The organism is Nocardia sp. NPDC059177, from assembly GCF_042755165.1.
Lineage (GTDB): Bacteria > Actinomycetota > Actinomycetes > Mycobacteriales > Mycobacteriaceae > Nocardia.
Window position 1 is genome coordinate 1 of the sequence record NZ_JBHZBX010000019.1, and the last position, 113,739, is coordinate 113,739.

Consider the following 113,739-nt stretch of genomic DNA (forward strand, 5'->3'; position numbering starts at 1 on the left):
TCCTCAACCGGGGGGTATGAGAAGCGGAACCAATAATAATATTGGCACTGACATTCATCGACACACTATTGAGTTCTCAAAGAACACACGCACAAACATCCACCCACAACATCGAGACGGGGTTTCAGCAGGGCAAGGGTTCACACTTTAGCTCAGACCATCCACCGGAAGCAAGTCCCGATACCATGACCCTGAACACAAGATCAGTCAGGCGCTCATCGTCCTACCTCGTTTCCCTGCCTCTCGGCCGGGTCGGTGTCCGTGTCGCTCTGACTCGAATTAAGTTACGCACCGCCGAACACGAAGTCAAATCGACTGGTCGGAGCGGGTTTCGATGACGATCGGCTGGAATAGCCGCGCATAAGGCGGCCCGGCCAGGAAGTTGCGGCAACTCCGGCGCAGTAAGTCGGGCACGGCTGCCGGATCGCTGTATCTGCCGTCCAGGTCGGCGAGGACGAGCGATAGGTCGCCGGCCAATCCTGCCAACTCGGGGCGCAATCCCTCGTCGAGATATGCCAATCGGTAGAGGAGTTCGTCGAGCCGGCAGGCGAGGTCGAGCAGGGCCGGTGTGTCGAGGCCGCGGGCCAGGGCTTCGGCTGCCAGCATGGGCAGGTCCTCGGGGCACAGCTCGCCGAGTGCGAACGATTCCGCGGCTCGGTGCAACTCATCCATACCGCCAGGGTGGCGTTCGCCGCGGGTGCGGTCAATCGAATTGCGGTGACGGCATACCGGGCGGGGAAGCGCTGGCCGGCGGCCGAGGCAGCGATGCACATGCTGCTACGATGATCGTGAAATCCTTTGTGGCACCGCACAAATCGATCCGGGACTCACCGTACGAAACTTACAAAACACGGCAAGTTGATCGAACCGGCGAGGGTGTTCGGCGGTTCGGGTTAGCCTGACGACCGCCCGACTGCCGAGGCGATCCCGACGTCCCGGAGTACGCGCAGATCGTTTGAGGTACAACAGTTTTGACATCGAAGCTCAGTCCCGTCGTGCGCACTGCGACGCGGGCCGACATCGCCGGGATGGTGGATGTCCTGGCCGGGGCCTTCGCCTATGACGACCCCATCGACGAGTACATCTTCCCGGACGAGGCCGTGCGCAGACGGCGCGCGCCCCGGATGCTGCGGGCCATGATCACGCACCGTTTCCTGCCCGCGGGCGGGGCGGAGGTGGCGCTGCTCGAGGATCGCGTGGTCGGTGCGCTGCTGTGGTACCCGCAGGGGTACCGACCGGGTGGGTTGCGTGAAATGATCGCTGGCCCACAGCTTCTCGCGGCGATGGGTGGCGCGGTGCGGCGTGGGATCGAGGTGGACGCGGCGATGGAGCGCGCGGCGCCGGCCGAACCGCACTTCTTCCATGTGTATCTCGGGGCCGACCCGACCGTGCAGCGCAGCGGTGTCGGGCGCGCACTGTACGCGTCGTTCACCGAGCGGGCGGACCGGGAAGGCGCCGCGATCTGCGGGATCTGCAAGGACGCCAATGTGGACTACTACCAGGTGCTGGGCAACGAGCGCGTCGGCGCGGTGCGCCTGGGCGAGGCGGGGCCCGAGCTGAACATCATGGTTCGCCGGCCCCGGCAGAACGGGAGGACTCCTCATGCCTGACATCGCCATCGTCGGTATCGGCTGCCGCTATGCCGGCGGCATCGATTCGCCGGAGTCCTTCTGGGACTTCGTGATCGGCAAACGCGACGGAGTACGCGAGATCCCCGCGGACCGCTGGGACTGGCGGCGCTATTACGACACCGATCGGCGTGCGCCCGGTCGCATGTACACCAAGCGGGCCGCGTTCATGACCGGGGATCCGTGGGAGTTCGACCCGGAATTCTTCGGGATCTCGCCGCGCGAGGCGACGGCGATGGATCCGCAGCAACGGCTGGTGCTCGAGGTGGCGTGGGAGGCACTCGACGACGCCGGGATCGCGGGGCGCAGCGCGGGGTCCTCGCTGGGGGTGTTCGTCGGGGCGTTCACACTGGATCAGCTGGCGACCTCGGTCGGGCCCGCGCTGCCGCACGTGGACCTGCACACGGCGGTCGGGGTGTCCTACACGATGCTGTCGAACCGGATCGCGTACGCGCTGGACCTACAGGGGCCTGCGGTCACGGTGGACACCGCCTGCTCGTCGTCGCTGGTCGCGCTGCATCTGGCGTGCCGGGCGATCGCCGACGGCGATTGCGAGCTGGCGGTGGCCGGCGGAGTGAATGTGATGGTGCAGCCGGAGACGTTCGTGTCGATGTGCAAGGGCGGGTTCCTGGCGGCGGACGGGCGCAGCAAGCCGTTCGACGCGTCCGCCGACGGGTACGGGCGTGGTGAGGGCGCCGGGATAGTGGTGCTGAAGAAGCTCGCCGACGCCGAGCGCGACGGGGACCGGATCTATGCGGTGGTGAAGGCCACCGGGACCAATCAGGACGGGCGGACCACCGCGATCACGGTGCCCAACTCCGATGCACAGGAAGCATTGGCGCGCACCGTCATTCGCCGGTCGGGTATCGAGGCGCGCGATATCACCTACGTGGAAGCGCACGGTACCGGTACGCCGGTGGGTGATCCGCTGGAGCTACGGGCGATCGGGCGGGCGTACGGGGTGTCGACGGGGCGGCCGGAGCCGCTCGGGGTCGGGTCGCTGAAGGCGACGCTGGGGCATACCGAGGCGGCGTCGGGGATCGCGAGTGTCATCAAATCGGCGCTGGCGGTGCGGCATCGGACCATTCCGCCGCAGGGGTGGCTGGATACGCCGAATCCGGACATCCCGTTCGACGAGTGGGGTATCCGGCTGCAGACCGAAGCGGAGCCGGTGGGTGGCGAGGTCGAACGGATGACGGTGGCCGTCAACGGGTTCGGCTACGGCGGCACCAATGCGCACGCGATCCTGGAGGAGTACCGGCCTGCCGAGAAGTCCCCGAGGGAGCCTGAGTATTTCGGTGTGTTACCGCTGTCGGGGCGATCCGAGAACGCGGTGCGTGAGCTGGCCCGCGCGGTGGCCGAGCGGATCGCCGACGGCGCGGACCCGGCGGCGCTCGCCGAGGCGGCGTGGCGGCGGCGGCAACACCATCCGGTGCGGGCCGGGATCGCGTTCGGCGATGACACCGAACTGGTGCAGGGACTGATCGATCTCGCGACGGGTGCGGGGAGAGTGGGCCGCACCGTGGCCAAACGGGCGGCCGAGCCGGTGTTCGTCTTCACCGGCATGGGTCCGCAATGGTGGGCTATGGCGCGTGAACTCCTCACCGCGGACGGGGTTTTCGCTGTCGAGGCGCGGCGGGTCGACGCGGAGTTCCGGGCGGTCGCGGGCTGGTCGATCATCGAGGAACTGCTGCGGCCGGAGCCGGAGTCGCGGGTGGCCACCACCGCGGTCGCGCAGCCGGCGAATTTCCTGGTGCAGGTCGCGCTGTACGCGGCGCTGCGGGCACGCGGGATCGTGCCGGCGGCGGTGGTCGGGCACAGTGTGGGCGAGGTGTCGGCGGCGTATGTGACCGGCATGCTGTCGCTGCGCGACGCCGTGCTGGTCAGCTGTCAGCGGGCGCGGTTGCAGGCGCGGACGGCGGGGTCCGGTGGGATGCTGGCGGTCGGGCTGGGGCCGGACCAGGTGCGGGAGTATCTACGGGAGGACGACTCGGTCGATGTCGCGGCGGTCAACAGCCCGTCGGCGGTGACGCTCGCCGGGGCGGTCGACCGGCTGGACGAGATCGCCGAGATCCTCACCGCGCAGGGCATTTTCGCGCGCCGGTTGAAGGTCGAGGTGCCGTATCACAGTCAGCTGATGGACCCGATCCTCGACGAGCTCCGTGCCGAGCTGTCCGGACTGACAGTCTCCGAACCACGAATTCCCCTGTACTCCACGGTGACCGGTGAACTGGTGTCCGGCGCCGACTGGGATGCCGAGTACTGGTGCGCGAATGTGCGCAGGCCGGTGCGGTTCGCCGCGGCGACGGCAGCGCTGGTGCGGGCGGGACACCGGGTGTTCCTCGAGGTCGGCCCGCATCCCGTTCTCGGTGCGAATATTCGCGAGATCCTGATCGGGGCGGGCGAGACCGGCACCAGCATCGCCACGCTGCATCGCGAGCAGGCCGACGCGCACAGCCTGCGCCGGGTCCTGGGCGAGCTGTATGCCGCCGGCGCGCTCGACGTCGACGCGCTGTTCGGCCAGGTGGACGGTCCGACGCCGCATGTCGATCTGCCGCGGTATCCGTGGCAGCGGACACGGCTGCGATCGGAACTGCCCGAGATGCGGCTGTTGCGGCACGGCACCGCCGGAGCACGGCCGATGCTCGGTGATCCGCATCCCGACGATCCGGCGACCTGGCGGCTGCAACTGTCTATCGCGGCGCAGCCGTGGCTGGCCGATCATGTGGTCAGCGGGACGACGATGCTGCCGGGGGCGGGATATCTCGATGCGGCGTTGAGCGCGGCCGCGGTCCGGTCGGAGTCGGATCAGGTTGCGGTGGAAGGGGTTCGGTTCGTCGCGCCGTTGATCGTCGACGGTGGGGACGCGCCGGTCGTCGAGCTGCACGTGGAGGATTCGACCGGGCGGTTCACGATCCGGTCACGGGGCGCGGCCGGATCGGTGTGGACGGTGCACGCGGTCGGCCGGCTGGTCGAGGGGGCCTACTCCCCGGTCGTCGCCGAGCTGCCCGACCCGACCGCGATGGCGCCGGTCGATCCCGCCGACTTCTACACGGGGCTGGCCGCGGCCGGGCTGGAGTACGGGCCTGCCTTCCGGCGGGTCACCGAGATCCTGCTGGCACCGGCCACGGTGGTGGCCCGGCTGGACGGGTCGATCGGCTGGGAGACAAGCCATCTCGCGCACCCGGCGGTGGTGGACGCGGCATTGCAGACGGTCGCGGCGCTGCTGGCCGGGCACGGCGGGGCCGCCGAGGGGGCGATGGTGCCGGTCGGCGTGCACTCGGTGCGGCGGCTCGCGGCGCTGCCCCGGGAGGTGACGGTGCTCGCGCGGCTGTCCGCCGATGCCGCACCGGTCGCCGATATCGATCTGATGGATGCCGACGGTGTGGTGTGCCTGCAGGTCAGGGGTGTGCGGTTCGGGTCGCTGACGCCCGGTGCCGGTCCGTTGCAGCGGATGACCGACTTCTTCTACGAGGATCGCTGGGAGCTGCGCGACCCGGTCGACACGAGTGCGTTGCCGCCGGTCGACGACGTGTTCACGGTGGTACTCGGCTACGGCGCCGGGGTGGACGAGCGGGTCGAGCGGGTACACAAGGCGGTGGGTGCGGCATCGGTCGTCGTCGTCCTGGCCGACACCGACGAGGACCTGGAAGACCAACTGACACAGCAGCTTCGCGCTGTCGCTGCCGAGCGGCTGCATGTCTGTGTGGTGCCGGGGGCCGCCGCGGACGACATCGCCGCCTTGTGGACCTTGCGCCGTATCGCGGTGACCCTGGACGCATTCCTCGACGCGCGGGGCGCCGAACTCGGTGTCGACCAGCCGATGACCGGCGACGGGTCGGTGCACGCGACCGTCGTGACCGCGCACGCGTACGCGCATCCGTCCGACCCGACGCCACCGGATCCCGGGCAGGCCGCGGTCGCCGGCGCGCGCCGGGTGCTGCTCAACGAACAGTCCCGGCTGCGGTGGCGGTTGGTCGACATCGATGCCGAGGTGCCGCGGGCGGAGCTGGCCGCCGAACTGGCTGTGCCGGGTGCGTTCACCTACGACCTCAGCGACGAGATCGTCCTGCGCGCCGGGCTGCGCTGGACCACCGTGGTCGACCGATCGCTGCCGCGACGGCTCGACGCGCTCGACACACCCGAGCCACTCACCGATCCCGAGGCGAACTTCCGGCTGGAGCTGCCTCGGTCGCGCACCTTCGCGCGGCTGGGCTGGCGGCGGTGCGAGCGTCGCGAGCCGGGGCCGGGCGAGGTCGAGGTGCGGATGCGCGCGGTCGGGTTGAACTACAAGGACGCGCTCAAGGTGATCGGCGTGCTCGGCGAGCGTGAACTGGCGCCGACGTATTTCGGGACGGTGCCGGGGATGGAAGGCGCCGGGCACGTGGTCCGGGTGGGTGCCGGCGTCACCGAGCTCGCGGTCGGTGACGCGGTGGTGGTGACCTCGAAGGGCATGATCGCGCGGTATCACACCACCGACGCCGACCTGATCGCCCGCGTGGCCCCCGAGACCGATCCCGGCCGGTGTACCAGCGGCACGGCCTTCGCCACCGCCGAGCACTCGCTGATCGCGCTGGCCAGGGTGCGCGCGGGTGAGACGGTGCTGGTGCACGGTGCCGCCGGTGGCGTCGGCACAGCGGCAGTGCAGATCGCGAAGCTGCACGGCGCCCGCGTGATCGGCACGGCGAGCACCGAGCAGCGGCGGGCCCGCGTACTGGCCGAAGGCGCGGATCACGTGCTGGGGTCGCGTTCGCTGACCCTGGTCGACGAGGTGCTCGCGCTCACCGGCGGACGCGGGGTCGACGTGATTCTCAGTACCGCGCCGGGTGAGTTGCAGCGCCAGAATTTCACGATGGTGGCCGAATTCGGGCGCATCGTCGAGATCGGCAAGGCCGAGATCTACTCGGGCGGAGTGCTGGAGCTGGCCGCGTTCGACAAGAACATCGCCTACTACTCCTTCGATCTGGACCGGATGCTCGGTGCGCGGCGCGCCGAGGTGCTGGATCTGGTGCGGCAGGTCAATGCCCGGCTCGACGACGGCACCTACCGGGCGCTCCCGTTCACCAGCTATGGCACCGCCGAGGTCGGACCGGCGTTCGAGGCGGTCGCGCGGTCCACCGGGGACGGCCGGATCGCGCTCGATCTCACCGAGGACGCGCCGCTGGTGCGGCCCATGCTGCCGGAGGTTACCGTCGACGCCGACGCCGAGTACCTGATCACCGGCGGGTTCGGTGCGTTCGGGCTGGCAACCGGGCGCTGGCTGGTCGGGCGGGGCGCGCGGCGGTTGACGCTGGTCGGGCGCGGTGGCGCGCGGACCGACGCGGCACGCGCGCAGCTCGCGACCTGGGCGCAGCAGGGCGTGCTGGTCAGCGGTGAGCAGGTCGACGTGACCGATGCGGCGGCGGTGGCGGCGGTGATCGGGCGCGCGCACAGCGCGGCGCATCCCTTGCGCGGGGTGTTCCACACCGCGGGCGTGATCGACGACAAGCGGGCCACCGTGATGGACGTCGACAGCTTGGCCACGGTGTACCGGCCGAAGGTCGACGGTGTCCGCGCGCTGGTGGCCGGGCTGGACGCGGCGGGTGTGCGGCTCGATCAGTTCGTGCTGTTCTCCTCCGGGTCGGCGATGTTCGGCGCGGTCGGTCAATTCGCTTACACCGCAGCCAATTCCGCATTGCACGCGGTCGCCGACAGCGTGGTCCGGGCCGGTGGGGTCGCGCTCGCGGTCGGCTGGGGGCACATGTCCGGCGGTGGGATGGCGGCCGCGGACGAGAGCATCGCCCGCTATCTGCGGACCACCGGCTTCGATTCGCTCGACATGGACGAGGGCACGCGGTATCTCGAGCAGGCGCTGCGACTCGGCGTCACGCAGGCCGCGATCATGCCGATCGACTGGGCGAAGGTGGCGGCCACCGCGCCGTTCTTCGCCCAGACCGGACGGCTGGCCACACATATCGCCGCGGCGGCACAGGATGATTCGGCGGCGTCGCGATTGCGGACCGAGCTCGCCGGACTCGACGAGGACAAGCGGGGTGAAGTCGTGGCGTACATGCTGGCCGAACAGCTGGCGCAGGTGATGGGTGTCGCGGCGGATTCCATCGATCTGACGGTGCCGGTGCCCGAACTGGGGCTGGATTCGCTGATGGCGGTGGAATTCGGTGCGCTGGTGTCGAAATCGCTGGGTGTGGAACTGATGTCGATGAAGATGGGGCGCTCGTTCAGCCTCGAACAGGCGGGGGCGCGGGTGGCCGAGGCGATCGTGGACGGGGTCGCGGTATGAGCGAGTCGGCGCGGGATCTGGCCCGGCGGCTGCTGAACTCGACCGGCGAGGCGGCGCCCGCGAAGCCGCAGCGGCCGCGCCGAGGGCCGGGGCGGCAGTTCGCCGATCATCCCGAAGTGGCGGCGATGGCACACAAGCGCGCGTCGATCGAGGCGGTGTACGCGCAGTTCGGGATGCCGAACCCGGTGTTCCTCACCCGGGAGAGCCCGAACGACACCGTGATCCGTTGGCAGGGACGCGAATTGGTGAACTTCGGCGCCTACAACTATCTCGGGCTCGGCAATCATCCGAAGGTGGTGCAGGCGGCCAAGGACACCCTCGACGCCTATGGCGCCTCGGCGTCGGCGTCACGGATCGTCGCCGGGGAGATCCCGATCTACATCGAGCTCGAACAGCGACTGGCCCGGATGTACGACGTCGGCGACGCGCTGGTGACGACCAGTGGATATCTCACCAATGCCGGGGTGATCGGGTTCCTGCTGCGGGCCGGTGACGTCGCGATCTGTGACGCGCTGATCCATCGCAGTGTGGTGTCGGGGGTGCAGTGGGCGGGGGCGCGGCAGCTGTCGTTCCGGCACAACGATCCGGAGTCGCTGCGGTCGGTGCTGCGGATGGCGCGGGGCAATTTCGATCGGGCGCTGGTGGTGCTGGAAGGGCACTACAGCATGGACGGCACGATCGGGCGGATCGACGAGTTGGCCGCGGTGGCCAGGGAATTCGATTGCGCGGTGATGGTGGACGAGGCGCATTCGCTCGGGGTGTTCGGCGAGACCGGCAGCGGGGTGCGTGAGCATTTCTCGATGGCGGGCGGCGAGGTCGACCTGTGGATGGGGACGCTGTCGAAGGCGCTGGGCAGTTGCGGTGGGTTCATCGCCGGTGACGCGGACCTGATCGGCGCGATGAAGGTCAGCGCGCCCGGGGTGGCGATGCTCAGCGGCGGGCCCGCACCGTCCACCATCGGGGCGGCGCTGGCCGCGTTGGACGTCCTCGACGCCGAACCTCAGCGTCTCACCCGGCTGTGGTCCAACGCCGAGCTGTTCCACACCCTGCTCGCCGCACGCGATATCGACCTGGGCGTCTCCGAACGCACACCCATCTGCCCGGTGCTGGTACCGCAGGAGTTCCGCGCCGGCTACGTCTCGGCGCGTCTGCTCCAGCACGGCATCTACGCCGGCGCCATCACCGCCCCCGCGGTCCCCGTCGGCAGCGAACGGCTGCGCTTCTTCCTCACCTCCGAACACACCGACGACCAGCTCCGCCACACCGCCGATCAGGTGGCCGACGCGGTCGAAGCCGCCAGGGAACTCCCCGACCTCGGCGGGATGAACTGAAGGCGCGCAACCGGACTCGCATGGCGCCCAGGATCCCGGTCGCCAGCCGAGCGAGTTGACCCGCCCGGCGGATTGCGGTCGGGGGGTCGCGCCACGCGCGGCGGGAGCTCGGGGGGTCGTGCCTGGGGATTCGCAATCGCGTAGCGTTGGTGGGGTTGTCAGCATGGTGGCCGACGGATTGGGGTGCATCGTGGGCGGATCCGAGCACGCCGCGCGGCTCGTACGTTTCTGGCAGACCGTGGAGTTGTTCGGTCCGCATCGTGTTCCCGAGGTCGGTCCGGTGGCCGACGGGCTCGTCGTCGAGCTCGCCGCCGAGGAACCGGCGCCCTGGGAAGACGGTGCCACGCTGCCTGCGTTGCGAGCCGGGCGAGGGTGGCAGTTCGTGGTGTACGGCGGGTTGTTCGAGATCGGCCGGGCGCGTGAGGCACTGGTGCGCGCCTTCGGCGACGATCGGCTCGAACCCGATGCCCGGCGCACCGGCACCACCGCGGCGTTCGCGGTGACGGTGACCGCCGACGGCACCGTCGCCTGCGGCTCGGCGACCCTGTCGAGCCTGGCGTGGGCGGTGAACCGGCTGCGCGAACCCGGCCCCGCAGATCCCGGCTGGGCCGAGGGATTCGACCACGACTCGGCGGCGTTCACGGCCGCCTTCGACACGCTGACCAGGGAAACCGCGGCGACACCGGAAGCCGATCAGCAGGTGACCCGCTGGCTCGATGTCGCGGGGCGTGGGGTCGGCGCCTCGCTGATCGCGGCGGGCGCGGACGGCGTGATCTCGCCTGGGCTGGCGGGGATGTCGGCGCTGGCGTTCGCGCAGCGAGTCCGGCCCGAGGACACCGAGGACGCGGTCTGGCCGCCGCGCGTGACCGGACGTGACCTGCAAACCTTCACCGGCGAACTGTGCAGTGCGCTGGGTATCCGATCCGAGTTGCGGGCAGGCGGGGTGCGGGTGGCCTGTCTCCAGGTCGCCACCCGCGACGCCGACACGGTCGAGGACCGGCTCAACAGCGGGCTCGACTCCGATCTCGGCGCGCTGGCCGAGGCGGTGGAACGCGGCGATATCGGTGCCGCGCTGCGCGATTACCTCGCCGCGACCGCGACCCTGCCCACCGACGACCGCATCGACGTGCGCCGCAGGCAGGACGCGGTCGTCGAAGGGCTGCTCCCCCACCTGGTCCCCGACGGGCGCTGGCCGGGTGATCCGCTGGTGTCGGGCCAGCAGTTCGCCGTCGACCGGGCCATGGCCGAATTGCGCGACGACGCGGGCATCTTCGCCGTGCACGGCGCCCCCGGCACCGGCACGACGACCATGCTGCGCGATCTGCTCGCCGGCATCGTGGTCGAGCGGGCCGCGCAACTGGCCGGCTTCGACGACCCGGCCGCGGCATTCACCGGCATCACCGAACAAGTGCAGGTGGCCAGGAATTACACCGTCGGCGCGCATCGGCTCGCACCGCAGGTCACCGGGTTCGAAGTGGTGCTGACCACGGGCAGCGACGAAGCGGCCGCCGCGGTGGTCGCCGAACTACAGCAGCGCGATGCCGTCGATCCCGCCTTGCCGCTCAACCACTTCACCGAGCTGGCCGAACTCGTCGGCGGTGCACCCGCGTGGGGACTGGTGGCCGCCGCGCTCGGCGGCGCGCGCCGGACCTACGGCGAGCAGTTCTGGTTCGGGGACCGGTTCGCCACCGAACGCAAGAAGGAGCCGTCGTCGAGCGGGATGCTCGACATTCTCAAACAGGCCGAGGCCGACCCGGATTCGATTCCGGACTGGTCGACCGCGGTGCGGGACTTCGCGGGGAAACGGGCCGAGGTGCGCAGGCTGGCACAGGAGCGCCAGGACGTCGCCGACGCGGTCGCCGAACTGCCGGACATGCACACCGCGTTGCAGTCGATGGCCGACGAGATCGCCGAAGCCGACGACGCGCACGCGCACTGGCGCGACCGTCATCACGAGGCGAACGAGCATCTGCGGGCCGCGCAAGCCGCACATCACCGGGCCGGGAAACTGCTCGGGGAACACAGTGGGCAGAAGCCGGGGTTCCTGGCGTCGTTGTCGACGGGGTTCCGGGCGGGACGGCGGTGGAGTGCGCACAGCAACGAACTGCTGCGGGAACGTCATGCGGCCGAGGCACAGATGCGCAGGCGCCAGAGCGAGGTCGACTACACCCGCGAGCAGTGGGCGCAGGCCGCCGAGCACGGGCGCGGGCTCATCCGCGACCATCTCGCACTGACCACGCGGCGCGAGAACGCCCTCGATGTCATCGAGCGGGCGCGTGAGAACTGGTCGCGCACCATCCCGTTCGGTGATGTGGCCTGCGACGAGGAACAGTTCCAGCTGTGCAATCCGTGGGCCGACGAGCAGTACGCGACGGCGCGGCGCGAACTGTTCGTGTCGGCGTTGAAGCTGCACCGGGCGTTTCTGCTCAATGCCGCGCCGCGGGTGCGCGACAACCTGATCGTCGCGATCGCGTTGATCCGCGGCGAGCTCGGGGTGCCGCCGAAGACGGAGACGGTGGCGGCGGCGTGGCAGACGCTGTTTCTCGCGGTGCCGATGGTGGCGACGACCTTCGCGGCCCTGCCTGCCTTGTTCGCCGGGGTGGGGCGCGAGGCGCTGGGGTGGTTGTTCGTCGACGATGCCGGGCAGGCGGCGCCGCAGGCAGTGGCCGGCGGTCTGTGGCGGACGCGGCGGGCGGTGATCGTCGGTGATCATCGTCAGCTCGGGCCGGTCGGCGTGCTGCCGACCTCGGCGCAGGAAGCGCTGGTGCGCCGGTACGGGCTCGAGCGGGAGTGGATGCCCGATCACGCGACGGCGCGCAGCGCGGCCGATCGCGGCGTGCGCTACGGGACCTGGCTGACACCGGCCGATGCCGACCGTCCGGTGTGGGTCGGGACGCCGTTGCGGGTGCACCGGCGCAGTGATCTGCCGATCTTCGAGCTGACCCATCGCATCGCCTACGACGACGACCTGCTGTTCTTCGGCACACCGGAGCGTCCGGAGTTCCCCGGCGGCAACCGGTGGATCGATGTGCGCTCCGTCGGCGCCGAAGGGAACTGGATTCCCGGCGAGGGTGACGCGCTGGCCGCACTGCTCGGGCAGCTGGCCGAGGACGGGGTCGCGGCCGCCGACATCCGGGTGGTGAGCCCGTTCCGCGATGTCGCCCACGGTGCGCAGGAGATCGCGCGCGAGCTGCTCGGCGCGGAATTCGCGGCACGGCAGGTCGGGACCGTGCACGGGATGCACGGCGACTCGGCCGAGGTCATCGTGCTCGTCCTCGGCACCGCCCCGCCCGCGGGCGGCTCGCGCCGCTGGGCGGCGGCGAACCCGAACGTGCTCAATGCGGCGGTGTCACGTGCACGCCGGCGCGTCTATGTGATCGGCAACCATCGATTGTGGAGCAGCCAGCGGTATTTCGACGAGCTGGCGGCACACTGGCCGGTGACGGCCGAGCCGGTACGTCACGCAGTGAGCCGGTAGCAGCGCGGTCGTGAGTTCCGTTGCGGCGCGGGCGGTTACGGCGTGTCGAACAGGGGGGTGCCTGATTCGACGGTGGTGCCGAGGGTGGAGGGGTGGATGGAGTCTTTTTTGGAGTCCATGACTACGACGGGGCAGATGGGGGCGTAGTCGGTGCCGTCGAGGTTGGTGAGGTCCCAGGTGACGATGGGGGTGCCTGCGGTGACCTCGTCCTTTTCGGCTGCCAGGAGGTCGAAGCCTTTGCCCTGGAGTTTGACGGTGTCGATGCCGAGGTGGACCAGGACGCCGACGCCGTTGCCGAGGATGACGAAGGCGTGGGGGTGGAGTTTGAGGATCTTGCCCGCGATGGGGGCGGTGACGGTGAGGGGGCCGCGGGTGCGGTCGGGGTCGACGGCGACGCCGGAGCCGACGAGCTGACCGGCGAAGACCTGGTCGGGGACATCGGCGAGGGCGTGGACGGTGCCGGGCAGAGGAGCCAGGACGGGCACGCTCACAGGATGTCCTCGATGTCCTCGGCGAGGGTGTCCGCTTCGGGGCCGACGACGACCTGCACGACCGAACCCGCCTTCAGCACACCGTGGGCGCCCGCGGCCTTGAGCGCGGCCTCGTCGACCTTGCCCGCGTCCTTGACCTCGGTGCGCAACCGGGTGATGCAGGCCTCGATCTCGACGATGTTCTCCGCGCCACCCAGACCCTGGACGATCGCTTCCGCTTTGGACATGTGTTCTCCCTTTCCGCGGTGGTTGCCGGTACCAGTATGGGAGCCTCGGATGTGCGCCACGTCATATTTCGCGGTTGACATCCGACGGCCACCTGGTCAAACTTACAACTGGTTATGACCGGACAGTACCCGTCAGGGTCACTGGTTCACAACAGTTCTCCCGGATCGCCGCCAGCGCCGGTCCGGCTCGTCGAAGAGGGTCGACATGACTGCCGTTACCGACAGCCCCAAGCAAGAATCGAAAGTGTTCGCGGGATTGCAGCGCCTGGGTCGCAGCCTCATGCTGCCGATCGCGGTGCTGCCCGCGGCGGGCATCCTTTTGCGGATCGGCCAGGACGACCTGCTCGGCCGGTTCTCCGCGCTGCACAGCACCGCCGCTGTCATCTCGGCCGCGGGCCAGGCGGTGTTCACCTGGCTGCCGCTGATCTTCGCGGTCGGTATCGCGATCGGCTGGGCCAAGAAGGCCGACGGGTCGACGGCGATGGCCGCGGTGGTCGGCTACATGGTGCTCGACGGCGTGTTCAAGGCGATGTCGCCGATCGTGCTCGACGGCAAGACCGACCCCAAAGGCGCCCAGGCGCTGATCAACTACGGCGTGCTCGGCGGCATCGTGATGGGTCTGCTGTCGGCGATCCTGTGGCAGCGGTTCTATCGCACGAAGCTGCCGGATTTCCTCGGCTTCTTCAACGGCAGGCGGCTGGTGCCGATCCTGACCGCGGTGACCGGCCTGGTGGTCGGTGTCGGTATGGCGTTCCTCTACCCTGCCTTCAACTCCGCGCTGACCTGGGTGGGCGAGACCGTCGCGGACAACTCCGTGCTCGGCGGCGGCATCTACGGCGCGGCCAACCGCATGCTCATCCCCACCGGCCTGCACCACATCCTCAACTCCACCGTCTGGTTCCTGGTCGGCGACTACACCGACGCCTCCGGCCAGCTGGTGCGCGGCGACCTCAACCGCTTCTTCGCCGGCGACCCGACCGCGGGCACCTTCATGACCGGCTTCTTCCCGATCATGATGTTCGCCCTGCCCGCCGCGGCACTGGCCATCTGGCACAACGCGCGCCCGTCGCAGAAGAAGCTGGTCGGCGGCATCATGCTCTCCACCGGCCTGACCGCGTTCGTCACCGGCATCACCGAGCCGCTGGAGTTCTCGTTCATGTTCGTGGCGTGGCCGCTGTATGTGGTGCACGCGATCCTGACCGGTACCTCGATGGCGCTGGTGAACGCGCTCGGCATCCACGACGGCTTCACTTTCTCCGCCGGCGCCATCGACTATCTGCTGAATTTCGGTAAGGCCACCGACGCGTGGTTGCTGATCCCGATCGGGCTCGGCTACGCGGTGATCTACTACGTGCTGTTCAGCTTCGTGATCAAGAAGTGGAATCTGCGCACACCGGGTCGCGAGGCCGAAACCGATGTCGAGGCAGGCGAACCCGACGTGGCGGCTGTCGAAGCCGAGGCCGCCCTGACCGGCACCGGCGACACCCGCACCGACGCGCCGCTGGTGGCCGAGACCGAAGCGAAGCTGGACAAGAAACTGGAAGGTGAGTGACGCCTGATGCCCGAACAGGTGATCCGTGGCCTCGGGGTGAGTCCCGGAGTCGTGTCCGCGCCGTGGCTGCGGTTCGGTTCGCAGCTCGAGACCTCCGCCCAGGATCCGGTCGGCGGCTCCCCCGAGGAGGAGCTGGCCAGGGTCGAGGCGGCGCTCGGCGGGGTGGCCGAGGAGATGCAGGCCCGCGCGAAACGGGTGACCGGCGTCGCCGCGGAGATCCTGGCGATGTCGGCGACGATGGCCCGTGACCCGGGCATCGTGGCCGCCACCAAGAACGAGCTCGCGGCCGGGATGCCGACCGCGCACGCGGTGCACCTGGCGTTCGAGGGGTTCTGCGCGAAACTCGAGGCGCTCGGCGGGTACATGGCCGAGCGGGCGACCGACCTGCGCGATATCGGCGGGCGGACGGTCGCGGTGCTGCTCGGCGAGCCGATGCCGGGCATTCCCGAACCGGGGTATCCGTTCGTGCTGGTCGCCCGGGATCTCGCGCCGGCCGACACCGCGATGCTCGGTGACAGCGACGTGGTCGGACTGCTGACCACCGAGGGCGGGCCGACCAGCCACACCGCGATTCTCGCGAAATCGCTTGGCCTGCCGGCGGTGGTGAACTGTCCGGGCACCGATCAGCTGATCGCGGACGCGCCGGTCCTGCTCGACGGCAGCACCGGCGACGTGATCATCGACCCGAGCCCGTTGCGTCAGCAGGCCGCGATCGAGCAGGCGGCCGCCGATGCCGCCCGGCTCGCGGCGGCGAGCGGACCGGGACACACCGCCGACGGGACGCCGGTGCGGCTGCTGGTGAACATCGGCACCGTGGACGACGCGGTCAAGGCGGGACCGGTCGACAGTGAGGGGGTCGGCCTGTTCCGCACCGAGTTCATGTATCTCGGCAAGGCGGTGGCACCGTCGCTCGAGGAGCAAACCGCCTCCTACACCACGGTTCTCGAACAGTTCGCCGGGCGCCGGGTGGTGGTGCGCACGCTCGATGCGGGGTCCGACAAGCCGCTGCCGTTCCTCGACCTGGGCACCGAGGAGAACCCCGCGCTGGGTGTGCGCGGGTTGCGGATCGGCACCGTCTTCCCCGACACCCTCGCCACCCAGCTCACCGCGCTCGCGCGGGCGGGCGCGGCTACCGGGGCCGAGCTGTGGGTGATGGCACCGATGGTCGCCACCGCCGACGAAGCCGCCGGATTCGCCGCGCTGGCACGGGAATCCGGGTTGGCGAAGGTCGGCGCCATGATCGAGATCCCGGCGGCGGCGCTGCGGGCGGCCGATCTGCTCGCGCACCTGGATTTCGTCAGCATCGGCACCAACGACCTGAGTCAATACACCTGCGCGGTCGACCGGATGGCCGGTGGGCTCGCGCATCTGCTCGATCCGTGGCAGCCCGCGGTGCTGGATCTGATCGCGATGGTCGGCGCGGCGGGCACGGCGGCGGGCAAGCCGGTCGGTGTGTGTGGTGAGGCGGCGTCGGATCCGGCACTGGCACCGGTGCTGGTCGGGCTGGGTGTGACGAGTCTGTCGATGTCGACGCCGGCGCTGCCCGCGGTGCGCGCGGCGCTGTCCGGGGTGGATATCGAGGTGTGCCGGGATGCGGCGGACGCGGCGTGCGCGGCACGGAACCCGCAGGTAGCGCGGGAAGCGGTGGCGGCGATCATCGGACGCGCGTGAACCCCTGGAAATCCGCGCCGGGTGTGTGGTGCGTGCCGTGACCGGGATTCTTCGTGGTCGGCTCGTCGGGGCAGCGACGGGAGACATCGCCGACGGCGTCGTGGAGTTCGTGGACGGCCGGATCACCTGGGTCGGTGCGGCGGCGGATCATCCTGCGCCCGAGCGTCTTCCGGACGCAGGCCCGGATCTGGTGCTGCCGGGACTGATCGATCTGCACTGTCACGGCGGGGCCGGGTTCGGGTTTCCCAATGCGGATGCGGCTGGGGCGCGGGTGGCGGCGGCGCATCATCGTGGGCAGGGCAGCACCGGTTTGCTGGGGAGTCTGGTGTCGGCGCCGCCCGAGGTGCTGGTCGAGCAGGCGGCGATGCTGGCCGATCTCGTCGAGGACGGCGTGCTGCTCGGGGTGCATCTGGAGGGGCCGTTCATCAATGCGACACGGTGTGGCGCACAGGATCCCGCCGCGATCATCCCCGGTGATCCGGCACTGTTCGAGCGGATTGTCGCGGCGGCGCGGGGCACCGTCCGGTCGATGACCTTGGCGCCGGAGACCGCGCAGTTCGACGAACTGCTCGCCGCCATGCGCCGTCACGGTGTGCTGCCCAGTCTCGGGCACACCGATGCCGACGCCGCCACCACCGCGGCCCGGATCCGCGCCGCGGCGGGTGCCCCGATCACCGCGACACACCTGTTCAACGGGATGCCCGGACTGCATCACCGCTCCCCCGGGCCCGTCGCGGCCTGCCTCGCGGCCGCCGGGCGCGGGGACATGGTGGTCGAATTGATCGCCGACGGTGTGCATCTGGCGCCGGCAACCGTAGCGATGGTGTTCGACACCGTCGGGCCGGACCAGATCGCACTGGTCTCGGATGCGATGGCGGCGGCGGGAATGAGCGACGGCGACTACCGGCTGGGGGCCCTGGAGGTGCGGGTGCGCGACCGGGTCGCCCGGCTCGCCACCGTCGACGGATCACCGGGCGCCATCGCCGGCGGCACGGCCCGGCTCCTCGATGTGCTGCGGTGGACGGTGCGGGAAGCCGGGGTTCCGCTCGGCGCCGCGGTCACCGCCGCCACCCGCACACCCGCGCGCGTGCTCGGCCTGGACCGCGGCACCCTGACGGTCGGCGCGCGGGCCGACCTGCTCGTCACCGACCAGTCACTGCAGCCGCGACGGGTGTTCGTCGCCGGAACGGAGGGAAGCTGATGGAAATCGTCATCCGGGCGGACGAACACGAGGTGGCGCGCACGGTCGCCGATATCGTCGGCGGGTATGTGGAGCGCGGGAACGCGATCCTCGGGCTGGCCACCGGGTCCTCGCCGCTGGGCAGCTATCAGGAACTGGCGCGCCGGTACCAGGCGGGCGTGCTCGACTTCACCACGGCGAGCGCGTTCCTGCTCGACGAATACGTCGGGCTGCCGAAAGAGCATCCGCAGTCCTACTTCTCGGTGATCCGCTCGGAGTTCGTCGACCACGTGAATCTCGACGCCGCGCGGGTGCTGAGCCCCAACGGCGAAGCCGGCGACATCGCTGGTGAGGGGCGCCGCTACGACGCCGCGATCGCCGCGGCGGGCGGAATCGATGTGCAGTTGCTCGGGATCGGCACCGACGGGCACATCGGATTCAACGAGCCCGGTTCCGCGCTCACCTCGCGGACCAGGGTGAAGACGCTCACCGAGCAGACCCGTAAGGACAATGCCCGCTTCTTCGACGGCCCGCAGGACGTGCCGCATCATGTGCTCACCCAGGGCCTGGGCACCATCTGCGAGGCCGGGCATCTGGTGATGATCGCGCTCGGCGCGGGCAAGGCCGACGCTATCGCGGCCGCCGCCGAGGGTCCGCTGTCGGCGTTCTGCCCGGCCTCGGTCATGCAATGGCATCGCCACGTCACCGTCGTCGTCGACGAGGCGGCGGCGAGCAAACTGAAACTGGCCGGCTATTACAAGTACGCCCTCGCCAACAAGCCCGCCTGGCAGTCGTTCTGAGATGACCGCGCTCGAGTTCGCGGTCCAGGACGTGGCGGGCGCCCGGCTCGCCGGGCAGCTCGGCGCGGACCGGGTGGAGCTGTGCTCGGCACTGGGCAGCACCGGCGGGCTCACGCCGAGCAGCGGACTGATTGAGGCAGCGGTGGCGACCGGGATTCCGGTGCACGTGCTGATCCGTTGCCGCCCCGGTGATTTCGCCTACGACGCCGACGAGGTGGCCGTCATGGCCGCCGACGTGGTCGCGGCCGTGGCGGCGGGTGCCGCCGGTGTCGTAGTCGGCGCGCTCACCGAGCGACACGAACTCGATGTGCCCACGCTGACCCGGCTGGTCGACGGCGTCCGCCCGGACAGGTTCAGGTCACGTTCCACCGGGCGATCGATCAGGTGCCCGATCGCCGTGCCGCACTGGACGCGCTGACCGAACTGGGCGTGCGCAGGGTCCTCACCTCCGGTGGCGCACCCACCTGCGCCGCCGGCCTCGCCGCCCTGACCGCGATGGTCGAGCACGCGGGCCGCCGGATCGAGATCATGGCGGGCGGCGGCATCCGCGTCGCGGACATCCCCGCCCTGCACGCCACCGGTGTCGACGCCATCCATCTCTCCGCCCGCAGGCCACTACCCGGTGCTGCCGGACCCGGCGGTGGCGGCGCCGCCCGCGAGGTGACCGATGCCGTGCTGGCGGTCGCCGCCACGGCCGCGCTGCGCGAACTCGGTTAGCTCCGTTCGATCAGGATCTGTTCGGCTTCCACCCGGTCGCACTGGAAAGCGGCGCGGACCGCGTCCATGGCGGCATCCCGCTGTCCGGCGGCGAAGAGCTCGTCGATGGCGGTCCATTGCTCGATGGTGGGCGGGCTGACCGTGAGGTCGAGGCGGCGTTCCAGGCGGGCCCACATGCGGGCGACAGTGGGGTCGTCGGCGAGCAGATCGCCGAGGTGGGCCTTGAACAGGGCGTGCTCGGTGCGGTACATGCCCATCCAGCCGCTGTCGGGCGGGCTGGCCTCGGCATTGGCGGTGCGGTCGGCGAGCTTGAGGATGACGGCGGGCGGGTGCGCCGCGATCTTCGCGTAGGCGTCGAGATTGCGGGCCTTGCGGTCGGTGCCGACACCGGTGACCGCCCACACTAGGTCGAGAACCGCACGGCCGAAACGGGTTTCGACCTCCTCGGCGGTGACCGGGGTGTCCTCGATGACATCGTGTAACCAGGCCGCGGTGCCGTGCGCCCCGTCGTAGCCGAAGTCGCTGAGGACGCCACGGACGGCGGCCAGATGGGTGATGTACGGCGACTGCCCGTACTTCTGGTCACCGTGCGCCGCGCGGGCGAACTCGCGGGCCTCGGCTTCCTGCTGCGCAACGCTGTCGAACTCCATGTGGCACCCCCGTGCTCGAATGTTTCGTCGTCACCGACCCTAGTCGAGCACACCGACAGAAACCGCCGATCAGGGCAGCTGGGCGGGCTTCACCGCGGTGAGGATGCCGGTCTGGTCCCGGCTCTGGGTGTAGGTGAGCTCGGCGAAGCCGAGGTCGCGCAGCGGGTCGGTGTACTGGCGGATGTCGGTCTGGACGAAGGCGTCGGCGTCGTGGAACACCGACAGCACCGCCCGCATCCGGGGGGTGGGCGACGCGTCGGCGAGCAGCAACCGGCCGCCGGGCCGCAGCACCCGCCACATCTGCGCCAGCGCGGCCGCGCGCTGCGGCTCCGGGATGTGGTGCATGACGAAAGTGCAGGTGACAGCATCGAATTCCGCGTCGGGCAGTGGCAGCTCCTGCGCCGGTCCGACCTCGTAGCGATGATGGGCGGCACGATCCCGGCCGCGGTTGTCGGCGATCGCGGTGGCCGAGGGGTCGACACCGACCGCCGTACCGCGCGATCCCACCGCCGCGCCGAGCGCGCGCACGAGTTTACCGGGGCCACAGCCGATATCGAGGGCGTGTTCGCCGGGACGCGCGCCCGACAGTGCCACGAACTCGCGCAGCAGGCGACGATGCCTGCCCAGGAAGAACAGCGCGGTGAACACGTTGTAGCGGCGCAGACCGGCGATGACCAGGCCGGTGCCCGCGTCGTCGACGAACATGGGAGTGAGAAGCTGGTTTCGGGACATGCGTTCATGGTCGCCGCGCCTGCGCGCATGCCACCAGGAGCAAGTTCGCCGGTATCGTCCGTTTCCGGACAGTTCCGCCGAATCCGTCCGGGAAGGAGCGCATGGCCGAGCACGCCGATCGCCGCGTCCGCCGCACCAGGGACACCCTGCACAAGGCACTGATCGAGCTGATGATCGAACGTGGCTACGACAAGGTGAGTGTCAGCGACATCATCGCCCGCGCCGACGTGGGCCGATCCACCTTCTACGCGCACTACCGCGACAAGGACGACCTGCTGCTGGTCAGCTGCACCGAGTATCTGCGCCGCGAGATCACCCGCGCCGCCGTCCCCGGTTCGGTGCTCGCGCCGCTACGGGTGATGTTCCATCTCGCCGCGCACTATCCCGGGGTCTACCAGCCGCTGGTCGGGCCGAAGGCGAGTGCGACCGTGCTGCGTTCCTATCGGCGCAGTTGCGCCGAGCTCATCGGTGAGATCGTCGGCGAGCAGCCCGCGGGCACGATCGCGTTCCTGTCGTGGGGCATGGTCGGCTTGCTGGCCGAGATGATCGATCCCGCGGAACCGCTGTCACCCGGGCAGGCCTGGCAGCGGTTCGAAACGCTCGCGCTGCCCGCGCTCAGTCGCAGCGAACACGCAGGTCCGGCCACGGCGGACGACGCAGCACCGCCAGCGCGGCAATGACGCCGGTGAGCAGGCCGATCCATTCGCCGAGCTGGGCGATGCGATTCGAGTCGACCGCGGGTGTCCAGTGCGCGCGGCCCTCGTGGATGACGAACACGCCGACCGGGCGCGGCTGACGCAGGTATCCCCCACCGCGCGCGACGGTGATCACGACGGAGCCGTCGGCGGTGTCCACGGGTTCGCCGAAGACCGCGGGCGGTTCGGCGATCATCTGGTCGAGACGGTCCCTGATCGTCATCGCGTTCCCGTCGGGTCGTGGCGGTGGTGCCGTCGAAGATACGCGGTCGGCGGCGTGGTCGTCGAGAGCCGGGGCGTGGCCGCCGCCCCGCCGGCTGGATCGGCTGCCATGATGGACGCGGCACTGTCCCGGGAGAAAGGCGCACCGATGCCCGAGCTGGAACTGTCGACGACCTGGTCTCGCTCGATGGGATTGCGCGTGCCGGTGGTGAATGCCCCGATGGGCGGCGCGGCGGGGGGCCGGCTGGCGGCCGCGGTGTCGGCGGCCGGTGGGCTCGGCATGATCGGGATGGGCAGCGCGGGTTCGGTCGAGGCGTTGCAGCGTGAACTGGCGCTCGCCGAGGGTTCGGTCGACGGGATCGGCTTGGTCGAGTGGGTGCGGCACCGCGAATCCGGGCTGCTCGACGCCGCGATCGCCGCGCGGCCGCGGATCATCTCGGTCAGCTTCGGGAGCGATTTCTCCTGGGTACCGCAGGTGCAGGCGGCGGGTATTCGCGCCGTCACCCAGGTCTATGACGCGCCCGGTGCGCACCGGGCGCAGGACGCCGGCGTCGACATCCTGGTGGCGCGGGGCAACGAGGGCGGCGGTCACGGCGCCGACCGGATGGCGCTGATGCCGCTGCTCGATGCCGTGCTCGAGATCGCGACCGTGCCGGTGCTGGCCGCGGGCGGTATCGGCTCGGGCCGCTCCCTGGCGGCGGTGCTCGCGGCGGGCGCGGCGGGCGCGTGGCTGGGTACCTGCCTGGCCGCCGCCGAGGAATCGCTGCTGCCCGAACCGGCCCGGCTGGCCATGCTCGCCGCCGACTCCACCGGCACGGTCCTCACCACCGCGTTCGACGAGGCACTCGATCTGCCGTGGCCGCCGATCTATCCGGCGCGGGTGCTGCGCAACGAGTTCACCGATCCGTGGCTCGACGACGACAAGCGCCCGTCCACGGAGAGTCTGCGCGCCGCCATCGCCGCCGACGATCCGCGGCTGGCGCCGGTCGACGCGGGGCAGGGCGTCGGATTGGTCACCCATATCGAGCCGGCGGCGGCCATCATCGACCGGCTGTGCGCCACCGCCGCCGAACTCCTCGCCTGAACTCACACGCCGGCGGTCCGCTCGCAGCGTGCGGGTTGCATAAATATGTAGACCGGTCTAGTTTAGGCCTATGGGCGCGAAGGGCACGGAAACCCGCTGCAAGCTGATCAAGGCGACGCGATCACTGATCGAGTCGCACGGCTACTTCGGCACCGGACTGAATCAGATCGTGCAGACCAGCGGCGCGCCACGCGGATCGCTGTACTTCCACTTCCCCGGCGGCAAGGACGAACTGGTGGCGGCGGCACTGCGCGAGAGCGGAACCGATATCGCGGCGATCATCCGCACCACCGAGGCGACCGACGCGCGGGACCTCGCGCGCAAGATCGTGACACTGCTGGGCGATCAGCTCGAGACCTCGGACTGGCAGGTCGGATGCCCGGTGGCCGCCGTCGCATTGGATACCGCATCCACCAATGACACTGTGCAACAAGCCTGTTCGGCCACCTACCGGCTCTGGGAAGAGGCACTGCGGGAGCGGCTGACCGGATTCGGGCATCCCGAACCGGAGCGGGTCGCCACGGTAGCGCTGGCGCTGGTCGAAGGCGGGCTGGTGCTCGCGCGGGCGCACCGGTCGCGCGAGCCGCTGCGCCGCCTCACCGACACCATCGACACCCTGGTCTGAGCTCGTAGCGCTCCGACCGGGCCGTTCCCATCGGCTCACAATATGTAAATCGGTCTACTGAAAGTAGGGCATCATGGTTCACACCGACTCGATCGTTTTCGGCGCGGCCGGCTTCCTCGGCCGGTCACTGGTGGCCGAACTGCTGCGCGGCGGGCACACCGTCGCCGCCGCGCTGCGTGCCGGGAGCCAGGACCGGCTGCGGAACTGGCTGGCGGACCAGGATATCGACACCGGTGCCCTGCGGATCGTCACCACCGATATCGCCGAACCGGATCTGGCGCTGGGCGACACGGTCGAGGGCGTGCGCGATGTGTACAACGCGGCGGCGGTGATGAAGTTCGGGCTCGATGCCGAGACCGCTCGCCGGGTCAATCTCGACGGCGCGGTCCATGTGCTGGAATGGGCTGCGCGGCAACCGGATCTGCGACGGGTCGTGCACATCACCGGCTACCGTGCCGCGGTGAACGGGCCGCGTGACTACCGGGCGGGCGCGTACGAGGCGTCCAAGGTCGAGGCCGATGGTGTGCTGCGGGCGCTGGCCGCCGAACGCGGCGTTCCGTTGACCTTCGCGAATCCCTCCGGAGTGCTGGGGCCGGGCCAATATTTCGGTTTGTCCGACTTCGTCGACACGCTGTGGCAGGGCAAGTTGCCCGCGCTGCCGGGGACGGCCGACACCTTCATCCCGGTGGTCGATCTGGGCTATGTGGCACGGTTCATCGCCGGGTTGCCGACCCTGCCGGGGACCGCCGGGAAGTCCTATCCCCTGCTCGACGCGACGACTCCTGTTCTGCCCGAACTGATTCGGATCGTCGCCGAGCACCTGCGGGTGGCGGCGCCGCGCTTCACCCTGCCTGCTTCGGTGGTGCGCCGGTTGCCGCGCGCGCTGACCCACGCCGATCCCGAGGCGCTGGCCTTCATCAGCAGCGATCGCTACGACACGACCGAGGCCGAGGCGGTCGCGCGGCAGCTCGGCGTCGAGCACCCGCCGGTCGCGGATCTGCTGCGGACCTACGCCGACGGTGTCGTGGCCAGCCGCAACGGCAGCGTCACGCCGGCCCCGAACTCCGGTTTCCGGCGGGGGACCTGGCTGTCGGGCGACCGGACCGATCCTGAATACGTGCTGCTGCACGGCATTCCGGTCGACAGTGAGTCATGGGCGGAGGTGGCACACGAGCTGGACGCGCCGACATTGGCCGCCGATCTGCCGGGACTCGGCCGGTCGGCGGCATCGGACTCCTCGCTCGGCGACTGGGTCGAGGAGTTGCTGACCCCGGTACGGACGCGGCCGGTGCTGGTCGGGCATTCGTATGGCTGCTGGGCCGCGGTCGAATTCGCGTTGCGGCATCCCGATCGGGTATCCAGGCTGGTACTGATCTCGCCGGCGTTCCTGCAGCCGCCCGCCGCGCGGTGGACCGGGTCGCCGCTGGTCGCCGAGGTGGTGCGGCGGATGCGGGTGGCGAAACTCGCTGCGCGGCTGGGTCTTCCGGTCGGCCCGGGGGTGGAGTCGGCGGTGGCGAATCTGCGTCGGCCGGGGGTGGCGCGGCGGACGTTCGCCGCGCTGCGAGCGGCGGGTGCGTCACGAGCCGAGCTCGCCGAGAAACTCGCGCGGGTCAGTGTTCCGGTCGAGATCGTGGTCGGTGCGGATGATCCGCTGGTCGAATCCACCGGCCATCCGGTGATCACCATCGACGGCGCCGGGCACTATCCGCAGCTGACACATCCGGAGCGGGTGGCGCAGGTGTTGCGCAGCGAAACACGTTCCGGGGCAGCGTCTTCGGTGGTGGCCCGCACCCCGGCTCACTGACCGAATCAGTGAGGTTTACTGCTCCTCGACCACGATTCGGTGGGCCGGGTCGGTGAGCAGGTCCGGCGGGAGGTCGACTGTTTCCACCGTTCGCCAGCGCTCGTGCCAGGTCGGGACGCCGCCGGGGAGGTTCTTCTCGCGGGGTGTGGTGAGCAGTGGGAGGTCGAGGCGGGCGGCGGTGACGGTGACAGTCGCATTGGCCGGTGTGTGTGACCAGACGTTGTCTACGACATCGGTGATGCGGACGCCGAGGCGGTGGCCGGTGTCGAGGCGGGCGTCCTGCCAGAGCAGGCGGACGGTGGTGTCGGGGCGGACCGGGGCGATACCGCGGGTGATGACGGTGGCGCGGCCGCCGGGGGCGATGTCGTAGAGCTCGAGGGCGACCGTCGCCTGCGGCGGGCCCGACAGGGTGAGGGCGGCGGTGGCGCGGCCGGCCAAGTGGAGGGGCGCGGGGAGCGGGTCGGTGATCGACCAGATCTCGCGGTCGGGGCCGGGGAGCAGGCCGCGATCGGTGTAGGTGCCGGTGCGCAATGCGACCGGGACGGGGTGGGAATCGGCAGGGGGCCAGACGGATTCGCCACGCCAGCCGCCGTCGAACTGACCGACGGTGACGGGCGGACCGGGGACCTCGATATCGGCGCCGGCCACATGCCGGTCCAGGAAGGCGTACAGCTCGTCGGCGAAATGCGGTGTGCCGCACTTGGACCGGCAGTCCGAGTGGCCCCACTGCCCGAACCAGGCACGGTGTTCGCCCGGTCCACGCGCCTGCCAGGCCTCGATGACGCGGTCGGCCCGGGTGTTGGAGTCGAGGAAGCTCTGGCCGAGGAACAGCGGAGTCGTGTTGCCGCGCAGGGCATCCACCATGTCGCGGGCGCGCCAGCCGGGGTTGTCGCCGTTGTGGTCGGTGGTGAGGGCGAGGTAGCTGTTCGCGCAGTCGGGGGTCATCTGCACGGCATTGGCCTGATATTCCGGGGAGTCGTCCCAGCGGCCCGGGGTGGCGGCGATCGCCAGGTGTTCCGGGCCTGCGGTGTCGGCGGGACGGATACCGTCCTCGGTCAACGGTTTTCCGCCGAACTTCCACGAGATGCCCTGCATGTACAGGTAGGAGAACGGGTCCACCACCGGCTCGAACGCGGCCACCGCGGCCAGCCCCTTCGGCTTCGCGGCCAGGGCCATCATGCCGGTCCAGCCCTCGTAGGAGGTGCCGACCACGCCGACGCGCCCGGTCGACCACGGGCGGCTGGCCGCCCACTCGACCGCGGCGGCGACATCCGCGCGCTCCCCCGGACCACCGAAGTCCGGGCACCCATTCGACCCGCCGAACCCACGCAGGTCGACGATCACATAGGTGTAGCCGGACCGCAGCGCCCATTCCACCGGCAGATTGTCCGTCGACGGACCGCCTTCGGGCCGGGGCTGCGACAGATACGCCAGATGCGCCCGATAGGGACTCGCGGTCAACAACACCGGCGTCTTCTCCTCGGGCCCCACCCCCGGCGGCCGCAGGACATCCACATGCAGGCGAGTCCCGTCGGGCGCGGTCAGATACTCCTGCGTCCACGTGAACGCCACATTCACCGGCTCGGCCGACGCAGGCGCCGCCATCCCCAACACCAACGCCACACCGGCCGCAATCCGCGCCACCACCAGACCCCATCGCACCCCTGGACTATGTCGTGCCCCCACCCCGGAGTCCAGCCCCCACAACCCTGGGCGCGCCGCCCTGCCCGCCGCGTCGTCAGACCATCGGTGGCGTGGTCGTGTCCGGACAGCCCGGTCTCGATCAGCAGGACTTGCGCGATCTTGTTGCCGGATCAGGTATTCAGCACGATCGGGCGAGGTAGCCTCACTGCCTTCAGGGGGACTCGCAGGCAGCGATCCCCTGGGAGGGAAGTCCGAATGACAGACAGTGGCGTATCTGCTTGTGATGCAGCACATTCAGTGGTGAAACGTGGTCGGCTGCGCTCGGCGATGATCGCGATGTCGGCCGTGTTGTGCTTGACCGGTGGTCCCATGGCGGTCGGCAGTGCGGATCCGCTGACCACCCCGCAGCACGACCCGTTCTACACCCCGCCGTCGGGCTGGGAGTCGCAGGCGCCGGGCACCATCCTGAATTCGCGGCCCGTCGAGGTGGCCTCGCTGACGCCGCAGGCGCAGAACGCCGACGCCTGGCAATTGCTGTATCGGACGACCGATACCGACGGCAGGCCCATGGCGACCGTGACGACCGTGCTGCGCCCACGCACCGGGCAGGTCAAAGGTTTGATCAGCTACCAGCCTGCCACCGATGCCTCGGCCCCCCAGTGCGCGCCCTCCTACGTGCTGCGGCAAGGTGCGCCGGACAAGTACGACTCCTCGCTGGATCTCATTCAGATCGAGCAGATGCTGTCGACCGGGCACGCGATTTCCGTCCCCGACTGGGAGGGGCCGAAGGGGACGCTGGTCGCCCCGAGACAGCCGGGGTACCTCGTGCTCGACGGGATACGCGCCGCCGAGCGTTTCGCGCCGCTCGGCCTGTCCGGCACCGATACTCCGGTGGCCGCGGCGGGCTACTCCGGCGGGTCGATCGGGACCAGCTGGGCCGCGCAGGTACAGCCGGACTACGCTCCCGAACTCCGGCTGACCGGTGCTGCCCTGGGTGGTTGGACAGCGCCCCTGGCCAGCTACCTGGAGACGCTGAACTCCGGTCTGTTCTCCGGTTTCCTGCCGTCGATGCTGCCGGGCATGATGCGCGCCGATCCCCGCCTGGCGGCGGCTTTCGACACGTATCTGACGCCCGCCGGGCGCGCCCTGATCGCGGCCGGTGACAGCAAATGCGTGACGCAGAACGTGTCCCAGCACGCGTTCCTGAACCTGGACGACTACCTGACGATCCCCTTCACGCAACTGATCGAGCAGGTCAAGGCGTCCTTCGACGGCCTGGACTTCGGCCCGACGGTGCCGAGCGCACCGCTGCTGGTCTACAACGCCGTGCACGACGAGATCATCGACATCACCAAGACCGATCAGGCGGTGGCCCAGTGGTGCGCGTCCGGGGCGCCGATCACCCAGGTCCGCGACGGCCTGAGCGAGCACGTCAGCCTCGCGATCAGCGCGACGCCCGCGGTCCTGGACTGGATCGATGACCGCCTGGCCGGCCGGCCCACGCCGGCCGGTTGCACGACACACACGGTGCAGTCCATGTCGCCCGGCGGCTTCTAGCACCGGCAGGGCAACGCGAATCGCCCGCCCACGGAATCCGTGGACGGGCGATTCAGGCACTGCTACCGACGAATCGGCTGCTGCGACTTACACGTCGTAGTACAGCTCGAACTCGTAGGGGTGCGGGCGCAGGTTGACCGGGGCGATCTCGCTTTCGCGCTTGATCTGGATCCAGGTCTCGATCAGGTCCTCGGTGAAGACGTTGCCTTCGGTGAGGTAGTCGTGATCCTGCTCGAGGCGGTCGATGACCGTCGCGAGGCTGGTGGGGGCCTGCGGGATGTTCTTGGCCTCCTCGGGCGGCAGCTCGTAGAGGTCCTTGTCGACCGGAGCCAGCGGCTCGATCTTGTTCTTGATGCCGTCCAGGCCGGCCATCATCATGGCGGCGAAGGCCAGGTACGGGTTGCCCGAGGAGTCCGGCGCGCGGAACTCGATGCGCTTGGCCTTCGGGTTGTTGCCGGTGACCGGGATGCGGACCGCGGCGGAGCGGTTGCGCTGCGAGTACACCAGGTTGATGGGGGCCTCGTAGCCCGGCACCAGACGGTGGTAGGAGTTGACGGTCGGGTTGGTGAACGCCAGCAGCGACGGGGCGTGGTGCAGGATGCCGCCGATGTAGTGACGCGCCAGGTCCGACAGGCCGCCGTAGCCGGCCTCGTCGTGGAACAGCGGCTTGCCGTCCTTCCACAGCGACTGGTGCACGTGCATGCCCGAGCCGTTGTCACCGAAGAGGGGCTTCGGCATGAAGGTGACAGACTTGCCTTCCTGCCACGCGGTGTTCTTCACGATGTACTTGAACAGCTGCAGGTCGTCCGCAGCGCCGAGCAGCGTGCCGAACTTGTAGTTGATCTCGGCCTGACCGGCGGTGCCGACCTCGTGGTGGCCGCGCTCGAGCTCGAAGCCCGCGTTCTGCAGGTTGGTCGAGATCTTGTCGCGCAGGTCGACGTAGTGGTCGTACGGGGCGACGGGGAAGTAACCGCCCTTGTTGCGGACCTTGTAGCCCAGGTTGCGGCTGCCGTCCGGGTTGAACTCGTTGCCGGTGTTCCACGAGCCCGAGACCGACTCGATCTCGTAGAACGAGCCGTTCATGCCCGAGCCGTAGCGGATGCCGTCGAAGATGTAGAACTCGGCCTCGGCACCGAAGAACGCGGTGTCGGCGATACCGGTCGAACGCAGGTACTCCTCCGCCTTGCGCGCGATGTTGCGCGGGTCGCGGGAGTAGGCCTCACGGGTGAACGGGTCGTGCACGAAGAAGTTCAGGTTCAGGGTCTTCGCGGCACGGAACGGGTCGATCCGGGCGGTGCTGAAGTCGGGGAGCAGGAGCATGTCCGACTCGTCGATCGACTGGAAGCCACGCACCGAGGAGCCGTCGAACGCCAGACCCTCTTCCGCCAGGTCGGCGGTGAACGCCTTGGCCGGGATCGAGAAGTGCTGCTGAACGCCGGGAAGGTCCGAGAAGCGGATATCGACGTATTCGATGTCCTCTTCCTTGATGTACTGGATGACCTCTTCGGCCGTGCTGAACGTCACTTGTTCTCCTTACGGATCGGTTCCCAGCCAGTCACGATACTGACCATGTCGAGCGACCTGCGAGCAGTCGCTACGAGGGGTTCGTCGCCAGCTGACGCTATGGACGCGGTGTTTCCCTACAGTCAAGGCTGTGTTTCGCCAGTGTTACGCGTGCCGGCGGCAGGGGTGATATCTGCCATCCCGGTGCGACATGCATGGTAATCCTGCCATCCGCCGATCGGTGCGACCACGTGACCTCCACCAACGCCGTCGTGGGCGGTCGATAGCGCGCCTCTATCCTGGAGGGCATGGCGCGCATCACCGGCACATGGCTCTCCGGCAACCCCACCGAACCCGGCGACGAGGAAACCTCCGGTTACCCCGGGGAGCTCTACGGGCTGCCGCGCGAGGGCGCCGGCTCGCTGGCCGCCACCTGGCGCCGGGTCGTCGCGCTGTTCATCGACTGGTTCATCGCGGTCGGCGTGGCCGCGGTGATCACCCGCAGCTTCGCCTCCTCCTCGGTGCCGCTGCTGGTGTGGTTCGTGGTCGGCGTCGCCGCGGTGACACTGTTCGGGTTCACCCCCGGCCAGTACTTCATGCGACTGCGGGTGCTGCGGATCGATGCCCCCGTGGCGGTCGGGTTCGTGCGCGCGCTGGCCAGGCAGGTGCTGCTGGTGTTCGTGATCCCCGCGCTGTTCACCGACGCCGACGGCCGCGGCATGCACGACCGCGCCACCGGGACGGCCCTGGTCAACGCCCGCTGAGACGACTCGAGCCCGGTACCTGGACAGGTACCGGGCTCGTCGCGGGTCAGCTCAGCGGCGACGGATCGCGCGCTGCATGCCCTTCATCTTGGCGCCGGGGGGCATCGGGCCCTTCGGCATCGCGGGGCCGCTGCGCGAACTGAGGGCCGCGAGCCTGCCCTCGATCTGATCCATCCGCTTGACGTCGATATTGCGGGGCAGCTTGGTGAGGAACTTCTGCAGATCCTTGAGCGGGGTCTGGCCTTCGTCGTTGCCGACGACGACCTCGTAGATGGGGGTGTCACCGATCAGTCGGGCGGTGCGCTTCTTCTCCTGCGCGATGAGCGACTTGACCCGCTGCGGGGAGCCCTCGGCGACGAAGATCACGCCGGGCAGACCGATCACCCGGTGCACGGCATCGAGCTGGGTCGTCGCGGCGACGCCGTTGGCGACGCGCCACTTGCCCTGCAGGTTCTCCAGCACCCACGCCGCGGCGCCGGCCTGGCCCTCGGCCTTGCGGTAGACGTTCTTCTGCACCCGGCGCCCGAAGATGATGAACGCCAGCAGCACACCGAGCAGCAGACCCAGCGGCAGCAGGAACCACTGCAGATCGAAGATCAGACCGATCAGGAAGAAGACCACCGTGGTGGCGACGAGTGCGCCGATCATCAGCGGCAGCAGCGCCTTGTCTTCCTTGCGCTGCATATTGAACGCCTGCCACAACTGCTGACGTCGTTCGCGTGATGCCTGCTTACGGGCCGCTTTAGCCGCGGCCTTGGCTTCCTTCGACGGCTTGCCGCCCTTGCCTCCTGCCATGGTGTCAGCTTAGATGGCCCCCGACCGGCCGGTCGGACCGCATGACGCCTGCGCCACGATCGCGGCGATTCGGACGTCTTTTCGCGGCGCGGCGGCCCCCGACCGGCCAGAATGAACCGGATGCGCCCGATCACCCAGAATCCGGTCCACGCCCCTGTCACCGACGGCGTCGACGACGCCACCGCCGAACGGCTCGCCGCCGCACTGCGCTGTGTGACGGTGTCGCGCGAGGATCCGGCGCAGACCGCCGACGCGGAGTTCGCGGCGCTGGCCGCGCACCTCGAGTCGTCGTTCCCGCTGGTGCACGCCCAGCTGACACTGACCTGTTTCGGCCGCAGCAGGCTCTACCGCTGGGACGGCGCCGACACCGGGCGGGTCTCGGCGATCCTGCTGGCCCACCAGGACGTGGTCCCGGTCGACGATGTGCAGCGCTGGACCCATCCACCCTTCGGTGGCGTCGTCGACGACGAGTTCATCTGGGGTCGCGGCGCGATCGACGACAAGAGCCGGGTGCTGGCCGTGCTGGAAGCGGTCGAGGGCGCGCTGGCCGCGGGGATCCGGCCACGGCACACCGTCTACCTGGCCTTCGGACACGACGAGGAGGTGTTCGGGGACGGCGGCGCGGTGCGGATGGCCGAGCATCTGCGGGCCGAGGGGGTGCACGCCGAGCTGCTGCTCGACGAGGGCGGGGTGATCACCGACGGCGTCGCCGACGGGGTCGACCGGCCGGTGGCCAGCATCATGCTCGGCGAGAAGGGCTACGCGACCGTGCGGTTGTCGGTCACCGAGACCGGCGGGCATTCCTCGATGCCGGGGCGCCAGACCGCGGTGGGCCGGCTCGCCCGCGCGGTCGCCCGGGTGCAGGACAATCCGATGCCGCTGCGGCTGACGCCGGTGATCACCGACATGCTCGCCCGGATGCGGGTGGCGCTGCCCGAACGCCGCCGCAAGCTGCTCGAACTGACCGGCACCCGTGGCCTGGCGACGCTGACCGGACCGCTGCTCACCCGGATCCTGGCCGCGGGCCCGACCACCGAGGCACTGGTCCGCACGACCACGGCGCCCACGGTGATCAGCGGCGGTGTGAAGGCCAATGTGCTGCCGCAGAGTGCCGAGGCGCTGGTGAATTTCCGGATCCTGCCCGGTGATTCGGTGGCGGCGGTGCTGGCGCACTGCCGGCGGGTCATCCGGGATCTCGGCGTGGCGATCGACCTGGTCGGACCCGCCTCGGAACCGTCGCGGGTGACCGGTCCCGGCCCGGCCTACGAGCTGATCGCGGAACTGGCGACCGGGATCGTGCCCGGCATCGTCACCACGACCGGGATCGTGCCGGGCGCCACCGATTCCCGGCACTACGACGGTCTGGCACGCACCCGCTGCAACTTCGCGCCGATCGTGCTCACCGCGGCCGACCTGGCGCGGATCCACGGAACCGACGAGCGGATCTCGCGGCTCAACTACGCTCGGCTGATCGAGTTCAACCGGCGCCTGATCGAGCGGCTCGCCGCCCCGGCGCCCGACCACACAGGAGAGCGGCGATGACGACCGACACCGGCGAGTTCGCGGGCAACGGAGGCCGGATCGCCTGGCGCGCATGGCAACCCGAGTCGGCGCCGCGCGCTGTCGTGGCGCTGGTGCACGGTGTCGCCGAGCACTCCGGCCGCTACGAGCACGTCGGCTCGACGCTGGCGGCGGCGGGCTTCGCGGTCTACGCGCTCGACCATGTGGGCCACGGGCTCTCGGCAGGTCGCTCGGCCAATATCGGGTCGATGCAGGGCGCGGCCGACAATGTCACGTCGCTGCTCGAGCTCGCGAGCGCCGCCCATCCCGGCATCCCGCGTTTCCTGCTCGGGCACTCGATGGGCAGCCTGGTGGTCCTGCACCTGGCCACCCGCGGCCCGGTCGCCGTGGACGGCATCGTGGTGTCGGCACCACCCCTGGACATCCCGCTGGGCAATCCGGTGCAGCGCCTGGCCGCTCCCCTGCTGACCCGGATCGCCCCGAATATCGGTGTGCTGACCCTGGATTCGTCGGCGATCAGCCGCGATCCGGAGGTGGTGCGCGCCTACGACGACGACCCGCTGGTCTTCCGCGGCAAGCTGCCCGCGCGCACGGCGGTGGAGATCCTGCAGCACACCGCGCTGGTGAAACAGCGCCTGGACGCGCTCACCGCTCCCCTGCTGGTGCTGCACGGCACCGCCGACGTGATCGCGGCGCCGTCGAGCGCCGATGTCCTCGAACAGGGCGCGGGCTCGACCGATCTGACGGTGCTGCGCTATCCGGGACTGTTCCACGAGGTCTTCAACGAGCCCGAGCGCGACGAGGTCCTCGGCGACGTCACGAACTGGCTGACCGCCCACGCCGCGGGCTAACGCCGCCGTAGCTGGTCGATCGTGCGGATCGCCCGCTCGACCAGCGCCTCGAACAGCTCGTCGGCGGTGCCTGCGGGCGCCTCGGCGATCCGGCGTGACAACGGCGCCTCGACCTCGGGGTGTGCAGCCAGCCACGGGCTCGGCACCGGATGAAACATCGCTTGCCGCATCCGCGCGTCGGTGCGGTCGTAGCGGTAGTCCACCAGCAGCGCAAATCCGAACACTTCGACCAGGAAGAATCCCCGCACGGCCACCGCGTCCTCGATCGAGAGCCCGAGGTCGACGAGGAAGGCCAGGAACCGCTCCGGCTGGATGACCCGTGCGATCGGAACCTCGCTCGGGGTGACTGTCTCGTCCAGGGAGATCAGCGTGGCACGTGGCATCGCGCGGTAGGCCGCGCGCGCCTCCTGATAGACCCGGCGGATGCTGCCGCGCCAGTCCGCAGTGTCGAAGGCGTGCAGCGGCAGCAGGTCCATCATCCGCGCGGCGGCCAGGTCGACCACTTCCTGCCGGTCGGCGACCACGTTGTAGAGCGCGCGCACCGTCACCCCGATCTCAGTGGCGAGTCTGCGCATCGTCAATTGCGGAAATCCCTCGTCGCCCGCGATATCGAGCGCGACCCGGGCGATCAGCTCCTTGGTGAGCGGCTCGTGCGCGCCGTCGCGCGGGGGCCTGCCGCGTCTGCGCCGCTCGGTGGTCATGCCACAACACGCTACCCACCCACCGGCGACGCTCCATAAAATTACACACACTGTTGATTTAATGACCGAGTGAGCTTAGCCTCGCCTTATGACCTCCCCGATGAGCCTTCGCACTGTCATCACCCGCCGCCGGCTCGGCCTCGCCGCGGCCGCCCTGCTCGCGGTCCTCGCGGCCGTGCTGGCCCTGGCGCCCTACGTGGCGGTCTACCTGGTGGCGGTGGAGTTGTTCACCGAAGGCGGTGACCCGGACCGGATTCCGGCCATCGCGCTGTGGACGGCCATCGCGATCGCGGCGCGCGCGGCACTGTCGGGCATGTCCTCGCACACCGCGCACGTCGCGGCCTATCGGGTGCTGGCGGATCTGCGGCTCGCGCTCGCCGAGAAACTGCGCGTCATCCCGCTGGGCCGGGTACAGGCCCGCTCGACCGGCGAGCTGAAGAAGCTGCTGCACGACGATGTGGAACAGCTGGAAGAGGCACTCGCCCACGGTGTTCCGGATCTGGCGGCCGCGATCGCGGTGCCCGTCGCCACCACCGTGCTGTTCTTCGTCCTGGACTGGCGGCTCGCGCTCGTCGCCGTCGCCGCGCTGGTGATCCTGGTGGCGATCTCGGGCGCGGGGATGGCGCTGGCGCAGAAATCCGATGTCGCGCTGGCCGGCCACCTGACCACACTGAACTCCGCGGTGCTCGGATATCTCAACGGCCTCACCGTGATTCGCGGGTTCCTGCGCCCGGACTCCGGCTACGACCAAGCCCGCACGGCCGTGCTCGACGGCTTCGAGCATCAGCGAAGAGCGCAGGCGGGGCCGACCTCGTGGGTGGTCTCGGTCATGCTGGCCGGCACCGGCTTCGCCGTCGCGGCCATGCTGCCGGTGGCCGGGATCGGCGCCGTGCACGGCTGGGTTTCGATCCCGACGCTGATCCTGATGCTGCTGCTGTGCCTGGGCTACCTGTCACCACTGATCGGACTGGTCGGCGTGCTGGCGACGTTGCTGATCCGCGTCCAGTTCGCCGCGGGCGCGATCACCGAGATGCTCGACGAACCCGCCCTGCCCGAACCGGCAGAGCCGGTGCTGCCCCGGAGCTTCGATGTGCGGCTGCGGGCGGTGCGATTCGCCTACGCCGAGACCGAGGCGCTGTCGGGGATCGATCTCGCCGTGCCGGCCGGATCGTCGCTCGCCCTGGTCGGGCCGACCGGAGCGGGCAAGTCGACCATCGCGCGGTTGATCGCGCGGTTGTGGGATCCGGAGTCGGGCAGTGTCGAGATCGGCGGGGTCGACCTGCGCGCGATCGGGTCCGCAGCGCTCGCCCGGCTGGTCGCCTACGTCCAGCAGGACGAGTACATCTTCGCCGCCACCCTCACCGAGAACATCCGCATCGCCCGCCCCGGCGCCACCGATGCCGAGGTGATCGCCGCGGGCGAAGCGGCCCAGCTGGCGGACGTGGCCGCGGAGCTCGGTGGCTGGGACGCGGAGTTGCCACCGGGCGGCGGCAGGCTCTCCGGCGGTCAGCGGCAACGGATCTCGATCGCCCGGGCGTTGCTGAAGAACGCACCGATCGTCATCCTCGACGAGGCGACCGCCGCGCTGGACGCCGAGACCGAACGACGTACCCTGGCCGCCATCGAGCACGTGACCGCGGGCCGCACCGTGATCGCCATCGCTCACCGCCTCGACACCGTGCGCGACAGCGACCGGATCGCCGTCGTCGACGGGGGCGCGATCACCGCGATCGGTACCCACGACGAACTCACCCGCGACAGCGTCACCTATCGCACACTGTGGGCCGCCTACACCGCGGCCACCGGGTGGCGCCTCGACCCGGTCGCCGGCTCCGCGCACGCCACCATCCCGGCCCCACCACCGCCCGCTGACATCGACGACTGGACCCGCGCGGCCCGCGCGGTGGTCACCACGGGTGTCGCCACGATGACCTTCGGCAAGCAGTGGCGCGCGCTGTACGGCCGCAGCTGGCGAGAGTTGGTGCGGCACGGCTTGATTCGAATACTCCTCGAATCGCTGGTGCGCGGCGTCCCGTTGGCCGCGGTGTTCCTCGTCGTCGACCGGGCGCTCGACGGCGCGCTGAGCACGACCTTCCTCTGGCAGGTGGGCGCCCTGGTGGTGGCCGGGATGCTCGCGCGGGTGGTGCTGTCACGGTGGGCCAACCTGTTCGTCTGGGGGCTGGCCGACCGGGCCAAGGCCGACCTGATGCTCTCGATCATCGAGCGGTTGCGCCGGGTACCGATGGGCTTCCTCGGCCGGGTCGACCGCGGCCGGCTCGCCACGGTGATCACCGGTGACACCGCGATGCTCGACTTCCAGAACGTGCCGGGACAGGTGGCCGCGGCGTGCGTACAGCCGGTGTACGCGGCGGTGATCCTGTCCGTGATCGACTGGCGACTGGCGCTGGCCGCGCTGATCGGCATCCCGATCTTCCTCGCGGTGACGGTCTGGAGCGACCGGATCTACCACCGGGTGTTCGCCGATGTGCATCGGGTCCGAGCGGACGCGTCCACCGTGCTGCTCGAACAGGCCTCGGGCGCGGCGGTGTTGCGCGGGGCCGCGGATTCGGCGGTGGCGCACCGCTATCGCGCGGTGGTCGAGCAGTTGCGCGCCGCCAGTGTGGCGATGTCGGTGCGGGCGACACCGGCGACCGCGCTGGGCAGCATCGCGGTCGAGAGCGGGCTGGTGGTGCTGATCGTGGCCGGGGCCGCGCTCTACCGGGGTGCCGAGGTGAGCGGGTCGACCCTGCTGCTGTTCCTGTTCCTCGCGCTGGCGCTCTACCAGCCGATCCAGGAACTCAACGCGCTCGCGGGCTATCGCCGCAATCAGGAACAGATCGCGGCCCGGATCGCCGAGGTGTGGGACGAACCGGTGCTCGGTGAACCGGACCGCCCGGCGACCCCGGCGGACGCGACGCTGCGCTTCGACGACGTCGGCTTCGGCTACGGCGATGAACGGGTGCTCGACGGGGTGTCGTTCGAGGCACGACCGGGGACGGTCACCGCGCTGGTCGGGCGGTCGGGGGCGGGCAAGTCGACGATCGCCGCGCTGGCCGCACGACTGTGGGATGTCGACCACGGCGCGATCCTGCTCGGCGGGCAGCCGCTCCCCGCGGTGGGCAGCGACGGGGTGATGGCCGCGGTGACCACGGTCCATCAGGAGGTCTACCTGTTCCCCGACACCGTCCGCGCCAATATCGCCCTCGGCAGGCCGCGGGCGAGCGACGACGAGATCTGGGCGGCACTGGCCGCCGCCCAGGTCGACGACGTGGTTTCGGCGCTGCCCGACGGCCTGGACACCGTGCTCGGCGAGGGCGGCTCGACGCTGTCGGGTGGACAGCGCCAGCGACTCTCGATCGCGCGGGCACTGCTGAAGGACTCCCCGGTGCTGATCCTCGACGAGGCCGTCTCGGCCGTCGATCCCGACACCGAGGCCCGCATCCAGGCGGCCCTGCAGACCCTGGCGGCGGGGCGCACGGTACTGGTCATCGCGCACCGGCTCGACACCGTGCGGCACGTCGACCAGATCGTGGTCCTCGACAGTGGCCGTGTCGAGGCGACCGGAACGCACGAGGAGTTGCTCGCGACCAGCCCCACCTACCGGCGGTTGCTCGGTGAGTCGGTGACGAGCGGGGACACCGACCCGGTCCCCGCTCGCTGACCGGGCGGGCCGGGGACGGGGCGCATCCGCCGTGTCCCCGGTCGGTCGCCGCGAATAGACTCCCCGCATGGGAACCACGTCTACCGGTGCCGTCGCCTTCATCCGTGCCAGCTGGCACAGCAATATCGTCAGCAAGGCGCACGAGGGCTTCCTCGCCGAGTACACCGGGCTCGGGAACGCGGCCTCGGTCGTCGAGAGCTTCGATGTGCCGGGCGCGTTCGAGATCCCGCTGCACGCGCAGCGGCTGGCCCGCACCGGGCGTTATGACGCGATCGTGGCCGCCGCGCTGGTCGTCGACGGCGGCATCTACCGGCACGACTTCGTCGCCTCCGCGGTGATCGACGGGCTGATGCGGGTGCAGCTCGACACCGATGTGCCGGTGTTCTCGGTGGTGCTCACCCCGCATCACTTCCACGAGCACAGCGAGCACGTCGACTACTACACGAACCATTTCGTGACGAAGGGAGCCGAGGCCGCCCGCGCGGTGGCGAACACCCTCAGCTCCCTGCAGTCACTGCCCGCGGCGCGCTAGAACTTCGTCAGGCAGGCCTGTTCGCCGTCGAGGACGCCGGTGCGGAACGCTTCCAGGCGCTGATAGCCGCTCGCCACCACCTCGCCGTTGACATCGGCGGCGGCCAGGCCGTCGGCGAGCAGGCCGGAGACGGCTTCGTCGAGATCGCCCGCCGACAGTCGCGGATCACTGCTCGGCTCACTGAGTTTCGTGGTCAACGCGCCGGACAGGCACGCCGTGCGCAGACCCGCGGTGGCCGCGCCGGTCAGCGACAGCCCGCGATCCTGCTGCACCGCGAGGGCGTAGCGGGACACGAACACCACCGCCGCGTCGTAGTCACCGGTCACCACCGCCGAGAGCGCCTTCTGCTTCGCCTCGGAGTTCTCGCCCGCGCGCTCGGCCATCGCGGCCAGATCGGTGCCGATGGTGTTGCTGCCGGGGCAGTAGGACACCGGCTCGGTGGTGGTGGTCGAGGCGCAATCGCGGGTGACGCCGGCGTAGTCGAACGTCGGCGCCTTGCTCACCGGCATGGACTTGCCCAGCTGGGTGGCGAGGGTGCTCAGGTTCTCCTTGTTCACCGGCAGCTGCTCGTCGCGTTCACCGTCCTCGAAGGTGACCGGCAGGCCCGCGCGGCGCTGTTCGATCTCGTCCTCGTCGATGTTCTTGCAGGACACGGCGCCCTCGGTGTACCCCATCTGCACCGCGGTGACCCGCTCGAAGGCCGAACCGTGCACGGCGTCGGGATCGTTGGGGTCGCTGTCGCGCACCGCCACGGTCGCGCCGAGCACGCCGTTGAGGCCGTCGGTGGTGTTGAGGGTGAAGTGCTTGGAGTTGCCCTCGGCGACATGGCGCAGGAACACCCCGGCCAGGCAGTCGGCCTGCTGTTCCTTGACCAGCGCGTCCATGGTGAACCCGCGCAGCAGATCCGCCTGGGCCTGGATGGCGTGACCGTACTCGTGGGCCAGCACCATCACCACCGACATCTTGTCGAACCGGTCGATCAGCAGCGGCAGCAGCACCGAGCGATCCCAGCCGATGGTGTGGTTGAGCGGGCAGTAGGCGGCGTTGACCAGCTGATAAGTACTGCTGAAGCAGAAGCTGGCCGCCTCGGACTCCGGTGCCTTGGCCGACCAGGAGATGTATTTCGAGGCGGGGTCGAAATCGCCGGGGAAGGTTTTGGGGTACTCGGTCTGCCAGTACTCCTCGATATCGGCGATGGCGTTGAGCGCCAGCGTGTCGACGGCGCCGCCGTCGCCGTTCTCGGCCTTCTTGTCGGTGTCGGGCACCCCGGAACGCGGGCCGCTCGGCCCGTCCGCCGTGGCCGCACCCGCCACCTCCCACGGATTGTCGATGGCCGGTACGGCCTTGTCACTGGCGTCGGTGTTCGCCGAGCAGCCGGTCGTGAGTACGCCGACGCTCACCAGTGCCGCTGCCACGGCACCGGCGAAGCGATGCTTGATCATGCGCTGATTCCTCCCCGGGAAAGACGCGGACACCGAGCGGTCCGCGGTCGAGCGCTCACATGGTAGTCGACCCGGTTCAGGCGTCCAGGCGGAGCGTGGCCAGCACGGCGCGATGATCGGAGCCGGGAATGGTGAGTGTGCCGACCTTTTCGGCCACGCCACCGGCGACGAGGATGTGGTCGATGCCGATGACCGGTCCCCAGCGGCGATCGGTAGGCCAGGTGAGCAGCACCCCGTCACCGGTGTGGTCGGTCGCGGCGGCGAAGGGGCCGTCGAGCAGTGCCCGATAGGCCGAATGATCCTGTGTCGCATTGAAGTCCGCACCGACGATGGCGGGAGTGCTGCTCGCCGCGAGGATCTCGTCGACCCGGCGCAACTCGGATGTCCAGGCACCGAAGTCGATGTTCGGCGGGATCGGATGGAAGGCGAACACCGAGATCGGGCCGCGCTGTGGATGCTGCATGGTCGCCGAGATATTGCTCATGATGAAACCGTCGTACTTCACGGTGTCGTGCAACGGGTACCGGCTGTAGATGCCGGTCCCGCCGCCGCCCGCGCGGGCCGGTTCCAGGTAGACATACGGCAGCCGCTCTTCCAGGCCCGCCGCCCGCAGGCGCACGATCGCGTCATCGGTCAGTTCCTCCACGGTGAGCACATCGACATCGTTGTCGCGCACCACGGCGGTCACCGCGGCCGGATCGGCCTGCCCGAACAGCAGATTCGACTGCAGCACAACCAGTTCCGGTCCGTCGGCGGCTCGGCTGTCCGGGATGTAGGGCGGGACGACCGTCCACAGCACCCCGGCGAGCACCACCCCGGCCACCCCCGCGCTACGCCAGCCACGGGCCGCGAGCAGCAGGACCCCGCCGACCACGGCGCCCAGCATCAGCCAGCTCGCCCCCGAGGCCAGCAGGACGAGCGTCTTGCGCTGCCAGTTCCCGGCGTGCAGGACCAGCCCCGCCACCGCCGCGACCAGTGCGCCCCACCCCAGGACGAGCAGAGCCCGGTCCATCCATACACGCATCATGCCGCCAGCCTAGGGGCACGCGGTCAGCGCCTCGTGTGACGGTTCTGAGGATTCTCTGAGGCGCGGGTCAGAGCGGCATACCCGCTTCGATCCAGTTGTAGGCCTGGATCTTGCGGGAGTTGGGGTCGTTGACGACCTGGTTGATCAGGTCGTTGATCTGGTCGGTGGACAGCGGGTACCCGTAGTGTTCGGCCGCGCCCGCCGACGCCCACAGCGAGGCGAACAGGCCGGGGCCGCCGAGCAGATGGGTCAGGGTGGTGGCGACCTCGTCGACGGTCGCGATGACGCCGTGCACCAGCGCGATGGCGATGTCCTCGTCACCGGGTAGCGCGCCGGGGGCCAGCGCCCCGGACTCGACGACGCGCTGCGCCAGCCAGGTGCCGGGGATCAGCGGGTTCGGGCCGACGGCGTCGCCGAGGTAGTAGCGCCATTCGCCCGGATTGCCCTGGTCGAAGGCGTGGATGTAGAAGGTGCGGGTCAGCGCCCACAGGGCGATGTAGCGCAGGGCGAGCTGCTCGGGGCCCAGCGGTGCCTCGGCGCTGTCGGCGCGGTCCTTCTCCAGCAGGTTCCAGGCGAAACGGAACCAGACCTGCTCGGAATTGCCGACCCAGGTGGCGGGCAGCCGCTCGGCCAGCGCGGCGACATCGGCGGCGGGGCCGTCGAAACCGAGGTCACCGGAGGCCTCCACGCGCAGGTTGTCGACATAGCCGCGCAGAGCGTCGACGGAGGTGAACACCGCGTAGCCCAGCTGGGCCAGCCGGGTCAGGTCGGCATTGGCCGGCTCGAACACCAGCACCACCGGCATCCCGACACCCGGCTGCAGGCCCTCGGGCCAGAACGCCTCGGCGACCGCGAGTTCCCGGCCGGTGATCGGGTCGGCGACCTCGCTGTCGAGCAGCGGGAAGCCGAAACCGTCGGCCACCAGGTCGTCGACGAGCGCGTTGACCTGGTCGACCGCCGGATCACCGACGGTCGCCCCGGCGACGCCGACATTCACCAGATTCGGGCGGTGCAGGGTGCCGGTGCGCAGCTGTTCGAGGAACGCGTCGGCCGCCGCGGACAGCAGCAGGCGGCGCGCGCGCAGGAACTCGCGATAGTTCTCCACCCGCCACAGTGCCGGGTCGGCCGGAATCCACTGCGAGGCGAGCACACCCGGATTGCGGCGTTCCACCTCGGCGAGATAGTCGGCGGGATCGCGTTCGCCGAGCGCCGTTTCCGAATCCGGGCTCAGGAAGCAGAAGTTGGCGATGGCGTTGATCTCGTTGCGTTCGTAGCCCGCGTCGCGCAGCATCGTCTTCGGGAACAGGTAGTGCACCTGCACCGGCGTGCGCTCGCCGAACTGCGCGATCCCCAGCTCGGAGCCGGAACCGAGATCGCGCGAACCGTCCACGCGGGTCAGCAGATACAGCAGCGGATAGAACCGGGAGCCACGGGTGGCGCCGGAGAAATCGTCGGCGCACAGGTCGAGCGAGCCGCCGCGCAGGCGTTCCAGCGAGCCGATGAGGCCGTTGATGCCGCCGCGTTCGAGGGTCTCGTAGTCCTGCTGCAGGAAGGTCTCGGTGGAGCCGCTGAAGCGACCCCAGAGTGCCTGGTGCACATACCAGTACAGCACCCGGTCGCGGTGCAGGTCGTCGTCGAAACGGCCGCCGTTGAGAAACAGCAGCCGGGTGATCACCGGAATGGCGTAGCGGCCCATCAGGACCCGGTCGTGGTCGAGACCGAGCCGGCCTGCGACCGTGTCGAGGAAGGTGTCGACCTGGACGGCGGTATCGCTGAGCGCCTGCTCGAATTCGGCGGGGGCCAGGTCGCCGAGCGCGTCGAAGTGCGCGCGGCCGTTGCCGACCGCGATGACATTGCGCAGCAGCCAGTCCAGGGTGAAGGTGTAGCCGTCCTTGTCCCAGCGGATCAGGTGGTCGCGCAGGTTGCCGCGGGCCTGCGGCCACTGCGCGCACAGGGTGGCCAGCGCCAAGTCGCCCTTGGAGAGTTTGGTGCCGCCGGAGTTGACCCGGTTGAAGATGTCGACGACCTCGTCGACGGTGCGATCCGAACCGGTGATGGTCTCGACATTGAACTCGCGGTGGGTGATCTCGCGGAGTTTGTTCAGCCGGTCGAGGTAGACCGCGAGGGTCTCCGGCGATTCCTCGGTGAAACGGGACAGATAATGCATCGGCCCCTGGGCGAACAGCTCGGTGATGTCGATCCAGGCCGGGCTGGTGTCGCGACCCGGCACCTGGAACTCGAAAACCTCACGCTCGACATCGAAATGGAGCCCGGTGAACGCGATCGCGTCGCCCTCGAAGAACGACGGCGCCCGCCCGCGCAGGATGCCGTAGAGGGTGGTGATGCGCTGCTGGCCGTCGAGCAGCAGCTGCCGCAGGCCCGACCCGCCGGCGGTGCCGCGCACCGCGATCTCCTCCGACCCCGTCTCCCACACCAGCAGCCCACCGACCGGGTAGCCGAGGTACAGCGACCGCATGAGCCCGCGCACCTGATCCCGGTTCCACACGTATCCACGCTGGAATTCCGGCAGGAGCACCGCGCCGGAGTCGATCTGGTCGAGCAGGTTGGACAGACGTGTCACGGCAGCCTTTCGATCGCGATCCGGTGACGGCGCAGCGTCTCATCGTTGCACGGATCGTACCGACATACACCGACACTCCAGCGCCCGAACGGAACTGAACGACGGCGCCCGCGGCTACGCCGTGCCGGCGACCGCCGCGCGGAAGGCCGCCGAGGCGTAGAACGGGGCCAGCCTGCGGCGCAGGACGGTGTCCAGATAGCCGCGCTCGTCCAGCTTTTCGAGGACCGACGGGCCGAACCGCAGCGCCTCCTCGATCAGATCCTCGCGCGAAATGCCCAGTTCGGCGAGCAGTTCGGTGAGGGGGGTGTCGCCGTATTTGTCGAAGACGTGGTCGATGCCCTCGTCGAGCAGGGCGTGGAAGTAGGTGGTGTCGCGGAAGGTACGCCAGAATTCGAAGGTGAGCACGACGGCGTCCTCGACATCGTCGGCGGAGACGAGATCTCGGAAGGAACCGACGGCGTCGCCGGTGTGTTTGCGCCAGGTCGCGCGGGCGGTGCCGAGCAGCGCCTCGTCGGCGTCGTCGCTGTTGCCGCGCAGCACGAATCGCGCGCCGGTGCGGGTCAGCCGGCCGACGCCGTGCTCGATGGCGGGCAGCGCGGGCTCGGCCAGCCGGGACAGCGCCCCGCGCAGGGTCTGCGCCAGACCGCCGCCTGCCTGCTTGCCGTCGTCGACCGCGCTGACCACCGCGCGCTGCACCGCCTCGACACAGGCGTCGACGGTGACCGGGCTGTTGAGCACCAGGCGCACCAGCCGGTGGGTGACGTCCATCTCGGCCACCGCGTCGACCAGTTCGTCGAACCGGTGCGGATCGACCACGTCGCCGACGTCGAGCTCGTCGTTGACGCGATGGTTGTAGAGCCGGGCGGCGATCTCCCCGACGAGTTCGGGTATCGCGCCCTCCACCGGGATCTGCACGGCGTACTTGTGCGCGACCGCCTTGATCTGCTCGCGGGTGACCGCCTCGGCCAGGGTCAGTTCCTCGGCCTCGTCGAGCAGGCCGTCGACCTCCTCCTCGACCAGCTCGAAGAAGCCCTCGCGCCGCAGCAGCTGATCCTTGGTGAACGCCACGTGCGCGTCGAGCACCCGCATGGCCAGCTCGAAATCCCCATGGCCCTGGTTCGCACCCATGCGCCCAGGTTCGCACACCCGGCGCCGGGGTGTGCCGGGGGCGCGCGCAATCCCCGCCGGGGCATGCGACACGCCCGCGATTTCGGGACAGACTCCGCCCAGATCGCCGTGCGGAAAAACCGTCTGGGCAGTTTGCAGCCGAGTATGGCATACTTGGCTGCTGAGACTGGGCTGATCGCAAGTGATCGCCGTGGCTCACCTACGGAAAAGACTTTTAAACACATGACTCAAGGCACTGTTAAGTGGTTCAACGGCGAAAAGGGCTTCGGCTTCATCGCCCAAGACGGAGGCGGCCCCGACGTCTTCGTGCATTACTCCGCCATCGGCGGCTCGGGCTTCAAGTCCCTCGAAGAGGGTCAGCGGGTGGAGTTCGAGGTCGGCCAGGGCCAGAAGGGCCCCCAGGCTCAGGACGTCCGCGCCATCTGATCTCGGCGTAACGTAGCAAGGCCCCGCACCACTGGTGCGGGGCCTTGCTCGTGTTCACTCGCCCCCGAACACCCGCTCCACGACCGCCTTGGCGCGCCGGGTGATCCGCATGTAGTTGTCCAGGAACTCCGAGCCCTCGTCGGTCGGCCAGCCCGCCACCCGGGCCACCGCAGACAGCAGCCGGCCGGGACCGGGCAGCTGATCGGTGGGCTTGCCCTTGACCAGGACCAGCGCATTGCGCGCCGCCGTGGCGGTGATCCACGATTCCCGCAGCAACGCGACATCGTCGGGCTCGAGGATGCCCTCGGCCTCGATGACGTCGAGTGACTGCAAGGTCGAGGTGTTGTGCAAGCCGGGCACCTCGTGGGCATGGCGCAACTGCAGCAGCTGCACGGTCCATTCGATATCGGCCAGTCCGCCGCGACCCAGTTTGGTGTGGGTCGCCGGGTTGGCCCCGCGCGGCAGCCGTTCGGAGTCGACCCGGGCCTTGATCCGGCGGATCTCGCGCACCGCGTCGGCGGACACGCCACCGGCCGGATAGCGGACCGGGTCGATGACGTGCAGGAACCGCACCCCGAGCTGCTGATCGCCGGCCACCTGGTGCGCGCGCAGCAGCGCCTGCACCTCCCAGGACTGCGCCCACTGGTCGTAGTAGGACTTGTAGGCCGCCAAGGTGCGCACCAGCGGTCCGTTGCGGCCCTCCGGGCGCAGGCCCGCGTCCACCTGGAGCGGCGGGTCGGTGCTGGGCGCCCCGAGCAGCCGCTGCACCTGATCGGCGATGCCGTTGGCCCATTTCACCGCGACGGTCTCGTCCTCGCCGGGCCGCGGATCGCAGACGAACAGCACATCGGCGTCGGAGCCGTAGCCCAGCTCCATTCCGCCCAGGCGGCCCATCCCGATCACCGCGAAATCCGCGGGCGCTGGGGCGCCGCGTTCGGCTTCCGAGGCCCGGATGACCGCTTGCAGTGACGCTTCCAGCACCGCGACCCACACCGACGACAGCGCCGCGCACACCTGCGGCACATCCAGCATGCCGAGCAGATCGGCCGAGGCGACCCGGGCCAGTTCGTGCCTGCGCAGCGAACGGGCCGCGGCCACCGCGCGTTTCGGGTCGTCGTAGCGGGCGGCCGCGGTCTGGATGCCGCGGGCCACGTCGTCGGGTTGCGGGCCGAGCAGCTGCGGGCCGCCCGGTCCGTCGGCGTACATGCGGATGGTCTCGGGGGCATTGATGAGCAGATCGGGCAGGTACTCCGAGGAGCCGAGCACGATCATCAGCCGCTGCGCGATGGCGCCCTCGTCGCGCAGTTCGCGCAGGAACCAGATCTGGTCGTCGAGGCCCTCCGACACCCGGCGGTAGGCCAGCAGACCCGCGTCGGGATTCGGTGTGTCACCGAGCCATTCGAGCAGGGTCGGCAGCAGCAGCGCCTGGATGCGGCCCTTGCGCGAGACCCCGCCGGTGAGCGCCTTCAGATGCCCGAGGGCATTGGCGGGCGCGGCGTAACCGAGGGCGGCGAGCTGGCGCACGGCGGCGTCGGGGCTCAGGCGCAGCGCGTCGGAGTCCATCCGGGCGACTGCCTCGAGCAGCGGGCGATAGAACAGTTTGGCGTGCAGGCGCCGCACCCGCACCGCGTTGCGGCGGATATCGGTGTCGAGCACGCCGACCGCGTCCTGGCGGCCGTCGGGACGGATGTGGGCGGCGCGGGCCAGCCAGCGCATGCCCTCGTCGTCGTCGGCGGCGGGCAGGGTGTGGGTGCGCTTGAGCCGCTGCAGTTGCAGGCGGTGCTCGAGCAGGCGCAGGAATTCGTAGGAGGCGGTGAGGTTGGCGGCGTCGTCGCGGCCGACATACCCGCCGGCGGCCAGGGCGGCCAGCGCCTCGACCGTATTGGTCACGTGCAGCGACTCGTCGACCCGCCCGTGCACCAATTGCAGGAGCTGGACGGCGAATTCGACATCGCGCAGGCTGCCCGCGCCGAGCTTGAGCTCGCGCTCACGCAGATCGGCGGGCACCAGGTCCTCGACCCGGCGGCGCATGGCCTGCACATCGGCGACGAAGTCGGGGCGTTCCGAAGCCGCCCACACCATCGGCATCAGGGCGTCCCGGTACTGCTGCCCGAGTACCAGATCGCCGGTCATCGGCCGGTTCTTCAGCAGCGCCTGGAACTCCCAGGTGCGCGCCCAGCGCTTGTAGTAGGCCAGGTGCGAGTCGAGGGTGCGTACCAGCGCGCCCGCCTTGCCCTCCGGGCGCAGGGCCGCGTCGACCTCGAAGAAGGCCGAGCTCGCCACGCTCATCATCTCCGCGGCCAGCCGGGTGGCGGTCGCGTCGGCCGGTTCGGCCACGAACACCACGTCGACATCGCTGACGTAGTTCAGTTCGCGCGCACCGCATTTGCCCATCGCGATCACCGCGAGCCGCACCGGCACCTCGCCGTTCTTGCAGACCCGCGCGACCGCCACCGACAGCGCCGCGGTGAGCGCGGCGTCGGCCAGATCCGACAACTGCATACCGACCACGGTGTAGGGCGGCACCGGCTCGTTCTCGACCGTGGAGGCCAGGTCGACGGCGGCCAGCAGCATGAGCTGATCGCGATACCGGCTGCGCAACAACGCGATCGCCTCCGGCCCGGCGACGCCGGCCCGGAACAGCATCGGGCCGGCGTGCGGACCGGTCTCGGGTTTCGCCTCGACCGCGTCGAGCAGGTCGGCGATCAGTTCCGCGCGCGGCGGCAATTCGGGGCGGCGCAACAGCTTCCACGCGGCGGGCGCGGCGACGAGATGGTCGCCGAACGCCGTCGAGGAGCCGAGCAGGCCGAAGAGCCTGCCGCGCAGGGTGGTATCGGATCGGATCGCCGAATCCAGTTCGCCCCACTCCTCGCCCAGCGATTCGCGCAGCCGCACGAGCGTGGACAGCGCGAGATCGGCATCGGGCGAACGCGACAGCGCCCAGAGCACGGGCACGCCGTCGACGTTGTCCCAGCCGAGTTCACGCAGGGATGCCGCTGCTGCCGGTTCGAGGAGACCGAGCCGGCCGACGCCGGGAACAGCGGAGCGGGCAGTCGGTGGCCGGACCATGTCGACAAAACTACAGGGTCCGGGCAACGAAGGCGTTACGCAGCAGCACTGGGCCGCTGCGCCCCTGACTCAGGGGAGTCAGAGGGAGAGATACTCCTTGAGTTCCCACGGGGTGACCTGGCTGCGGTAGTCGGCCCATTCGCGGCGCTTGTTGCGCAGGAAGAAGTCGAAGACGTGCTCGCCGAGGGTCTCGGCGACCAGCTCGGAGCGCTCCATCACCTGCAGGGCCTCGTCGAGGGTGCCGGGCAGCGAGCGGAAGCCCATGGCGCGACGTTCGGCGTCGGTCAGCGCCCACACATCGTCCTCGGCCTCGGGCGGCAGCGTGTAGCCCTTCTCGATGCCGCGCAGACCGGCGGCGAGCAGTACCGCGAAGGTCAGGTACGGGTTGCAGGCCGAATCAGGGCTGCGGATCTCGACGCGACGCGAGGACGACTTGTTGGGCGTGTACATCGGCACGCGCACCAGCGCCGAACGGTTGGACCGGCCCCAGGAGGCCGCCGTCGGAGCTTCGCCGCCGTGGATGAGGCGCTTGTAGGAGTTGACCCACTGGTTGCTGATCGCGCTGATCTCCGGGGCGTGCTCGAGGATGCCCGCGATGAACGAGCGCGCCGTCGAGGACAGGTTCTCCGGGTCGTCGGGATCGGCGAAGGCATTGGACTCGCCCTCGAACAGGCTCATGTGGGTGTGCATGGCCGAGCCCGGGTACTGGGAGAACGGCTTGGGCATGAAGGTGGCGCGCACGCCCTCGTCGATCGCGACCTCCTTGATGAGGTAGCGGAAGGTCATCACGTTGTCGGCCATCGACAGCGCGTCGGCGTAGCGCAGGTCGATCTCCTGCTGGCCGGGGGCGCCCTCGTGGTGGCTGAACTCCACCGAGATGCCCATCGACTCGAGCGCGTCGATGGCGTGGCGGCGGAAGTTGGGGGCCGAGTCGTGCACGGCCTGGTCGAAGAAGCCGCCGTTGTCGGCGGGCACCGGCTCGCCGTTCTTGAGGCCGTTCTCCAGCAGGAAGAACTCGATCTCGGGGTGCACGTAGCAGCTGAAGCCGACATCGGCGGCCTTGTTGAGCTGGCGGCGCAGCACGTGGCGCGGGTCGGCCCAGGACGGCGAGCCGTCGGGCATGGTGATGTCGCAGAACATGCGCGCGGAGTGCTGGTGACCCTTGGAGGTCGACCATGGCAGCACCTGGAAGGTCGACGGATCGGGCCGCGCGACCATGTCCGCCTCGGACACGCGCGCGAAGCCTTCGATGGCCGAACCGTCGAAGCCGATGCCCTCTTCGAAGGCGCCCTCGAGCTCGGCGGGCGCGATGGCGACGGACTTCAGATAGCCCAGCACGTCGGTGAACCAGAGACGGACGAAGCGGATGTCCCGCTCTTCGAGCGTCCGCAGCACGAATTCCTTCTGGCGATCCATACCGGCGAGCGTAAGCACCTGGCGTTAAATCCGTGTTACATACACGCGCGGGTTTACGTTCCGATCAGTCCGTTCGCACATCTCACCGGGTACGACGGGGCGAGGTGAGGAATCGCGCATCTCAGCATGTGAGACCTTCGGCGGGCGCGGCGAGTTCGACGAGGTAGTCGATCACCGCGTCGTCGAGGCATGTGTCCCCGGCGACGAGAGCGGCGGTGTGCCGGTTGCCGCGGAATGTGATCAGGTCCGCGCCCAGCTGCGCGGCGAGGTCGACACCGGCCTGATAGGGGGTGGCCGGATCGTCGGTGGTGGAGACGACGACCGTGGCGGGCAGGCCGGGCGCCGAGATCCGGTGCGGCGTGCTGGTGTTGGGCACCGGCCAGGACGCGCACAGTTCCAGCGGGGCGGCACCGGTGCCCTTGCCGTCGTCGAGGAAGGGGGCGGCCTTGCGGTATTCGGTGTCCTGGCGCCCGACCACCGCCGGATCGGTGACGCGCGGGTCGTCGACGCAGCGGATGGCGTTGAAGGCGTCCTGGGTGTTGGCGTAGGTGCCGTCCTCGCGGCGGCCGTCGTAGAGGTCGGCCAGTTGCAGCAGGGTGTCGCCCTGACCGGCGCGCAGCTCGGTCAGGCCCTGGGTGAGCACATTCCACAGGTCGTCGGTGTAGAGGGCCTGCTGGACGCCGGTGATCGCGTCGCCGTAGCTGAGGCCGCGCGGGTCGGCGGTGCCGGCCGGGGTGGTCGCCAGCGGGTCGACCAGTTCGCGGAAGCGGGCCACCGCCTGGGCCGGGTCGGTGCCGAGCGGGCATTCGGCGTGCTGGGCGCAGTCGGCGGAGTAGGCGTCGAACACGCCCTGGAAGCCCGCGGCCTGGCGCAGTGATTCCTGGACCGGGTCCTGCGAGGAGTCCACCGCGCCGTCGAGCACCATGGCGCGCACGTTCTGCGGGAACTTCTCGGCATAGGCCGAGCCGAGGCGGGTGCCGTAGGAGTAGCCCAGGTAGCTCAGTTTCGCGTCGCCGAGCACGGCCCGGATGACGTCCATGTCCTGGATCACCTCGCGGGTGCCCACATGGGCCAGCAGGTCGGCACCGGTGCGCTCGGCGCAGCGGTCGGCGTACTCGCGGTTGTCGGCCTCGGCCGCGGCGATGCCGGCCGGGTCGTTGTCCAGCGGGGGCTCGGCGCGTTCGGAATCGGCCTGCTGCGGGGTCAGGCACACGATCGCGGGCAGCGAGGACCCGACGCCGCGCGGATCGAAACCGACCCGGTCGAACCGTTCGGCCAGCGGGGTGCGGGTGCCGATGCCGATCATCGACAGGCCGGAAACGCCGGGTCCGCCGGGGTTCATCAGCAGCGATCCGAGCTTCTCGCCGCCTGCCGGGATCCGCGACAGCGCGATCTGGGCGGTCGCGCCGTCCGGGTTCGCGTAGTCGACGGGCACGGTGATCCGGGCGCATTCGGCGTTCGGGGGCAGCCGGTCGTCCGGGCCGCCGTACTCGGCGCACGAACCCCAGTCGATCTGCTGCTGGTAGAAGCGGTCCAGACCGGCCGGCGCCGGGGGCAGTGGTGTGCTCGGGGCCGCGCTCTCGGTGGCGGAGCACCCGGAGACGATCACTGCGCAGATCGCGCCGAGGAGCACGACGAGCCGGCCTCGCTGCACTGTGGGCCCACCTTTCCGCGCCGCTGGGCGCACAAGCACGATGCGCCCGATCCGCGTGAATGGGCGCGCTGCCACGGTAGCCGAACCGCCGGTGTGACCGATCCCACCGGCCCCGGGCCTTAGAACGGCTCGGGCCGAGGTGGCACACTGAATTGGTCAGAAAAACCCGGGGACCCGCGACAGGGCCTCGAGGAACCAGACGAAAGGGACGATGATGTCCGTATCCGATGAGCAGACCCCTGCCTACGGTGCCGCTCCCGCCGAAACCACCCCGGCCCAGCGGCCGCGCCGCAAGACCCGCGTGCAGCATCTGCAGCAGATGAAGGCCGAGGGCGAACGCTGGTCGATGCTGACCGCCTACGACTTCTCCTCCGCGCGCCTGTTCGAAGAGGCGGGCATTCCCGTGCTGCTGGTCGGCGACTCCGCCGCCAATGTGGTCTACGGCTACGACACCACCGTGCCGATCACCGTCGACGAGCTGATCCCGCTGGTCCGCGGCGTGGTCAGGGGCGCACCGCACGCGCTGGTCGTCGCCGACTTGCCGTTCGGCACCTACGAGTCCTCCCCGCAGCAGGCGCTGGCCACCGCCACCCGCTTCCTGAAGGAGGGCGGCGCGCACGCGGTCAAGCTCGAGGGCGGCGAACGTGTCGCCGAGCAGATCGCGCTGATCACCGCGGCGGGCATTCCCGTGATGGCGCACATCGGCTTCACCCCGCAGAGCGTGAACACCCTCGGCGGCTTCCGCGTGCAGGGTCGCGGCGACGGCGCCGAACAGCTCATCGCCGACGCGATCGCGGTGCAGGAGGCCGGCGCGTTCTCGGTGGTCATGGAGATGGTCCCCGCCGAGCTGGCCGGCCAGGTCACCCATAAGCTGACCATCCCCACGGTCGGCATCGGCGCCGGCGCCGACTGCGACGCCCAGGTGCTGGTCTGGCAGGACATGGCCGGCTACACCAGCGGCAAGACCGCCAAGTTCGTCAAGCGCTTCGGCAATGTGGGCGACGAACTCCGCGCCGCCGCCGCCGCGTACGCGGAAGAAGTCCGCCAGGGCACCTTCCCCGGCCCGGAACACAGCTTCTGACCCGACCGCACTCCCACCCCCGAGCCCTGGGCAGCAGCCGCCAATTCCCAGCTGACCGCACTCCCGGCCCCGCACATCCCGACCTCGAGGAGGGATCCGCCGCGCAGCGGCGGGTCGCGGCCGGGTCGCCGATCAGCGCTCGAAGCGCACGCGCCGCAGGCGCAAGTCTCGAGCGCTGATCGGCGGCCCCCAAGGGGCCGCGACCTCGAGCGCGCCAGCGCTCCAAGAGACCTGGCAGACTCGATGGCGAATATCGCCGACCAGTCATGAGGTATCGATGCATCGCCGTGGGATTTCCCGAGCTGCCGTTTCACTGACCGCAGCGCTCGCCGTCCTGGCCCTGACCGCCTGCGGCGGTACCGAACCCGAGTCGAGCGGCGCGGCAGGCTCCACCTCCTCGGTCGCCCCCACCACCACGGTGAGCAAACCGGGTGAGGTGGTGATCAGTGATGCCGCGGCCGCTCAGCTGTGCGATCTGATCCGGCCCGAGCTGTCGAACTTCCGCGTGCAGGGTCCGACACTCGGCCGGTTCTCGCTCAATGCGATGGTGCACGAATGGGCGCTGCGCAACGGCGGGATCAACGCGCAGGTGCTCGCCGACAAGGCGATCGTCGACCGGGTGACCACCGCGTCCTGCGCCGACGTGCGCACCGAGGCGCTGACCGCCCTCGAACTGCCGAATCTCGCTGCGGGACTGGCTTTCTGATGCGCGCCCTCTACCCGGAGATCGAGCCGTTCGAAGACGGGTTGCTCGAGGTCGGCGACGGCCAGTCGGTGTACTGGGAGGTCAGCGGCAATCCGCGGGGCAAGCCGGTGGTGTTCGTGCACGGTGGGCCCGGCGGTGGCACCGGCCCGTTGCAGCGGCGATTCTTCGATCCGGCGGTGTACCGGATCGTGCTCTTCGATCAGCGCGGGTGCGGAAAGTCGGTGCCGCACATCGCCGATGGCGCGAGCCTCGACACCAACACCACCGCGCACCTGATCGCGGACATGGAACTGCTGCGCGCACACCTCGGCGTCGAGCGCTGGCAGGTGTTCGGTGGCTCGTGGGGTTCCACCCTCGGGCTGGCCTACGCGCAGGCCCATCCCGGGCGGGTCACCGAGCTGGTGCTGCGCGGCATCTTCCTGTTGCGGCGCAAGGAGATCGACTGGTACTACAACGGCGCGGCGGGCAATGTGTACCCGACCGAGTGGGCGAAGTTCCTCGCGCCGGTTCCGGTGGCCGAGCGCGACGGCGATCTCGTCGAGGCCTATCACCGCCTGCTGCACTCCCCCGATCCGCAGGTCGCCCTCGAAGCCGCGGTGGCCTGGTCGACCTGGGAGGGTGCAACGAGTTCGCTGCTGCCACAACCCGATCGGATCGCCGAGACCGGTGAAGCGCGCTTCGCGCTGGCCTTCGCGCGGATCGAAAACCACTATTTCCGGCACGGCGGATTCCTCGACGAGGCACAGTTGCTGCGTGACATCGATCGGATCGCCGACATCCCCGGAGTGATCGTGCAGGGCCGCCATGACATCGTGTGCCCCGCGGTGAGCGCCTGGGACCTGCACACCGCCTGGCCTGCCTCGACCCTGCACATCGTCGAGGACGCGGGCCATACCGCGCACGAGCCCGGCATCACCCACCACCTGGTGGCGGCGACCGACACGTTCGGGAAGCGAGACTGACTCATGAGGCCGACAGCCGCCACTGCCCTCGTCGCCGCGCTGCGCGAGGACATCGATCGGCTGCTGGCCGCCGAGCCCGACGTGCGCGCCGACGTCGAGGACTCGGTCCACCAGATGCGCGTGGCCACCCGGCGATTGCGCAGTGTGCTGCGTTCCTACCGCCGCCTGTTCGACGCCGAGCAGACCGCGGCCACCCTCACCGAGCTGAAGTGGCTGGCCGATCTGCTCGGTGTGGCCCGCGACGCCGAGGTGCGGGCCGCGCGTTTCAAGGATCTGCTGCGCGGCTACGACGAGGTGCCCGTCGAGGTGGTCCGGGCCCTGGTCGGCGCCTCCCGCCATGTCTACGCCACCGCCCACGCCGAGATCCTCACCGCCCTCGACGAACCGCGCTACCGCGAGCTGGCCGAGGTGCTCACCACCTGGCGCACCGATCCCCCGCTCGCGGCCACGGCGGCGAGCTCCGATGCGGCCACCGCCTTCGACCGCGTGCTGCGCCGCGACCGCACCCGTGCGCGCCGCCTCGTCCTGTCCGAGCCGACCGCCACCCCCGCCGATCGCGTCGAGCTGCTGCACGATATCCGTAAGAGCGCCAAGCGTTTACGGTATTCCTGCGAGGCCGCGAGTACCGTCCTCGGCGAGCAGGCCACCGACCTGGGCGCCCGCGCCAAGCGCCTGCAGACCGTCCTCGGCGATCACCGCGACGCCGTCGAATCCCGGGAGGCGATCCTGGCCGCGGCGGCCACGACACCCGGCGCCGCCACCCTCTTCGAACTCCTCGCCGACACCGAGGAGGCCGCCGCCGGCCGGGCCCTCGCCCGCTACCCCGCCGCCGCGGCCTTCATCACCGGCACCGCCTGACCCGTCCGATTCCGCAGATGGCTGATCTCGGCACCAGGAGCGGGTCACGGGGCGCCGAGGTACTCGAACTCGATCCGCCGGGTCGGTGGGTCGGCGACGGCCAGGCGCACCGGGACCTGGGCGCCTTCGGGCGGCTCGCCCGCACACCGCGCCAGGATCGGCGGTTCGGCCACGAAGATCTCCGCCCCGCGCGATCCGTTCGCCTCGCGCAGGACGACCGCAGCGAACTCGGTACCCACGCGCGGTGCGAGGACGGTCGCCTCGGTCAGGTCGACGCAGGCGCGGTCGATCTTGCTGGCGACCGTGTCGGTGCGCTTCATCGTCTCGGCCGCAGCGGCGAGTCCGTCCAGTACCCAGGCGGGCACCGGGACGCCCGCGCAGTGGGACAGGCAGATCTCGGTGGTGAAGCGGTCCGCGAGGCGGCGCAGCGGGGCGGTCACGTGGGCGTAGGGCGCGCCGATCGCGCTGTGGGTCAGCTGGTCCGGGGCGGGGTCGTCGAGGTCGGCGAGCAGGGTGTAGCCGGCGCCGCGCAGCAGGGTGGTGGCTTCCGACATCAGGACCAGGGCGGCGGGGGTGTTGGCGTCGAGACCGGCCAGCAGGCGGCCGACGGGGAGGTCGGCGGGCCAGTCGATGCCGAGGGCGGCGGCGGTGCGGCGCATCGAGTCGATCGCCGACGGTGGCGGCGGGGGCATGGTGCGCAGCAGGCCGGTGGGGGTTTCCCGGTGGCGCAGCATGATCTGGGCCGCGCACATGCCGGTCAGCAGGGAGACCTGTTCGTTCCAGTCGTCGGCGGCGGTGCGTGGTTCCAGGTCCAGACGCCAGTGGTCGCCGTCGCGCACGACGTCCTGGGCGGGCAGGCGCAGCGAGATGGCGCCCTGGTCGAGTCCCTGTTCCATGCGCAGGGCGCCGAATTCGGGCAGCGCGGCGATCGCGGGATGCAGGGTGCCCGCGTCGGCGGCGGCCTGGACCTGGGCGTAGTCGAATCGGTGCCGGGAGCGCACCAGCGCGCGGCTGACGGTGAACGACCGGGGCACCGCGGCTTCGTCGAGGTCGATGGTCCACAGCGCGGCGGGGCGATCGCGGTCGGGCAGCAGGCTGGCGGCGTCCTCGGACAGCACCGGCGGATGCAGCGGCACGCTGCCGTCGGGAAGGTAGAAAGTCTGGCCGCGCGTACCGGATTCGCGGGCGAGGGCGCTGCCGGGCACGATCACGGCGCCGAGGTCGGCGATCGCGTAATGCAGGGTGAACCCGGTCGCGGTGCGGGCGATGTGCAGCGCCTGGTCCAGATCCATGGCGCCGGGCGGGTCGATGGTCACGAACTCGATGTCGGTCCGGTCGGCCCTGGTGCCCGCGAACGCGTCGACCGCGTCGCGGGCGTCGGAGCCGGCCTCGGCCGGATAGTCCGAGGCCAGCCCGAATTCGGAACGGATGGCGCCGAAGTCGACCGGCGCCGAGACGATCCGCGGATGGAGTTCCATCCTTGCAGGGTAACGACTGTTACTGCAGTGCCAGCATGGTGCCGTTGAGCTGGTCGAGGGGGCCGTACACGGTGAAGGTGACCCGGCCGTTGGGCACGGCCGAGGACACGGTCGCGGCCGCGTCGAGCGCCTGGCCGAACGAGGCGGCCGAGGGGTGCGGCAGACCGGCGACGGTCAGGCCGAACCGGGTCTGGTGCACCCAGGCGGTGTCAGCCGGGCTCAGGTCGACCTGGACCCCGCCGGCGAGCGGGGTCACCGCGATTGCGCTGGCCGAGCCGGCACCCAGCGCGGTGGACACCGCAGCAGCTCCGGCGATCAGTGCACCGGCGACAATGGAACGAACTACCCGCATGTAAATGTGACCTGCTTCCGCGATCGAATGTGTTGGACTCGCCACGATCGGCGGCGAGCCGGGCCGACGGCGAACACTCTATGACCTCGCTCACGCCCGGCGGCGAGTTCCCGGCATTTTCACCGGACCGACATTCCCCTGCCGGCGATTGTTACTGTGTCGGCGGCACACCCGGCAGTCGCCGGGCCGTGCGGCACCCACCTCGATACATGGGAGTTCCGAGCGTATGTCGTCGCTGATCTTCGATTACCTCTTGCCGATTCTCGGCCCGGACCAGGCCGCCTACTGGGCCCAGGTGCTGATGATCAACCCCACCTAGGTCGCGTATTCCTCAGTCACGACCTGTCGCCTCCCGTTCACCGGACGGGAGGCGACGCGTTTTCCGGGCGGCTAGCATCTGCGCGCGTGAGTAGAACAACCGCCGCCCTCGCGGCCAGTGCCACCGTCGTCGCCGTGCTCCTGGCCGGCTGCGGCGACGATTCCGCCGCCGCCGATTCCGCGGCCACCTCCGCCGCCCCGACCGTCCAGGTCGACGCGAGCAAGGCCGCGATGTTCGTGGTCAGCTACCGCAACGCGTTCCCGAAGCTGAGCGAGGGGCGCGATGACGCCGCGTTGCGCGGAGTGCTGGGGCAGACCTGCGGCGATATCGCGGCAGGCAAGTCCACCGACGATGTCGTCGCCGGGATCGTGCGCAACGCGACGAACGGCGCGACCGCCGCGAGCACCGAAGAGGCGCAGGCGATCTACGAAATGGCCACCCGGATGTGCTGATACCGGTTGGCGGGCGGACGAGCCGGCCTGTAAGCCGGATCCTGTCCCCGGTTCGCACCGGGGGGCGACCATCCATCTGGACACACCGTCGCCGGGTGCCTCGAGCGGTCCACCCGCAGGCTCGGGCGAGCAGCCCTCGAACACCTGCGCAGCCGCACCGTGCGGTGCGACCTTCGACCTTGCTCCGGGCGGGGTTTACCTAGCCGCCCCGGTCACCCGGGGCGCTGGTGCGCTCTTACCGCACCGTTTCACCCTTACCGCACTCGCGTGCGGCGGTTTGTTTTCTGTGGCACTGTCCCGCGGGTCACCCCGGGTTGCCGTTGACAACCGCCCTGCTCTGTGGAGTCCGGACTTTCCTCGGCGCCGGGCAGCAGCATTGAAAATGCCCGTTCCCTTCGCCGCGGTCGCCCGGCCGACTCGTCCGCTCGTACAGAGTACCTGCGGTGCGAACTCACGGCCCGCAGGAGGCAGCCCGCGTAACCACGGAGGGCCCGAGAGCGCCGCCGGAATACGCAGTACGGTTATCTCTCATGGAACGTGTCGACGTCAGTTTCCCCTCGGGTGACCAGCAGTGCGCTGCCTGGTTGTACCTGCCCGACGGCGCGCCCCGGCCGCGACCGTTGGTGATCATGGGACACGGGCTGGGGGCAACCCGCGAGATGGGGTTGGATCGGTATGCGCGGCGGTTCGTCGCGGCGGGGATGGGGGTGCTGGCGTTCGACTACCGGCATTTCGGGGGCAGTGAGGGCGCACCACGCCAGCTGTTGCACATCGCTCGTCAGCGGCAGGACTGGAAGGCCGCGATCGCCTACGCACGCAGTATCCGTGGCTTCGACGCCACCCGGATCGCGTTGTGGGGCACCTCGTTCGGCGGCGGGCACGTGCTCGCGGTGGCGCCCGAGGACGACTACATCGCCGCGGTGGTGGCGCAGGTGCCGTTCACCAGCGGCTGGGCCTCGTCGATGGCCAAGGGCCCGATCAGCCTCACCAAGGTCGCCACGATCGCGTTCACCGATCTGCTCGTCGGGCCGATCCGGCGCAAGCCGGTGGGTATCCGGCTGGCCGGGCGCAAACGCTCGGCGGCGTTGATGAGCGCTTCGGACGTGCCGGAGGGTTTCGGCCGGCTGGCCGAGGAGAGCGCCACCTACGAGCCGAAAGTCTCGGCACGCGTGGCCTTCTCGACCCTGTTCGACGCGCCGGGCCGCAAGGCCAAGAGCGTGAAGGTGCCGGTGTTCTACGCCATCGCCGAGAACGATTCGATCGCCCCGCCCGCGCCCACCCGCAAGGCCGCCGAACGCACCAAGCACGCGGTGGTCAAGCAGTACCCGGTCGGCCATTTCGACGTCTACTTCGACGACGTCTTCGAACAGGTCGTGCGCGACCAGACCGACTTCCTGGTCTCGATCCTGCGCCCGTGACGGCGCAGGGGCGCACCGCCGGGTGGCGATGCGCCCCTGTCGGGCCGGGCCGGGATCAGACGGGCTGGAAGCCCGCGCCGACGCCGCCCGCGCGGTTGAGCGCGTCGAGGATGACCTGGATGGGCTGGAAGTAGGCGGGCGAGTGGATCGGGTTGGCGCCGCCGGTGCACGGGATGTCGAAGTCGACCGGGCCGAGTCCGACGAGCCTGCCCTGGTTCATGCCGACCAGCTGGTCGCCGACGACGACGGGGCCGCCGGAATCGCCGGGCTGCGAGCAGTACTGGTTGATCGAGGTGCCTTCGAGCTCACCCCACACCACGCCGCAGCTGCGGCCACTGGTCCGGCCGTCCGAGCACACCGTGGCACCGGGGCCGGGCGCGGCGCCGATACCGGCGACGGTGGTCTGGCCGATGGTGCGCACCGGGATGACCTTGGCGGCGTCGAGCTGCAGCACCGCGAAGTCCAGGTATTCACCGTCGTCGGAGTAGGCGACGGTGCCGATCACCCCCGCGTGCAGCGCCTGTTCGGCGCCGACCCTGGCACCGGTCGATGCGCAGTGCCCGGCGGTGATGCCGACCAGCCGGCCCGCGCTGTCGTGGCCGATGGCGGTCAGCGAGCAGCCGGAGTCGTTGTCGAAGACGATGCCCGAGGCCGCACCGAGCACCACGCTCGGATCGGCCGATACGCTGCCCGCACCAGCGGATGCGGTGAACGCCCCCGCGATGGCCGCCGCGAATGCCGCCATCCGTAGAAACCTCATCAAGTACCTTTCTCCCTGGCCACGGTAGTCCGCGTGCCCGTGAACCTTTCGGGCGCGGAGGCGTGTTCGTTACGCCGGCCGTGAAACCGGGCCGACCGTACCGTGCGGGGGTACGGGCGGGCTAACTCGCCAGGTACGAGGTGTCGTTGACCAGCCGCACCGAGGATCCGCCGTCGGGATAGAACTCGGCGATGCACAGCGAGGCCAGATCCAGGTGCAGGCGGTACAGCAGCGACGGGCCGACGCCCAGCGCCAGTTGCAGCAGGGTCTTGATCGGGGTGACGTGACTGACCACCACGATGTTCTGCCCGGGGTACAGCGCGACGAGGTCGCGGCGGACCTCTTCGATGCGTTCGCGGACCTGATCGAAGCTCTCGCCGCCGGGCGCGGGCAGTGCCGGGTCGCCCAGCCAGGCGGCATGGCGCTGCGGATCCTGTTGCGCCGCTTCGGCGAAGGTGAGCCCTTCCCAGTCGCCGAAATCGGTCTCGATGAGCCCGTCCAGGATGCGCAACGGCACATCGAGGGCGGTGGCGGCGGCTTCGGCTGTCGACCTGGCGCGCTGCAACGGTGAACTCACCACGGCGGCGATGTTTCCCTTGGCGGCCAGCATTTTCGCGGCCCGCCCGGCCTGGTCGCGGCCGAGTTCGGTCAGCGGCGGGTTGCCGCGGCCGGAGTAGCGGCGCTGCACCGACAGCTCGGTCTGGCCGTGCCGCAGCAGCAGCAGCCGGGTCGGCGCGCCGACGGCGCCGGTCCAGCCCGGCGCGGTCCACACCGGCTGGGTTCCAGGGGTTTTCGCCGGGGTCTCCGGTACGGCGACCGCGTCGGCCGGGGTGTGCCCGGCGGCGACGGCCGCGCGCACGGTGCCGGTCAGCGCGCCGTCGTCCATGGCTTCGTTGGCCAGCCGGTCGGCATGGGAGTTCTGCGCACGGGGAATCCAGGTGAAGCTCACCCGGTCGAACCCGGCGACGAGCGAGCGCGCCTGTTCGGCGAGCGGAATCATCGAGGGGTGCTTGACTTTCCAGCGTCCCGACATCTGCTCGACGACCAGTTTGGAATCCATCCGCACCGCGACGACCCGCGCGCCCAGTTCGGCCGCGGCGGCCAATCCGGCGATCAGGCCACGGTATTCGGCGACATTGTTGGTGGTGGCGCCGAGGAATTCCTTGCGTTCGGCGAGCACCCGCGCGTGGTCGGCGTCGAACACCACCGCGCCGTAGCCGGCCGGGCCCGGATTGCCGCGCGAACCGCCGTCGGCTTCGACGAGGACCTCGTGCACGCTCACCGGCGCGCGCCGATCATAGCCCGGATTCCTTGGTACGCACCATGATCGCGCTGCACTCGGGGCAGCGCAGCACCGCGTCGGGCGCGGCCTTGGCGATGCGCTGCATCTCGCCGCGATCGATCTCGATCCGGCAGGCGCCGCAGCGGCGGGCCTGCAGCAGGGCGGCGCCGACGCCGTGGGCGGCGCGCTGCTTGTCGTAGACGGCGAGCAGTTCGTCCGGGAACAGCCCGACCAGACCCTCCCGGTCGGTGTCGCAACGCTGCTGGGCCACGGCCAGATCGGCCATCGCCTCGTCGCGCAGGCGTTCGGCGTCGGCCAGGTCCTGCTCGGCCTTGCTCAGCCGCGCGCCGGCGTGGTCGTGGTCGGCGGCCATCGCCTCGCGCTGCTCCATCACGGTCAGCAGTTCGTCCTCGAGTACCGAGCGGCGGCGCTCCAGGCTGCCCAGTTCGTGCTGGATCTCGGCGAGCTGCTTGGCGGCGACGGTGCCCGCGGTGAGCATGCCGCGGTCACGGTCCTCGCGCTTGCGAACCGCCTCGACCTCACCCTCGAGCTTGCGGATGTCGCGGTCCAGGTCGTCGATGCCGATCTCCACCGCGACGGCGGCGTCTTTGTAGCCGTTGCGTTCGGCCGCCAGCCTGGCCACTTCCTGTTGCTCGGGCAGCGCCGTCCGGCGATGGGCGATCCGCGTCAGCTCGGCATCGACGGCGGCGAGCTGCAACAGCTTGGACTGGACCGACGGTTCGACATTCAACGCGCACGAACTCCTGAGCACTGTGGACGGATGGGTTGGTCAACCGTACCGCGCCGGCGGGCATGGTCATGCCAGGACCTGGAAGTCCGGCCGGCGAGGGAACCGAACGGGTCCGGGATGCGTCCAACCTGATGTGACTGCATCGAATCCCACCGACCTGGTCCTGCCGCTGCGCCCGCGCATCCTCGACCAGCATGCCGAAGCGCGGCAGCTCCAGCTGGTGCCCGCCGTGCAGCTACCGCCCGTGTGTCCCGTGCACGGCGGCCCGGCGACGGGGCCGAAGGACGAGAACCTCCGGTTCTGGGGCAAGCCGGGCTCCTACCGGCAGGAAGGCGTCGCGCGGCTGCTGCTGGAGGTGGTGAAGAAGGACCTGTTCGGGTCGCTCGTCACCGACTGCAACGAACCGACCGCGTTGATCAGGGCGCAGTGGCCGGCGTGCGCGGAGTGCGCGCGGCAAGCCGACACACGGACCAGAATGGAGATCGTCTTCTGGATGTGCGCCCTCGCGCCCATGACCATCGGTATCGGGCTGATGCTCACCGTCCCGTCGGTCTACGCCTATCTCGCCGCGATCCTCGGGTTCTTCTTCATCTTCCTCGCGGCGCACTTCCACGGGCCGGTGTTCACCGGCCTCGACCGCTACCTCACCGCGTCGCTGGCTCCGGACGCGAGCTCGGTCACCCTCCGGGTCCACCCGGAGTTCGCCCGCGCCTGGTCGGGGCTGAATCAGTCCCGGTGGTGAGCGTTTGTCCGAGTGGTGCGGTCGATCAGCCGGTGACCGTCCACGGGTCTGTGCGCAGGGTCGAGACCCGAGTGGTCAGGCCCGGCAAAGCCGCCCGCACGACCTGTTCGGCCTGACCGCACCACGGGAATTCGGTGGCCCAGTGCGCGGCGTCGACGATGGCCGGGCCACCGCGGCGCAGATGCTCGTCGACGGGGTGATGGCGCAGGTCGGCGGTGAGATAGACGTCGACGCCCGCACGGATCGCGGCATTCAGGTACGAGTCACCCGCACCGCCGCACACCGCCACGCGCTGGACGAGACGATCGGGGTCACCGGCGGCGCGCACACCCCAGACCGTGCGAGGCAGGGCGGCGCCGACCCGCTCGGTGAAGGCACGCAGGGTTTCCGGTGCGGGCAGTTCGCCGATGCGGCCGATACCGAGCGCGGACGGCAGCGGCGCGCGTTCGGTGACGTGATAGGCCGGTTCCTCGTAGGGGTGCGCCGCGCGCAGGGCGGCCAGCACCGCCGGTCGCGAGGTCGGGGGCGCGACCACCTCGACGGCGTCCTCGGTGACGGTCTCCACGGTGCCGACCGCGCCGATGGCCGGATGCGCGCCGGCGACCGGCCGGAACTGGCCGGTGCCCGTGGTGTACCAGGCGGCTTCGCGGTAGTCGCCGATCGCGCCCGCACCCGCGGTGAACAGCGCCGACATCAACGCGGCGGTGTGGGTCCGGGGTACCTGGATCACCCACTTGTCCACGGGGGTCATCGGTTTGGGGTCCAGCGGGCCGGTGACGGTGAGTCCGACGGCGGCGGCGAGGGCATCGGAGACGCCGGGATCGGCGGAGTCGGCGTTGGTGTGCGCGGAGAACAGCGCGCAACCGGCGCGGATGAGCCGGTGCAGCAGCGCGCCCTTGGGTGTGTCGGCGGCGACGGTGTCGACACCGCGCAGCAGCAGCGGATGGTGGACCACCAAAGCCTGTGCGCCCCAGGCGATCGCCTCGTCGACCACGGCGGCGGTGGCGTCGACGGCGAAGACCACCTTGCTGACCTCCTGGGCCGGGTCACCGCAGACCAGCCCGACCGAATCCCACGATTCGGCCAGTCCCGGCGGGTACGCCGCGTCGAGTACCCCGATCAGTTCGGCCAGGTCGGTCACCGAAGGCTCCTTCGCTCCACGGAATTCTCTGTCATCGTGCGACGCGTCGGACCCGGCGCACGACGGGCATATTCGACGGGGCCGACACGGCCTGTGCGCCGCACGCTACACCGCCACGGGGATCGGTCATCGGGGCCGGTGTGTCCCCGCCCAGCCGCGTACTCACCACAGCGCTGCCCGCAGGGCATCGACCAACTGGTCCACGGCCGCGCTACCGCGCACCGCGACCCGCAGATGATCCGGGCCGAGACCGGGGAACGTGTCGGCGCGGCGTACCGCGATGCCGCGATCGGCGAGTCGCTTGCGTACCAACTCCCCATCGCGCACCCGGATCAGCAGGAACGGGCCGCTGGCCGGAGTGTGCACGTCGATGCCGATAGCGCGCAGCCGCTCGATCATGGCGACCCGGTCGGTGGCGATGCGGTGGGCGTGTCGCCGGGACTCGGCGACGGCGGCGGGTTCGGCGGTCGCGCTGATCGCCTCGAGTTGCAGGGTCCCCAGCGGCCAGTGCGGGCGGCCGTGGCGCAGCCGGGCCAGCACCTCGGGAGCGCCGAGGACGTAGCCGCAGCGCAGTCCGGCCAGCGCCCAGGTCTTGGTGAGACTGCGCAGCACGAGCACATCGGGGGCGCGGAGCCCGGCCAGCGATTCCGGCTCGGCCGCGCTCGGTGACCCGCCGAATGGAAAGGGCAATTCCGTCCGGGAGGTACTGACCTGGACCGGTCCGTCACGATCGGGCGAAGCCATCCGGTCCGTGAACGCCGCCACCACCGCCAGATCCTCGGCGCTGAGGTCGTCCAGGGTCAGCACGCCGCGTGCAGGGTTGGCGCCACCGCGCGTAGTGGGCTGGTCACTAGCCTGCTCGGTATCGAAGGGGTCGACCGGCTGCCGCTGCCGGTCGGATCGAGCCGCTGTCCCGGGATCGATGACGGCGTCGGCGAAGGCTTCGTCGACGACGAGGATCCGGCCGGGGCGGCGCAGGGCCTTGATGGTGTCGGCGGCGTGCAGGACCGAGGTGGGATTGGTGGGGTTGCCCAGGACGACGAGATCGGCGTCCTCGGGTACCAGCGCCGGGTCCAGGGCATAGGGCGGTTTCAGGATCACCCTGGTGACCGGGATGTCCGCCTCGCGCAGGGCCAGCTCGGGTTCGGTGAAGGACGGGTGGACGACGGCCGCCAGGCGCGGAGCCAGGCGGGGCAGCAGCGCGAAGCCCTCGGCGGCGCCCGCCAGCAGCAGGACTTCCTCGGGGGTGCGGCCGTGGCGGGCGGCGACGGCGATGCGGGCGACCTGGTCGTCGACGGCGCTGGGGTAGCGGCCGAGGTCGGCGAGCCGGGCGGCGAGCCGGTCACGCAGCCAGGGCGGCGGGGCCAGGCCCTGGACATTGACCGCGAAGTCCAGCATGCCAGGGTGTGCCTCGACGTCGCCGTGGTAGCGCAGCATCGCGGGGTCGAAAGAGTCCTCGAACACAACTGAACACCCTACGTGGCGGCGATTCGGCGGCACGGGCGACAATGGGTCACGTGGGAGCGATTCACGTGACGTTTGTCTGCACCGGGAACATCTGTCGCTCGCCGATGGCCGCGAACATGTTCGCCGCGCATCTGTACCGGGCGGGTCTGGCGAACCGGGTGCGGGTCACCAGCGCGGGCACCGGGGCGTGGCATGTCGGCGACGCGGCCGACCCGCGCACCGAGGCGACGCTGCGCCGGGCCGGTTATCCCACCGAGCACACCGCGGCCACCTTCGGGCCCGAGCACCGCGACGCCGACCTGATCGTCGCCCTCGACACCGGCCACGACCGGGAACTCGCGCAGCGCGGTGTCGCCTCGGATCAGCGCCGGTTGCTGCGCAGCTTCGACCCCGCCGCCGACGGCCCGGACGTGCCCGACCCGTACTACGGTGACCAGTCCGGCTTCGACCTGGTCCGCGACCAGATCGAAGCCGCCGTCCCCGGCCTGCTCGAGTGGGTGCGCGCCGAACTCGACGCCCGCACCACCGTCGACGTGCCACACTGATGCGCAGACTCACCTTCCTGCTGCGGCCCAGCTGGCTGATCCTCGCGGTGATCGTCGCCGCCTTCGCCTATCTGTGCTTCACCGTGCTCGCCCCCTGGCAGCTGGGCAAGAACACCAGCACCGAGCACCGCAACCAGCTGATCGCCGATTCGGTGCGGGCCGATCCGGTGGACGTGACCGGGGTGCTCGACGGTGACCCGACCGCGCACACCGAGTGGCGCAGGGTGACCGCGACCGGCACGTATGTCCCCGATTCGACGGTGCTGGTGCGGTTGCGTCATCTCGACGGCGCCCCCGGTTACGCGGTGCTGGACGCCTTCCGTCTCGACGACGGCCGCACCCTGCTGGTCGATCGCGGCCTGGTCGCCGCCGTCGACGGCACCCGCCCGCCGCCGATCGCCGCGCCGCCGACCGGCCCGCAGCGCCTCGAAGCTCGCGTGCGCGCCTCCGAGGGTGTCGTCGCCGACAAGCCGCCGAGCACCCAGGACGGCTACCGCCAGGTCTACACGGTCGACACCACCCAGGAATCGACCGTCCTGAACACCACCCTGACCCCCATCCCGACCGGCACCGACAAGGGCGGCTACCTCCAGCTCGCCGAGGGCCAGCCCGGCGCCTTCACCCCCGCGCCGCTCCCCCAGCTCGACGCGGGCCCGTACCTGTCCTACGGCCTGCAATGGCTGGCCTTCGGCATCATGGCCCCCCTCGGCCTCGGCTACTTCGTCTTCGCCGAACTCCGCGCCCGCCGCCGCGAGCGTGGCGACACCCCGCCGCTCACGACCACGCCGGACGCGGCTCCCCCCGCGCCGACGACCACCGAATCCCGCCTCGCCGACCGCTACGGCCGCAACCGCTGACCAACGGCCGAATCACCTCCGCCACCCAACGCAACTAGCCACACACACCAGCGACGACCACCACCGCGCCGGCCAACCCGACCAGCCACGCACAAGCAGCGACGACCATCGCCATCGCCACTGCGCCCCACCAGCTAGCCCCGCACAGCAACAACGACCGCCGCCACGCACCACACCGCCCGGCCCAGACAGCGCCGCACAGCAGCGATCACCGCCACCGCGCGCCGCCCAACGCACCTAGCCACGCACAGCGGCGACGACCACCGCCACCGCCAGGGCTCCCACCTGCACCGCTTCGGACATCCGCACCGCCCGGCGCAGATCCGCGGTGGTCGGCGCCGGACCGTCTCCGAGCGTCGGCCGGAGTTCGGCGCCGTGCCGGTACTGGGTTCGGCCGCCCAGCCGGACACCGAGCGCACCGGCCATCGACGCTTCGACCACGCCCGCGTTCGGGCTCGGATGCTTGGCGGCGTCGCGGCGCCAGGCCCGCCACGCTGCCGCGGGTGTGCCACCGACCAGCGGCGCGAGCAGCACGGTCAGGAGCCCGGTGACCCGGGCGGGTGCCAGATTCGCGGCGTCGTCGACGCGGGCGGCTGCCCAGCCGAATCGTTCGTAGCGCTCGTTGCGGTAGCCGATCATCGCGTCGAGGGTGTTCACGGCGCGATAGCCCAGCAGCCCCGGCACCCCGGCGACGCCACCCCACAGCAGCGGCGCGACCGTCGCGTCGGAGGTGTTCTCGGCGATGGATTCCAGGGCGGCGCGCGCCAGTCCGTCGGCGTCGAGCACCGACGGATCGCGGCCGCACAGCGAGGGCAGCAGTTCCCGCGCGCCGGTCAGATCGTCGGCGTCGAGGCGATCAGCCATCTCCCGGCCTGCTCGCGCCAAACTCCGGCCGCCGAGCGCGGTCCAGGTGGCCAGCGCGGTGGCCAGGGTCCCGCCGCGCGCCGCGAGGACACCGAACCCGAGGACCGACCCCACCGCGACGACCTCGTGCAGCACCCCGGCCGCCCGGGTGTCTGCGTAGGTGCGCTGCTCCAATGCCGCTGCCGCCGTACCGAATCCGGCCACCGGATGCCACCGGCGCGGATCGGCGAACACCCGGTCGAGCGCGAATCCCAGTAGCAGCCCGGCCGCCGTCGATGTCCCCTTCTGCACCGGGCGAGGGTAGCCGACCGCGGGAATGTCACACCGGGGCGCGCTGGTTCGTCCTGACTGTGACGGCACTCCTACACTCGCCCGGACCGGGCCGGACAACCGAATGGCAGCCACGATGACCGACGCACCGCACCCCATCGACCAGGCCGAGCTGGCCCGCCGCTTCGAAGAGCATCGCCCCTACCTGCGACGGCTGGCCTACAGCACGCTCGGCAGCCTCAGCGACGCCGAGGACGTGGTGCAGGACGCGTGGCTGCGCCTGCAACGCCGGCACGAGTCGGGCAAGGCAGGCGAGATCGAGAACCTGCGCGCCTGGCTCACCACCGTCACCGGCCGCCTCGCCCTCGACCTGCTCGGGTCGGCGCGCGCCCGCCGGGAGCAGTACGTCGGCGAGTGGCTGCCCGAACCGGAGGTCACCACCTGGGACGATCCGGCCGATCGCATCTCCCAGGACGAGCGCGTCACCACCGCGCTGCTGGTGGTGCTGGAATCGCTGTCCCCGGCCGAACGCACCGCCTTCGTCCTGCAGGACGTGTTCGGGATGACCGGACCCGAGGTGGCCGAGGTGGTCGGCCGCACGCCCGCGGCGGTCCGTCAGCTGGCGTCGCGGGCGCGCAAGCACGTCGAGAACGGCACCCCGCGCTTCCCCGCCTCCCCGGCCGAGCAGGAACAGGTCGTCTCGGCCTTCGCGCTGGCCTGGCGCTCGGGTGACCTGAGCGCGCTGCTCGGTGTCCTCGACGAGAAGGTGGTGCTCACCGCCGACGGCGGCGGCAAGGTGCCCGCGATCCGGCAGCCGGTGCGCGGCGCGGAACTCATCGCGAAGATGCTGCTCGGCTGGTACCACGCGCCCTCGGCCGCGAACGGCTGGGGCCGGGCGGTGCTGGTCAACGGCGTACCCGGGCTGGTGGTCTTCGACGGCACCAACATCGGCGTGTTCTCCTTCGTCGTCGACGGGGCCCGGATCGTCGCGATCAATGTCGTACGCAACCCCGACAAGCTGCGCGACCTCCCCACCGACGGCGTCCCCGACTGGTACCTCGGCGGCGGCCACTGACGGAACGAGATCACCACGCTCTGATCTCGGCAGATGCCGCCAACCAGAGCGTGGTGATCACGTGACCGGATCAGGCCTCGAGTGAGTACCCGTGGGCGGCGGCGACTTCGGCGGAGAGGAGTTTGCCGTCGACGGCGGTGAGACCCGCTGCGAGGCCGGGGTCGGCGGTGCAGGCGCCGCGCCAGCCTTTGTCGGCGAGCTGGATCGCGTAGGGCAGGGTGGCGTTGGTGAGCGCGACGGTGGCGGTGTGCGGGACGGCGCCGGGCATGTTCGCCACGCAGTAGAACAGCGAATCCGCCACGTGGAAGGTCGGATTCGCGTGGGTGGTCGGGCGGGAGGAGGCGAAGCAGCCGCCCTGGTCGACGGCGATGTCGACCAGCACCGAGCCCGGCCGCATCCGCGCGACGAGCTCGTCGGACACCAGTTTCGGTGCCTTGGCGCCGGGCACCAGCACCGAGCCGATCACCAGATCGGCGGCGGCGACGGCCTTGTCGATCTCGAGCGCGTGCGAGGCGAGGGTGCCGACCCGGCCGGCGAAGCGCGCGTCGAGCTCGCGCAGCCGCGCCAGGTTCGTATCGAGCACACTGACCCGCGCGCCCATCCCGACCGCCACGGTCGCCGCGTTCGTCCCGGCCACCCCGCCGCCGAGCACCACCACCTCGGCCGGGCGCACGCCGGGGACACCGCCGAGCAGCATGCCCTCGCCACCCAGCGGCGCCATCAGGTGATAGGCGCCGACCTGGGCGCTGAGCTTGCCCGCCACCTCGCTCATCGGCGCGAGCAGTGGCAGCGAACCGTCGGGGGCGCGCACGGTCTCGTAGGCGATCGCGGTGCTGCCCGCGGACAGGATCGCGTCGGTGCACTCCTTCGAGGCGGCCAGGTGCAGATAGGTGAACAGCACCTGATTCCGGCGCAGTAGCGAATACTCCTGCGCGATGGGCTCTTTCACCTTAAGCACGAGATCGGCCGCGGCCCAGACCTGATCGGCGTCGGCCACGATGCGCGCGCCCGCCGCGCGATAGTCGTCGTCGGCGAATCCGGAACCGCGCCCGGCGCCGGCCTGCACGCGCACCTCATGCCCGTGCCCGATCAGTTCGGCCGCGCCCGCCGGCGTCAGCGCCACCCGGAATTCCTGCGGCTTGACCTCGGTCGGCACCCCCAGGATCCCGCCTGTACGCGTCATCGTCCCAGCCTAGGACCGTGACCGCGCCGAACCCGACGACACCCGGCGCGTGTCGGTCACGCCGCCGGTGGGGGTTTCGCGGCGGTCGGGGTGGTGTCCGCGGCGGGTTCCCACGCGGGCGAGCGTCCCGAACTTTGCTCAGCACCTTCGAACCCTCTTCTCACACAAAGGCGCGGCCCACGCCGACACGGAGGCGGGTGATCGTCAGACCGAGAACAGTTCGCCGCGTACCGGGATGTAGAGCTGGTCGGCGCGGTCGGCATAGGCGAAGGTGCGTTCGAGGTAGTCCAGCGACTCGCTGAAGTGCCCCCAGCCCTCCGCGTGCACGGCCACGATCACGGCCTCACCCAGCGCGACGGCGGCCTGGACGGCCGTGCGGGCATTGAGCGTGACGTCGATATCGCCCCACCGGCCGACATTGGCGGCCCCGATACAGAGCACCGCCGCGTCGATCCGGCCCACCCGTTCGACGATCTGCGCCACCAGCTCGACCGAGGCGTTGTCCCCGGAGACATAGACGGTCGGTTCCCCGGCCGCCCGCAGCACGAACCCGGTGACCGCGCCACTGATCGGTTCGCAGCCCTCCGGCCCGTGTAAGGCGGGCACCGCGGTGACCTCCACCGCCCCGACCGTCACCGTCTCCCAGGGCGCCAGCCCGCGCACGCCCGCGATGCGTTCCGCGGCGTCCGGGGTGGACAGCACGGTCTCGATCCGCGGGAGCAGCGCGCGCCCGGCGGTGTCGAGGTTGTCGGCGTGCTGATCGTGCGAGAGCAGCACCACGTCGACCGCGCCGAGCTCGGCGAGCGGCACCGCGGGTCCGCTGAGCTTGTGCAGGGTGATCGGCCCCGGGTACACGCCCGGCTCGTCGAAGGTGGGGTCGGTGAGCCAGGTCAGGCCGCCGTAGCGGAAGCGCAGCGTCGGGCCGCCGATGTGCAGGGCGGCTGCGAGGGCGGGGCGGGTGAGCATCTCGGTCATGTGATCAACTTTCGCCGATGCCGCTACCACCGAACAGCGGCCTGCAGGCCATGCAGCGCTAATATCGGGCCATGCGCAGCGTCGCGGTCGTCGCCTTCGACGGCATCAGCCCGTTCCATCTTTCGGTGCCCACGCTGGTCCTGGGCCGCAGCGGGTCGGGCCTCGACCACGGCGAACTCCCCTACACGGTGCGCGTCTGCGCCGATACACCCGGAACCCTGTCCACCGCAGCGGGATTCGACATCACCGTACGCGACGGCGTGGACACGGTGGCCGACGCCGATCTGATCGTCTTCCCCGGCTGGCAGCGCGACCTCGCCCTGTCGCCCGCGCTGCACGAGGCCGTCCACGTGGCGCACGCGCGCGGCGCCCGGCTGGTCGGGCTGTGCCTCGGCTCGTGGGCGATCGCCGCGACCGGCCTGGTCGACGGCCGCGAGATCAACACCCACTGGGCCGCCGCGAGCGATCTGGCCGCCGCATTTCCCCGCGTCCGCGTTCGCGCCGACTCCCTGTGGACCGACCTCGGCGACGTGATCACCTCCGCCGGGGTCGCGGCCGCGCTGGACTGCTGCCTGCACATCGTGCGCGGCGACCTCGGCGCCCGCGCCGCCACCGACCTGGCCCGCGCGCTGGTCACCGCACCACACCGGGGCGGCTCCCAAGCCCAGTTCATCCCGATCGCGGTGCCCGGCGAGGACGCCGCCGACCCGATCGAGCACGCGATGGTCTGGGCGCGCACCCACCTCGACACCGCCATCGATCTCGACACCTGGTCGCGCCGCGCGCACATGTCCCGGCGCACCTTCACCCGCCGCTTCCGCGACCGCACCGGCACCAGCCCCCAGCAGTGGCTGCTCCAGCAGCGCACCGATCGCGCCCGACTGCTGCTGGAATCCACCGACGACACCGTCGACCGGATCGCCGCCGAGACCGGCTTCGGCAGCGCGGTGAGCCTGCGCCACCACTTCCACCGCGTCCTGGGCACCAGCCCCGCCGCCCATCGGGCCCAGTTCCGGGGCGTCATACTGTCTTCATGATCATCAAGGTGAGCGGATTCGCGCCCGATATCGACGACACGGCCTGGATCGCGCCGAACGCGACCGTCATCGGCCGGGTGACGCTCGCGGCCGAGGTCGGCGTCTGGTACTCGGCGGTGCTGCGCGGCGATCTCGAGCAGATCACCGTCGGCGCGCGCACCAATATCCAGGACGGCTGCGTACTGCACGCCGACCCCGGTTTCCCGCTCACCGTCGGCACCGGAGTCTCGGTGGGACACAACGCGATCCTGCACGGCTGCACCATCGGCGACGATGTGCTCGTCGGCATGGGCGCCACCGTGCTCAACGGCGCGGTGATCGGCGCGGGCACCCTGATCGCGGCGAACGCGCTGATTCCGGAGGGTGCGCAGATCCCGCCCGGTTCCCTGGTCGCCGGTGTGCCGGGCAAGGTGCGCCGCGAGCTGACCGAGGCGCAGCAGGACGGCATCAAGCTCAATGCGGCGGTGTATCTGCACAATCTGGCGAATCACCGCGCTGCCGAGGTGTTGTGACACGTCACACTGATCAAGCGACCAGTAGGGATACCTGCTAGCATTTTCCCTGCGTATCGCAACCGGTCATGAGTACGGCGACCGGCTTCGGGTACGCGAGGCAGGAGGTATCACGGTGGCATACATGCAATCCGGTGTGCACCGAGCGGGGGGACCGCTCAGCGTGGCCGATATCGCGGCCCAGCCCGGCGGGATCGAGGCACTCCAGTGCCGGGTCCACGAATTACGGTCGCGCGGTGTCCATTTCGCCGCCAACGCGATCGAACAGGAGATGGCCGCACTGGATCTTTCGCCACAGGGATAATGGGGCGATGCCTACCGTTTCGTCCATCCTCGCGCGGATACTGGAAAAGCCCGGCGCCGCCGGTGAGAAGGTGCTCGACAGCGCGCTGTCGGCGTTCCTGGATTTCGGGATCAAACGCACGAGCATGGGCGAGATCGCGCGCCGCGCCGGCATCAGCCCGGCCACCCTGTACCGGCGCTTCGAATCCAAGAACGACCTGGTCGAAGCGGTGAGCGTGCGCGAGGCACAGCGCTATGTCGCCGATATCGACGAGCGGGTGCGCGCGGTCACCGAACCCGACGACCAGCTCGTGGAGATCTTCGTCGCCTTCGTCACCACCATCGCGAGCAATGAACTGCTCCGCAGGCTGCTCGGCACCGAACCGGAGATGATCCTGCCCCGGCTCACCACCGACGGCGGGCCGATCCTCGCTGTCGGACGCGCCTATCTCGCCGAGAAACTCCGCGAGCTCCAGGCCGACATCCCCGACCTGGACTTCGATCCCGCACTGGTCGCCGAGGTACTGGCCCGGCTGGCCCAGTCGCTGGCGCTGACCCCCGACGGGCTCATCCCGCTCGACGACCCGGTGGCCAGCCGCGAGTTCGCCCGCAGCATCCTGCTACCGATGGTGAGCATCCGCCCCGCTCACTGAGCGGACACCCCGAACGCGGCGGCGACCGCCTCGTCGATCCCGGCCTGCGCCACGGTGAGATCCTCGTCGAGCACGCCGCGCACCCGGCGCACGATCTCCGCCGCCGCCGGGGCCGCCGGATCAGGCAGCGGCAGCCGCGCCACGTACTGGGTGATCCAGCGGCGGCGTCCGGAGTAGAGCCGGTTGCCGCAGACCGCGTCGTAGAACCGCAGGCCCAGCGCCGAATTCGCCACGCCCATCAGCAGATACGCCAGCTCGGTCGCCTGCTCGCCCGCGCCGAGATCGGTCAGCGAGATCCAGTAGCAGTCACCGTTGACCACCGCGCCGGACCGGTCGAGGGCGAAACGCGGCCGCTCACTGATATCGGGGAACACCAGTTTCGGCGCACCCCACAGGTGCGGGCGCTGCGGCACCCAGATCTCGAACCACTGCCGCCCACCGGCGAGCACATACCGGCGGCCGGTCAGCACCTGCTCGTGTGACCGCAGATATTCGGCCGCGTCGGGGAATTCGGCCAGGTCGATCGGGGTGCGCCGGGGCTGGGCCAGGTCGTAGGGGTACAGCACCCGCGTACCGCGCGCGGCGGTGATCCGCCAGGGCTCGAGATCGTGATGAGTGATCAACTGCCGCAACAGTTCCGGCTCGGGCATCGGATCCTTCTGCTCCCACCGATCGGAGATGAACACCCGATCCGCGGTCGTCTTGATCCCCACCCTGATCCGGGCGGCCTCGCCGAAACAGCGCCAGGTGTGGTCGGCGATCCGGGCAAGCCACCGGTCGACATCCGGACTCGACATCCGCCACGCCGAATCACCCACCTGCGCCACAGGACCCGCACCCGCCACCCGCTCGTCGCCGCGGCCGGTACGGCTGATGCCGGTGGCCGCAGGCGATCCGGTCGAGAGCAGACCGACCTCGACAGCGAAAACCCGCCCACCAGCACCGACCAGGCAGTTGTCGTCGCCGGCCAGCGCGTCGAAAAGCCCGGCGGCGCAATCGGCTTCGGCACCAGGTTGTTCGTAGACCGAGACGAACCGGCACGGCCCCGCTGCGGCGTCACGCCTCGCGACGGTGATTGCGGGCAGGACCGCGGCGGCGAACAACTTGGTGTCGCCGAGATCGTAGAGCTCCACCGGTGTCAGCTCACCGGTCAGGATCCGGCGCAGATTGGCGCCCGCCCTGGTGGTGAGAAACCGGTTGGCGCACAGTAATCCGAGCACGCCGCCCGGTGCGAGCAGTCGGGGCGCCACCGCCACGAACGGGTGGGTGAGATCGATGCGCCCGCGCAGGCCGAACCGCTGGCTCAGCAGGCGCGCGGTCGCGCCGCCCAGCTGCTGGGTGCGCACATACGGCGGGTTGCTGATGATCAGGTCGAAGGTGGCATCGGCCAAGTGCGCGGAGGCGGCGAGGAAGTCACCGGAACGGCAGTCGATCTCGGCGCCCTCGGCTTCGGCGCGTGCGGTGGTCTGGGTCAGTGCTGGACGATCCAGGTCGTAGCCGGTGAGCCTGACCCGGACATCCGGCCTGCTCGCCGCGAGTTCCCGATGCACCGCCAGCAGTAACTCCCCGTCACCACAGGCCGGGTCGAGCACCCGTAACTCCCCCGCGTGTGACACATGCGCCAGGGCCCGTCGCGCCAGGAACCGCGCGAGGTCCGGCGGCGTGTAATGCCTGCCGTGCCGTTTCCGCTCGTGGGCGTCACGGGCCTGCGAAGCCATGGGTTCGATTGTGCCCCGCATGGTCGTCCCCGTGTCGTAGGCGCCCAGCACGGCGGGTGGTGCCACCAGTTCTGGGGGTAGATCGGGCTCGGGCCGATCGGTAACGTCAGCTCGGTTTGACCCTGGTTCGATGAAGTCGAGGACATGTCGAGATTCCGCACGCTGACCACCGCACTCACCGCCACCGCGCTCACGCTGTTCCCGGTAGCCCTGCCCGCGTTCGCGCACGCCGACCCCGGACAGTACGCGCCGACCATGCTGATCCTCGACGCCTCCGGATCGATGCAACGCCCCGATCAGGGCGGCACCATGATGGATTCGGCGAAGCGGGCGGTGCGCAGTTTCGTAGAGTCGGCGCCGGCCGAGTCCTCGGTCGGCTTGACCACCTACGGCACGGGCACCGGCAACACCGAAGCCGACAAGGCCGTGGGCTGCCGCGACGTGCAGGTACTGCACCCGCCGACCACCCTCGACCGGGCCGGGCTGACCAGCGCCGTCGACGGCATCCAGGCGCGCGGCTGGACCCCGATGGGCACCGCGTTGCGCCAGGCCGCCGACGCGCTGCCCGATTCCGGGCCGCGCTCGATCGTGCTCGTCTCCGACGGTGACGACACCTGCGCGCCGCCGGACCCGTGCGAGGTCGCCGCGGAGCTGAAGCGGCAGGGCCTCGACCTGGTCGTGCACACGATCGGTTTCGCCGTCGACGACAAGGCCCGCGCCCAGCTCACCTGCATGGCGCAGGCCACCGGCGGCACCTACAGCGACGCCGCCGACGGTGCAGCGCTGGAACGCATTCTGCCGCGGGTGAGTTCGGCGGCCCTGCGCAACTACCAGGCCACCGGGACCCCGATCACCGGCACCGACGGCTACGCGTCCGCACCGGTCGCGAAGGCCGGTCAGTACCTCGACACGATCGGGCAGCAGGAGAAGCGGTTCTACGCGGTGGACGTCCCCGACGGCGCGACCGCGTACTTCACCGGGATCGTCTCCTTCCCCCGCGCGAAGGACGTCTCCATCACCGAGGACCTCGCCGCGCTGGAACTGCGCGTCTACGGTCGCGACGGCGTCTCCTGCAATATCCGCGAACGCGAACTCGAGTCCAGCGCCAGCGACGGCGTCGCGCTCACCGTCAGCAACACCTTCGAGGGCGCGGCGGCCGACGGCGCGGGCGAATGCGAAGGTGGCGGGCGCTACTACTACGAGCTGAACTGGGATATCGCGCCGACCGGCGCTCCCGCGCGGCTACCGGTGGAGATCCTCGTCGGTATCGAGCCGGGTGTCACCGATCCCGGACCGCCCGCCGACGCCCAGGCGATCGCCTTCACCGAGCCGGCCGGTGCCGTGCAGCCGGTCAGCGGCGGTGGCGCGTTCACCGTCGCCGCGGAGCTCCCCGGCAGCGGTAGCTACACCGACACCGTGCAGTCGGGCGAGTACGTCTTCTACAAGGTGCGCCTGGACTGGGGCCAGGGCCTCGCCTACCGGGTGCGTTTCGCCGAGACCGGCGGGGCGAACTCCACCGCTGCCGCCAATGTCGAGACCACGCTGTATTCGCCGCTGGGTCGTCAGATCGACGCCGACACCACCTCCTACAGCGGCCGCTCGCCCGCCGAACTGAAGCTGGCCTCGGTGCCGATCCGCTACGCCAACCGGGACTCCAACGACAGCGAGGTGCAGCGGCAGTCTGTCGCGGGGTGGTACTACCTCGCGGTGAAGGTCGGGCTGCCGATCGGCGCAGACGCGCTGCCGCCGACGCCGGTGCAGCTCGATCTGACCGTGTCGGGCAGCCCCGAGGCGGGACCGACCTACGTCACCGGCGGCGCCGATGTGCTGGGTGAGCAGGCCGGGCCCGACACCGCCTCGGTGAGCGGGGCGCCCACCGTCGCCCGGCCGTGGACGGCCTACGCGCTCGGCGCGGCCGGGGTGGCATTGCCGGCCGGGATCGGGATCGGGATCTGGGTGCTCCGCCGGCGTGCCTGACCCGCCGATATCGCCCGTCGGCACCGCATTTCGCGATGCCGACGGGTTCCGCGCGCGCCACTCCACTGCTACGTTGGTCTCAAAATGAGACTAGTTCTCCCGGATCGAACGAGGGGGCCGTGCGATGGCGCCGACCGCTACCGATTTCGCCACGCTGCAGCGGCTGGCCGACGAACGCTGGACCTGCCGCCAGTTCCGGCCCGAGCAGGTCGAGCGCGCCACCATCGAGCAGTTGCTGAGCCTCACCCGGCGCACGCCGTCCTGGTGCAACACCCAGCCGTGGCAGGTCGTGGTGACCGAGGGTGAAGGGACCGTCCGGCTGCGCAAGGAGCTGCTCACCTATATCCAATCCCATGGCACCGCACCGGATTTCGAGTTCCCGGGCGAATACGCCGGGGTGTACAAGGATCGCCGGCGCGAGTGCGGGTTCCAGCTCTACGACAGCGTCGGCATCGTCAAGGGCGACCACGAGAACACCATGCGCCAGATGGTGCGCAACTTCGAGTTCTTCGACGCGCCGCACGTCGCCGTCGTCACCTCCGAGGCCGACCTCGGCGTCTACGGCGCCGTCGACTGCGGCCTGTGGCTGGAGAACTTCCTGCTCGGCGCCCAAGCCCTCGGTCTCGGCGCCGCCCCCCAGGCCGCCCTCGCCTCCTACTCCCCCTTCTTCCGCGAATACTTCGGCCTCCCCGACCACCGCAAGGTCGTCTTCGGCGTCTCCTTCGGCTACCCCGACCCCGAACACCCCGTCAACACTTTCCGCACCACCCGCGCGCCCCTCGACGACCAGGTCACCTGGCACACCGCGTAGGAACAAGATCACCTGGCGATGGTGGCGGCGAGCTCCCGGACACCGCCACCACAGGCCGGCCGGCGATCACCGGGACGGGAGTAGCCGGCCGGGCACCGATCACGCAGGGCGCGAGTAACCGCCGGCCACCGATCACCCGTGGCGCGAGTAGTCGGCCGGGCACCGATCACCCGGGACGGGAGTAGCCGGCCGGGCACCGATCACGCGGGGCAAGGGTAGCCGGCGAGGCCGGGGCCGGGCTCGGGGGTGATGTCGCGGGCGGTGACTTCGGTCCCGCATTCATCGCAGGTCAGGTGGGTGTGGGCTTCACCGGTGCAGCCCTGGTGGCGGTATTCGACGGGCGGACCGTCCGGCGCCAGGTAGGTGTCACCCCAGTCGCGGATCGCCATCAGGATCGGATAGATGGCGTGCCCCTTCTCGGTCAGCCGGTATTCCTCGTACGCCCCGTCCGCCGCGGGCCGCTTCACCAGAATCCCGTGCTCGATCAACCGATCCAGCCGATCCCCCAACCGCCCCCGCGAAATCCCCAACGCCCCCTGAAACCCGTTGAACCGCCGCACCCCGGCAAAGCAATACTTCAGAATCAGCAACGTCCACCGATCCCCGAAGATCACCAACGGCCGCGTGATAGAACACGGCACGTCCCCCAACTCCTCATAGCGCACCCCCCGATTATGCGCTCACCCCGCAGCGGTGCGGCCTCAACCGAGCTCCCGCTCCCGGCGCCGCGCGAGGCGGTGGGCGACAACGGCGCCCAGCGGCGCGTCCGGGTATTTGCGCCAGCGTCCGGTGTGCCATTTCGATCGTGTCATGCGCAGGGTCACTTCGCAGTCCTCGGCGGCGTCGAGGTCCACCGGGCCGAGGGCGGTGACGAACAGCTGCTCCTGGTGGCGGTCGACCCGATTGGGGATGCGCTTGTTGCGCGGGATGTTCTTGCGTGAACTCTTGTCGTTCTCGCCATAGACATTGCGGCGGTCCTTGGCGTAGCTGAGCGCCTTCTTCTCCTGCGGACTTCTCCGGCGAACCATTCGTCTCCCCTCCAGTATCGGAGCCAGCGTACGGCTCGGCGGAAGCCGGCGCACGGGAGTTTCGTCTCCGAAACGACTCCGGGCCCCGGAGGTTCCGGGGCCCGAAGGGTGGTGCTGGGTGCTGTCAGGTCACAGCGGGATGTTCTTGTGGTGGCTCTTGCGGGCCGGGGCCGAGGCCAGGGCCGCGGCGATGATGCTGCGGGTCTTGGCCGGGTCGATGACCTGATCGACCACGCCGATGGCGACAGCGCGTTCGACGCCGCCGGCGATCTTCTCGTGCTCGGCGGTCAGGCGCTCGTGCAGGGCTTCGCGTTCGTCTTCGGGAGCGGCGGCGAGGGCCTTCTTGTGCAGGATGCCGACCGCGGCCTTGGCACCCATGACGGCGACCTCGGAACCGGGCCAGGCGTACACCGCGGTCGCGCCCAGCGAACGGGCGTTCATCGCGATGTAGGCGCCGCCGTAGATCTTGCGGGTCACCAGGGTGACGCGCGGGACGCGGGCCTCGGCGAAGGCGTGCAGCAGCTTGGCACCGCGCCGGACCACGCCCTCGAGCTCCTGACCGACACCCGGCAGGTAGCCGGGCACATCGGTGACGACGATCAGCGGGATGCCGAACGCGTCGCACAGGCGGACGAAACGGGAGGCCTTCTCGGCGCTCTCGGAGTTGAGGCAGCCGCCCAGGCGCAGCGGGTTGTTGGCGAGCACACCGACGGTGCGGCCACCGAGACGACCCAGACCGACGACCATGCTGCGGGCGTATCCACCCTGCAGCTCCTCGAACGAGGACTCACCGTCGACATTGTCGAGCAGCTCGTGGATGATCGGCTTCACGTCGTAGGCGCGCTTGGCCGACTCCGGCAGCATCGCCTTCAGGTCGACGTCACCGTGCTCGGCGGCGATCAGGTCGAACTCGCCCTGCTCGGCGAACATCGACACCAGCCGGCGGGCGCGGTGCATGGCATCGGCCTCGTCGTCGGCGGCGATATGGCAGACGCCGGACTTCTTGTAGTGCGTGGTGGGCCCGCCGAGGGTCTCCATGTCGACGTTCTCGCCGGTCACCGAACGCACGACGTCCGGACCGGTGACGAAGACGCGGCCCTCGGGCGCCATGATGACGACGTCGGTCAGCGCCGGACCGTAGGCCGCGCCACCGGCGGCGAAGCCGAGCACCACCGAGATCTGCGGCACCAGGCCGGACGCGCGGACCATGGCCTCGAAGACCAGGCCGACCGCGTGCAGCGCCTCGACGCCCTCGGCCAGGCGCGCGCCACCGGAGTGCCACAGGCCGACGACCGGGATGCCGGAATCGATGGCGGTGTCGATCGCGTCGACGATGTGCTTGCAGCCTTCGACGCCCATCGCGCCACCCATGACGGTGGCGTCGGAGCAGTAGGCCACGGTGCGGACACCGTCGACCTCGCCGATCGCGGCCAGGACACCGGACTTGTCCCGCGGGTGTAGCGGTAGGACGGTGCCGGGGTCGAAGAATCGCTGGAGCCGACCGAGCGGGTCACGCGGATCGGTCGTCGTGTCTTGAAACGCGGGAGCAATGATGGTCATCGCGTTTACTCCTACCTTCGTTAGATTCTCGCCGCTACGGCGGCTGCGTATGGCGAACCACCGGTGGAGGTCGAACCATTCAGTTGGCGCGACCCCCACCGGGGATCGTGATGCAGTCGATCGGTGCGGCTAGGCCCGACCGAAGGCGAGCGCGACGTTGTGCCCACCGAAGCCGAAGGAATTGTTGATCGCGTACTCGATTTCCTGGCGACGGGCTTCCCCGTGCACCACATCGAGATCGATCTCCGGATCCTGGTTGTCCAGGTTCAGCGTCGGCGGGACGATGCCGTCCCGGATCGCGAGCACGGTGAGCACGGACTCGAGCGCGCCGACGGCGCCGATCGAGTGGCCCAGTGCCGACTTCGGCGCGTAGACCGAAGCGTGGGTGCCCACAGCCTTGTGGATCGCGTTGCACTCGGCGGTGTCGCCGATCGGCGTCGCGGTCGCGTGGGCGTTGATGTGGGTGATGTCCTGCTTGGTCAGACCGGCGGTCTGCATCGCGCGGGTCATCGCCCTGGCCGCACCGGTGCCCTCGGGATCGGGAGCGACCAGGTGGAAGCCGTCGGAAGTGATGCCCGCACCCAGCAGTCGAGCGTGGATGGTGGCACCGCGAGCCTTGGCATGCTCTTCGGTCTCGACGACCATGAGCGCACCGGCCTCGCCGAAGACGAAGCCGTCACGATCGGAGTCGAACGGACGCGAGGCGCCCTTCGGATCGTCGTTGCGGGTGCTCATCGCCCGCATCATGGAGAATGCCGCGATCGGCACGGAGTCGATGAAACCCTCGACACCACCGGTGACGACCATGTCGGCGTCACCCATCACGATCATCCGCCACGCGTTGGCGATGGCCTCCGAACCCGACGAGCACGCCGAGACCGGAGTGACCACTCCCGCCCTGGCCTTCAGCTCGAGCCCGACGACGGCCGACGGACCGTTCGGCATGACCATCTGAACAGCCAGCGGCGAGATCTTGCGGTAGCCACCGTTCTTCAGCTTGTCGACCGAGTCGATCAGCGCGTCGCCGCCACCGAGGCCGGTGCCGATCGCGACGCCCAGGCGGTCGGGGTCGACCTCCGGGCTGCCCGCGTTCTTCCACACCTCACGACCGAGGACGGTCGCCAGGCGCTCGACATACGCCATGCGGCGGATCTCGACCCGGCTCAGCAGGGTGTCGGGGCTGACTTTCAGGTGACCGCCGATACGCACCGGCAGGTCGTATTCCTCGATGAAGGAATCCTCGAGAACGTCGATTCCGCTCTCACCGTTGAGGAGTCCCTTCCACGTCGCATCGACATCACCCGCGATCGACGTGGTCGCCGCCATGCTGGTGACGACGACGTTGGGGAAATTCCCGTTCAAGGTGGAAGGAGTGGTCACAGTGTCGGCCCTACTCGGCGTCGAACTTGGCCTTGAGCTCCGCGGCGGCGTCGGAGTTCTCCGCCTCGAGCTTCTGGATGTAGGAGACAGCGTCGCCCACGGTCTTCAGGCTGGCCAGATCCTCGTCGGGGATCTTGACGCCGTACTTGTCCTCGGTCTGCACAGCGATCTCGACCATGGACAGCGAGTCGATGTCCAGGTCGTCGACGAAGGACTTCTCGATGGTCACCTCGGAGGGTTCGATACCCGTAACCTCTTCGATGATCTTGCCGAGTTCTTCGACGATCTGTTCCTGGGTCAGAGCGGCCACTTTGGTGGCTCCCTTCTTGTTTCTCATTTGTAGGGTCTTGGACGGTCGGCACCTCGTCGTGCGTGACCGCCGGGGGGAAAGCTAGCCGGAGGTGGTCAGTTCGACCAACGCGGGGAGGTCTTCCGGAGTCTTCAGGGCGAGGTTGGGCGTGCCCTTCAGCTCCCGCTTGGCAATGCCGACGAGGGTGCCCGCCGGTGGCAGTTCGGCCACGGCCGAGACGTTCGCGGTACGGACGGTCTCGGTGCACAGGTCCCAGCGCACGGGGTGGGTGACCTGCGCGGCGAGCTTGTCGATCGCGTCGGCGCCCGAGGTGACCGGCTTGCCGTCGAAGTTCGACAGCAGCGTCCGGATCGGGTCGCTCGGCGAGATCTGGGCGATGGCCTCGGCGACAGCTTCCTGTGCCGGTGCCATGAAGGCAGTGTGGAACGCACCGGCGACGGGCAATGCGCGGACCCGTGCCTTCTCCGGCGGGTTCGCGGCGAGCTCCGCCAGAGCTTCCAGGCGGCCCGCTGCGACGATCTGGCCGACCGCGTTGCGGTTGGCCGGGACGAGATCGAGCTCGGCGAGCCGTGCGAGCACGGTGGCTTCGTCGCCACCGAGCACCGCGGACATACCGGTCGGCTCCAGCGCACACGCCTTGGCCATCTCCCGGCCGCGGATGGCGGCCAGGGCGACCGCCTCGTCGGCGGTGATGACGCCGGCGACAGCGGCTGCGGCGAATTCGCCGACCGAGTGTCCGGCGACGATCGTATCGGCCGCCAGCGTTTCCGGGGCGATTTCGCCGAACGCGAGCAACGCGGCCGCGACGACGAGTGGCTGGGTGACGGCTGTGTCGACGATCTCCTCCGCCGTGGCGGTGGTACCGAGACGAACCAGGTCGAGGCCGGCGGCCTTCGACCACAGCTCGAGACGGTCGGTCGCACCGGGGAGGGCGAGCCAGGGCGCGAGCATGCCGGGAGTCTGGGACCCCTGTCCAGGGGTGAACAACGCGATCACTCCCTAAGAAAACACTGTGACCCCCGCCGCACGAGATGTCGGCGCGAATGAAGCTTTCCGATGGGTTTTGTAGGGGTCCCACAAAATCCGAGGTGGGGTGTCCTGATCGACCGATTCCCCGATCCCGTTACAGCGGTTCTTGACCCAGTGGGGCAGGTGGGGTTTCTGTGACGGGGGGTGACGATTCGTTATGCGTTCGTGTCAAACGACCCACTGTGGCCGCGATTCGGAGCACATAAGCGTCTCGAGGATTCATCGGATCCCGTCCGGTGATCTCGCCGATTCGTTTGAGACGGTACCGAACGGTATTTGGATGGACGTACAGCTGACGCGCGCACGTTTCTACTGCTCCACCACAATCCAGATAGGCGTCGAGTGTGTCGGATAACGAAGATCCGGCAGCAGCCAACGGGAGCACAAGATACTCGTTCAACGCCTCGACCGCAGCTCTATCGCCCAGCAGGGCGCGTTCGGGCAGCAACTCCGAGGCGTGCACCGGCCGAGGCGCCCCCCGCCAGCCCACCACGGCCTCCATCCCGGCCAGCGCCTCGATCGCGCTGGCGTGCGCGGCGCCGAGGGTGCGCATGGTCGGACCGATCACCACCGGCCCCTCGGAGAAGACATCGGTGAGCAGATCGGTCAGGAACGGCGAGGCGATGCCCGCGTCCCCGAGGTGGCCGCTGACCACCATCACCAGCCGCGCGCCCTGCACCACCGCCAGCGCGGCGCGGCCGTGCCTGGTCGCGATGGTGTGCACCGCGCCCACGGTCGACACCCCCTGATCCAGCGGGGGCGTACCGACCAGCACGGTGGCGGGCGCGGTGGCGTCCCAGTTCAACGTGGCGGCCCGGGAGAGCATGTCCGGGCCGGTGTCCCCGCGCACCACCGCGTCGACCACCAGGGCCTCCAGGCGGGTGTCCCAGGCGCCGCGCGATTCGGCGGCGCTGGCGTACACCGAGGCGGCCGCGAAGCCGAGCTCACGCCCGTATCGCAGCACCGCCTCGGTCAGCGCCACCAGTTGCCGGTCGTTGCGGGCCAGGGCGGGCAGCCACTGTTCGAAGAAGTCCATGGCCACCCGCACCATGTCCACGGTCTGGCGCAGCGTCAGCCGCCGCGCCAGATCCTGCGGAATCACCTGGAACGCGTCCAGGCTGAAGCGGATATCGGAGTCGGGATCCTGCAACCACTCCAGGAAGTTCACCACCGCGGTCTGCACCAGCATCTGCACGCCAGCACGCTGCGCGGCGTCCAGATCGGCGAAGAACGGCAGCCGATCCTGCATCGACCCCACCGCTTCGGTGGACAGCCGCCCGGAGAACTGCTTGACGCGTTTGAGCAACGTGTCGGGCAGCGGATCACGGGTCTGCCGGTTCGGGGACAGTGCCCCGGTCGGCAGATAGACCTCGTGCTCGCTGGTTCCCTCGGTGATCCGGCGGGGCCGCGGCGGTTTACGCTCCACAGTCCAATAGTCCGCTACGCGAGTTCCTCGCCCGCGTCCGCACTCGGCTTCGGCGCGGCGGCGACGTCATCGATGCGATATTTCGCGGCCGCCTCCAGTGCCTTCGCCTTGTCGAACGTGCCGTCCTTGACCAGGCCCTCGATCACCGCGACCGCGATCGACTGGGCGTCGACCTTGAAGACGCGGCGCGCGGCGGGCCTGGTGTCGGAGAAGCCGAACCCGTCGGTGCCCAGCGTGGTGTAGTCGCCGGGCACCCACTGCCGGATCTGATCGGCGACCGCGCGCATCCAGTCGGTCGCGGCCACCACCGGTCCCTGCATCGGCGCCAGTGCCTGGGTGACATACGGCACGCCCGGATCCTCGCCGGGCTGCTCGAGCGCGGCGATCTCCTTGTCGAGCGCTTCCCGGCGCAGCTCACCGAAGGAGGTCACCGACCACACGTCCGCGGCCACACCCCAGTCCTGCGCGAGGATCTCCTGGGCCCGCAACCCGTCGGGCACGGTCACACCGGAGACCAGGATCTGCGCGCGCACGGATCCTTCGCCACCGCGCTGGTACAGGTAAAGACCCTTGAGCAGACCGGCCACGTCGAGGTCGTCGGGCTCGGCCGGCTGCTGGTAGGGCTCGTTGTAGAGGGTGATGTAGTAGAAGATGTCCTCCCCGCCGAAGGTGCCCGTCGGCTGGGGACGCGCGCCGGGTAGCCGGCTCGGCGCCGCGGTGCCGCCGCCGTACATCCGGCGCAGACCGTCGCGCATGATGTGCGCGATCTCGAAGGAGAACGCCGGATCGTAGGTCACCACGGCCGGGTTGGTCGACGCCAGCAGCAGCGACTGGCCGTCGTTGTGCTGCAGACCCTCACCGGTCAGTGTGGTGCGGCCCGCGGTGGCGCCGAGCACGAACCCGCGCGCCAGCTGGTCGGCGGCGGCCCAGAAGCTGTCGCCGGTGCGCTGGAACCCGAACATCGAATAGAAGATGTAGAGCGGGATCATCGGCTCGCCGTGGGTGGCGTAGGAGGTGGCCGCCGCGGTGAACGACGCGGTGGACCCGGCCTCGTTGATGCCCTCGTGCATGATCTGGCCGACGGTGCTCTCCTTGTAGGCGAGCATCAGCTCCGCGTCGACCGAGGTGTAGAGCTGGCCGTTGCGGTTGTAGATCTTCAGCGTCGGGAACCACGAATCCATGCCGAAGGTGCGGGCCTCGTCGGGGATGATCGGCACGATCCGCTTGCCGATCTCCTTGTCCCGCAGCAGTTCCTTGACCAGCCGCACCAGCGCCATGGTGGTGGCGACCTTCTGCTTGCCCGACCCCTTGCGCACCGAGCGGTAGGCCTCGTCGCCGGGCAGCGTCAGCGGCTTGGCCGGCGAACGGCGTTCCGGCACGAACCCGCCCAGCGCCGCACGGCGGGCCAGCATGTACTGGATCGCCGGGTTGTCCATGCCCGGGTGGTAGTACGGCGGCAGGTACGGATCCTTCTCCAGCTCGGCGTCGCTGATCGGGATGCGCTGCAGATCGCGGAAGTCCTTGAGGTCCTGCAGCGCCAGCTTCTTCATCTGATGGGTGGCGTTGCGGCCCTCGAAGTGCTTGCCGAGGGTGTAGCCCTTGATCGTCTTGGCCAGGATCACCGTCGGCTGACCCTTGTGCGCCATCGCCGCCGCGTAGGCCGCGTAGACCTTGCGGTAGTCGTGGCCGCCGCGCTTGAGATTCCAGATCTCGCTGTCGGACATGTTCTGGACCAGCGCCTTGGTGCGCGGATCGCGGCCGAAGAAGTGGTCGCGCACGTAGGCGCCGTCATTGGCCTTGTAGGTCTGGTAGTCACCGTCGGGGGTGGTGTTCATCAGGTTGACCAGCGCGCCGTCGCGGTCGGCGCCCAGCAGCGCGTCCCACTCGCGGCCCCAGACCACCTTGATGACGTTCCAGCCCGCGCCACGGAAGAACGACTCCAGCTCCTGGATGATCTTGCCGTTGCCGCGCACCGGGCCGTCGAGGCGCTGCAGATTGCAGTTGATGACGAAGGTCAGGTTGTCCAGGGCCTCGTTGGCGGCCACCTGGATCAGGCCGCGCGACTCGGGCTCGTCCATCTCGCCGTCACCGAGGAAGGCCCAGACGTGCTGGTCGGAGGTGTCCTTGATGCCGCGATCGGTCAGGTAGTGGTTGAACCTGGCCTGGTAGATGGCGTTCATCGGGCCCAGGCCCATCGAGACCGTCGGGAACTCCCAGAAGTCGGTCATCAGGCGCGGATGCGGGTACGACGGGAGCCCCTTGCCGAGGCCGCCGTGGCTGTACTCCTGCCGGAACCCGTCGAGGCGGTCGGCGCTGAGGCGGCCCTCCAGGAAGGCGCGCGCGTAGATGCCGGGCGAGGCGTGGCCCTGGATGAAGATGCTGTCGCCGCCGCCGGGATGGTCCTTGCCGCGGAAGAAGTGGTTGAAGCCCACCTCGTAGAGCGCGGCCGAGGACGCGTAGGTCGAGATGTGGCCGCCCACCCCGATGCCGGGACGCTGCCCGCGGTGCACCATGATCGCGGCGTTCCACCGGATCCAGGCGCGGTAGCGGCGCTCCACTTCCTCGTCACCGGGAAACCAGGGCTCGTTCTCGGTGGGGATGGTGTTGACGTAGTCGGTGGAGGTGAGCGCCGGAATCGACACCCGGCGTTCGCCCGCGCGCTCGAGCAGACGCAGCATCAGGTACCGGGCGCGGCCCGGCCCCTCCCGATCGAGCATGTCGTCGAAGGATTCCAGCCATTCGCTGGTCTCCTCCGGATCGATGTCGGGTAGATACGACGCCACTCCTTCGCGGATCACCCGAACGCGCTCACCGGTGGTTCTGGTGGCGTCGGCACCCGCGGTGGGTGTCGCCGCCGATGGTTCGTCGGCGGAATTCGCTGATACAGAGTGGATCAGGTCGGTCAAATCTGCTCCTCGTACAGGGGGCTGAACTGCTTGTTGGCGTCGCTATCCCCGGGCCTGCCCGCTTGGTGTGCGGGCCACCCGTCACGAAAGTTTCGGGCGCACCCCCATCCTTACCGAAAACGTGTCCTGGGTCATCCTCTCCGGGCAGGTACTGCCGGGTATTCCACCGGCCACAGCGTGTTGCTTCGCGGAGGTCCGGCCCGCTGCCGGGAACCGCGATCCACTAAGTTCTGCGGGTGTGAGAGGGATCGGCACAACGATGAGGCGGCCTGCCGCGCGCCGGCTGGGACTGGTCTGCGCCGCCGTCGCGGTGACCGCGGGCGCGGTGCTGGCGGGTTGCGCCCAGCAGATTCCGGGTACCCCGACGGCCCCGGCCGCGGAAGTGGCCGCCTATCAGACCGAGGCCGCCGCGTCGTCGTCGGCGGCGGCGTCGTCCAAGGCCGCGGCCGCGCAGGTGCGCGCGATCGAGGAGAACTGCACCCGGTTCCCCACCACGACCGGTACCGCGGTGACCGCCTTCAACGAGTTCGTCACCGCGCACGACACCAACGCCCCCGACTACGCCGACAAGCGGGAAGCCGCGGCTACCGCCCTCGACAACGCGGCGACCGAAGTCGAGTCCGGTGTCACCGCCGCCGGCACCGCGCTGCCGACCGAACTGGCGGAGAAATTCACCGGCTATGTGGTCGCGGCGCGCGAACTGTCCGCCGAGACCAGGAAGATGACCTACAGCTCACAGGTCGGGGCGCTCAACGATGCCAGCCGGGCCATCAACCAGGCCCGCACCACGGTCCACGACGCCTGCCAGAGCCGCTGAATTCGCCCGGCCGACACGCGGCATACGGTCCCAATTCATCCGATCGGCTTGCGCTACGGCCGATAACCATGTTCGCTTGCACCTATCTTATTGTCGGCAGTTTAGGGAGGACACCACCGTGGTCGCCGCGGCGGACGCGCAGAACTACGCTCAGAAGCTTGGCATTTCTCACGGCTTGGTTGTTCAGGAATTGGGCTGGGACGAAGACACCGACGACGCCTTGCGCGCCGAGATCGAGGAGGTCAGCGGCGCGGAGATGGTCGACGTCGACTCCGATGAGGTCGTCGACGCCGTCCTGCTCTGGTGGCGGGAGGGAGACGGCGATCTGGCCGACGAGTTGATGGACGCCATCAGCCCGTTGTCCGACGAAGGCTTCATCTGGGTGCTCACCCCCAAGACCGGTCAACCAGGTCATGTCGATCCGAGCGAGATCGCCGAAGCCGCGCCCACGGCCGGCCTGACCCAGACATCCACCATCAGCCTCGGCGGATGGACGGGCAGCCGCCTGGTCCAGCCCAAGGCACCGTCCAAGCAGCGCTGATCCACTCCTTCGCTAAGGTCTCAGCCGGACGAGAACGCTCGGCTGAGACCCGACACGACGACAGGATCCCCGTATGCCGCTAGAGGTTGGCACGCTCGCGCCGGACTTCACGCTCAAGGACCAGAACAACCAGCCTGTCACGCTCTCCGATTACCGCGGTACGAAGAACGTCCTGCTGGTGTTCTATCCGCTCGCCTTCACCGGCATCTGCCAGGGTGAGCTGTGCAAGGTGCGTGACGAGCTGCCCAAGTTCCAGAACGACGACGCCGAGATCCTCGCGATCTCCGTCGGTCCCCCACCCACCCACAAGATCTGGGCCGCCGAACAGGGCTACCTGTTCCCCCTGCTGTCCGACTTCTGGCCACACGGCGCGGTCACCCAGGCCTACGACGTCTTCAACGAGAAGTCCGGTTACCCCAACCGCGGCACCTTCGTCGTCGACAAGTCCGGCTACATCACTTTCGCCGAGATGAACGGTCCAGGAGAGGCCCGTGACCAGGCGGCTTGGGAGAAAGCGCTCGCCGCGCTAGATTCATAAACCGTCACCGCCGGTTCTCCGGCGGTGCCCGGGCGTATAGCTCAGCGGTAGAGCACTGGTTTTACACACCAGCGGTCGGGGGTTCGATCCCCTCTGCGCCCACCTGTAACGTGTTCCACTTCCAGTAGGAGGAGGGAACGGCGCGTGGTGAGTTTCTTTGCCAGGGAGGGTGATCGGCTGGTGGCCCAGCAGATCGCGGTGAGTCCGTGGTCGGATGCCATGTTGAGTGGGACCGGGGTGTGTGGGCTGCTCGCGCGGGAGCTCGAGGGGCATTGCCCGGAGGGGTTCGTGCCTGCGCGGTTGACGGTGGATCTGTATCAGCCGGTGGCGAACGCGCCGTTCGAGTTTCGCAGTGAGGTGGTGCGGCGGGGGTCGCGGATCACCGTGGTCGATGCCGCGCTCGTGCAGGAGGGGCGCGAACGGGTGCGGGCGACCGCGCTGTTCCTCACGCCGGGTGCCGAGCCGCCCGGGCAGGTGTGGAGTTCGGCCGAGGAGCTGCCGATGCCGCCGGAGCGGCCCGTGTCGCCGGACGGTGCGCCACCGTTGTTCAAAAGTGGTGAGCGCGAATGGGATTCGGATTTCATCGCGAATCAGAACGCGGACCGCAAGTTCGCCTGGCACAATCTGCCTGCGCTGGTGGCCGGTGAGAAGATCACTCCGTTCCAGCGTGCCGCGGTTCTCGGGGACGCCACCAATCATGTCTGCCACTGGGGTTCCGAAGGTGCCGGGTACATCAATGCCGATGTCACCGTGACTCTGTCGCGGCTGCCGGCCGGAGCCGAACTCGGACTGCGCGCCGACAACACCATCGCCGCCGACGGCGTCTCCATCGGCACCGCCACCCTCTACGACCGCCTCGGCCCCGTCGGCGTCTGCGTGGTGACCACCCTGTCCAACGCCCGCCGCCAAGTCGACTTCACCACCGCGACCACGGTCGGCGCGGACGAGCCACGCCGGCCGTGGAGCCGGGTCGACGGCTGACGGCCTCCGCTACGACACCGCACCGCCCGCTATCGGCCGTCCTGCTGCTCGGTGCGGCGATGGCTGCCTAGTCCCGCGACAGTCACCGGGCACCGGGCACCGGGCACCGGGCACCGGGCACCGGGCACCGGGCACCGGGCACGGGGCACGGGGCACGGTACAGGCGCGCCGGAACACGGATAAGTGGGTAGAGCGGGGCGAAAGATTCCCCGGTCGCCGGTTCAGAGCCGACGGGCCGTGACGAGCCAGGAACGCGAGTCGAAGTAGACCCCGTGGCCGGTGTCGTGGGCAGCGAGGGTCGCGTGCAGGCGGGCGCGCGCCCGGTCCGCGGTGGCAGCGTCGAGCGCATCGAGCTCGCGCCGGAAATACTCCAGCCGGAGCAGATTGTCGAGGGCGGCGGCGCTGTCCGGGCCGTAGTAGACGGGCTCGTCGACATCGGCGCACCGGAGATCGGTGAACCCGGCGGCAGCCAGCACCCGCGCAGTGACGGCGGGATCGGCCAGTGAGAACGGGCCTGGGCTCCCGAGGAAGCCGTCGGTGCCGAGAATCGGCAGGATCTCGGTGGCCCACGCATTGCGGTCGTAGCGCTGCCAGACCAGCAGCACGAGCCGGGCCGATGGACGCAACGCGCGCCCGATATTGGTGAACGCGGCCACCGGGTCGGGGAAGAACATCGTGCCGAACCGGCTGATGCCGAGGTCGAACCGCGCGGGCGGAAAGGGGTGGGTCTGCGCGTCGGCGAGCTGGAAAACTATGTCGGACAGGCCTTCTTCGGCGCTGATCCGGACCGCCTGTTCGAGCATCCGCGCTGAAACGTCGATGCCGACCACGCTGCCGCCGGCGCGGGCGGCCTCGCGCGTGGTCAGCCCGGTGCCGCAGCCGATGTCGAGCACCCGGTCCCCCACGCCGACCCGGGCAGCGGCACGGAACAGTTCGTTGTGCCGCCGCAGTTCCGCGTCGTAGTCGAACATCGTCATGACGGGCCCCTTCTCGCGTCCACCGATGCGACCGAACGTACCGCCGCTCAGGTCAGGTCGTGTTCGTAGGCGAAGGCGGCGGCCGCGGTGCGGGAGGTGACGTCGAGTTTGGTGAAGATGTTGGACAGGTGCCGGGCGATCGTCTTCTCGCTGAGGACCAGCTGGGCGGCGATCTGGGGGTTGCTGCGGCCCGCGGCGACCAGTCGCAGCACCTCGACCTCTCGGGCGGTCAGTCCGCCGGGGGTGGTGGGGGCGAGCAATCGCGTCGCCTCGGCTTCGGCGGGGGCGGCGCCGAGGCGGGCGAAGACCCGGCGGGCGGCGTCGAATTCCAGACCGGCCGAGCCCTCGTCGCCGAGTGCCCGTAACGCGCGCCCGAGGTCGGTCCGGCTGCGCGCCGTCTCGTAGGGCACGTCCAGCGCCGACCACAGCCGGGCGGCGCGGCGCAGCTCGGTGACCGCGGTGGCGTGGTCGCCGGTGGCGGTGGCGACGCATCCGGCGGCGCGGGCGGCCGTCGCCCGCAGCGCCGCGCAGTCGAATCCCGCGGCGACAGCGGTGAGTTCGGTACTCAGCTCGGCCGCGTCGGCGGTTTCGCGCGCGGCGAGCAGGATGTCGACGGCGGCGGGCAGCACCTGGGAGCGATGCACCGGATCGGGGGTCTCGGCGACCAGCCGCCGCGTCGTGGCCACCGCGGCGGCGGTCCGGCCGCGGGCCGCCCAGAGCAGGGCCAGCCCGGGCTGCGGGTCGTGTCCGTAGCCGATGGCCGCGGTGTAGGCGGCGTCCGCCTCGGCGAAGGCGCCACGGATGCGCAGGACGTCGCCGCGCTCGGCCGATGCCAGACCCGCGGGCGCTACAGTCTCCGCGGCCAGATACCGGCGCACGGCGAGGCCGAATTCCTCGAGCGCGGCGTCGTAGGCGCCGTGCACGCGCATCAGCTGACCCCGGTGCACCGCGCACTGCCCGGTGAACAGCACCAGACCCTGCTGATCGGCGCACCAGGAGGTCAATGCCACGGTCCACTGTTCCATTCTGGCGAAATCCGAGATCTCCTGGCAGGCCTCGACCAGCGAGCAGTAGATGTGCCCGGCGAACAAGGTCGACACCCCGTCGGCGGCGACATGGGCCATGGCCTCGTCCAGCAGGGCCAGCCCCTCGCGCACCCGGCCGGCGTAGATCGCCAGCCTGCCCTGCGCGGACAGTCCCATCGCGACCAGGTCCGCGCACCCGAACCGGCGTCCGTAGTCGGTGACGCGGTCCGCGCAGCAGGCCGCCTCGGCGTACTCGCCCGCCGTCAGGTGCCGGAACAGCACCGCCACGCACACATAACCGTGTTCGGCGACATCGCCGGGTGCCTGTTCGAGCAGCCGCTCGGCCCGGGCGACCCAGCCGCTGCCGACCGCCGATTCGCCGGTGGTCAGCAGGGTCATCGCCAGCCAGAACGCGCAGCGCACAGCGGCGAGCGGATCGCCGGCGTCCAGATGCAGCTGGTAGGCGCGCTGCATGGCCTGGATGCTGTCGTTGGTGCGCCCGGTCAGATAGGCGGCGGTGGCCAGCCGGGCGAAGTCGTCACCGTGCAGCAGGCCAGCGTCGGTGCCGGACAGCGTGTCGAAGGCGGCGACCCATTCCCGTCGCTCGTAGGCCTCCCGAGCTCGCCGCAGACAGTCGACCACGTTCATCGCGCATCACCCTGGGTCAAGGATACGCGCAGGTCACCGCCGTGGGTCAGGCTGCGACCGCCCCGCTGGACGCCGGTGCGGGTGCCCGCGCCACGATCCGGCGGGCGAGGTATCCGGCGTCGCGGCCGACGCCGGGGAACACCATCGACGAGAACGCGTACTGGAAGCTCAGCCCGCAGAAGAACAGGCCGGGCGCGTCCTCGACGACGCCCCGGTATTCCCGTGGCCACCCGTCCGCGTCGAAGACCGGCAGTTCGATCCAGTCGAAGATCTGCCGGAATCCCGTGGCCCACACGATGTTCCGGACATCGAGGACGGTGCCGTCGTCGAGTTCGGGCTTGCCGTCGCGCACGCCGCGCACCCGCTGGGTGATCCGCTCGACACCTCGTTCGGCGAGGTCGGCTCGCTTGACCCGCAGCATCGGCCCACCGTGGAACCGGATCTGCCGCATCTCCTTGCGGCCCATCGGCGTCCGCCGGGTGAGGACATGCCGCCAGAGGAACACCAGGACCGGCAGCGCGACCTTGATCGCGCGGGAATCCCAGCGCAGCGGGACCTGCCCGCAGTCGCGCCCGCACAGGGTGGTCGGGTGGGTGCGGGCGAGTTCGTAGGCGATGTCGGTGCCCGAATGCGAGGCGCCCACCACCAGGACCGGACCGCCGGTGAGCTGGTCCGGACCGCGGTACCGGCTCGAATGCAGCTGGGTGATCGCGGGATCCAGGTCGGTGGCGAACTCCGGGATCCGGGGCGCGCGGCCGAAGGTCCCCGTCGCGACGACGACATTGTCGCAGCCGATGACGTCGGCGCCGATGTGCGCCAGGTAACCGCCGCCCGGGCGCGCGGTCAGCCGGTCGACGCCGGTCTTCATCCGGACCGGCAGGTCCCAGTGCACGGCGTATTGCTCGAGGTAGGCGGCGACATCGTCCTTGCCGGGAAAACTCCACGGGTCCGCCGCCGGGAACGGCAGGCCGGGCAGCCCGTCGTACTTGGCCGGGGTGTAGAGCCGCAGCGAGTCGTAATGCCTGCGCCAGTTGTCGCCGAGGCGATCGCCCCGGTCGACGATCAGGAACGGCCGACCGGCCCGCCGCAACGCACTGCCCGTCGACAACCCGGCCTGACCTGCGCCGATAATGAGTGTCTCGATGTGTTGTGTAGTCATGATCCCGACGCTAGGTGCCCGCCGGGCACCGACACATCGGGCGGATCACCCATCCGCGAGAACGCGGTGTGGGTGATTCACGACCGGACGCTCCGTGCCGAAGTCACCGGTCAGACAGCGACGGCGACCTCGCGTTCGGCGGTCAGGGCGGCGACGCGGGCGCGGGCGGATTCGAGGGAGTGGCGTAGGCGTTCGCCGCCGAATTCGTCGTTGCCCGTGTAGACGAATTCGACGTCGTCGATGCCGATGAATCCCAGCGCTGTGCGCAGGTAGGGCTCCACGTGGTTCATGTGGGCCAGTGGGCCGCCCGGCTCGTAGCCGGCGTCACCGGTGCCGACGATGACGAACGCGCGCTTGCCCGCGGTGAGCGGGGTGTACGGTGCTGCGGCCGTGGGGTCGAAGGCGAAGGTGCGGCCGACGCGGACGATATTGTCGAGGTAGGCCTTGAGCATCGCCGGGATGCCGAAGTTGTACATGGGGACGCCCAGGACCAGCACATCGGTGGCGAGCAGCTCGTCCACCAGCGCGTCGCTGTCGGCCAGTGCCGCGCGCATGGCGGGGGTGCGCTGGTCGGGGGTGGTGAAGGCGGCGGCGATCCAGTCCTCGGTGAGGTGCGGGGGCGGCTGGTGGCCGAGGTCGCGGTGGATCACCGTGTCGCCGGGCCTGGCATCGCGCCACTGGTCGACGAACTCCCCGACGAGCGTGCGGGTGTGTGAGCGCGACTCGCGCGGGCTGGCATCGAGCTGCAGTAGCTGGGCCATCTCGGAACTCCTGTCAGGTCTGGATCGGCGTGTGCCACCGAGCCTGCCCGTCCGGGAATTTCCGCGTAAGAACGCACATTTCTGTTACCCGGTACCCTTTTCCATACCTTTGCCGGTGAGACGAGGACGCGCATGGCCACACGTAAGCAAGATCTCGATTTCGACTGTCCGGTGGAGGTCACCCTCGATGTCCTCGGCGGCAAGTGGAAGGGCATGATCATCTACCTGTTGAGCGAGGGCACGGCGCGGTTCAACGAGATGCGCCGCGCCATACCGCAGGTGACCCAGCGCATGCTCACCGCGCAACTGCGTGAACTCGAGCGCGACGGCGTGCTCACCCGCACCGTTTTCCCCGAGGTCCCGCCCCGCGTCGAATACGAGCTGACCAGCTTCGGCCGCGACCTGATCCCGATCATCTCGCTGATGGAAACCTGGGGCGAGCGGTACCGAAACCAGCTCCGCCACACCGGCTGACCCGCAGGCCCGGGTGTGGTGGCCGGCCGACGGACCCGTCGACGGCACGCGATGCCATGTGCCGGAATCGAATCCAGTGGGCACAATCGGTGGTCCAGCACAGCCGACCGGAAGGACAATCATGACCATCCTGGTGACCGGAGCCACCGCCAATATCGGCCGCAAGATCGTCGACCACCTGGTCGCGGCCGGTAGGACCGATATCCGCGCACTCACGACCGACCCCGAGCGGGCGGCGCTGCCGGCCGGTGTCGAGGCGTTCCGGGGGTATGTGCGGCGACCGGAGAGCCTGGCTGGGGCGTTCGACGGCGTCGATCGGTTGTATCTGGCACCCTCGGCCGACACTGTCACCGAGGTGCTGGCCCTGGCCCGTGCGGCGGGCGTGCGGCACGTGGTGGATCTGTCGGGTGAACCGGAGAGCTGGTGGGGCACGGTGTGCACGGCGGTGGAGAACAGCGGGATGTCCTGGACCCATCTCTGGCCGGCGGACTTCATGGAGAACACCATCACGTGGTCGCACCAGATCCGCGCGACCGGCGTCGTCCACGAACCGTTTCCCGATGCGGCGACCGCACCGATCGCCATGGACGACATCGCCGCCGTCGCCACCACCGCCCTGCTGTCGGACAGCACCGGCAACCGCGCCTACCCCCTGTCCGGCCCGGAGGTCCTCACCCGCACCGACCTGCTCGACCGCATCGCCACCGCCCTCGGCCGCGAACTCACCTTCGCGAAATCCTCCCGCGAGGAGACCATCGCCGCCCTCGCCCCCACCATGGGCGACCAGGCCACCTGGTATGTCGACAATGTCCTCACCGCCTACACCCCCGACCCCACCACCCTCCCGCTCACCAGCGTCTTCGACATCACCGGCCGCCCGGCAACGACCTTCGCCACCTGGGCTACCACCAACACTGCACCCTTCACCAGCCTGGACAGTTGATCACCAGGCTCTGGTGGCGGTGGCCTCTCGGCCGATGTGCACCGTAGAAGCCTGGTGATCAACTGTCCGACTACGTGGCGGTCACGTTTCGCTGGAGGGTGAGGTGGACGACGGCGTCTTCGCGGGCTTCGAGGCGGTGGGGGTCACCCGCGGCGAGGTAGATGGTGGTACCCGGTGCCAGGCGATGCGACTCGGTGGCGGCGCCGGAGGTGACGTCGAGGTCGATGATCCCGGCGACGCAGCTGATCAGGATCGGGCCGGGTGCGCGGTGCTCGTCGAGTATCTGGCCCTGCCGGAAACTGAGGCGTACCAAGGTGATTCCCGGTCCGGCCAGCAGCCGCTGGATGTTCGGCAGGTCGCCGTCCTTGGGCTGCCAGGTGGTGGTGTCGGTGACGAGGGTGGTCATGCGTTCGGCTTCCTGGCGATGACGGCGATGGCGGTCAGCGCCCGCTTGTGGGTGGTGAAGGTGGCGCGCATGGCGAGCACGCGCTGCCGGGCCGGCTTGTCGCGCAGCACGTTCCGGATGATCCGGGCGGTACCGCGCAGCCCTTCGTCGGCGAGCACGCGCCGCGGTTGCAGCAGCGCCATCGGCGCGAAATCGACTGTCTCGACGACGAATCCGCCCGCAGTGAGCAGTGCGGTCCACTCCGCGCGGGTGAGCGGCCTGGCATTGACCTTGATCGAGCGGGCCAGCGCCTTGCGGATCTCGGTTTTGACGGCGTCGTCGAGATCGTCGGGTTGCAGGGCGAGTTCGTGGATGGCGTAGCGCCCGCCCGGGCGCAGCACCCGGAACGCCTCGGCGATGATGTCGGCCTTGTGCGCGTCGGTCTGCATGGTGAGCATGGCCTCGCCGACGACCGCGTCGGCCGATTCGGCCGCCAGGCCGGTGGCGGCGGCGTCACCGGTGGTGATGGTGCCCGCGGATCCGACGACCTCGGCGCTGAGCGTGGCGGCGGCGGAGTCGGCCTCGACACCGCGGTAGCCGGCCGGGTCGCGGCGCAGGATGGCGGCGGCGGTGTGGCCGAGGCCGGGGGCGAGTTCGACCACGTCGGCACCGGTCAGATCGGCCGCGTCGAGCATGCGTTCGGTGAGCTCGATCCCGCCCGGTCGCAGCACGCGTTTGCCCAGGCGGGCGAGCAGCCAGTGCCCTGGAATGTGCGCGGAATCGCGGTGGTCGAAGGGCAGCGGTGTGGTCATGGTGGGTTCCTGTCGGTTCGGCCGCGCGCGGCGGCGGTCCTACAATCGAGGGAGAAGTCGCCGGTCACGGCGTGAGAGGAGCGCCGATGGTCAGCACACCCCGGCAGCGCGACAGGGTGCTCGCGCTGGTGCGTGATTCGCTGGAGCCGCTGGACGCGCCGGTCGTCGCGCAGTCGCTGGGCATCCACATCACCACGGCGCGGTTCCACCTGAACGCGCTGATCGACGCGGGTCTGGTGGAGGGCACCTGGCTGCCGTCGGAGACGGTGGGCCGCCCGCGCAAGGGGTACGTGGCGGTCGGCGCCGATCCCGCCGCGCCCGTGCTGGACGCGCTGCTGGCCCAGCTCGGCGACACCGCCGCCGCACGACGCGCGAAAGCCGCTGCGGCCGGGCGGATGTGGGCCGACAGCCTGACCGATATCGGCGAGACTCCCGCCGAGCTGCCGGATCCGGTGACCGTCGTGACCACGACGCTGACCCGGCTCGGTTTCCAGGTGTCCTCGGCGGTGTCGAGTTTCGGTACGCACGAGATCCAGCTGTGCAACTGCCCGCTGCGCCGCATCGCGCGCAATGCGCCCGAGATCGTGATCGGCATCCAGCAGGGCATGATCGAGCGCATTCTCGAACGGCATTCGCCCACGCTCGCAACACAATTCGATGTCGATGTGCGGCCCGAGGCAGGTGGGGACTGCGGTGTCACCCTGCGGCTGACCACCCGATCGGCACGGACCGCGCCGATCGCGGGCTGAGTTCCGCACCGGCATCCGATCGCCTCCTTCCGCGCTGCACCACCGACGGACAGGGTTGCCCGCAGCCTTGGTTAGATCTTATTTAAATGAACCTTGACCGACGCCATAAGGCTAGGCTAACTTACTGCCATCAACTGGCATTTTGCCAGGAATCCGGAGTGTAACTCCGATCACCCGAAGGGTTGAATAAATGATGAGCAGCATCCTGCGGGCGGCGTCGGCCCTTACCGTCGCCATCGCGGCCGTCCTGCTGTCGGCGCCCGCGTCGGCCGATCCGGGCAGCTTCCGCATCACCAGCGAGGTGCCCACCCTGGCCGAACTGAACGAGCAGGTGCGCTTCCTGGTGGAGACACCGGCCGCCGACGAGGCCAAGGCCGCGAATCTGGAGGGCGGCATGAACGCGGTCATCGTGCCGCGCACCGTCTACAACCTCGGCCTGTTCCGCGCGCCGCAGGGCTGGAACGAGGTGACCGGCCCGGAAACCCATCAGGGCGATGTGCACACCGCGATCCTGCACAGCAGCTCCGCCGGCCGCCCGAGCATCACCATGCGGGTGACCTGGAAGCGTATCGACGGCACCTGGAAACTGGCCAACGAATCACTGTGCGCCGGTGTGAAAACCGTCGGCCTGCCGATTCCCTGCGACTTCTGACCCGACCCGATGATCGACATCCGCGACCTCACCGTGCGTTTCGCGGACACCACGGTGCTCGACATCCCCGCACTGACCGTCCCCGACGCGGCGGTGACCTATCTGCTCGGCCTCAACGGCACCGGCAAATCCACCCTGCTGCGCTGCGTCTGCGGGATCATCGGCCCCGCCACCGGCACGATCCAGGTCGACGGCGTGCCGGTGCGGGCCGGTCGCGCCACTCCCGCCGGGCTCGGCATGCACCTGGACTACCGAGCGTTCGATCCTCGCCACACCGCCCGCCGTCATCTGCGCTGGATCACTCGCTCGTGCGGGCTGCCCGCCGGGCGCGTCGCCGAGGTGCTGGACGCCACCGGACTCGCCGACGTCGCCGACCAGAGGCTGGCCCAGTTCTCCCTCGGCATGCTCCAGCGCGTCGGCATCGCCGCGGCACTGCTGTCGCGACCACGCACGGTGCTGCTCGACGAACCGCTCAACGGTCTCGATATCGCGGGCATCCACTGGATGCGCGGGCTGCTGCGCGAACTCGCCGACGCGGGCAGTTGCGTGTTGGTCACCTCGCATCTGCTCGACGAGGCCGAGCGCAATGCCGATCGCGTCGTCGTACTCGGCGCGGGCCGGGTGCTGGCCGACGCGCCCCTGCCGGAGTTCGTGCCCGCCGGCGACCGGCTCGAAGACGCCTACCTGCGGATCACCGGCGCCGCCGCATGAGCGCCGTGGGCCGCGCCCTCGCCGCGGAGTGGACCCGCACCGGCGGCCGCAGCTTCCTCTGGCTGATCGCCGTGCCGCTGACCCTGGCGCTGCCGCTGCTGATCACCTTCGGCATCGCGACCGTCGCCGAACGATTCGCCGCCATCCCCGGCCAGCTCCAGGTAACCTCGGTCAGCACCACGAACTCGGTCTACTGGGTGATCACCTTCGCGACCGGCATCATGATGGTGACCGCGGCCTACGCCCACGCGAGCCAGTCCCGCGGAAACCTGCGCGACCTCAACGCTTTCCTGTTCCCCCGGCTGTGGACCGCGGCCCTGGCGCGCTGGCTGTTCTACGGCGCTGTCGCCGCGGTGTCGACGGTAGTGCTGCTCGTGGTGGTGCTGACCGCGCTCCCTGCCCTGTTCCCCCTGGTCTACGGCGAGGTGTCGATCGGCGATCCGGCCGGCGTGCGCTTCCTGTGGACGGTCCCGCTCTACGCGTTCGCCGCCTGCGGCATCGGTATCGCGGCCGGTTCGCTGATCCGCACCCCGCCCGCGGCGATCGCGGTCCTGCTGTTCTGGGTCTATGTGGCCGAGAACTCGATCAGCCTGTTCCCTGACGGCTACACCTTGCAGGCTTTCGCGCCGTTCCTCAACGCGGTCGCCGCCACCGGCCAGGAACTGGCCTTCCTCCCCCGCTTCGGCCGCGACGGCTCCCTGGCGTATTTCCTCGCCGTCGCCGTCGCCCTGTTCGTGGTCTCGCAACTGGCGGCCCAGTGGCGCCGGCGCGGTGGACCGCGGTTGTGCGGCCGAGAGGTCAGCCGACGTCGCGGCGCAACCAGGTGACTTCCGCGCCGGTGCTGTCGGTGCCCTGGCGGAAGGCCTCGAGGTCGTCGTCCCAGGCGGTGCCGAGGGCGCGGTCGATCTCGGCGGACAGGTCGTAGGTGCCGTGGGCGCCGAGTTCGCCCGCGGCTTGCAGCAGTGCGCGTAATCGCATCTCGCCCAGCATCACGTCGCCGTTGGCGCCGGTGGAGCCGTGCCACAGACCGAGCGCGGGGACGAAACTGTAGCGCTCGCCGTCGACGCCGTCGCTGGGGTCCTCGGTGACTTCGAAACGCAGTACCGGCCAGGCGCGCAATGATTGGGCAATCCGGGCCGCGGTGCCGACCGGGCCGATCCAATCGCTGGTGGCCCGCAGTTGTCCGTCGGCGGGTTGCGCGGTCCAGCGCAATTTCGCCGGCGACGAGAGCGCCGTCGACAGTGCCCATTCGACGTGCGGGCACAACGCGGCGGGCGATGAGTGGACATAGACCACACCCGCCGTCGCGTCAGCGAACTGACTCGATGCGCGCACTACCAACACCTCCAGCCTCGACAAGGAGCGTCTTCCCCAACGACCCGTCGCGGACTGGCGTGGCCCGAGTGTACTGAAGTGTTCGGTGTTGCGCGTGTTACTTCACAGCGTGTTATGTGTCTCTGCGATTACGGAATCGCTGAATTTCGGCCACGCTGTTCTGGCCCAGTCCCCGAAATTCTCGTCGCTCAGCGCGATCGTCGCCACCGCGATTTCCGGGTCGACCCAGAGGAAGGTGCCGGACTGCCCGAAGTGCCCGTAGGTGCGTCCGGAATTGCCGGATCCGGTCCAATGCGGGGCTTTTCCATCGCGGATTTCGAATCCCAATCCCCAGTCGTTGGGTCGCTGGGAGCCGAAACCGGGGAGGATGCCGTCGCGGCCGGGGAATTGCACCGAGGTGGCTTCGGTGAATGTTTGCTGAGATATCAATTCGGGTGTCAGCAACTCGGCGGCGAACAAGGTCAGGTCACGAACCGACGCCTTACCCGCATGGCCGGCGGAACCTTCGAGGACCGCGGTCGTCATACCGAGTGGCTCGAATACCGCCTCGTGCAGATAGCGCGGGAATTCGATCCCGGTCTCGGCGGTGAGGAAATCGGCGAGCAGTTCGAAGCCGGCACTGGAGTAGATGCGGCGCGTACCGGGCGCGGCGATCACCTCGGGGGTGGCGAAAGCGACACCGGAGGTGTGGGCGAGCAGATGGCGCACCGTCGCGCCGGGCGGGCCCGCGGGCTGATCGAGTTCGATCGCGCCCTCTTCGATCGCGACCAGGACGCCGTAGGCGACCAGCGGTTTGGTGACCGAGGCCAGCCGGTAGACCCGGTCGATGTCACCGGTGGCCGAGATTCCACTCGCGGTGCACACCGCCGCGGCGGCATGACGCACCGGCCAGTGCTTGACCTGCTCCAAGGAACGCATATCCGGCAGCGTACGAGACGCGGCTACGATCGGGTCATCATGAGTCCCGCTCCATCGATCCACGGCGACGTGGCGGCCGGTTTCGGCCCCGTCGCCGACGCGTTCCGCCGCAACTTCACCACCCACGGCGAGATCGGCGCCGCCGTCGCCGTCTACGCCGGTGACCGGCCGCTGGTCGATCTGTGGGCCGGCCATCGCGATCGCGCGCGCGAGGTGGCCTGGGAACGCGACACCATCGTGCCGGTGTTCTCCTCCTCGAAGGGGATGTCGGCGTTCACCCTCGCGGTGGCGGTCTCGCGCGGGCTGCTCGGCTACGCGGCGCCGGTGGCGAAGTACTGGCCGGAGTTCGGCGCGCACGGCAAGGAACGGATCACCGTCCGGCAGCTGATCGATCATCAGGCCGGGCTGTCCGGGCTGGACCGGATCGTGAAACTGGGCGAACTCGCCGACCGGGATGCGCTCGGCGAACTTCTCGCCGCGCAGAAACCCGCCTGGCGGCCGGGCACCCGGCACGGTTATCACGCCCTCACCCTCGGGCTGTATCAGAGCGAGCTGCTGCGCCGGGTCGATCCGGCGGGCCGCAGCCTGGGCCGGTTCTTCGCCGAGGAGATCGCGAGCGCGGTCGATGCCGATCTGTTCATCGGCCTGCCCGCGTCCGAGCCGATGGAGCGCGTCGCCCAGCTCTCGGCCACCAAGGGTCTCGACATCCTGCGCTACGAGCTCGCCGACATCCCGCTGCGGATCGGCGCCGAGGTCTACGCCAAGCGCGGGTATTCCTATGCCGCGCTGACCAATCCGCGCCCCGGCGCACCCGCCCGGGCCGCGCGCCGGGAATTCCTCGAGGTCGAATGGCCGGGGATGAACGGCGTCGGCAATGCCAGGGCGCTCGCCCGCGTGTACGGCGCGGCGGCGGGACGCACCGGCGCGCTGCCCATCGGCGAGGAGGTACTCGATCTCCTCGCGGCCGCCGACACCGCCGACGAGGTACCCGCCGACGACCTGGTCCTGCACACCAAGAGCCGCTACCACCTCGGCTTCCGCAAATCGCGCGGCAGCTTCCGGTTCGGCTCGGACAAGCGCGCCTACGGCACCACCGGCCTGGGTGGCTCCTTCGGATTCGCCGACCCGGCAACGGGATTGGGCTTCGGCTACAGCATGAACCGGCTCGGCATGGCCATCCTCGACGACGTCCGCAGCCGCAACCTGCGCGAGGCCGTCATGCGGTGCGCCGCGGGATAGAACGAACGGTGCCCGCGCCCCGAACCTGTCGGGACGCGGGCAGCTGGTCGTCGTCGCGGACGGCAATGCCGCAAGCGGGGTGCAAGCCACAAGCGTGGTGCAGTGCCGCCGTCAGCGGGTCGATCCCGCCGTCAGCGGACCAGTTCCGCCCGCTGCGGGTCAGTGGCCGGTGACGCCGGTGATCTCGTTCGGTGTGGCGGCGAGAGTCGCGGTGGCCGTGACCTTTCCGTCGGTCAGGTCGACGCGGTGGACCTGCTTGGCGGCCGGGTCGCTGACGTAGGCGATGCCGTCGCGCACGAACAGCGCCGGGCGCGGCGACTGCCAGTCGAGGGGCTCGGACCAGGTGTCGAGGACCGGGATGGTGCGGGTGACGGTGCCCGCGACCGGGTCGATGACGTGGATCTTGCCGTCGGTGCCGAGCACCAGCGCCTCGCCCTGCGGGCCACGGCCCAGCGAGCGGAAGGTGTAGCTGGTGCCGATGTCGACCAGGCGCAGCGTGCCGTCGGTGGTGTTCACCAGCGAAATCCGCTGTGGGCGTTCGAGTTCGGCGTCCTTGTCCTGTTTGTAGTCGCCGAGCACGATGGGCGAGACCTCGCTGCCTGCCATATTGCCGATGCGGCCGTACGGCGTCGGGCTGGCGACCTTGGTGATCTTCCCGTCGCGATAGACCACCGCGCCGGTCTGGCAGCCGACCACCACCGCCTCACCCTGCGCGGTGGCCTCGCCGTGCACGCCGGGGCAGTCCTCGTTGCGGGCGAGTTCCTTGCGGGCGCCGTCGAGGGCGACGATACCGACCCGCTTGTCCTCGGTGCCGAGGGTGAGCACCAGGTCGCCGTCGCTCAGCTCGATCGCGACACCGTGGTGCGGGGTGGCGGCCTGGTACACCTCGGTCGCCGGCTTGTCCTCGCCGAGCGCGGCGGTGTCGACGATGGTGACCTCGCCGGAACCGTCGGCGAACAGCACGGTCTTGCCCGCGTGCCGCACGACGTGGCCGGGCTTGCTCGCGGGGAACTCCGTGCCGGTGAAGGCGGCATCGTAGGCGTCGAAGACGCGGAAGCCGTCCTTGGTGGAGACCATCAGGTGCTCGTCGTCGCCGGCGGGGTTGAGCCGGTTGAAGCCGGGGAGATCCACCTGGCCACGCTGGGCGAGGGTGGCGCCGTCGAGGACGTAGATGCCGCCGTCATAGGTGAGCGCGATGGGTTCGGCGCCCGGTGTGCGCGCGTGGTCGGCACCGGGATCGTCTGTGCCACAAGCGCTCAGCGCGATCACCGAGGCGAGGACCCCGGACATGGTCACCAGCGTGGTGGTCCGTGACCGAATCTGCATGTGCTGCTCCATTTCTCCTGCGTGTACTACGTGGTGGCGGTCAGCCCGCCGACGATGGCTTCGGTGTTGGTGCGCGCCATCTCGAGATAGGTGGCCGCGCCGCCGCCGGGTGCGCTCAGCGATTCGGTGTGCAGGGCGATCACCCGTACCCGCAGCCCGGTGTGTTCGGCGAGCACGCGCGCGAGCCGGTCGGGCTGGGCGGAGTCGGCGAAGATCGCCGGGACGCCCGCGGTTCTGATCGCTGTGGCGAGCGAGTCGAGGTCGGCGGCGCTCGGCGAGGCGAGCGTGGTGCCGCTGGGGATCACAGCGCCGATCACCTGGAAGCCGAAACGCTGGGCGAGATAGCCGAAGACGTGATGGTCGGTGACCAGCTGTTTGCGTTCGGGGGCGATGGTGGCGAACCGGTCGGCCATCCACCGGTCGAGCTGGTCCAGTTCGGCGAGGTAGCGGTCGGTGTTGGCGCGCACCGCCGCGCTGTCGACGCCGTCGACCCGCGCGAGCACTTCGGCGCTGATCGCCTCGACCGCCTTGCGCACCCGCTGCGGGTCGGTCCAGAAGTGCGGGTCGGGTGTGCCTGCCGAATCGTCGGAGGTGTAGTCGATCGGGTCGACCCCCTCGGCCACCGCCAGCGTCGGAACTCCCGCTGCCGCAGCGGCTTCCACATGCTTGGCGATACCCTCTTCGAGACCCAGACCGTTGTGCACGACCAGCGCCGACCGCTCGATCTCGGCGGCCTGACGGGCCGAGATGGCGAAGGAATGCGGATCGGCCCCGGTTTGCATGAGCACCGTCACCGGCACCGCGTCACCGACCACGGCCTTGGTGAGATCCCCGAGGATATTGGTCGTCACGATGATCCCGGACCGATCGGCGTCAGCCGAACAGCCACCCACCAGCACCACCGCCACCGCAGTGACCACCGCCACCGCGACACTCCGCACCCACCGCGAACCCCGACCACCCGCCACCGCACCCCCACGGCGGGCCACTGCCACGCCTCCCGACCTGGGCATCGCAGGCTCAGGTCGCCCAGCTGCCGTCTCGCCACGCCACGCGGGCACCGCCTCGTGACAGCGTGTGACCGTTGCTTCGTCGTGGTGGGAGGTGAGGGATTCGTTCATCATCAGAGCCCGGTTTCCACGAGTAGCGACGGCGCGATGTCCAGGCGGAAGGTGCGCGCGACGCGGAGGTTGTCGTTGTAGGCGATCTCGTGGACGGCTCGTCCGCGAATGTCGTTGAGGTAGGCGCGTTCCGGGTCGACGCGGATGACCGGTGATCCTTCGACGGGGCCGTCGAGCAGGGCGGCCCGCGCGGTCTCGGCACCGGTTTGCGGATCGAATCCGTGCAGGACGCCGTCGCGGGTGAGCACCAGCAGGGCGGCGCCCTCGCCGGCGGTGTTGACCGCTATGGCGTCGGCGACCGGGGTTCGCGTCCAGGTCTTCTTCCGGATGTCCAGGGTCCACACACCGTCGCGCCCGGCGAGCGCGGTCAGCGTGGTGCTGCCGGGGCGGTGGGTGAACGCCGTCGCCCGATCGGCCGTCGGGCCCGGATACGGGATCTTCTCGGCGATGAACGCGCCGTCACGCTGCGCCACCACGAGCGCACCGTCCGCGCACCCGAACACCACCCCGCGCCGCGTCATCGCCTGCCCCTGCGGCTGCGCGCACGTCTCGGCCTGCACCTCCCCGGCACCGCCGTCGCGCCCGCGCACCTCGACCCGCCCGCTCGCCTCGGCGACAACGATCCGCTCCGCGTACGGCACCGCGATCCCGTCGACCCGCCGCGGCTCCGGCACCGTCCCGGCGTCCAGCGCGGCCCGATCGAGCACGAGCGTCCGCCCATCCGCCGAAACCACCGTCACCACCGCCGGATCCCCGTACGCCCCGACCACCGCCCCCCGCTCGACAGTGCCCAGCGCGCGGATCGGTGCGCTGTAGTAGTGCTTGTGGTCGCTGTGGTCGACGGTCCACGCACCGCCGTCGACGACGCCGATCCGGTCGCCGGAACCCAGGTAGGCGAATCGTCCGTCGGTGGCTATCGACGAGGCCGCCGGAAGTGGTTGCGCTGGAGCACTTTCCACCGTGGTGACCTGTTCGGTCAGCAGGTCGAGTACGCGTACGGCGCCGGTCGTGTCCGCCAGGATCAGCCGGGTCTGGACTTCGCTCATCTCCTCGGCGCCCGCGACGAAGCCGTGCGGTGTCTCCGGTGCGGCCGGGGGCTCCGCCGCCCCGCAGCCGACCAGCGGTAGCGCGGCCAGCGCGGCGACCGAGGCGGCGCCGGCCCGGCCGAACCGGGCGCGCACCGCCGACGCGATCGCCGACAGGAAGAATGTCGCGACCGCCACCGCCGCGATGGTCGCGCCGGCCGCCGTACCCGCGTGCCACGAAATGAGCAGTCCGGCAACGGTACTCAGCCCACCGATCAGCGCCGCCAGGCCCATGATCACCGGAATCCGGTCCGACCAGTACAGCGCGGCGGCCGGCGGCGCGATGAGCAGGCCGAAGACCAGCAGCGTCCCGACGACGTGGAACGAGGCCACGATCGCCACCGTCACCAGGCCGATCAGCGCCGCGTCGGCCAGCTTCGGGCGCAGGCCGAGGGTGTGCGCCTTGCGCGGATCGAAGGTCAGCGCGACGAAGGCGCGGTGCCCGAGCACGGTCACCGCGAGCGCGATCAGCACCGCGATCCCGAGGTAGCCGAGATCGCGCGAGCGCACGGCCAGGACGTCACCGAAGAGGAATCCGGTCAGATCCACCGCGAACGACTGCGACCGCGACACGATGATCACACCCACCGCCAGCATCCCCACGAACAGCAGCCCGATCGCGGTGTCGGCCGCGAACCGGGTGTTGCGGTTGAGCGCCGACACCCCGAACGCCATGGCCGCGCAGCTGATCGCCGCGCCGACGATCAGGTTCCCGCCGAGCAGCGCCGCCACCGCGACCCCGGGCAGCATGCCGTGCGCCATCGCGTCGCCGAGAAATGCCATGCCGCGCACCACCACCCAGGTTCCGGCGAGGGCGCACACGCACGATACGAGCAGCCCACCCCACAGCGCTCGCTGTACGAAAGCCACCTCGAACGGGGCGATCAGCCAATCCATAGCGCGGAACGATATACTGAAAACGATTATCGTTTCAATTGAGGTGAGATGCAACACACAGCGATCAGAATCGACCGGCTGACGGCGGGCTATGCCGAGAACACCGTGCTGCACGAGCTGTCGGCGACGGTTCCGCGCGGGCGGATCACCGCGATCGTCGGCCCCAACGGCTCGGGGAAATCGACCCTGCTCGGCGTCCTCGCCGGGACCGTGGCGGCCAGGTCGGGCACGGTCGAGCGCACCACCACGCGCCGACCGGCGATCGTGGTGCAGCACACCGCGATTCCGTCGACCCTGCCGATCACCGTGCGGGACGCGGTGGCGATGGGACGGTGGGCGCATCGGGGTCCGTGGCGGCGGCTCACGCGCGCGGACCGGGCGCTCGCGCAGCGCTGCCTGGAACGCATGGATCTGACCGAGCTGGCGACCCGGCGGCTCGACTCCCTCTCGGGCGGTCAACGGCAACGGACGCTGCTCGCCCAGGCGCTGGCCCAGGAATCGGATCTGCTGCTGCTCGACGAACCGGCGACCGGACTGGACACGGCCTCACAGGCGAGGATCTCGGAGGTGCTCGACGAGGTCGCCGCGACCGGCGTCACCATCGTGGCGGCCACCCACGACCGCGTGGAGGCGGGCCGCGCGGCACACTGCCTGCTCCTGCGCGACGGCCGGGCGGTCGCCGCGGGTCTGCCGGAAGACGTCCTGGTCAGCGCCTAGAATCGGCGGTACTCACGCCCGCGCAAGCCGAGGAGATGTGACGATGGCAGCCAAACCCGAATCGGTCGAGGCCTATCTCGCCGGGCAACCGGAGCAGGCGCGCGCCGTACTCGAACAGATCCGCGAGACGATCCATCGCGCGGTGCCCGGATCGGGCGAGACGATCAGCTACGCAATGCCAACCGCCACGGTGGACGGCCGGGGCTTCATCACCTTCGCGGGCTGGAAGGCGCATGTGAGCCTGTACCCGATCCCCGACGGGGACGAAGCGCTCGGGCATGCGCTGGCCCCGTACATCTCGGGGCGGGGAACACTGAAATTCCCGCTCGGCGAACCGATTCCGTACGACCTGATCGGGCAGGTCGCGGTCCGGCTCGCCGAGCGGGCACAGGGTCGCTGACTTACCAGTCGGCTTCGGTGTAGCGGATGATGCCGCGGATGTTCTTGCCGTCGAGCATGTCCTGGTAGCCCTGGTTGATCTCCTCCAGCGAGTAGCTGCGGGTGACCATGTCGTCCAGGTTGAGCTGGCCCGCCTTGTAGAGCGAGAGCAGGCGCGGCGCGTCCTGGCGGGCGTTGCCGCCACCGAAGATGCAGCCCTTGACCGTCTTCTGCAGCATCGACAGCAGGAAGCTGTTCATCTTCACGTCGCCGGAGTCCATGCGGCCCATCGAGGTGACGACCAGGGTGCCCGCCTTGGCGGTGAGGATCAGGCCCTCTTCGACGTAGTCGCCGTGCATCTCGCCCATGGTGAGGATGACCTTCTCGGCCATCCGGCCCTCGGTCGCGTCCATCAGCGGCATGATCGCGGCGGCCATGCTCTCGTAGGTGTGGGTGGCGCCGAACTTCTGCGCCTGCTCCCGCTTCCACGGATTCGGGTCGATGGCGACGACCTTCGACGCGCCGGAGAGCACCGCGCCCTGCAGCGCGCTCATGCCGACGCCGCCGATACCGGCGATCACCACGGTCTCACCCGGCTGCACCTCGGCGACGTGGGTCGAGGAGCCGAAACCGGTCGGCACGCCACAGCCGACGAGGCACGCGACCTCGAAGGGGATGGTCGGGTCGATCTTCACGACCGAGGTGTGGTGCACGGTCATGTAGGGCGCGAAGGTGCCGAGCAGGCACATCGGGATGACGTTCTCGCCGCGCGCCTGGATGCGGTAGGTGCCGTCGGAGATCGCCTGGCCCATCAGCAGGCCGGCGCCCAGGTCGCACAGGGCCATGTGCCCGGCCACGCACGCGGGGCAGCGGCCGCAGGCCGGGATGAACGAGAGGATGACGTGGTCGCCCACCGCCAGGTCGCTCGGACAGTTCGGGCCCAGCTTGGTGATGACACCCGCGCCCTCGTGCCCACCCATCACGGGGTAGCCCGGCATCGGCGTCGCGCCGGTGACGATGTGATGGTCGGAGTGGCACATGCCCGCCGTTTCCATCCGGATCTGCACTTCACCGGCGACGGGGTCGCCGACCTCGATCTCCTCCACCGACCACGGCTGGTCGGTGCCCCACAGGATCGCGCCCTTCGTCTTCATGTTCCGCCTCGACCTCTCGCCAAGCTGATGCCTCGTAGTGACTGCACTCACCCTAACGAAGTTTCGGCCAAATCTGTAACACGTTCTAGAAAGAATTCGGATTTTCTCTATCCGCGCACGTCGTGGACGTGATGCTCGAGGTCGTGGAGGAAGTACCGGGCCAGCGAGGTCACCGTGAACTGCGCGCCGTCGCTGCGTGCGCCCCGCCGGTCGAGGTGCTCGGCGGGCACCGCGGCGAAGGCGGCGCCGACCCGGTCGGCGGCGACCGACAGTTCCTGGGCGACCCGTGCCGGGTCCTGTTCACCGTAGCGTTCGGCGACCGCCGTCGCGTCCTGATCCCAGTTCTCGAACCGCGGAATCCCGGGGCCGTCGGCGGCCAGGATCACGCCGAGCCGGGTGACGAAGATCCGGCAGACATCACGCACGTGGGCGCCGTATTCGAGCGCCGACCAGGTGGCGTCGTCGGGGCGCACGCGCACATCGTCGCGTTCGAGGGCAGCGCCGAGGCGGGCGGCACCGGCGAGGGCACGCTCGGGGACCGCCGCGTAGGCGACGGTCGCCGCGTCGAATCCGCACGCCGAGCAGGGGCGTTCGAGGACCCAGGTCCAGTCCTTGGTGTCGGGAACGATCATGCTGCCAGCCTAGGATGTCCGCATCTTGTGATCCATCAAGATTCTGCCAAGATGCGGCGAGATCCGGGCATCACTCGGCCAGCTGCCGCGCCTTCTCGAACAGTTCCAGGGTCACCGCGTGCAGGAAGTCACCGATCCGCACCGGCGCCTTGCCAGCGAACGCCCGCGCGTGCGTGCCCTCCAGCACGATGCCCAGCTTGAAGCAGGCCAGCACGGTGTACCAGGGCACCGCGCTCAGGTCGCGCTCGGAGAACTTCGCGTAGTGCTCGACCATCTCCGCGGTGGACGGCAGCCCGCCGAGGGTGCCGAGCTTGCCCATCATGGCGGCGGCGGTCATGCCCGGTTCGGGGCGGGTCGCCAGCTGCCAGCCGAGGTCGAGCAGCGGATCGCCGATGGTCGACATCTCCCAGTCGACCATGGCCGCCACCTGCGGGCTGTCGTAGTCGAACATCATGTTGGCCAGGTGACAGTCACCGTGCATGATGCCCGGCGTCCACTCGGTCGGGCGATGGCGCTCGAGCCAGTCGCCGATCCACTCCACGCCGGGAATCCGCGGGCCGGGATAGCCCTGGTTGGCGGAGTAGGAGTCGAGTTCGCGCAGCCAGCGCGGCACCTGCCGTTCGAGGAAGCCCTCGGGGTGTCCGTAGTCGGCCAGGCCGAGCGCCTGGTAGTCGAGCATGCCGAGACGGGCGATGGCCTCGACCGCGGACAGGCCCATCTGCCTGCGGATCTCGGGGTCACCGGCGTGCAGGGCGGGCATCTCGGTCTGCGGGTTGAAGCCGTCGATCGGCTCCATCAGATAGAACACCGCGCCGATCACCGTGTCGTCGTCGCAGGCGGCGATCACCCGCGGCGCGCGGATCTCGGTCTCGGCGAGCGCGCCGAGCAGACGCGATTCACGACCGATCACCTCATTGCTCTTGGCGCGCAGATGCTTGGGGCCGCGGCGCAGCACGTACTCGCGCCCGCCCCGGGTGAAGCGCAACATGATGTTCTGGGTGCCGCCGCCGAGCGCGGTGACCGCGCCGAAGGCGCCGCTGGGCAGGCCGCGTTCGTCCATCCATCGACCGATCGCCGCGAAATCGGCGATGCTCTGGTCGACGTCGACCGGTTGCGAAACAGACATGGCGATCATTGTGCCCGAGCAGGCCCGGCCGCGGGTCCGGCGTAGGGTTTCTGACACGATGCGCACGCTCTTGATCGACAACTACGACTCGTTCACCTACAACCTCTATCAGCTGATCAGCGAGGTCAACGGGAGCGAGCCGACCGTCGTGCGCAACGACGAGGCCGGCGATCCGGCCGCGCTGGCACTGGAGCGTTTCGACAATGTGGTGATCTCCCCCGGCCCCGGCCGTCCCGACCGGGTCCGCGATATGGGGATCTCGACGCAGGTGATCGCCGAGACCGAGTTGCCGCTGCTCGGCGTGTGTCTCGGGCACCAGGGCATCGTCGTCGGCGCGGGTGGGTCGGTCGGCCGGGCGCCGCGGGCCCGGCACGGCTACCTCGACCGGGTCGCGCACGACGATCTCGACCTGTTCGCCGGGCTACCGCAGGATTTCACGGTGGTGCGCTATCACTCGCTGGCCGCCCAGCGGATACCGGACGCACTCGAGGTGACCGCGTCGACCAGCGACGGCGTGATCATGGGTGTGCGGCACCGGGACCGGCCGCAGTGGGGTGTGCAGTTCCATCCGGAGTCGGTCTCGAGTGAATTCGGTGCGGCACTGCTGCGCAATTTCGCCGACCTGACCAAGGCGCGGACCCGGGTGGCCGCGCCGATCGTCGTCCAGGGTCCCGCGGCGGCCGCCGAACAACCCGCGCCCGAGCAGCGATTCCTGGTGCGGCAGCACATCATCGAACGGGCCGTCGACACCGAGGCGATCTTCCTGCGCCGCTACGCCGGCTCGTCGACCGCGTTCTGGCTCGACAGCGAGCACGTCGAACCCGGGCTGGACCGGTTCTCGTTCCTCGGCGATGCCGCAGGTCCGCACGCCGAGATCGTCGGGTACCGGGTCGGTGACGGCGCCGTCACCGTGACGGACGCCGCGGGCAGCCGCGCGGTCCCCGGGACCGTCCTGGACTATCTCGACGGCGAACTGCGGCGCAGGCACTGCGAGACCCCGCCGCTGCCCTTCGATTTCGCCGGTGGTTACGTCGGCTATCTCGGCTACGAGGTGAAGGCCGACTGTGGCGCGCGGGCCGCGCACCGCTCCCTGACTCCCGACGCGCAGTGGATCTTCGCCGACCGGCTGATCGTCGTCGATCACGAAGCCGGCCGCACCCACCTGCTCGCCCTGACCACCGGCGACACCGCCGGCGATGCCGAACAGTGGCTCGCCGAGACCGCTGCCGCGCTGGCCGACCTGCCGACCTGGGCCAATCCGGCGGATCTGCACGTGCCCGCCGATCCGGATGCCGTGCAGGCGGACCTGATCCGTGGCCGGGAGCGATATCTGGCCGACATCGCGGTCTGCCAGGAACGCCTGCACGCGGGCGAGTCCTACGAGATCTGCCTGACCGACGCGGTGGCCGTCGCCGCGAGTCCCGGCGACGGGCTCGCCCTGTATCGTCGGCTGCGCCGCTGCAATCCCGCGCCGTATGCCGCCTACCTGCGGTTCGACGGGCTCGATGTGGCGTGCTCGTCCCCCGAGCGCTTCCTCAAGATCGACCGGGACCGGGTGGTGGAGAGCAAACCGATCAAGGGCACCGCACCGCGCGGGCGCACCGTCGCCGAGGACGAACACCTGCGGCTGGCCCTGGCCGACGACCCCAAGACCCGCGCCGAGAACCTGATGATCGTGGACCTGTTGCGCAACGATCTGGGCCGCGTCTGCGAGGTCGGCTCGGTGCACGTGCCCGAGCTGATGGCCACCGAAACCTATTCCACGCTGCACCAATTGGTCTCCACCGTGCGCGGCACCCTGCGCCCCGGCGCGGGCGTGATCGACTGCCTGCGCGCCTGCTTCCCCGGCGGTTCGATGACCGGCGCCCCCAAGCTGCGCACCATGGAGATCCTCGACGAACTGGAAACCCAGGCGCGCGGTATCTATTCGGGCACCATCGGTTTCCTCGGCCTCGGCGGCACCGCGGACCTCAATATCGTCATCCGCACCGCCGTCCGCTGGGACGACGAGTGGCGCATCGGCGCGGGCGGC

At 69.9% G+C, this 113,739-nt stretch carries 99 protein-coding genes, 1 tRNA gene, 1 other RNA gene and 1 pseudogene (1 of these 102 only partly in view); 51 read left to right on the forward strand and 51 right to left on the reverse strand.

The window, feature by feature from the left end; all coding sequences use genetic code 11:
- Positions 1–306 precede the first annotated feature (306 nt).
- The gene (locus tag ACFXK0_RS22125) at positions 307–672 is read right to left on the reverse strand and encodes a hypothetical protein (protein WP_379412526.1); all 366 of its coding nucleotides are present in this window, start codon (positions 670–672) and stop codon (positions 307–309) included.
- A gap of 323 nt (positions 673–995) precedes the next feature.
- Here ACFXK0_RS22125 and ACFXK0_RS22130 point away from each other — a divergent pair, with 323 nt between their 5' ends.
- The 4 genes from ACFXK0_RS22130 to ACFXK0_RS22145 all read left to right on the forward strand — a co-directional run bounded on the left by ACFXK0_RS22130 (position 996) and on the right by ACFXK0_RS22145 (position 12,717).
- A complete protein-coding gene (locus ACFXK0_RS22130; protein WP_379412527.1) occupies positions 996–1,610 on the forward strand; it encodes a GNAT family N-acetyltransferase in 615 nt (204 codons plus the stop codon).
- Positions 1,603–7,908 (forward strand): SDR family NAD(P)-dependent oxidoreductase, encoded by a 6,306-nt coding sequence (locus tag ACFXK0_RS22135; protein WP_379412528.1) that lies wholly within the window; start codon positions 1,603–1,605, stop codon positions 7,906–7,908. The genes ACFXK0_RS22130 and ACFXK0_RS22135 overlap by 8 nt, the downstream gene beginning before the upstream one ends.
- Positions 7,905–9,239: an aminotransferase class I/II-fold pyridoxal phosphate-dependent enzyme gene (locus tag ACFXK0_RS22140; RefSeq protein ID WP_379412529.1), complete on the forward strand. Its 1,335-nt coding sequence runs from the start codon at positions 7,905–7,907 to the stop codon at positions 9,237–9,239. Before ACFXK0_RS22135 ends, ACFXK0_RS22140 begins: the two co-directional genes overlap by 4 nt.
- A 190-nt stretch (positions 9,240–9,429) precedes the next feature.
- A complete protein-coding gene (locus ACFXK0_RS22145; RefSeq protein WP_379412530.1) occupies positions 9,430–12,717 on the forward strand; it encodes a DEAD/DEAH box helicase in 3,288 nt (1,095 codons plus the stop codon).
- A 35-nt stretch (positions 12,718–12,752) separates the two neighbouring features.
- Here the strand turns inward: ACFXK0_RS22145 and ACFXK0_RS22150 are convergent, their stop codons facing one another.
- Positions 12,753–13,208: a PTS glucose transporter subunit IIA gene (locus tag ACFXK0_RS22150; protein WP_379412531.1), complete on the reverse strand. Its 456-nt coding sequence runs from the start codon at positions 13,206–13,208 to the stop codon at positions 12,753–12,755.
- The gene (locus tag ACFXK0_RS22155) at positions 13,205–13,435 is read right to left on the reverse strand and encodes a glucose PTS transporter subunit EIIB (protein WP_379412532.1); all 231 of its coding nucleotides are present in this window, start codon (positions 13,433–13,435) and stop codon (positions 13,205–13,207) included. The genes ACFXK0_RS22150 and ACFXK0_RS22155 overlap by 4 nt, the downstream gene beginning before the upstream one ends.
- Before the next feature lie 205 nt (positions 13,436–13,640).
- On the opposite strand from ACFXK0_RS22155, the gene ACFXK0_RS22160 reads away from it, so the two are divergent.
- The 5 genes and pseudogenes from ACFXK0_RS22160 (at position 13,641) to ACFXK0_RS22180 (ending at position 19,355) form a co-directional block, all read left to right on the forward strand.
- Positions 13,641–14,987, forward strand: coding sequence for a PTS transporter subunit EIIC (locus tag ACFXK0_RS22160; protein ID WP_379412533.1), 1,347 nt, complete (start codon positions 13,641–13,643; stop codon positions 14,985–14,987).
- A gap of 6 nt (positions 14,988–14,993) precedes the next feature.
- Positions 14,994–16,658, forward strand: a complete 1,665-nt coding sequence (gene ptsP / locus ACFXK0_RS22165) for a phosphoenolpyruvate--protein phosphotransferase (RefSeq protein ID WP_379412534.1) — start codon at positions 14,994–14,996, stop codon at positions 16,656–16,658.
- 37 nt (positions 16,659–16,695) lie between these two features.
- Positions 16,696–17,859 carry an N-acetylglucosamine-6-phosphate deacetylase gene (locus ACFXK0_RS22170; RefSeq protein ID WP_379412535.1) on the forward strand — a complete coding sequence of 388 codons (1,164 nt, stop codon included), beginning with the start codon at positions 16,696–16,698 and terminating at the stop codon, positions 17,857–17,859.
- A complete protein-coding gene (nagB, locus tag ACFXK0_RS22175) occupies positions 17,859–18,638 on the forward strand; it encodes a glucosamine-6-phosphate deaminase (RefSeq protein WP_379412536.1) in 780 nt (259 codons plus the stop codon). Before ACFXK0_RS22170 ends, nagB begins: the two co-directional genes overlap by 1 nt.
- Before the next feature lies 1 nt (position 18,639).
- A pseudogene (locus ACFXK0_RS22180) lies at positions 18,640–19,355 on the forward strand (copper homeostasis protein CutC).
- Here ACFXK0_RS22180 and ACFXK0_RS22185 read toward each other — a convergent pair.
- Together ACFXK0_RS22185 and ACFXK0_RS22190 are read right to left on the reverse strand one after the other, a co-directional pair.
- Positions 19,352–20,005, reverse strand: a complete 654-nt coding sequence (locus ACFXK0_RS22185; protein WP_379412537.1) for an HD domain-containing protein — start codon at positions 20,003–20,005, stop codon at positions 19,352–19,354. The pseudogene ACFXK0_RS22180 and the gene ACFXK0_RS22185 sit on opposite strands and share 4 nt — an antisense overlap.
- 69 nt (positions 20,006–20,074) lie before the next feature.
- Positions 20,075–20,737 (reverse strand): class I SAM-dependent methyltransferase, encoded by a 663-nt coding sequence (locus ACFXK0_RS22190; RefSeq protein WP_379412538.1) that lies wholly within the window; start codon positions 20,735–20,737, stop codon positions 20,075–20,077.
- A gap of 101 nt (positions 20,738–20,838) precedes the next feature.
- Here ACFXK0_RS22190 and ACFXK0_RS22195 point away from each other — a divergent pair, with 101 nt between their 5' ends.
- Positions 20,839–21,417 carry a TetR/AcrR family transcriptional regulator gene (locus tag ACFXK0_RS22195; protein ID WP_379412539.1) on the forward strand — a complete coding sequence of 193 codons (579 nt, stop codon included), beginning with the start codon at positions 20,839–20,841 and terminating at the stop codon, positions 21,415–21,417.
- Here the strand turns inward: ACFXK0_RS22195 and ACFXK0_RS22200 are convergent.
- Positions 21,353–21,655 carry a hypothetical protein gene (locus tag ACFXK0_RS22200; protein WP_379412540.1) on the reverse strand — a complete coding sequence of 101 codons (303 nt, stop codon included), beginning with the start codon at positions 21,653–21,655 and terminating at the stop codon, positions 21,353–21,355. The genes ACFXK0_RS22195 and ACFXK0_RS22200 overlap by 65 nt on opposite strands.
- Positions 21,656–21,802: 147 nt before the next feature.
- On the opposite strand from ACFXK0_RS22200, the gene ACFXK0_RS22205 reads away from it, so the two are divergent.
- The 3 genes from ACFXK0_RS22205 (at position 21,803) to ACFXK0_RS22215 (ending at position 25,167) form a co-directional block, all read left to right on the forward strand.
- Positions 21,803–22,738: an NAD(P)H-dependent flavin oxidoreductase gene (locus ACFXK0_RS22205; RefSeq protein ID WP_379412541.1), complete on the forward strand. Its 936-nt coding sequence runs from the start codon at positions 21,803–21,805 to the stop codon at positions 22,736–22,738.
- A gap of 70 nt (positions 22,739–22,808) precedes the next feature.
- On the forward strand, positions 22,809–23,363 hold the full coding sequence (locus ACFXK0_RS22210) for a TetR/AcrR family transcriptional regulator (RefSeq protein ID WP_379412542.1): 555 nt from the start codon (positions 22,809–22,811) through the stop codon (positions 23,361–23,363).
- A gap of 73 nt (positions 23,364–23,436) precedes the next feature.
- Complete coding sequence (locus ACFXK0_RS22215; protein WP_379412543.1) at positions 23,437–25,167, forward strand: alpha/beta fold hydrolase; 1,731 nt, start codon at positions 23,437–23,439, stop codon at positions 25,165–25,167.
- Between the two features lie 15 nt (positions 25,168–25,182).
- Here the strand turns inward: ACFXK0_RS22215 and ACFXK0_RS22220 are convergent, their stop codons facing one another.
- The gene (locus ACFXK0_RS22220; protein WP_379412544.1) at positions 25,183–26,829 is read right to left on the reverse strand and encodes a CocE/NonD family hydrolase; all 1,647 of its coding nucleotides are present in this window, start codon (positions 26,827–26,829) and stop codon (positions 25,183–25,185) included.
- Between the two features lie 282 nt (positions 26,830–27,111).
- Here ACFXK0_RS22220 and ACFXK0_RS22225 point away from each other — a divergent pair, with 282 nt between their 5' ends.
- Positions 27,112–28,368, forward strand: coding sequence for a lipase family protein (locus ACFXK0_RS22225; RefSeq protein WP_379412545.1), 1,257 nt, complete (start codon positions 27,112–27,114; stop codon positions 28,366–28,368).
- An 87-nt stretch (positions 28,369–28,455) separates the two neighbouring features.
- On the opposite strand, the gene glnA is transcribed toward ACFXK0_RS22225, so the two are convergent.
- Positions 28,456–29,892, reverse strand: a complete 1,437-nt coding sequence (glnA, locus tag ACFXK0_RS22230) for a type I glutamate--ammonia ligase (RefSeq protein WP_379412546.1) — start codon at positions 29,890–29,892, stop codon at positions 28,456–28,458.
- A gap of 287 nt (positions 29,893–30,179) precedes the next feature.
- Between glnA and ACFXK0_RS22235 the strand changes: the two genes are divergently transcribed.
- Positions 30,180–30,635 (forward strand): RDD family protein, encoded by a 456-nt coding sequence (locus ACFXK0_RS22235; protein ID WP_379412547.1) that lies wholly within the window; start codon positions 30,180–30,182, stop codon positions 30,633–30,635.
- A gap of 51 nt (positions 30,636–30,686) precedes the next feature.
- Here ACFXK0_RS22235 and ACFXK0_RS22240 read toward each other — a convergent pair whose 3' ends face one another.
- Positions 30,687–31,430, reverse strand: coding sequence for a DUF4191 domain-containing protein (locus ACFXK0_RS22240; protein ID WP_379412548.1), 744 nt, complete (start codon positions 31,428–31,430; stop codon positions 30,687–30,689).
- Between the two features lie 120 nt (positions 31,431–31,550).
- Here ACFXK0_RS22240 and ACFXK0_RS22245 point away from each other — a divergent pair, with 120 nt between their 5' ends.
- A complete protein-coding gene (locus ACFXK0_RS22245; protein ID WP_379412549.1) occupies positions 31,551–32,972 on the forward strand; it encodes a M20/M25/M40 family metallo-hydrolase in 1,422 nt (473 codons plus the stop codon).
- Positions 32,969–33,802: an alpha/beta hydrolase gene (locus ACFXK0_RS22250; RefSeq protein WP_379412550.1), complete on the forward strand. Its 834-nt coding sequence runs from the start codon at positions 32,969–32,971 to the stop codon at positions 33,800–33,802. The genes ACFXK0_RS22245 and ACFXK0_RS22250 overlap by 4 nt, the downstream gene beginning before the upstream one ends.
- Here ACFXK0_RS22250 and ACFXK0_RS22255 read toward each other — a convergent pair.
- Positions 33,799–34,503, reverse strand: a complete 705-nt coding sequence (locus tag ACFXK0_RS22255) for a TetR/AcrR family transcriptional regulator (RefSeq protein WP_379412551.1) — start codon at positions 34,501–34,503, stop codon at positions 33,799–33,801. The two genes, ACFXK0_RS22250 and ACFXK0_RS22255, sit on opposite strands and share 4 nt — an antisense overlap.
- 100 nt (positions 34,504–34,603) lie before the next feature.
- Between ACFXK0_RS22255 and ACFXK0_RS22260 the strand changes: the two genes are divergently transcribed.
- Positions 34,604–38,164, forward strand: a complete 3,561-nt coding sequence (locus tag ACFXK0_RS22260) for an ABC transporter ATP-binding protein (protein WP_379412552.1) — start codon at positions 34,604–34,606, stop codon at positions 38,162–38,164.
- 67 nt (positions 38,165–38,231) lie between these two features.
- Positions 38,232–38,696 (forward strand): 6,7-dimethyl-8-ribityllumazine synthase, encoded by a 465-nt coding sequence (locus tag ACFXK0_RS22265; protein ID WP_379412553.1) that lies wholly within the window; start codon positions 38,232–38,234, stop codon positions 38,694–38,696.
- Here the strand turns inward: ACFXK0_RS22265 and ACFXK0_RS22270 are convergent.
- From ACFXK0_RS22270 to ACFXK0_RS22285, 4 genes are all read right to left on the reverse strand, one after another.
- On the reverse strand, positions 38,693–40,138 hold the full coding sequence (locus tag ACFXK0_RS22270; RefSeq protein WP_379412554.1) for a metallopeptidase: 1,446 nt from the start codon (positions 40,136–40,138) through the stop codon (positions 38,693–38,695). The two genes, ACFXK0_RS22265 and ACFXK0_RS22270, sit on opposite strands and share 4 nt — an antisense overlap.
- 76 nt (positions 40,139–40,214) lie before the next feature.
- Positions 40,215–41,165, reverse strand: coding sequence for an endonuclease/exonuclease/phosphatase family protein (locus tag ACFXK0_RS22275; RefSeq protein WP_379412555.1), 951 nt, complete (start codon positions 41,163–41,165; stop codon positions 40,215–40,217).
- Between the two features lie 67 nt (positions 41,166–41,232).
- Positions 41,233–43,746: a DUF262 domain-containing protein gene (locus ACFXK0_RS22280; protein WP_379412556.1), complete on the reverse strand. Its 2,514-nt coding sequence runs from the start codon at positions 43,744–43,746 to the stop codon at positions 41,233–41,235.
- Between the two features lie 114 nt (positions 43,747–43,860).
- The gene (locus ACFXK0_RS22285; RefSeq protein ID WP_379412557.1) at positions 43,861–44,874 is read right to left on the reverse strand and encodes a hypothetical protein; all 1,014 of its coding nucleotides are present in this window, start codon (positions 44,872–44,874) and stop codon (positions 43,861–43,863) included.
- Positions 44,875–45,096: 222 nt separating this feature from the next.
- Between ACFXK0_RS22285 and ACFXK0_RS22290 the strand changes: the two genes are divergently transcribed.
- Positions 45,097–45,300, forward strand: a complete 204-nt coding sequence (locus ACFXK0_RS22290; RefSeq protein WP_056821080.1) for a cold-shock protein — start codon at positions 45,097–45,099, stop codon at positions 45,298–45,300.
- 54 nt (positions 45,301–45,354) lie between these two features.
- Here ACFXK0_RS22290 and ACFXK0_RS22295 read toward each other — a convergent pair whose 3' ends face one another.
- The 3 genes from ACFXK0_RS22295 to ACFXK0_RS22305 all read right to left on the reverse strand — a co-directional run bounded on the left by ACFXK0_RS22295 (position 45,355) and on the right by ACFXK0_RS22305 (position 51,439).
- Positions 45,355–48,369 carry a bifunctional [glutamine synthetase] adenylyltransferase/[glutamine synthetase]-adenylyl-L-tyrosine phosphorylase gene (locus tag ACFXK0_RS22295; RefSeq protein WP_379412558.1) on the reverse strand — a complete coding sequence of 1,005 codons (3,015 nt, stop codon included), beginning with the start codon at positions 48,367–48,369 and terminating at the stop codon, positions 45,355–45,357.
- A 78-nt stretch (positions 48,370–48,447) separates the two neighbouring features.
- Positions 48,448–49,785, reverse strand: a complete 1,338-nt coding sequence (locus tag ACFXK0_RS22300) for a glutamine synthetase family protein (RefSeq protein WP_379412559.1) — start codon at positions 49,783–49,785, stop codon at positions 48,448–48,450.
- Positions 49,786–49,906: 121 nt separating this feature from the next.
- On the reverse strand, positions 49,907–51,439 hold the full coding sequence (locus ACFXK0_RS22305) for an alpha/beta hydrolase (protein WP_379412560.1): 1,533 nt from the start codon (positions 51,437–51,439) through the stop codon (positions 49,907–49,909).
- Positions 51,440–51,653: 214 nt separating this feature from the next.
- On the opposite strand from ACFXK0_RS22305, the gene panB reads away from it, so the two are divergent.
- From panB to ACFXK0_RS22325, 4 genes are all read left to right on the forward strand, one after another.
- Positions 51,654–52,520, forward strand: a complete 867-nt coding sequence (gene panB, locus ACFXK0_RS22310; protein ID WP_379412561.1) for a 3-methyl-2-oxobutanoate hydroxymethyltransferase — start codon at positions 51,654–51,656, stop codon at positions 52,518–52,520.
- A 277-nt stretch (positions 52,521–52,797) separates the two neighbouring features.
- Complete coding sequence (locus ACFXK0_RS22315) at positions 52,798–53,226, forward strand: hypothetical protein (protein ID WP_379412562.1); 429 nt, start codon at positions 52,798–52,800, stop codon at positions 53,224–53,226.
- The gene (pip, locus tag ACFXK0_RS22320) at positions 53,226–54,188 is read left to right on the forward strand and encodes a prolyl aminopeptidase (RefSeq protein ID WP_379412563.1); all 963 of its coding nucleotides are present in this window, start codon (positions 53,226–53,228) and stop codon (positions 54,186–54,188) included. The genes ACFXK0_RS22315 and pip overlap by 1 nt, the downstream gene beginning before the upstream one ends.
- A gap of 3 nt (positions 54,189–54,191) precedes the next feature.
- Positions 54,192–55,046: a CHAD domain-containing protein gene (locus tag ACFXK0_RS22325; protein WP_379412564.1), complete on the forward strand. Its 855-nt coding sequence runs from the start codon at positions 54,192–54,194 to the stop codon at positions 55,044–55,046.
- A gap of 44 nt (positions 55,047–55,090) precedes the next feature.
- On the opposite strand, the gene ACFXK0_RS22330 is transcribed toward ACFXK0_RS22325, so the two are convergent.
- Together ACFXK0_RS22330 and ACFXK0_RS22335 are read right to left on the reverse strand one after the other, a co-directional pair.
- Positions 55,091–56,524 carry an RNB domain-containing ribonuclease gene (locus ACFXK0_RS22330; protein ID WP_379412565.1) on the reverse strand — a complete coding sequence of 478 codons (1,434 nt, stop codon included), beginning with the start codon at positions 56,522–56,524 and terminating at the stop codon, positions 55,091–55,093.
- Positions 56,525–56,543: 19 nt separating this feature from the next.
- Positions 56,544–56,876 (reverse strand): hypothetical protein, encoded by a 333-nt coding sequence (locus ACFXK0_RS22335; RefSeq protein ID WP_379412566.1) that lies wholly within the window; start codon positions 56,874–56,876, stop codon positions 56,544–56,546.
- Positions 56,877–57,281: 405 nt separating this feature from the next.
- Between ACFXK0_RS22335 and ACFXK0_RS22340 the strand changes: the two genes are divergently transcribed.
- Complete coding sequence (locus ACFXK0_RS22340; RefSeq protein ID WP_379412567.1) at positions 57,282–57,647, forward strand: hypothetical protein; 366 nt, start codon at positions 57,282–57,284, stop codon at positions 57,645–57,647.
- 14 nt (positions 57,648–57,661) lie between these two features.
- On the opposite strand, the gene rnpB is transcribed toward ACFXK0_RS22340, so the two are convergent.
- Positions 57,662–58,067: RNase P RNA component class A (gene rnpB, locus ACFXK0_RS22345), an RNA gene on the reverse strand.
- Positions 58,068–58,177: 110 nt separating this feature from the next.
- On the opposite strand from rnpB, the gene ACFXK0_RS22350 reads away from it, so the two are divergent.
- Positions 58,178–59,065, forward strand: a complete 888-nt coding sequence (locus ACFXK0_RS22350; RefSeq protein ID WP_379412568.1) for an alpha/beta hydrolase — start codon at positions 58,178–58,180, stop codon at positions 59,063–59,065.
- Between the two features lie 55 nt (positions 59,066–59,120).
- On the opposite strand, the gene ACFXK0_RS22355 is transcribed toward ACFXK0_RS22350, so the two are convergent.
- The 3 genes from ACFXK0_RS22355 to ACFXK0_RS22365 all read right to left on the reverse strand — a co-directional run bounded on the left by ACFXK0_RS22355 (position 59,121) and on the right by ACFXK0_RS22365 (position 61,858).
- Positions 59,121–59,810 (reverse strand): S1 family peptidase, encoded by a 690-nt coding sequence (locus ACFXK0_RS22355; protein WP_379412569.1) that lies wholly within the window; start codon positions 59,808–59,810, stop codon positions 59,121–59,123.
- Positions 59,811–59,946: 136 nt separating this feature from the next.
- Positions 59,947–61,101: a bifunctional RNase H/acid phosphatase gene (locus ACFXK0_RS22360; RefSeq protein WP_379412671.1), complete on the reverse strand. Its 1,155-nt coding sequence runs from the start codon at positions 61,099–61,101 to the stop codon at positions 59,947–59,949.
- A 19-nt stretch (positions 61,102–61,120) separates the two neighbouring features.
- On the reverse strand, positions 61,121–61,858 hold the full coding sequence (locus ACFXK0_RS22365; protein ID WP_379412570.1) for a zinc ribbon domain-containing protein: 738 nt from the start codon (positions 61,856–61,858) through the stop codon (positions 61,121–61,123).
- A 133-nt stretch (positions 61,859–61,991) separates the two neighbouring features.
- Here ACFXK0_RS22365 and ACFXK0_RS22370 point away from each other — a divergent pair, with 133 nt between their 5' ends.
- On the forward strand, positions 61,992–62,600 hold the full coding sequence (locus tag ACFXK0_RS22370; RefSeq protein WP_379412571.1) for a hypothetical protein: 609 nt from the start codon (positions 61,992–61,994) through the stop codon (positions 62,598–62,600).
- Positions 62,601–62,625: 25 nt separating this feature from the next.
- Here the strand turns inward: ACFXK0_RS22370 and ACFXK0_RS22375 are convergent, their stop codons facing one another.
- Both ACFXK0_RS22375 and ACFXK0_RS22380 read right to left on the reverse strand, forming a co-directional pair.
- Complete coding sequence (locus ACFXK0_RS22375; protein ID WP_379412572.1) at positions 62,626–63,741, reverse strand: Nif3-like dinuclear metal center hexameric protein; 1,116 nt, start codon at positions 63,739–63,741, stop codon at positions 62,626–62,628.
- Positions 63,742–63,903: 162 nt separating this feature from the next.
- Positions 63,904–65,205, reverse strand: a complete 1,302-nt coding sequence (locus tag ACFXK0_RS22380; protein ID WP_379412574.1) for a pyridoxal phosphate-dependent aminotransferase — start codon at positions 65,203–65,205, stop codon at positions 63,904–63,906.
- Positions 65,206–65,249: 44 nt separating this feature from the next.
- Between ACFXK0_RS22380 and ACFXK0_RS22385 the strand changes: the two genes are divergently transcribed.
- Positions 65,250–65,753: a low molecular weight protein-tyrosine-phosphatase gene (locus ACFXK0_RS22385; RefSeq protein WP_379412576.1), complete on the forward strand. Its 504-nt coding sequence runs from the start codon at positions 65,250–65,252 to the stop codon at positions 65,751–65,753.
- Positions 65,753–66,610: an SURF1 family protein gene (locus ACFXK0_RS22390; RefSeq protein WP_379412577.1), complete on the forward strand. Its 858-nt coding sequence runs from the start codon at positions 65,753–65,755 to the stop codon at positions 66,608–66,610. Before ACFXK0_RS22385 ends, ACFXK0_RS22390 begins: the two co-directional genes overlap by 1 nt.
- A 237-nt stretch (positions 66,611–66,847) precedes the next feature.
- Here ACFXK0_RS22390 and ACFXK0_RS22395 read toward each other — a convergent pair whose 3' ends face one another.
- Positions 66,848–67,765, reverse strand: coding sequence for a cobalamin biosynthesis protein (locus ACFXK0_RS22395; RefSeq protein WP_379412578.1), 918 nt, complete (start codon positions 67,763–67,765; stop codon positions 66,848–66,850).
- A 115-nt stretch (positions 67,766–67,880) separates the two neighbouring features.
- Here ACFXK0_RS22395 and sigJ point away from each other — a divergent pair, with 115 nt between their 5' ends.
- Positions 67,881–68,819 (forward strand): RNA polymerase sigma factor SigJ, encoded by a 939-nt coding sequence (gene sigJ, locus ACFXK0_RS22400; protein WP_379412579.1) that lies wholly within the window; start codon positions 67,881–67,883, stop codon positions 68,817–68,819.
- A 70-nt stretch (positions 68,820–68,889) separates the two neighbouring features.
- Here the strand turns inward: sigJ and ald are convergent, their stop codons facing one another.
- On the reverse strand, positions 68,890–70,002 hold the full coding sequence (gene ald, locus ACFXK0_RS22405) for an alanine dehydrogenase (RefSeq protein WP_379412581.1): 1,113 nt from the start codon (positions 70,000–70,002) through the stop codon (positions 68,890–68,892).
- A 204-nt stretch (positions 70,003–70,206) separates the two neighbouring features.
- A complete protein-coding gene (locus ACFXK0_RS22410) occupies positions 70,207–70,977 on the reverse strand; it encodes an MBL fold metallo-hydrolase (RefSeq protein ID WP_379412582.1) in 771 nt (256 codons plus the stop codon).
- Between the two features lie 71 nt (positions 70,978–71,048).
- On the opposite strand from ACFXK0_RS22410, the gene ACFXK0_RS22415 reads away from it, so the two are divergent.
- From ACFXK0_RS22415 to ACFXK0_RS22430, 4 genes are all read left to right on the forward strand, one after another.
- Positions 71,049–72,014: a GlxA family transcriptional regulator gene (locus ACFXK0_RS22415; protein WP_379412583.1), complete on the forward strand. Its 966-nt coding sequence runs from the start codon at positions 71,049–71,051 to the stop codon at positions 72,012–72,014.
- Complete coding sequence (locus tag ACFXK0_RS22420) at positions 72,011–72,526, forward strand: gamma carbonic anhydrase family protein (RefSeq protein ID WP_379412585.1); 516 nt, start codon at positions 72,011–72,013, stop codon at positions 72,524–72,526. The genes ACFXK0_RS22415 and ACFXK0_RS22420 overlap by 4 nt, the downstream gene beginning before the upstream one ends.
- Positions 72,527–72,650: 124 nt before the next feature.
- Complete coding sequence (locus ACFXK0_RS22425) at positions 72,651–72,830, forward strand: hypothetical protein (protein ID WP_379412672.1); 180 nt, start codon at positions 72,651–72,653, stop codon at positions 72,828–72,830.
- Between the two features lie 7 nt (positions 72,831–72,837).
- The gene (locus tag ACFXK0_RS22430; protein ID WP_379412586.1) at positions 72,838–73,461 is read left to right on the forward strand and encodes a TetR/AcrR family transcriptional regulator; all 624 of its coding nucleotides are present in this window, start codon (positions 72,838–72,840) and stop codon (positions 73,459–73,461) included.
- Here the strand turns inward: ACFXK0_RS22430 and ACFXK0_RS22435 are convergent.
- Positions 73,455–75,179, reverse strand: coding sequence for an Eco57I restriction-modification methylase domain-containing protein (locus ACFXK0_RS22435; protein WP_379412588.1), 1,725 nt, complete (start codon positions 75,177–75,179; stop codon positions 73,455–73,457). The genes ACFXK0_RS22430 and ACFXK0_RS22435 overlap by 7 nt on opposite strands.
- Positions 75,180–75,323: 144 nt before the next feature.
- On the opposite strand from ACFXK0_RS22435, the gene ACFXK0_RS22440 reads away from it, so the two are divergent.
- Together ACFXK0_RS22440 and ACFXK0_RS22445 are read left to right on the forward strand one after the other, a co-directional pair.
- The gene (locus tag ACFXK0_RS22440) at positions 75,324–77,156 is read left to right on the forward strand and encodes a VWA domain-containing protein (RefSeq protein WP_379412589.1); all 1,833 of its coding nucleotides are present in this window, start codon (positions 75,324–75,326) and stop codon (positions 77,154–77,156) included.
- 124 nt (positions 77,157–77,280) lie between these two features.
- Positions 77,281–77,967, forward strand: a complete 687-nt coding sequence (locus ACFXK0_RS22445) for a nitroreductase (protein WP_379412591.1) — start codon at positions 77,281–77,283, stop codon at positions 77,965–77,967.
- A gap of 200 nt (positions 77,968–78,167) precedes the next feature.
- Here the strand turns inward: ACFXK0_RS22445 and ACFXK0_RS22450 are convergent, their stop codons facing one another.
- The 8 genes from ACFXK0_RS22450 to aceE form a co-directional block, all read right to left on the reverse strand.
- Positions 78,168–78,632 (reverse strand): winged helix-turn-helix transcriptional regulator, encoded by a 465-nt coding sequence (locus tag ACFXK0_RS22450; protein ID WP_379412592.1) that lies wholly within the window; start codon positions 78,630–78,632, stop codon positions 78,168–78,170.
- Between the two features lie 36 nt (positions 78,633–78,668).
- Positions 78,669–78,995 carry a hypothetical protein gene (locus tag ACFXK0_RS22455; RefSeq protein ID WP_379412593.1) on the reverse strand — a complete coding sequence of 109 codons (327 nt, stop codon included), beginning with the start codon at positions 78,993–78,995 and terminating at the stop codon, positions 78,669–78,671.
- A gap of 129 nt (positions 78,996–79,124) precedes the next feature.
- On the reverse strand, positions 79,125–80,555 hold the full coding sequence (locus tag ACFXK0_RS22460) for an acyl-CoA carboxylase subunit beta (RefSeq protein ID WP_379412594.1): 1,431 nt from the start codon (positions 80,553–80,555) through the stop codon (positions 79,125–79,127).
- Positions 80,556–80,684: 129 nt separating this feature from the next.
- Positions 80,685–81,935 carry a KasA/KasB family beta-ketoacyl-ACP synthase gene (locus ACFXK0_RS22465; RefSeq protein WP_379412595.1) on the reverse strand — a complete coding sequence of 417 codons (1,251 nt, stop codon included), beginning with the start codon at positions 81,933–81,935 and terminating at the stop codon, positions 80,685–80,687.
- Between the two features lie 10 nt (positions 81,936–81,945).
- Complete coding sequence (gene acpM / locus ACFXK0_RS22470; RefSeq protein ID WP_019046010.1) at positions 81,946–82,245, reverse strand: meromycolate extension acyl carrier protein AcpM; 300 nt, start codon at positions 82,243–82,245, stop codon at positions 81,946–81,948.
- Positions 82,246–82,326: 81 nt separating this feature from the next.
- Complete coding sequence (locus tag ACFXK0_RS22475; RefSeq protein WP_379412596.1) at positions 82,327–83,241, reverse strand: ACP S-malonyltransferase; 915 nt, start codon at positions 83,239–83,241, stop codon at positions 82,327–82,329.
- Positions 83,242–83,368: 127 nt separating this feature from the next.
- Positions 83,369–84,700, reverse strand: a complete 1,332-nt coding sequence (locus tag ACFXK0_RS22480) for a PucR family transcriptional regulator (protein WP_379412598.1) — start codon at positions 84,698–84,700, stop codon at positions 83,369–83,371.
- A gap of 14 nt (positions 84,701–84,714) precedes the next feature.
- A complete protein-coding gene (gene aceE / locus ACFXK0_RS22485; protein ID WP_379412674.1) occupies positions 84,715–87,498 on the reverse strand; it encodes a pyruvate dehydrogenase (acetyl-transferring), homodimeric type in 2,784 nt (927 codons plus the stop codon).
- 367 nt (positions 87,499–87,865) lie between these two features.
- Here aceE and ACFXK0_RS22490 point away from each other — a divergent pair, with 367 nt between their 5' ends.
- The 5 genes from ACFXK0_RS22490 (at position 87,866) to ACFXK0_RS22510 (ending at position 90,483) form a co-directional block, all read left to right on the forward strand.
- Positions 87,866–88,423: a hypothetical protein gene (locus tag ACFXK0_RS22490; protein ID WP_379412599.1), complete on the forward strand. Its 558-nt coding sequence runs from the start codon at positions 87,866–87,868 to the stop codon at positions 88,421–88,423.
- 118 nt (positions 88,424–88,541) lie between these two features.
- The gene (locus tag ACFXK0_RS22495; protein ID WP_379412601.1) at positions 88,542–88,964 is read left to right on the forward strand and encodes a DUF3052 domain-containing protein; all 423 of its coding nucleotides are present in this window, start codon (positions 88,542–88,544) and stop codon (positions 88,962–88,964) included.
- Positions 88,965–89,037: 73 nt separating this feature from the next.
- Complete coding sequence (locus ACFXK0_RS22500) at positions 89,038–89,502, forward strand: peroxiredoxin (protein ID WP_379412603.1); 465 nt, start codon at positions 89,038–89,040, stop codon at positions 89,500–89,502.
- Between the two features lie 30 nt (positions 89,503–89,532).
- A tRNA-Val gene (locus ACFXK0_RS22505) sits at positions 89,533–89,604 on the forward strand.
- 42 nt (positions 89,605–89,646) lie between these two features.
- On the forward strand, positions 89,647–90,483 hold the full coding sequence (locus ACFXK0_RS22510; RefSeq protein WP_379412604.1) for a thioesterase family protein: 837 nt from the start codon (positions 89,647–89,649) through the stop codon (positions 90,481–90,483).
- A 221-nt stretch (positions 90,484–90,704) separates the two neighbouring features.
- Here ACFXK0_RS22510 and ACFXK0_RS22515 read toward each other — a convergent pair whose 3' ends face one another.
- The 4 genes from ACFXK0_RS22515 to ACFXK0_RS22530 form a co-directional block, all read right to left on the reverse strand.
- On the reverse strand, positions 90,705–91,460 hold the full coding sequence (locus tag ACFXK0_RS22515) for a class I SAM-dependent methyltransferase (RefSeq protein ID WP_379412606.1): 756 nt from the start codon (positions 91,458–91,460) through the stop codon (positions 90,705–90,707).
- Between the two features lie 47 nt (positions 91,461–91,507).
- A complete protein-coding gene (locus ACFXK0_RS22520; protein ID WP_379412607.1) occupies positions 91,508–93,133 on the reverse strand; it encodes a LuxR C-terminal-related transcriptional regulator in 1,626 nt (541 codons plus the stop codon).
- 46 nt (positions 93,134–93,179) lie between these two features.
- The gene (locus tag ACFXK0_RS22525) at positions 93,180–94,292 is read right to left on the reverse strand and encodes a flavin-containing monooxygenase (protein ID WP_379412609.1); all 1,113 of its coding nucleotides are present in this window, start codon (positions 94,290–94,292) and stop codon (positions 93,180–93,182) included.
- Between the two features lie 110 nt (positions 94,293–94,402).
- A complete protein-coding gene (locus tag ACFXK0_RS22530; RefSeq protein WP_379412610.1) occupies positions 94,403–95,053 on the reverse strand; it encodes an FMN-dependent NADH-azoreductase in 651 nt (216 codons plus the stop codon).
- A gap of 132 nt (positions 95,054–95,185) precedes the next feature.
- Between ACFXK0_RS22530 and ACFXK0_RS22535 the strand changes: the two genes are divergently transcribed.
- Together ACFXK0_RS22535 and ACFXK0_RS22540 are read left to right on the forward strand one after the other, a co-directional pair.
- Positions 95,186–95,527, forward strand: a complete 342-nt coding sequence (locus ACFXK0_RS22535) for a winged helix-turn-helix transcriptional regulator (protein ID WP_379412611.1) — start codon at positions 95,186–95,188, stop codon at positions 95,525–95,527.
- A gap of 121 nt (positions 95,528–95,648) precedes the next feature.
- Positions 95,649–96,470 carry an SDR family oxidoreductase gene (locus ACFXK0_RS22540; protein ID WP_379412612.1) on the forward strand — a complete coding sequence of 274 codons (822 nt, stop codon included), beginning with the start codon at positions 95,649–95,651 and terminating at the stop codon, positions 96,468–96,470.
- A gap of 70 nt (positions 96,471–96,540) precedes the next feature.
- Here ACFXK0_RS22540 and ACFXK0_RS22545 read toward each other — a convergent pair whose 3' ends face one another.
- Positions 96,541–96,876 (reverse strand): cupin domain-containing protein, encoded by a 336-nt coding sequence (locus ACFXK0_RS22545; protein ID WP_379412613.1) that lies wholly within the window; start codon positions 96,874–96,876, stop codon positions 96,541–96,543.
- Positions 96,873–97,667, reverse strand: coding sequence for a class I SAM-dependent methyltransferase (locus ACFXK0_RS22550; protein ID WP_379412614.1), 795 nt, complete (start codon positions 97,665–97,667; stop codon positions 96,873–96,875). The genes ACFXK0_RS22545 and ACFXK0_RS22550 overlap by 4 nt, the downstream gene beginning before the upstream one ends.
- Before the next feature lie 86 nt (positions 97,668–97,753).
- On the opposite strand from ACFXK0_RS22550, the gene ACFXK0_RS22555 reads away from it, so the two are divergent.
- The 4 genes from ACFXK0_RS22555 (at position 97,754) to ACFXK0_RS22570 (ending at position 100,606) form a co-directional block, all read left to right on the forward strand.
- The gene (locus ACFXK0_RS22555; RefSeq protein ID WP_379412616.1) at positions 97,754–98,416 is read left to right on the forward strand and encodes a transcriptional regulator; all 663 of its coding nucleotides are present in this window, start codon (positions 97,754–97,756) and stop codon (positions 98,414–98,416) included.
- 190 nt (positions 98,417–98,606) lie between these two features.
- Positions 98,607–99,068, forward strand: coding sequence for a hypothetical protein (locus ACFXK0_RS22560; RefSeq protein WP_379412617.1), 462 nt, complete (start codon positions 98,607–98,609; stop codon positions 99,066–99,068).
- 9 nt (positions 99,069–99,077) lie between these two features.
- Positions 99,078–99,779, forward strand: a complete 702-nt coding sequence (locus tag ACFXK0_RS22565) for an ABC transporter ATP-binding protein (protein ID WP_379412619.1) — start codon at positions 99,078–99,080, stop codon at positions 99,777–99,779.
- A complete protein-coding gene (locus ACFXK0_RS22570) occupies positions 99,776–100,606 on the forward strand; it encodes an ABC transporter permease (protein WP_379412621.1) in 831 nt (276 codons plus the stop codon). The genes ACFXK0_RS22565 and ACFXK0_RS22570 overlap by 4 nt, the downstream gene beginning before the upstream one ends.
- On the opposite strand, the gene ACFXK0_RS22575 is transcribed toward ACFXK0_RS22570, so the two are convergent.
- Both ACFXK0_RS22575 and ACFXK0_RS22580 read right to left on the reverse strand, forming a co-directional pair.
- Complete coding sequence (locus ACFXK0_RS22575) at positions 100,578–101,114, reverse strand: DUF3145 domain-containing protein (RefSeq protein WP_379412622.1); 537 nt, start codon at positions 101,112–101,114, stop codon at positions 100,578–100,580. The genes ACFXK0_RS22570 and ACFXK0_RS22575 overlap by 29 nt on opposite strands.
- 102 nt (positions 101,115–101,216) lie before the next feature.
- Positions 101,217–102,032: a serine hydrolase domain-containing protein gene (locus ACFXK0_RS22580; RefSeq protein ID WP_379412624.1), complete on the reverse strand. Its 816-nt coding sequence runs from the start codon at positions 102,030–102,032 to the stop codon at positions 101,217–101,219.
- A gap of 39 nt (positions 102,033–102,071) precedes the next feature.
- Between ACFXK0_RS22580 and ACFXK0_RS22585 the strand changes: the two genes are divergently transcribed.
- Positions 102,072–103,271: a serine hydrolase domain-containing protein gene (locus tag ACFXK0_RS22585; protein WP_379412625.1), complete on the forward strand. Its 1,200-nt coding sequence runs from the start codon at positions 102,072–102,074 to the stop codon at positions 103,269–103,271.
- A 159-nt stretch (positions 103,272–103,430) separates the two neighbouring features.
- On the opposite strand, the gene aztD is transcribed toward ACFXK0_RS22585, so the two are convergent.
- The 3 genes from aztD to aztB form a co-directional block, all read right to left on the reverse strand.
- Positions 103,431–104,597 (reverse strand): zinc metallochaperone AztD, encoded by a 1,167-nt coding sequence (aztD, locus tag ACFXK0_RS22590; protein WP_379412627.1) that lies wholly within the window; start codon positions 104,595–104,597, stop codon positions 103,431–103,433.
- Positions 104,598–104,623: 26 nt separating this feature from the next.
- Positions 104,624–105,523 carry a zinc ABC transporter substrate-binding protein AztC gene (gene aztC, locus ACFXK0_RS22595; protein WP_379412629.1) on the reverse strand — a complete coding sequence of 300 codons (900 nt, stop codon included), beginning with the start codon at positions 105,521–105,523 and terminating at the stop codon, positions 104,624–104,626.
- A 197-nt stretch (positions 105,524–105,720) separates the two neighbouring features.
- Positions 105,721–107,700: a zinc ABC transporter permease AztB gene (gene aztB, locus ACFXK0_RS22600; RefSeq protein ID WP_379412630.1), complete on the reverse strand. Its 1,980-nt coding sequence runs from the start codon at positions 107,698–107,700 to the stop codon at positions 105,721–105,723.
- Positions 107,701–107,748: 48 nt separating this feature from the next.
- Here aztB and aztA point away from each other — a divergent pair, with 48 nt between their 5' ends.
- Positions 107,749–108,417 carry a zinc ABC transporter ATP-binding protein AztA gene (gene aztA / locus ACFXK0_RS22605; RefSeq protein WP_379412632.1) on the forward strand — a complete coding sequence of 223 codons (669 nt, stop codon included), beginning with the start codon at positions 107,749–107,751 and terminating at the stop codon, positions 108,415–108,417.
- A 43-nt stretch (positions 108,418–108,460) separates the two neighbouring features.
- A complete protein-coding gene (locus tag ACFXK0_RS22610) occupies positions 108,461–108,817 on the forward strand; it encodes an iron chaperone (protein WP_379412634.1) in 357 nt (118 codons plus the stop codon).
- Position 108,818: 1 nt separating this feature from the next.
- Here ACFXK0_RS22610 and ACFXK0_RS22615 read toward each other — a convergent pair whose 3' ends face one another.
- From ACFXK0_RS22615 to ACFXK0_RS22625, 3 genes are all read right to left on the reverse strand, one after another.
- Entirely contained in the window at positions 108,819–109,949 is a 1,131-nt protein-coding gene (locus tag ACFXK0_RS22615) for an NDMA-dependent alcohol dehydrogenase (RefSeq protein ID WP_379412635.1), read from the reverse strand.
- Positions 109,950–110,056: 107 nt separating this feature from the next.
- Complete coding sequence (locus ACFXK0_RS22620; RefSeq protein WP_379412637.1) at positions 110,057–110,581, reverse strand: DinB family protein; 525 nt, start codon at positions 110,579–110,581, stop codon at positions 110,057–110,059.
- A gap of 70 nt (positions 110,582–110,651) precedes the next feature.
- Positions 110,652–111,716 (reverse strand): phosphotransferase family protein, encoded by a 1,065-nt coding sequence (locus tag ACFXK0_RS22625; protein ID WP_379412675.1) that lies wholly within the window; start codon positions 111,714–111,716, stop codon positions 110,652–110,654.
- Between the two features lie 49 nt (positions 111,717–111,765).
- On the opposite strand from ACFXK0_RS22625, the gene pabB reads away from it, so the two are divergent.
- Positions 111,766–113,739 carry the 5' portion of an aminodeoxychorismate synthase component I gene (pabB, locus tag ACFXK0_RS22630; RefSeq protein ID WP_379412638.1) on the forward strand. It continues 93 nt past the right edge of the window, so 1,974 of the gene's 2,067 nt are visible here — the first part of the coding sequence; its start codon is at positions 111,766–111,768; the stop codon falls past the right edge of the window.

What these genes read in the sequence shown, in the direction of transcription:
- ACFXK0_RS22275 (WP_379412555.1), bottom strand. Translation starts at nt 41,165, where the DNA reads ATGATGCGTGTATGGATGGACCGGGCTCTGCTCGTCCTGGGGTGGGGC.
- ACFXK0_RS22530 (WP_379412610.1), bottom strand. Translation starts at nt 95,053, where the DNA reads ATGGCCCAGCTACTGCAGCTCGATGCCAGCCCGCGCGAGTCGCGCTCA.
- ACFXK0_RS22270 (WP_379412554.1), bottom strand. Translation starts at nt 40,138, where the DNA reads ATGATCAAGCATCGCTTCGCCGGTGCCGTGGCAGCGGCACTGGTGAGC.
- ACFXK0_RS22515 (WP_379412606.1), bottom strand. Translation starts at nt 91,460, where the DNA reads ATGACGATGTTCGACTACGACGCGGAACTGCGGCGGCACAACGAACTG.
- ACFXK0_RS22435 (WP_379412588.1), bottom strand. Translation starts at nt 75,179, where the DNA reads ATGGCTTCGCAGGCCCGTGACGCCCACGAGCGGAAACGGCACGGCAGG.
- ACFXK0_RS22520 (WP_379412607.1), bottom strand. Translation starts at nt 93,133, where the DNA reads ATGAACGTGGTCGACTGTCTGCGGCGAGCTCGGGAGGCCTACGAGCGA.
- ACFXK0_RS22290 (WP_056821080.1), top strand. Translation starts at nt 45,097, where the DNA reads ATGACTCAAGGCACTGTTAAGTGGTTCAACGGCGAAAAGGGCTTCGGC.
- ACFXK0_RS22125 (WP_379412526.1), bottom strand. Translation starts at nt 672, where the DNA reads ATGGATGAGTTGCACCGAGCCGCGGAATCGTTCGCACTCGGCGAGCTG.
- ACFXK0_RS22325 (WP_379412564.1), top strand. Translation starts at nt 54,192, where the DNA reads ATGAGGCCGACAGCCGCCACTGCCCTCGTCGCCGCGCTGCGCGAGGAC.
- ACFXK0_RS22185 (WP_379412537.1), bottom strand. Translation starts at nt 20,005, where the DNA reads ATGGAGTTCGACAGCGTTGCGCAGCAGGAAGCCGAGGCCCGCGAGTTC.
- ACFXK0_RS22155 (WP_379412532.1), bottom strand. Translation starts at nt 13,435, where the DNA reads ATGTCCAAAGCGGAAGCGATCGTCCAGGGTCTGGGTGGCGCGGAGAAC.
- ACFXK0_RS22620 (WP_379412637.1), bottom strand. Translation starts at nt 110,581, where the DNA reads ATGATCGTTCCCGACACCAAGGACTGGACCTGGGTCCTCGAACGCCCC.
- ACFXK0_RS22195 (WP_379412539.1), top strand. Translation starts at nt 20,839, where the DNA reads ATGGCCGAGCACGCCGATCGCCGCGTCCGCCGCACCAGGGACACCCTG.
- aztB (WP_379412630.1), bottom strand. Translation starts at nt 107,700, where the DNA reads ATGGATTGGCTGATCGCCCCGTTCGAGGTGGCTTTCGTACAGCGAGCG.
- ACFXK0_RS22200 (WP_379412540.1), bottom strand. Translation starts at nt 21,655, where the DNA reads ATGACGATCAGGGACCGTCTCGACCAGATGATCGCCGAACCGCCCGCG.
- ACFXK0_RS22160 (WP_379412533.1), top strand. Translation starts at nt 13,641, where the DNA reads ATGACTGCCGTTACCGACAGCCCCAAGCAAGAATCGAAAGTGTTCGCG.
- sigJ (WP_379412579.1), top strand. Translation starts at nt 67,881, where the DNA reads ATGACCGACGCACCGCACCCCATCGACCAGGCCGAGCTGGCCCGCCGC.
- ACFXK0_RS22140 (WP_379412529.1), top strand. Translation starts at nt 7,905, where the DNA reads ATGAGCGAGTCGGCGCGGGATCTGGCCCGGCGGCTGCTGAACTCGACC.
- ACFXK0_RS22385 (WP_379412576.1), top strand. Translation starts at nt 65,250, where the DNA reads ATGGGTCACGTGGGAGCGATTCACGTGACGTTTGTCTGCACCGGGAAC.
- ACFXK0_RS22415 (WP_379412583.1), top strand. Translation starts at nt 71,049, where the DNA reads ATGCGCAGCGTCGCGGTCGTCGCCTTCGACGGCATCAGCCCGTTCCAT.
- ACFXK0_RS22330 (WP_379412565.1), bottom strand. Translation starts at nt 56,524, where the DNA reads ATGGAACTCCATCCGCGGATCGTCTCGGCGCCGGTCGACTTCGGCGCC.
- ACFXK0_RS22500 (WP_379412603.1), top strand. Translation starts at nt 89,038, where the DNA reads ATGCCGCTAGAGGTTGGCACGCTCGCGCCGGACTTCACGCTCAAGGAC.
- ald (WP_379412581.1), bottom strand. Translation starts at nt 70,002, where the DNA reads ATGACGCGTACAGGCGGGATCCTGGGGGTGCCGACCGAGGTCAAGCCG.
- ACFXK0_RS22410 (WP_379412582.1), bottom strand. Translation starts at nt 70,977, where the DNA reads ATGACCGAGATGCTCACCCGCCCCGCCCTCGCAGCCGCCCTGCACATC.
- ACFXK0_RS22235 (WP_379412547.1), top strand. Translation starts at nt 30,180, where the DNA reads ATGGCGCGCATCACCGGCACATGGCTCTCCGGCAACCCCACCGAACCC.
- ACFXK0_RS22315 (WP_379412562.1), top strand. Translation starts at nt 52,798, where the DNA reads ATGCATCGCCGTGGGATTTCCCGAGCTGCCGTTTCACTGACCGCAGCG.
- ACFXK0_RS22490 (WP_379412599.1), top strand. Translation starts at nt 87,866, where the DNA reads ATGAGGCGGCCTGCCGCGCGCCGGCTGGGACTGGTCTGCGCCGCCGTC.
- ACFXK0_RS22215 (WP_379412543.1), top strand. Translation starts at nt 23,437, where the DNA reads ATGGTTCACACCGACTCGATCGTTTTCGGCGCGGCCGGCTTCCTCGGC.
- ACFXK0_RS22335 (WP_379412566.1), bottom strand. Translation starts at nt 56,876, where the DNA reads ATGCGGGTAGTTCGTTCCATTGTCGCCGGTGCACTGATCGCCGGAGCT.
- ACFXK0_RS22440 (WP_379412589.1), top strand. Translation starts at nt 75,324, where the DNA reads ATGTCGAGATTCCGCACGCTGACCACCGCACTCACCGCCACCGCGCTC.
- ACFXK0_RS22420 (WP_379412585.1), top strand. Translation starts at nt 72,011, where the DNA reads ATGATCATCAAGGTGAGCGGATTCGCGCCCGATATCGACGACACGGCC.
- ACFXK0_RS22610 (WP_379412634.1), top strand. Translation starts at nt 108,461, where the DNA reads ATGGCAGCCAAACCCGAATCGGTCGAGGCCTATCTCGCCGGGCAACCG.
- panB (WP_379412561.1), top strand. Translation starts at nt 51,654, where the DNA reads ATGTCCGTATCCGATGAGCAGACCCCTGCCTACGGTGCCGCTCCCGCC.
- ACFXK0_RS22135 (WP_379412528.1), top strand. Translation starts at nt 1,603, where the DNA reads ATGCCTGACATCGCCATCGTCGGTATCGGCTGCCGCTATGCCGGCGGC.
- ACFXK0_RS22285 (WP_379412557.1), bottom strand. Translation starts at nt 44,874, where the DNA reads ATGGGTGCGAACCAGGGCCATGGGGATTTCGAGCTGGCCATGCGGGTG.
- nagB (WP_379412536.1), top strand. Translation starts at nt 17,859, where the DNA reads ATGGAAATCGTCATCCGGGCGGACGAACACGAGGTGGCGCGCACGGTC.
- ACFXK0_RS22580 (WP_379412624.1), bottom strand. Translation starts at nt 102,032, where the DNA reads ATGCGTTCCTTGGAGCAGGTCAAGCACTGGCCGGTGCGTCATGCCGCC.
- ACFXK0_RS22535 (WP_379412611.1), top strand. Translation starts at nt 95,186, where the DNA reads ATGGCCACACGTAAGCAAGATCTCGATTTCGACTGTCCGGTGGAGGTC.
- ACFXK0_RS22265 (WP_379412553.1), top strand. Translation starts at nt 38,232, where the DNA reads ATGGGAACCACGTCTACCGGTGCCGTCGCCTTCATCCGTGCCAGCTGG.
- aztA (WP_379412632.1), top strand. Translation starts at nt 107,749, where the DNA reads ATGCAACACACAGCGATCAGAATCGACCGGCTGACGGCGGGCTATGCC.
- ACFXK0_RS22445 (WP_379412591.1), top strand. Translation starts at nt 77,281, where the DNA reads ATGGCGCCGACCGCTACCGATTTCGCCACGCTGCAGCGGCTGGCCGAC.
- ACFXK0_RS22625 (WP_379412675.1), bottom strand. Translation starts at nt 111,716, where the DNA reads ATGATCGCCATGTCTGTTTCGCAACCGGTCGACGTCGACCAGAGCATC.
- ACFXK0_RS22350 (WP_379412568.1), top strand. Translation starts at nt 58,178, where the DNA reads ATGGAACGTGTCGACGTCAGTTTCCCCTCGGGTGACCAGCAGTGCGCT.
- ACFXK0_RS22460 (WP_379412594.1), bottom strand. Translation starts at nt 80,555, where the DNA reads ATGACCATCATTGCTCCCGCGTTTCAAGACACGACGACCGATCCGCGT.
- ACFXK0_RS22615 (WP_379412635.1), bottom strand. Translation starts at nt 109,949, where the DNA reads ATGAAGACGAAGGGCGCGATCCTGTGGGGCACCGACCAGCCGTGGTCG.
- ACFXK0_RS22190 (WP_379412538.1), bottom strand. Translation starts at nt 20,737, where the DNA reads ATGTCCCGAAACCAGCTTCTCACTCCCATGTTCGTCGACGACGCGGGC.
- ACFXK0_RS22540 (WP_379412612.1), top strand. Translation starts at nt 95,649, where the DNA reads ATGACCATCCTGGTGACCGGAGCCACCGCCAATATCGGCCGCAAGATC.
- ACFXK0_RS22390 (WP_379412577.1), top strand. Translation starts at nt 65,753, where the DNA reads ATGCGCAGACTCACCTTCCTGCTGCGGCCCAGCTGGCTGATCCTCGCG.
- ptsP (WP_379412534.1), top strand. Translation starts at nt 14,994, where the DNA reads ATGCCCGAACAGGTGATCCGTGGCCTCGGGGTGAGTCCCGGAGTCGTG.
- ACFXK0_RS22545 (WP_379412613.1), bottom strand. Translation starts at nt 96,876, where the DNA reads ATGACCACCCTCGTCACCGACACCACCACCTGGCAGCCCAAGGACGGC.
- ACFXK0_RS22560 (WP_379412617.1), top strand. Translation starts at nt 98,607, where the DNA reads ATGATGAGCAGCATCCTGCGGGCGGCGTCGGCCCTTACCGTCGCCATC.
- aztD (WP_379412627.1), bottom strand. Translation starts at nt 104,597, where the DNA reads ATGCAGATTCGGTCACGGACCACCACGCTGGTGACCATGTCCGGGGTC.
- ACFXK0_RS22565 (WP_379412619.1), top strand. Translation starts at nt 99,078, where the DNA reads ATGATCGACATCCGCGACCTCACCGTGCGTTTCGCGGACACCACGGTG.
- ACFXK0_RS22205 (WP_379412541.1), top strand. Translation starts at nt 21,803, where the DNA reads ATGCCCGAGCTGGAACTGTCGACGACCTGGTCTCGCTCGATGGGATTG.
- ACFXK0_RS22555 (WP_379412616.1), top strand. Translation starts at nt 97,754, where the DNA reads ATGGTCAGCACACCCCGGCAGCGCGACAGGGTGCTCGCGCTGGTGCGT.
- ACFXK0_RS22430 (WP_379412586.1), top strand. Translation starts at nt 72,838, where the DNA reads ATGCCTACCGTTTCGTCCATCCTCGCGCGGATACTGGAAAAGCCCGGC.
- ACFXK0_RS22210 (WP_379412542.1), top strand. Translation starts at nt 22,809, where the DNA reads ATGGGCGCGAAGGGCACGGAAACCCGCTGCAAGCTGATCAAGGCGACG.
- ACFXK0_RS22295 (WP_379412558.1), bottom strand. Translation starts at nt 48,369, where the DNA reads ATGGTCCGGCCACCGACTGCCCGCTCCGCTGTTCCCGGCGTCGGCCGG.
- ACFXK0_RS22250 (WP_379412550.1), top strand. Translation starts at nt 32,969, where the DNA reads ATGACGACCGACACCGGCGAGTTCGCGGGCAACGGAGGCCGGATCGCC.
- ACFXK0_RS22355 (WP_379412569.1), bottom strand. Translation starts at nt 59,810, where the DNA reads ATGGCGGCATTCGCGGCGGCCATCGCGGGGGCGTTCACCGCATCCGCT.
- ACFXK0_RS22240 (WP_379412548.1), bottom strand. Translation starts at nt 31,430, where the DNA reads ATGGCAGGAGGCAAGGGCGGCAAGCCGTCGAAGGAAGCCAAGGCCGCG.
- ACFXK0_RS22300 (WP_379412559.1), bottom strand. Translation starts at nt 49,785, where the DNA reads ATGGATCGCCAGAAGGAATTCGTGCTGCGGACGCTCGAAGAGCGGGAC.
- ACFXK0_RS22245 (WP_379412549.1), top strand. Translation starts at nt 31,551, where the DNA reads ATGCGCCCGATCACCCAGAATCCGGTCCACGCCCCTGTCACCGACGGC.
- ACFXK0_RS22455 (WP_379412593.1), bottom strand. Translation starts at nt 78,995, where the DNA reads ATGGTTCGCCGGAGAAGTCCGCAGGAGAAGAAGGCGCTCAGCTACGCC.
- ACFXK0_RS22260 (WP_379412552.1), top strand. Translation starts at nt 34,604, where the DNA reads ATGAGCCTTCGCACTGTCATCACCCGCCGCCGGCTCGGCCTCGCCGCG.
- ACFXK0_RS22550 (WP_379412614.1), bottom strand. Translation starts at nt 97,667, where the DNA reads ATGACCACACCGCTGCCCTTCGACCACCGCGATTCCGCGCACATTCCA.
- ACFXK0_RS22255 (WP_379412551.1), bottom strand. Translation starts at nt 34,503, where the DNA reads ATGACCACCGAGCGGCGCAGACGCGGCAGGCCCCCGCGCGACGGCGCG.
- ACFXK0_RS22525 (WP_379412609.1), bottom strand. Translation starts at nt 94,292, where the DNA reads ATGACTACACAACACATCGAGACACTCATTATCGGCGCAGGTCAGGCC.
- ACFXK0_RS22425 (WP_379412672.1), top strand. Translation starts at nt 72,651, where the DNA reads ATGCAATCCGGTGTGCACCGAGCGGGGGGACCGCTCAGCGTGGCCGAT.
- ACFXK0_RS22570 (WP_379412621.1), top strand. Translation starts at nt 99,776, where the DNA reads ATGAGCGCCGTGGGCCGCGCCCTCGCCGCGGAGTGGACCCGCACCGGC.
- ACFXK0_RS22585 (WP_379412625.1), top strand. Translation starts at nt 102,072, where the DNA reads ATGAGTCCCGCTCCATCGATCCACGGCGACGTGGCGGCCGGTTTCGGC.
- pip (WP_379412563.1), top strand. Translation starts at nt 53,226, where the DNA reads ATGCGCGCCCTCTACCCGGAGATCGAGCCGTTCGAAGACGGGTTGCTC.